The sequence below is a fragment of the Microbacterium sp. PI-1 genome, from assembly GCF_004337555.1.
Taxonomy (GTDB): Bacteria; Actinomycetota; Actinomycetes; order Actinomycetales; family Microbacteriaceae; genus Microbacterium; species Microbacterium aurugineum.
On sequence record NZ_SJYZ01000015.1, the window covers coordinates 1 to 96,116 of the forward strand.

Sequence of the window (96,116 nt, forward strand, 5' to 3'; positions counted from 1 at the left end):
CCCGTGTGTTCCGGTCGCGATATGTCACCCGAAAAGACCGAATCAGGTGACATATCGCGACCGGAGCAGAGGGGGATGTCCCGGAAGGAACCACCCATGACGACCACGCACCGCATCGCCGTGATCGCCGGAGACGGCATCGGCCCCGAGGTCATGCCCGAGGGGCTGCGGGTGCTGCGAACCGCGGCCGCCCGCTTCGACATCGCCCTCGAGTTCGAGGAGTTCGACTTCGCGAGTGCCGCGTACTGGCAACAGCACGGGCAGATGCTGCCGGACGACTGGTTCCAGACTCTGCGCGAATTCGACGCGATCTTCTTCGGCGCGGTCGGCTGGCCCGATGTGGTGCCCGACCATGTGTCCCTGTGGGGGAGCCTGATCCAGTTCCGCCGGGCGTTCGACCAGTACGTGAACCTGCGCCCGGTCCGGCTCATGCCCGGGGTGGTCTCCCCGCTCGCCGGACGCGCCCCCGGAGACATCGACTTCTACGTCGTGCGCGAGAACACCGAGGGCGAGTACTCCTCGATCGGCGGACGCATGTTCGAGGGCACCGACCGTGAGTTCGTGCTGCAGGAGACCGTGATGACCCGCACCGGCGTCGACCGGGTGCTGCGCTACGCGTACGACCTGGCGCAGCGCCGCGAGGCGAAGCACCTGACCTCGGCGACCAAGAGCAACGGCATCTCGATCTCGATGCCGTACTGGGACGAGCGGGTGGCCGCGGTGGGTGCCGACTACCCCGACGTGCGCCGCGACCAGTTCCACATCGACATCCTCACCGCGAACTTCGTGCTGCACCCCGACTGGTTCGACGTGGTCGTGGCCAGCAACCTGTTCGGCGACATCCTGTCCGACCTCGGACCCGCCTGCACCGGCACGATCGGCATCGCCCCGAGCGCCAACATCAACCCTGAAGGGGTCTTCCCCAGCCTCTTCGAACCGGTGCACGGCTCCGCGCCCGACATCGCGGGCCAGGGCATCGCCAACCCGATCGGCCAGATCTGGTGCGGCGCGATGATGCTCGAGCACCTCGGATATCCGGAGGCCGGAGCCGCCGTGCTCGCCGGGATCGAAGACGTGCTGGCTCGTGGCGCGGATGTGGCACCGTTCACGCCGGACCTCGGCGGCACGGCCACGACGACGGAGCTGGGCGCGGCGATCGCGGAGGCCGTCGCCACCGTCTGAGCGGATCGCTGCACGCCGACCGGCCGACACCAGCCGTTCACGAATCGTTCCTTTCGGAGTACGGCGGTCTCGTAATTGCCCGTCACCTTCGGGAGTTGGAATACCGATGTTCTCGGAATTCCGAGGCATCTCCCTCCCGAAAGGTCATCATGCGCCGCTTCACCCTGCCCGTCGTCGGCCTCCTGGGCGTGGCCGCCCTCACCCTCACCGCCTGCCAGGGCTCGACCGCCGAGGCCGCACCCGCCGATCCCGACGCCCCTCTCACGATCGCCACGATCCCGGTCGGAGACGACCCCACCGCCGAGAACCCGATCGAGGTGTTCGCCGAGCTGCTGGAAGAGGCCACCGGTCGCACGGTCGAGATCACCGACGTGCCCGACTACCTCAGCGTCGTCGAGGCCATCCGCGCCGACCACGTCGACATCGGCATCATGAGCGGATTCCCGTCCGCACTCGCCGTGAACACGGGTGAGGTGGATGCGCTGGTCGCGTTCGAGGGCGACGGCAAGCCGGTCTCGACCTGCGTGGTGCGGGAGGACTCGCCCATCCAGACCGTCGAGGACCTCGAGGGTGCGACCGTCGCCTTCGCCGACCAGGCCTCCAGCTCCGGCTACTTCATGCCCGTGTACATGCTGCACGAAGCGGGACTCGAGCAGGGCACCGACTACGAGGCGATCTTCGCGGGCGGACATGAGGGCAGCTTCGCCGCACTCGAGCAGGGGCAGGTGGACGCCGCGTGCACCGCCATCATGCTCACCGAACTCGGTGCGCCGATGTTCCCCTTCGCGGATGGCGAGTGGCGCGCGGTCGGCGAGAGCCCTGCGATGGACATCCAGGGAGCCGTTCTGGGTCGTCCGTCCCTGGACGCCGAGACGCGCAAGGTCATCCAGGACGGCATCGCCGAGGTGTTCTCGCCCGCCAACGCCGAGCGTCTGGGCGCGTACGGGGCTTTCGCCGCCGCCCCGCAGACCGTCGACCCGAAGGCATCCGCCTTCACCTCGTTCGCCGAGATCGCCGCGGTTGCGGGTGTCGAGCTCGAGGACCTGAAGTGACGGTGGCCGTCCCGGCCGCGCGGGTGCGCGGCGCACACGGAGAGGGTTCCGCCGCCGACGGGCGTGTTGCGGATCGACACGCCCAGGCGCGCGCAACTGATCTGCGTTTCGGCACCGACGTCCGCGCCGAAGGGCCCGTGGTCGCGGTGCGCGGCCTGCGAGTCGCGTATGACACGACGACGGTGCTCCGCGGAGTCGACCTCGACCTGTTCCCCGGCGAGATGGTCGCCCTGCTCGGTGCGTCGGGTTCGGGCAAGTCGACCCTCATGCGCAGCCTCACCGGGTTCGCCCCGATCTCGGCCGGCACAGTGCGGGTCGCGGGCCGTGACGTCACGAACCTCGGTCGCGGCGAACTGCGCACCCTCCGCTCGGGGGTCGGCCAGGTGTTCCAGCAGTTCAACTTGATCCCGCGGCTCAGCGTGATGACGAACGTGCTCACGGGGGCACTGCACGGCGCGGGACCGATCAATCTCGCCGGCGGTTTCACCGGGGCCCATCGCCGACGGGCGCTCGAACTCCTCGATCGGGTCGGCATCGCCCACAAGGCGTCCGCTCCCGCGCGCTCGCTCTCGGGCGGGCAACAGCAGCGCGTCGCGATCGCCCGAGCGCTCATGCAGCAGCCCACGGTGATCCTGGCCGATGAACCGGTCGCCTCGCTCGACCCCCGGCTCGCCGGCTCGGTGCTCGACCTGCTGCGGGAGATCGCGACGCAGGACGGCATCCCGGTGCTGGTGAGCCTGCACGTGCTGCCCCTCGCCCTCGTGCACAGCGACCGGATCGTGGGACTGCGCCACGGCGAGATGCTCGTATCCGGGGCGACCTCGGGGCTGGATGCCACGGCGTTGGAAGCCCTGTACGACGACGAGGAGCACGGCGATGACGACGACCACTGAGCCCCGCACACCCGGTACACCCCGCACCGACCGGACCGACCGGACCGACCGTCCGCACCTCGACCCGGCGGAGCGCGCCCGCCTCGAAGCGGCGTTCCGGGTGCCGCGCGCCCGCTTTCTGATCGGGCTGCCGGTCGCCGTCCTGCTGCTGATCTGGTCGTTCAACGGCGCCCAGTTCAACTTCGTGAAACTTGGTGAGGGCGCGGTCAACATGGGCGAGTTCCTGTCGCGCCTGTTCCCGCCCGACTTCTCGAAGATCGGCACCATCCTCGCCCTCCTGCTGGAGACGTTCCAGATGGCTGTGGTCGGCACGGTCCTCGGTGCGGTCCTGTCGCTGATCGTCGCGTTCGGAGCCACGTCGACCCTCGCGCCCAGGTGGCTGTACTACCCCACACGCTGGGTGATGAACATCATCCGCTCGGTCCCCGACCTGGTGTTCGCGCTCATGTTCGTCTCGGCCGTCGGGCTGGGTCCGTTCGCAGGCATCCTGGCCATGACGCTCGGTTCCATCGGGTCGATCGGCAAGATCTTCGCCGAGGCGATGGAGCAGGTCGACCGTGGACCGGTGGTCGCCATGGAAGCGGTCGGCGCCTCGAAGCGGCAGGTCATCCAGTATGGCGTCTTGCCGCAGGCCGCACCCCTGCTCACCTCCTACACGCTGCTGCTGTTCGAGGGGAACGTGCGCGGGGCGACCATCCTCGGACTCGTCGGCGCGGGAGGCATCGGACTCGAACTGACCACGGCCATGCGCATGTACGACTACGGCCACCTCAGCGCCATCATCATCTGCATCATCGTGCTCGTCACGGTGATCGACCAGGGCAGCGCCCTCATCCGAAGGAGAATCACATGACCCTCATCGACACCGACCTCGTCCTCAGCGCCCCGGTCAACCTGCGCGATCTCGGAGGCATCGCGATCGACGGCGGTGTGCTCCGTGAGGGGGTCGCCATCCGCGCCGACGACCTCGCCTACGTGACTCCGCAGGCCGCGGACCAGCTCATCGATCGTGGGCTCACCGCGATCATCGATCTGCGCTCGCCGCGGGAGGCTTCCCTCACCGGCCGTGGCCCGCTCGGCGCGCATCCGGTCGCGTACCACCACCTGCCGCTCATCGCGGATGTGGGGGAGACGATGGATCGCGAACAGCCGGCGCTCACGCACGAGGCGATGGGACTCATGTATCAGCGCATGGCCGAGAGCGCGGCGCCCCAGCTGGTGATCGCGCTCACCGTGATCGCGCACACGCCCGGTGCGGTCGCCTTCCACTGCGCCGCCGGCCGAGACCGCACCGGTGTGCTCGCGGCCATGCTGCTGCTCGTGCTCGGCGCGACCGACGACGACATCGTCGCGGACTACGCGCGCACCGGCGACAACATGGTCGCGATCATGGCGCGCACGGCCCCGGTGATGGGGGCGATGTGGAAGGCACTCGGCTTCGACGCCGATGCCCTCGAGAACACGTCGTCGTTGTTGGAGGGCTCGATGGACGTGTCGATGCGCAGTCTGCTGGACACCCTCCGCGCGCAGCACGGTGACCCGCTGACGCCGCTGCGCGCCGCGGGACTCTCCGATGCCACGATCGCCCGACTCCGTGCCAAGGCCCTGGCCGCGTGACCATCCTGGAGAGGGAAGCCGGGGCTGCGGTCCGCCGCCGCCCCGGTCGACCGCGTGACGAGGAGATCGATGGGCAGATCGTCACGGCGACGCTCGAGATCATCGATGCGGGCGAGGAGGTCACGGTGTCGCGTGTGGTCGCCCGCAGCGGAGTGAGTCGGGCGGCGCTGTACCGACGCTGGCCCTCTCTGACGCTCCTGATCGCCGCCGCGCTCGACGTCGGGCGCGAGGTGCCGCCGGAGTACCCGGTCGATGCCGATCTGCACGAGATCCTGCTCGCGGGGCTCGGGCTCGGGGCCGACGGTGTGGCGCCCTCGGCCCCCGGATACTCCGAGGCGCGATTCCGGCAGCGCATCCGTCTGGTGATGGCCGATCGTGCGCTGCAGAAGACGTACTGGCAGTCGCATGTCTCGCGGCGCCGGGTACCGCTGCAGAACGCGCTACGGACGGGCATCGCGCGCGGCGAGCTGCTGGCCGACCTCGACGTGGAGGCCTGCTTCGACGCCATCGCAGGTGTCGCGTACTACCAGCTCGTCGTGCGCGGCGACCGGGTCAGCGATCCTGCGGTGGTCGAGCGGATGCGCGCCGCGATCGAGGTGATCTGGCGCGGGATGGTCGCTGCCTGACGTGAGTGCCTCGTTGCGGGATCGAAAACGCGCCTCCGCCGGGGGTTTCCGGTGCGGTTCTGATCCCGCAACGGCCGCGCTCAGCTCTTCGTGAGGTCTTGCGCGAACATCACGAGGATGCCGCTCGGGCCGCGCAGGTACGTGAGCTTGTAGAGGTCCTGATATGTCGCGACGCCGCGGAGCGGGTGGAATCCGTGGCGGGCGGCGATGGCGAGGGACTCGTCGATGTCGTCGACGGAGAACGCGATACGGTGCATCCCGATCTCGTTCGGAAGCGTCGGGTCCGTCTCGATCGCATCGGGGTGGATGTACTCGAAAAGCTCGATCTGGCCGCGTCCGTCCGGTGTCTGCAGCACCGCGATCTTGGCGTGGTTGCCGTCGAGCCCGACGGCGGTCGCCGCCCACTCTCCGCTGACTTCGTCACGGCCGAGCACGGTGAGACCGAGGTCGGTGAAGAAGGAGATGGTGGCTTCCAGGTCGCGGACCGCGATGCCGACGTTCTCGAGGGTGATGGGCATGACGGGATGCTACTCGGGATCGCCGCGCACGTCAGGGCTAGCCTCCGAGTTTCTCGGCGCAGGCGACGCAGTACTCGGCGAAGGGCCGTGCCTCGAGGCGGCCGGCGGGGATGGGGCGTCCGCAGTTCGCGCAGAGGCCGTAGGTTCCGGCATCCACCCGGGCCAGCGCATCGTCGACCTGCCGGAGTTCGGATGCCGCGGCCTCGGCGAGTCCGGTCAGGCGCGACCACTCCGACGACAGGGTGACGCCCTCGGGGTCGTGCTCGTCGTCGTCGTTCGAGCTCTCGCGGTCGTGCGTGAGCTCGTCGAGCGTCGCAGCGGTGGCCTGCACGCGCGCCTCGGCCCGAGCGCGCAGTGCGAGCAGGCGATCACGGGCGTCAGCGGTCATGCGACCACTCTAGGCACCGGGGACTGCCCTCGGCTCGAATCGCGCAACGGGCTCGATACTGCGCCGGGATCGAACCATTCACGCGATTCGAACGGCGGGAGAAGCTACACCGTCGGGGTTCGCGTCGGTACCGAGTCGGTCGTGGTCGGCACGGCCACCGCCTTCATGCCGGGGTGGTCGCGTTCGAGCGCGGCACCTTCCATGTCGACGTTCGGCAGCAGGCGGTCGAGCCAGCGCGGCAGCCACCACGCCGAGCGTCCGAGCAGGTGCATGAGGGCGGGCATGAGCAGCATCCGCACCACGAAGGCGTCGAGCAGGACCCCGAACGCCAACCCGAATCCGATCGAGCGGATGATCGTCGACTCCGAGAAGATGAACCCGCCGAACACCGACACCATGATGAGCGCGGCGGCGATCACGACCGAGCGGCCGGCGCGGAAGCCCTGGGCGACGGCGTCCCGCGCCGAGGCCCCGTGCACATATGCCTCGCGCATGCCGGAAGCGAGGAACAGCTGATAGTCCATGGCGAGCCCGAACAGGATGCCGACGAGGATCACGGGCAGGAAGCTCAGGATCGGTCCGGTGCTGTGCAGCCCGATGATCTCGGCGCCCCAGCCGAACTGGAACACGGCCACGATCAGCCCGTAGGTCGCGAACAGGGAGAGGACGAACCCGCCCGTGGCGATGATCGGCACGAGCAGCGACCGGAACACCACGATCATGATGAGCAGGGAGAGCCCGACCACGACCACGAGGTACAGAGGCAGGACTCCCGCCAGGGCTTCCGAGATGTCGATGTTGATCGCGGCCTGACCTGCCACACCGAGGGTGATTCCGTCGTCGATCGCCGGCATCGAGCGCAGGTCCTGCACGAGTGTCTCGGTCGACGCGCTGTTCGGTCCCTCCTCCGGCACGACCTGGAACGCGAGCAGGGTGTTGTCGTCGGAGGTCGCGATCGGTGCGACGGCGACCACATCGTCCTGGTCGGCGATGGCCTGCGCGATCGTGACCTGCGTGGCGAGCAGGTCGTCGTCGCTGACCGCGTCGTCCAGGGTCGCGGTGACGAGCAGAGGGCCGTTCGCGCCCGCGCCGAACTGTTCGTCGACGGTCTGGAAGGCGCGGTAGCTGGTGGAGTCGCTCGGCTCGCTCGAACCGTCCGGCAGTCCGAGTCGCATCGACATCGCGGGGATCGCGATGATCAGCAGAGCGACGACACTCACCACGGCCGTGACCACGGCGCGGAGCGTCGACATGCGCTTCACCGGCTTGCCCGCGGCGTGCTCCTCGCCGATCGTGCCGCGCGCGCGACGGCTGAGCAGGCGCGGACCGACGAGGCCGAGGATGGCGGGGGCGAGGGTGATCGCGACGAGCACGGCCACCGCGACGCACACCGCGCCGACCGTTCCCATGAGGCCGAGGAAGGGGACGCCGGTGACGTTGAGGGCGAGGAGGGCGACGATCACCGTCGTGCCGGCGAAGACGACGGCCGTGCCGGAGGTTCCCGTCGCGAGACCGATGGACTCTCGCACCGGGACGCCGGCGAGCATCTGCTTGCGGTGTCGGTTCACGATGAACAGGGAGTAGTCGATGCCCACCGCGAGGCCGAGCATGACACCGAGGACCGGCGTCACCGAGGCCATGTTCACCACGCCCGAGAACGCGAGGGATGCCGTCACGCCGACGCCCACACCGACGATGGCCGTGACGATCGGGAGAGCGGCGGCGAGGAGCGAGCCCAGCATCACGATGAGGACGATCGCGGCGAACGCGAGACCGACAGCCTCTCCGACGCCGAAGATCTCCGGGACGCCCTGTGCGATGTCGGTGCCGAAGTCGACCTCGACGCCGTCGATCGGTGCGGACTCGAAGTGGTCGATCGCGCCCTGCTTCACCTCTTCGGAGAGCTCGAGACGCGGGTCGACGAAGGAGATGTTGACGATGGCGGTCGATCCGTCTTCGGAGACCACGCCGATGCCGTCCGAGAGGGCGAGGAGGGTCGTGCCCAGCTCGACCTGATCGGAGTTCTCGTCCAGTTCGATTCTCTTCGACGCGAGAGTCGCCTGCTGGGCCTCGAGTTCGGCCGCCTGTGCGTTCAGCGCGGCCAGCTGCGCATCGAGGGCGGCCAGCTGCTCGGGGCCGGCTCCGGACTGCTCCGCCTGGGCGCGGGCGGCGGTGAGCTGCGCGATCCCGGCATCGAGCTGAGCCCTGCCGTCGTCGAGCTGGGTCTGGGCCGCATCCAGCTGCGTGCGGCCGTCGGTGATCTGCGCCTGACCGTCGGCGAGCTTCTGCGCCTGTTCGTCCTGCTGCTGCTGCGCGTCGAAGGGGTCGATCACCCGGGCGACGCCGTCGAGGTCCTCCGCGCTCACGGCGAGGTCGGAGATCTCCTGCTTCTGCTCGTCGGTGAACGGCGATCCGTCTTCGGTCCGGTAGACGACGGTGCCCGTGCCGCCGGCGGTGTCGGGGAGCTTGTCGGCGAGCTCGTCGGTCACGGCGCCGGAGGCGGTGCCGGGGATGTCGAAGCTGTTGCTCAGCGTGCCGCCGAGTGTGAGGAAGGCACCGACGCCGAGGCCGAGGATCACGACCCACGAGACGATCACCGTCCAGGCCTTGCGCGCAGCGAACGAACCCAGACGGTACAGCAGTGATGCCACAGTGGTCTCCTTCAGACTCAAAGATCATACGGCACGTCTCGTCTAGGGATCTGTGGCTATCCTGAGTCCATGGTCAACGAGCATCGCAGCGGGCCCGTGCGCAGCACCGCGGCGCGCGAAGCGATCCTCGACGCGACCTCCCGCCTGTTCCACGCCCAGGGGTACGACCGGCTCACGATCGAGGGCATCGCCAAGGAAGCCGGGGTGGGCAAGCAGACCATCTACCGCTGGTGGCCGTCGCGGGGTGCGCTGATCGCGGACTGCCTGGTCGACGGGCGCCTCATCCCCGTCGATTTCGTCGTGCCCGACACGGGTGACCTGTTCGCCGACGTCGAGGCCTGGCTGCAGTCGGTCTTCCGAATCCTCGAGACGACGCAGGGTCAGGCGTTGCTGCAGTCGCTGGTCGCCGCCGCCGCGGAGGATGCCGCGGTCGGCGCTCACCTCGGAGGGAGCCTCGGCGTCGAGCAGCATCTCTCCGAGCGTCTGCGCGGCGGGATCCGCGACGGCGAGCTGCCGGAAGACGCGCCCGTCACGCAGATCGGTCGGGCGATCCTCGGGGCGATCATCGTGGAGTCGCTCGGTCGCGAGAGCCACGGACCCGGCGGGATCATCGAGCTGATCCGGTACCTCTTCACGCGCTGAGTCGCGCGCGTGCCGTGCGGTCGGCGTTGAGTCTCAGCCGAGGAGCAGCGTCAGCACCGTCGCGCCGCCACCGGCGAGGATCAGCGCGATGATGACCGTCCACGCGACGATGCGGATGCGCCGGTTGCGCTTCTCGCCGAGGTCGCCGTAGTCCTCGCTCAGGTTGTCGCTCATGCGCTGACCTCCGTGACGGTCGGACCGAAGTAGGACGGGAGCGTGGCCTGCGAGCGCTCGCGGAGCTCGGCGACCGAGACGGTGAAGACGCCCTGGACCTCGAGCTTCGCGCCCTCGTCGTCCGTCACGCCGATGCGCATCACCGGGTAGTCGCGTCCCTCGCAGAGGCCGCGGAACTTCACGTCGTCCTCACGGGGCACGGTCACCAGCACGCGGCCGGTCGACTCGGAGAACAGCGCAGACGCGGCATCCACCCCATCGCGCTCGATGATCTCGTTCAGCCAGACGCGGGCGCCGACGCCGAAACGCATGACGCCCTCGGCGAGGGCCTGCGCGAGGCCACCCTCGGAGAGGTCGTGCGCCGAGGAGATCAGCCACTCGTCGCGAGCTGCGGAGAGCAGACCGGCGAGGCGCTTCTCCGCCGCGAGGTCGACCGCAGGCGGCAGACCGCCGAGGTGCTGGTGCACCACGTCCGCCCACGCGGAACCCGAGAGCTCGGTCGAGGTGGTGCCGAGCAGGTAGATGTTCTGGCCCTCGTCCTGCCAGCCGGAGGGGATGCGGCGCGAGACGTCGTCGATGATGCCGAGCACGCCGACCAGCGGGGTCGGGTGGATCGGCACGTCGCCGGTCTGGTTGTAGAACGAGACGTTGCCGCCGGTGACCGGGGTTCCCAGCTCGTAGCATCCGTCGGCCAGGCCGTCGACCGTCTGGCCGAACTGCCACATGACCTCGGGGTTCTCGGGCGAGCCGAAGTTGAGGCAGTCGGTGATCGCGGTCGGCACAGCACCGGTGACGGCGACGTTGCGGTACGCCTCGGCGAGGGCCAACTGCGCTCCTGCGTACGGGTCGAGCTGGCAGTAGCGGCCGTTGGCGTCGGTCGAGACCGCGAAGCCGAGGCCGGACTCCTCGTCGACGCGGATCATGCCGGCGTCGTCGGGGAAGCTCAGCGCGGTGTTGCCGAGCACGTAGTAGTCGTACTGGTTGGTGATCCAGCTCGTGTCGGCGAGGTTCGGCGAGGCGACGATGTCGAGGAACTGCTCGCGCAGCGTCTCCGGGTCGTTCGAGCGGGGGAGGTTCTCGGCGGCGTCTGCCTGGAGGGCGTCGATCCACGTCGGGTAGGCGACCGGGCGGTCGTAGACGGGGCCGTCGACCGCGACCGTCGAGGGGTCGACGTCGACGATGCGCTCGCCCTGCCAGTCGATGATGAGGCGTCCGTCACCGGTGACCTCGCCGAGCACGGAGGTTTCGACCTCCCACTTGTTCACGACCTCGAGGAACGCGTCGAGCTTCTCGGGCGCGACGATCGCCATCATGCGCTCCTGCGATTCCGACATGAGGATCTCCTCAGCCGTGAGCGTGGGGTCGCGCAGCAGGACGTTGTCGAGCGAGACCTTCATGCCGCTGTTGCCGTTGGCCGCCAGCTCGCTGGTCGCGCAGGAGATGCCGGCGGCGCCCAGGTCCTGGATCGCCTCGACGAGCTCGCCGCGGTACAGCTCGAGGCAGCACTCGATCAGCACCTTCTCGGCGAAGGGGTCGCCCACCTGCACCGCGGGGCGCTTGGTCGGCCCGGTGGAGTCGAAGGAGTCGGAGGCGAGGATGCTCGCGCCGCCGATGCCGTCGCCACCCGTGCGGGCACCGAACAGGACGACCTTGTTGCCGACGCCGGTCGCGTTGGCGAGCTTGAGGTCTTCGTGACGCAGCACCCCCACCGCGAGCGCGTTCACGAGCGGGTTGGCCTGGTAGACGGCGTCGAAGACCGTCTCGCCGCCGATGTTCGGGAGGCCCAGGCAGTTGCCGTAGAAGCTGATGCCGCTGGTCACACCATGCACGACGCGGGCGGTGTCAGGATGGTCGACCGCACCGAAGCGCAGGGCGTCCATGACCGCGACCGGGCGGGCGCCCATCGAGATGATGTCGCGGACGATGCCGCCGACGCCGGTCGCCGCACCCTGGAAGGGCTCGATGAACGACGGGTGGTTGTGCGACTCGGCCTTGAAGGTGACGGCCCAGCCCTCGCCGACGTCGACGACGCCCGCGTTCTGGCCCATGCCCACCATGAGGCGTTCCTTCATCTCGTCGGAGACCTTCTGGCCGAAGCGGCGCAGGTAGTTCTTCGACGACTTGTAGGAGCAGTGCTCCGACCACATCACGGAGTACATCGCCAGCTCGCCCGAGGTGGGCCGGCGGCCGAGGATCTCCTTGATGCGCTCGTACTCATCGGGCTTGAGTCCGAGGGCCCCGTAGGGCTGCTCCTTCTCGGGCGTCGCGATCGCGTTCTCGACGGAGTCGGGGACGTGCTGGGGGGAAGGTGCAGGGGCGGTGGTCACGCGCACTCCAAGGGAAGGGGCCGGCGGGGCATGTCCAGTCTACCGGCGCGGGTTCGGCGTGCATTGCGGGTGCAATAACGCTCCGGGGAAGGCCGTGTCCGGAGCGTTTTCGATCCCGCCACGGGTCGACGGATCCCCCGGAATGGGGGGTGTCGAGAGAAAACCGTTCACATGAACGGTTTTCTGCGCTATGGTCGGTGCACGGCGCAGCGAGGCGTCGCCTGAGCGGGGCAGAGCTGTCCTGTGGAACGGAGCAGAGCACATGAACGACCGTCGAGCCTTCGACCGGCGCACCTTTCTCGTGGCCGGGGCGGCCTCGCTGGCGACCGTCGCGATGACGCCCGCGCTCCCGGCCGCTGCCGCACCCGTCGAGTCGCCGGTCGCGGCACCCGCTCTTCTTCGCGGCGGCCTGAACGCGCAGACGCGCCGATTCGACACGCGCCAGGTGCGGGGGTGGGCGGCCGACACCTGGCGGAGCCTCGTCGCGATGACCGACTCGCGCACCGGCCTCCCCGCCGACAACATCACCGAGGGACTCAGCGCCGGGGAGCGCTCCGGCTACACGTCTCCGACGAACATCGGTGGATATCTGTGGTCGACGCTCGTCGCCCGAGAGCTCGGCCTCATCTCACGGGGCGAAGCGACCGGGCGTCTCATCCGCACCCTGAAGACCCTCGACCGCATGGAGCATCACGCCCCGAGCGGCATGTACTACAACTGGTACGACGAAGCCACGGGCAAGGCCCTGCGCATGTGGCCCGATTCGGGCGACGTCATCCATCCTTTCTGCTCCAGCGTCGACAACGGATGGCTGGGTGCCGCGCTGCTCACGGTGAAGAACGCGGATCGGGGCGCGGCGCGCTGGGCGTCCAAGGTCTTCGACCGGATGCGGTGGGACGCGTTCTACAACGACAACAGCGACCCCGAGCACCCGGTGCGCGAGGGCGGACTCCTTCACGGCGGCTTCTTCCCCTTCGACCACGACCGGCCGGGCGGCGTCTACCGGGGCACGCACGTCGGCGGCGAACCGGTGTGGCTGACCACGCACCACTACGACACCGTGGTGTCCGAGACGCGCATCACCACCTATCTCGGGATCATCACGGGACAGATCCCCGGGAAGCAGTACTACGCGTCCTGGCGCACCTTCCCGGCCTCCTGTGACTGGTCGTGGCACGAGATGCAGCCCGTGGGTGAGAGTCGCACCTACTTCGGTCTCGACGTCTACGAAGGCGCGTACACCTACCGCGGGATGCGCATCGTGCCGGGCTGGGGCGGCAGCATGTTCGAGGAGCTCATGCCCGACGTGTTCGTGCCGGAGGCCCGGTGGGCGCCCGGGAGCTGGGGGCGCAATCACCCGCTGCACGTGCGGGCGCAGCGCGAGCACGGTCTCGACGAGGCCGGCTACGGCTATTGGGGGTTCAGCCCGTCGAGCAACCCGGCAGGCGGGTACCGCGAGTACGGCGTCGACGCGCTCGGACTCAACCCCGACGGCTATCTGTCGGACCAGGAGGGAACGAATTTCGACCCCGGCTTCGGCGACTGTCGGCCGGCGACGAACCCGACACCGACGTACGGAGACGGCGTGGTCACCCCGCACGCCGCGTTCCTCGCGATGATGCACGAGCCGGCGGAGGCGTTCACGAACCTCGTGAACATCCAGCGGGACTTCGACGCGTACGGGCGCGGCGGCTTCTTCGACGCCGTCGCCGTGCGATCGGGCACGGTCGCCCGTCGTCACCTCTCGCTCGATCAGGCGATGGTGATGGGCGCGATCGGCAACGTGCTCTGTGACGGCGTCGTCCGTCGAGGCTTCGCGACGCGGGCCGTCGAAAGCCGGCTCCGCCCGGTCATCGGTATCGAGAGGTTCGGTGCCGGACGCGCCTGAGCAGCGTCCGCCAGGCGTCGACGAGAAGCAAGACCCCATCAGATCGGAAGGCGATCACATGAGAATCAACAAGAGACTGGCGGCGTTCGCGCTCGTCGGCGTGACACTGGCGACATTGACGGCCTGCGGGAGGGCGGATGCCGGGCCCGCGGAGGGCGCAGGAGCGGAGGACATCTCCGACGGACCAGCCACCGGTAGCCTCACCGTCTGGGCCATGGGAGCCGAGGGGGAGAACCTCGACGAGCTGACGAAGACCTTCGAGGAACAGAACCCCGACGTCGACGTCGAGGTCACCGCGGTGCCCTGGGGTTCTGCGCACGACAAGTTCATCGCCGCGATCGCGTCAGGCACCACACCGGACGTGGCTCAGGTGGGCACGACCTGGATGGGCGAGTTCGCCGGCCTGAACGCGCTCGACCCGGTGCCCGCGCAGATCGACGACAGCGTCTTCTTCGAGGGCGCGAACGCCACGAACCTGGTGGACGGCGTCTCCTACGGCGTGCCGTGGTACGTCGAGACCCGCGTCGTGTTCTACCGCACCGACATCGCCGAGGCCGCCGGCATCACCGAGCCGCCGACGGACTGGGACGGACTGCACGACATGGCGGCCGCCATGAAGACGCAGCCGGGAGTGGACTGGGGCATCAGCCTGCAGCCCGGCGGAACCGGTTCCTGGCAGACATTGCTCCCGTTCATGTGGCAGGCGGGCGGCGACATCACGAACGACGCCCTGACCGAGTTCACGTTCGACTCTCCGGAGAACGCGGACGCGTTGTCCTACTACCAGTCGTTCTTCACCGACGGTCTCGCCGACAGCGCCCCCACCGAGGGCACGACGGAGGCGGACTTCGTCGATGGCCGTGTGCCGATGTTCATCTCCGGTCCCTGGATGATCGGCAGCGTCGAAGCGCTGGGCGGCGAGGGGTTCGCTGACAAATACGGCGTCGCGGTGATGCCCTCTGCCCAGAAGGAGGCTTCGTTCGTCGGCGGCTCGAACCTCGGCGTGTTCTCGAACACGAAGAACCGGGATGCCGCGTGGAAGCTCGTGCAGTTCCTCACCGAGGAGGAGACCCAGGCCTCGTGGTTCGACATCGTCGGCGACCTGCCTTCCGTCAAGGGGGCATGGACGACCGATGCATTGAAGTCGGATGAGAAGCTCGCCGTCTTCGGGACGCAGCTCGAGACCGCGAAGGCACCGCCGTCGATCACGACGTGGGAGCAGATCGCGACGAGCCTCGACGCGCAGGTGGAGGCGGTCACCAAGACCGGGTCGGATCCGGCGGAGGCGCTCCGAGCCGTGCAGCAGGAGGCGACATCGATCGGGTTCGGCGGCGAATGACCGTCGCCGCTCGGCAGCCTCGCTCGGGTCGAAGCAGGAGCTTCCGCTCGAGCGAGGCACGGGCGGGCCTGATCCTCGCCCTCCCCTTCTGCCTCCTGTTCGGGGTCTTCACCGTCTGGCCCGTGTTCCAGTCGATGTTCATGAGCTTCACCGATACTCGGGTGACCGACATCAAGACTCCGTTCAACGTCGGCTTCGTCGGCCTGGACAACTACGCCAAGGCTCTCGGAGACCCGCTGTTCCTGCGCGCCGCCACCAACACCGCCGTGTTCGTGGCGGTCGGGGTCCCGCTGACGATAGCGGTGGCGCTGCTCGCGGCCGTCGTGCTCGACAAGGGCATCAAGCGCTTCCGCAACTTCTTCCGGGTGGGCTTCTACACACCCGTGATCACCAGCATCGTGGCGGTCGCGGTGGTGTGGAAGTTCCTCTATCAGCCGGACAACGGTCTCATCAACACCGTGCTCGGATGGGTGGGGATCGACGGGCCGCACTGGCTCGGAGACCAGCGCACCGCGCTGGCATCGCTGATCGTCATGGCTGTGTGGCGGAACTTCGGCACCGGGATGATCATCTTCCTCGCGGGCCTGCAGGCTGTGCCGCCGTCGCTCCTGGAGGCAGGCTCCCTCGACGGCGCCGGAGCATGGAAGCGCTTCTGGCACATCACGTTGCCGACGCTGCGGCCGACGATGCTGTTCGTCGTCGTCACCACCACGATCGGCTATCTGCAGTTCTTCGAGGAACCGTTCGTCATGACCGATGGCGGTCCGCTCAACAGCACCCTCTCCGTGTCGCTGTACACCTACCGGCAGTTCGGATTCGGCAACTTCGGGCTCGCGGGCGCGATGGCGTACATCACGTTCATCGTCGTCATCGTCGTCACTTTCATCCAGTTCCGTGTGAGTAGAGAGAAGAGCTGATGCGCGCATCCCGGAACCGGGTGTGGATCTACATCGCGGTGATCCTCGCTTTCGTGATCGTCGTGATGCCGTTCCTCTGGATGGTGCTCGGCGCGTTCAAGACTCAGGGCGAGCTCCTCGCGTCGCCGCCGACCTGGTGGCCGGCGAACCCGACGTTCGACAACTTCGTGCGACTGTTCGAGCGGCTCGACTTCGGGCGGTTCTTCTTCAACTCGGCGACCGTGGCCGTCGTCGTCACCACGGGCAACATCCTCTTCTGTTCGATGCTCGGGTACGCACTGGCGATGCTGGACTTCCCGGGCAAGAAGGCGATCTTCATCGCGGTGCTCGGCACGTTGATGATCCCGGGGCTGGTCGTGTTCATCCCGCAGTTCGTCCTCGTGGTCAATCTCGGACTCGCCGACACGCTGACGGCGTTGTTCATCCCGTTCCTCGCCGGCGCGTTCGGGGTGTTCCTGATGCGACAGTTCTTCCTGGGCACTCCGCGCGACCTCCTGGAGGCGGCGCGACTCGATGGCGCGGGGGAGTTCCGGATCTTCTTCCGTGTGTACCTGCCCCTGGCGGGCCCCGCCATCGCCACGCTCGCGACCCTCACCTTCCTCGGCTCCTGGAACAACTTCCTCTGGCCGCTCGTCGTCGCCAGCAGTGAGAAGACCTACACGCTGCCGGTCGCGCTGTCGCTGGTGTCGACGGGGCAGAACGCGACGGACTTCGGCCTGCTGCTCGCGGGTGCGACGGTCGTCGTGCTGCCGGTCCTGGTCGTCTTCCTCTTCTTCCAGCGATTCATCATCGAGGGCATCGCCACCAGCGGCATCAAGTGATCGTCGCCGCGCCGCCCACACCCCAGAGAGATTGAAGGAAAGTGCACTACTCCCTCCCCGTCATCCGAGCGCAGTTCACGTCGGCAGGAGCCCTGGGCTCTCTGCAGGCCGGGCCCCTCAGTCTGCTGCAGTATCCGGCCAGCGAGCTCGAACCGGGGCCGCACCAGGTCTGGCTCCGGTTCCGCAGCGCGGAGGGGGTGCACGCGCATCCGCTCACCGGTCCCGCGTGCGAGGGCCGGGTCGCTCGCGGTGACGGCTCCGCGCTGGTCTCGGGGACGACCCGCGGAGTGGAGTGGCAGGTGTGGTGGGAGCACCCCGCAGACGGTGTCGCCGGCTGGAGCGTCCACCTCCGCAACGCCGGGTCCGAGCCGGTCGCGCTGGACGTCGTGCACCTGATCGATCCGGCATTGACCGCGGCCGAGAGCCTGCGTGAGAACGAGTTCTACGTGTCGGACTACCTCGATGTCCAGCCGCTCGGCGAGCCGGAGGTCGCGTGGCTCGCCGTCCGGCAGAGCATGCCGGGACCGAGGAATCCGTGGATGGCCGTGGGGAGCACCGAGCGGGTGGTGGGGTGGTGCACGGATGCCCGACAGCTGGCGTTCCCTGACGGAGGACTCGATCTCTCGCGGGACCTTCCGTCCCGCCGCCTGCAGGGCGAGCACACGTTGCTGGGCCTGCAGACGGAGACTCGGACGCTGGCGTGCGGCGAGACCCGTGCGTTGAGGTTTCCCGTCGTGGTCGTGGACGACCATCCCGGCCGGACGGACGCGAGTGACCTGGCGTTCGTGGACGCGATCAATGGAGGAACGCCGTGGCGAACGGAGCCGCCGCAGCTCGGACCCCTCGCCGCCGTCGTGCCGACGCTCTTCAGCCCGGCGCGCACGGCGATCGTCGAGGACCTGTCCGAGGAGGACTTCCTCGCGGTGAGCGGCGCGCACGCCGAGGGGGTGGAAGACGGGCCGGACGGCGCCTGGGCGTACTGGGCGGGCGGCCGCCACGTCGTGTCCGGCCCGAAGGAGCGTGCCGTGATACGTCCGCACGGTCACATCTCGCGGGTGTCGGCGGGCCCGCATCCCGCTGATCTCACGGTCGCCTCCACCGCGTGGATGGACGGTGTCTTCGCCTCTCAGCTCACGATCGGGCATGCCAGCGCTGCGCCGCTCCTCTCGGTGCGGCGCAGCGCCGTCGGGCTCAAGCGCGCGGATGGGCTGCGGCTCTTCGTCCGCGGAACCACCGGCCCGTGGCTGATGCTCGGCACCCCGAGCGCGTGGATCGTCGACGGCCCCCGGGTCCGCTGGGTCTATCGGTGGGATGGACGGCACATCGAGGTGGTCAGCACGCTGAGCCTGGGGGAGCTGATCGTCGAGGTGGAGGTCGTCGAAGGCCCGCCCATCGAGCTGCTCGTCTCGGCCCATGCCGATGCGGTCACGGCCCCCGGAGAGGACGGCTCGCTGTTCGCCGACGGTCGCAGCCGCGACGACCGGTGGCGGGCGAGCGTCCATCCCTCGGGGACGGTCTTCCGGCACCGCATCGTGCTCGTCGATCAGGCGGACGCGGGTGAGCGTGGGGCGCTGTGGCGTGCTCCCGAGCTTCACGGCGATGACGAGAGCATCCGCCGCCTGAACCGCATCCTGCCGTCGTTCGTCGCGGACGCGGCCGTTCACTACCAGGCGCCGCGAGGGCTCGAGCAGTTCACGGGCGGCGCATGGGGTACCCGTGACGTCAGTCAGGGACCGGTGGGACTGCTCCTGGCCACCGACAGTCCGGCAGTGCTGCGCGACGTGCTGCTCACGGTGTTCTCCGCGCAGCAGACCGACGGTGACTGGCCCCAGTGGTTCCAGTACCTCCGTGCCCACCGTGCACCCGGGCATCGGGACAGCCACGGCGACGTGGTCTATTGGCCGCTCCTGGCGCTGGGGGAGTATCTGGAGGCGACGGGGGACGACGGCATCCTGCACGAGCGGGTGTCGTCCGTCGGGACGGACGAGCTGTCGCCGCCCTCATCGATCCTCGAACACGTGGAGGCGGCGTTCGGACGACTGGCCTCACGCCGCAGCGCCGACCCGCGCCTGCCTGCCTATGGGCACGGAGACTGGAACGACGCCCTTCAGCCCGCCAGCCCCGCCCTCGCGGCCTCGCTGTGCTCGACCTGGACGACCGAGCTGGAGATCAAGGCACTCGAGACGCTCGGACCCCGTCTCGCCGATGCCGCCCCCGAACTGGCCGACCAGATGGCGTCGCTCGCGGCCGGCACGCGCAGCGCGTTTCGCGAGCGCCTCCTCGTGGACGGGGAGCTGTGCGGGTACTCGATCATCACCTCGGACGGACTCGAGCCGCTCGTGCACCCCGCGGACGACCGGACGCACATCGGGCACGGATCCCTGCAGGTGATCCACGCGATCGGCGACGAGCTGCTCACCCCCGAAGAGGCCGCGCACCACCTCGGCCTCGTGGACCGGCACCTCGACGGCCCCACCGGCATCTACCTGTTCGACCGGCCCCTTCCCTATCACGGTGGGGTCACGCGGACGTTCCTGCGGGCTGAGGCGGCATCGTTCTGGGGGCGCGAGATCGGGCTCATGTACTCGCATGCCCACATCCGGTGGGTGCAGGCGCTGCTGCGACTCGGCTTGGCGGAGCGGGCGTGGACGGCGTTGCAGCTGCTGATACCGCAGGGGGTGCGATCGGCTGTGCCCGGAGCCGCGGCGCGGCAGTCGGATTGCTACTACTCGTCCTCCGATGCGGGGTTCGCCGACCGCTATGAGGCGCAGGAGCACCCGGACCGTCTCTTCGATCCGGAGTTCTCGTTCGAGGGAGGGTGGCGCGTGTATTCGTCCGGGCCGGGACTCATCCTGCGGATCCTGGTCGAAGAGGTGCTCGGATGCCGGTGGACCGTGCACGGGCTCCAGGTCGACCCCGTGCTCCCCGGGGTGTTCGACGGTTCCACGGCGCAGATACGGTGCGGAGGCAGAGACGTCATCGCGACCTACCGGGTCACGGGGGAAGGTCACGGTGTGCGGCGCGTGCTGCTCGATGGACGCCCGGTCGACACGACCCCTGTGCCGCGACGATACCGGCGGGGCGGGGTGTTGATTCCGCGCGCGACCTGGGAGGCGCAGGAGGCCGGCGAGGTGCGCCTCACGATCGAGGTGGGCTGATCCCTGTCACCCCTCCGCGGCGGGCGATTCCTCCGGGGCATCCGACGGGAGGAAGTATCCGCGCACGAACTCCTCGAAGAGCGGCACCATGTCGACGGACTCGTCGAGCAGCCACTGCAGCTGGATCCCGTCCATCACCGCACTGATCAGCCGCCCCGCGAGGTCCGGGTCGAGGTCGGTGCGCACTTCGCCCGCCTCCTGCGCCCGGCGGAGGAGGTCTCCCGCCCGGTCGGCTGCGGAGCGGTAGCGGTCGACGAACTCGTCGTGCAGGGGGTGATCCGGGTCGGAGGCCTCCGCCGACACGATCGCATACAACGATGCGAGGCCGCGGGATGACTGGTTGTGCGCGACGACCTTGCCGGCCTGATCGATGAGCGTGTGCTCGGCGGGCTCTCCTGCAGCTCCGCGGACGGTCTCGTCGCGTTGGTGCAGCACCTCGGCGAAGAGTTCCTCCTTGTCGGCGAAGTGGTGCATCAGTCCGGACTGCGTGAGCCCGACCCGCCGGGCGATCTCACGCATCGAGCTGTTTCGATACCCGGTGCGCGAGAACAACTCCAGTGCTTCGTCGACGATCGCCTGTCGCCGCGCCTGGCCCTTCGCGTAGCCTTTGCGCTGCTCCGCCGCGGTTCCCCGCTGCTCCGTGTCGCCTGTGTCCACCGCTGCGCTCCCGCCTCGATACCCGACTCAAAACCTAACACCCGAACGGCTTTGCAGCTGTCGCCCGATGCCGCGGTTCACAACTCAGGAGAAGTCGCGCCGATTCAGCCCGCGGGGGTCGATCCGGGCAGGAGGACTGCGCTCTTCCTGAGTTGTGAACGCCTGTCGCCGTGAACAACTCCTCAAATGCGGGGTCGCTTCAGTCTGCAGTCGGCCATCCGGCTTCGAACACGCACGTTCTTGAGGAGTTATGCACGCGGCCGCGCGGAGACCGTCACGCGGGCGGCCACTGCGGATGCCGGGCCACGGCCACGCGTGCGGCGAGGTCCGTGCGGACGGGGGAGGACACGGCGTCGAACCCGAGGGCATCGGCCCACTCGAGCGCCAGGAGCGCGTGTCCGGCCGCGTTCGGGTGGAACGCGTCGTCGAGCAGCCCCCACGCCATGTCGTCGTTGCCGGGGCCGGTCCCCTCGGAGAAGGCGGTGAACGCGGCGTGCTGGTCGACCAGGATCACCCCTTCGCGCGCGGCCACGTCACGGATCACCTGCGCGAACTCGCCGATGCGGGCGCGGTCGGGTGCGTGATGGAGGTCCACGGTCGGCGGGGTCTGCAGCACGGGGATCCCGCCGTCGTCCCGGACGCGCCGGACGACCTCCGTGATCGAGGCCGCGAACGCCGTCGGCTCGATCACGGGGTCGAGCCATTGTGTGGTGCAGTCGTTCGTGCCGATCATGAGCGTGACGACGTCGGGCCGCCAGTGCGTCACGCGGCGCGCGAAGTCGCCGAGGATCAGGTCGGCCCGCCATCCCGTGATCGCCGTGTTGAGCACTGTGTCCTGCACCCGACCGGCATCACCGCGGATCAGCTCGTGCAGGTGGTCGACGTAGTTGCGGGCGCCGCGGGTGTGGATGAGGCCGTGCGTGATCGAGTCGCCCGTGAACACCCAGGTGAGCGGTGCTCCGGAGGCGAGCAGCCCCCGGAGCACCGGAAGGTCATCGGTCATCCGGTGACCTTCAGCTGCACGTCGATGAACCGCGGACGGTAGATCGAGGCGTCGTCGTACACGTCGCCCACGTTGTCGAAGGTGTTCACGTTGTACGACACGAGGATGCGGTTGCCGTGTCGCAGGTTCGGGTGCTCGTGCGCGTTGTAGGTGAACACGTCAGGGTCTGCGTAGCTGCCGAGCGCGCCGGTCTCCGGGGTGCGGTACAGCTCGACCGGATCGGTGAACGGCCCGGTCGGCGAGCACGAGGTGCGCGCGACGATGCGGGTGCTGAACAGCTCGGAGGTGTCCTGCGTGACGAGCAGGTAGCCATCGCGGAACCGAGCCACGCTGAACTCGTTCGCCACATACGGCACCACGGGCACGGCATCGCCCTCGGACGCCGACCAGCTCGAGCCGTTCCAGTAGGTCCACGTGCCCGTGAGGCCGTCTCCGCCCTGCACCTTGGCGACGTAGGCCGAGCGCACCCCGCCGGGGTCGGCGATGCCGTAGACGTAGGTCGTGCCGCGTTCCTCGAGCGTCCACGATCCCCAGTTGATGCCGGTCGCGGAAGGCAGATCCACGATGCTGTCGAGCTGCAGCGTCCGCCCGTCGAGCGTCGCGAGCCGGTTCGCGGTCCACGCGAAGTCCCATTGGCCGGTGCCGGTGCGCGCGAACTGCAGCAGCGGAACCTGCACGGTGCCGTGACGGCCGGGCGTCGGGTCGCCGATCCAGTACCACTTGCCGTCGGGCTCGGGCGGGATGATGCCGGCCGGGTCCTCCGGCGTGCCGCCCGTGATGGTCGTGAGGTCGCCGCGGCGGTCCTGCACCACGACGGAGTTGTTCACGAAGGGCGAGTCGGTGGGGCGTGATCCGTCGGGGTTCACCGTGCCGAGGAAGGTGTCCGAGAAGAACCAGCCGGTCTTCCCCTTGCCGAGGGGCAGCGAGTAGGTGCTGTCACCGCCGGTCCACTCCCCACCGGTGTTCCCGTAGGTCGTGAACGTCTCGGTCAGATCCTGGTTCACGCTCGCCGTCGCCGTGAGCGTCTTGTCGACCAGCGAACACTGCCCGTTCCCGTTCCCGTTGCCGTGTCCGTGCCCTCCGCCGGCGGGGACGGCCGCGCTCGCCGGGGCGGCGAACAGGGCCCCCGCGCACAGGGAGGCGACGGCCAGGCCGGCCGCGATCATGCGTCTTCTCATCTCGATCACTCCTTCGTGTTCGTGTGGGTACTGCGTGGTGGTCGGGGCTCAGCCCGCGGTCTCGGTGATGCCTCCGGAGGCGTGGATGTCGTAGCGGCGCTCGCCGACGCGCAACCCGCGCAGCACCGCCTGCGGGTCGAGCGCGGCGACGCATCCCGCGGCGCGCACCGTCCCGTCCGCGGCGACCGAGACGCCGAACAGGGCCTCGATCACGAGCTCGATCCAGGCGCCGGATGAGGAGCACGACCAGTCGATGATGTATGGCAGCTGCGGCGGGGCTTTGCGGGCGCCGCCGTTGATCCCGGGCACGGCCTCTTCGACGAAGTGCGCCTGCCCCATCGGGCCCTGGTTCGCGGTGCGCGACAAGCCCTCGACCCAGGAGGTGAGCACCTCGGGGGCACCGAGGGCGGCGAGCGCGCGACCGGCATCCGCAGGCCAGGCGGGGTAGGCGCCGTTCCACTGGTGGTCGGGGCGCGGACTGTAGCTGGCATCGGCATCCCACGGGGAGAGGGCGCGCATCCAGTTGTCGGTCTGCAGCTCGCGCTGGAAGAACGAGACCATGTCGTCGCGCACACCGGGGGTCAGGTCGTCGGCGATCGTGGTCCCGACCACGCTGAAGTCGTAGCAGTGCCGGACCGGGAGCTGCGTGCCGTCGGGCTGTCCGGCGGTGAAGATGCCCTCGCCGGGGACGTAGCGCGCGATCACCGCGGGCAGCAGGGCCTCGGCCTCGGCGCGCAGGTCGGCCGCGGAGGCGCTGTCGCCCTGGAGCTCGGCGAGCGAGGCCGCCGTGCGCATGCTCCACACGTTCGCGGCGTTGAGGCTCGCGACCTCGTGCGTGTACGAACTCACGCACTCGAGCAGGTTGTCGATCTCTCCGTAGTCGGCCAGGGGTGTCCCTCGGCGCAGGTCCTTCCAGGCGGTCGCCCATTCCCGGACGGAATCGGCGACGGTCTGGCCGCCGACGACCTCGTCGAGGAACGCCGTGTCCCCGGTGAAGCGCACATAGTCGTGCACGAGCCGCGTCATCGCGTAGTCGTTGACGGAGTACCACCGGCCGACCGGTCCGCCGGTGAGGGACGAGGTGCCGAAGTGCGAGTGGATGTCGAGGGAGATCCAGTGCCGCAGCTGGGAGCGCATCTCGCCCGGGTCGAGCAGTGCGTGGCTCACGGAGCTCAGGCTGTAGTCCCAGATGAACGTGGTGGTGCCCCAGTAGTTGGGCATCAGGGTGTCGTACGAGCGCCCGAGCACGTTGCCCGCGAAGTCCCGGCGGAACCAGATCACGCCCAGAGCGGCCCACCAGTACAGGCGCCGCAGCGGAGCGGAGGTCGTCTCGAGCACGGGCAGCGCGCCGGTGAACTCTGCGTCGTCGGGGTCGAACGCGGCGTGCAGCTGGCGGTTCCAGAACTCCTCGGCATCGGTCACCGCGCCAGGGACGTCGGTCGTGACGAGGTCGAAGGTGCGGGTGGCGTCGGCCGCGGAGGTCCCGATCGCCTGCACGTATCCGGTGCGGCTGCTTCCTCCGGCCGGCACGGCGAGCGACACCGTGAGCTCGCCGCCGCGGCCGTTGCCTCCGATGCCGGCGTCGAAGGCGTCCGGCAGCTCGGCGACACCGCTCAGGGCGGCGGATCCCCCCACGATCCCCTGCACGCTCCACGCCGTGCCCTCCGCCGAGGAGAACACGAGGCGCTCGCCGTCGACGGTCGCGGTGTCGCGCTCCGAGGGGGACTCGGCGTCGAGCCAGGCTGTGTCCGAGCGGGTCGCCCGAGCGGCGGCCGAGAGTCCGAGTCGCACCACCCTGTCCATCGCCCCGGTGTTGCGCACGACGATGTCGATCGCGACCGCCGTCCTCCCCGGCACGCACACGGTGGTGGTCTCGATCTCGAGGTCGCCGACGGTCGCCCGCCGCACCACCCGGTCCGGACGCCACTCGTGCGTGACGGGTGCTCCGTAGGAGGCGAACAGTCGGCCGTCCACGAACAGCACCGCCGTCTGGGTGAGTCCCTGCGACACGGGTGGGAACTGCACGGCGCTCACCGCGGTCAGGTCGTGGTCCACGCGCACCGTGCCGAGCATGTTGGTGAGGCCGGTCGGCGCGACCATGTCGTCGAAGTGGTGGGTCACCGCATCGGCGGCGAGGTCATCGACGGTGGGGATGAGGGGATGCATGATGCCTTTCGAGGGGCGGGAAGCGTGCCGGGTCAGTACTGTCCGAGCGCGAGGCCCTTGGCGAAGAACCGCTGCGTGCACAGGAACAGCACCACGGTGGGGAGGGAGACGAGCACGGCCGCGGCGAGCACGACCGACATCTGCGCCCCGCCGTAGGTGCTCTGCATGCCGGACAGGGTCGTGATGATGGGGCGGATGTCGTCGGACTGGCTGAGCGTGAGGCCGAGCAGCAGGTCGTTCCACACGAAGGTCGCCTGCAGGATGAAGATCGCCACGAGGGCGCTCGACGCCATCGGCAGGTACATGCGCGTGAAGATGCGCCAGGTGGTGGCACCGTCGAGCACCGCGGCCTCGAACACGTTGTGCGCGACGCCGGTGAAGAAGTTGCGCATCACGAACGCCGAGAACGGGATCGAGATCACGGTGTAGATCATGATCATCCCCAGGCGGGTGTCGAACAGGCCGGTGCGGGAGTACGCGTCGAACAGCGGCAGCAGCACCATCTGCAGCGGGAACACGGTTCCGCCGAAGATCACGACGAACCAGAGGAAGCCGCGCTTGAGCCGCAGGGCCACGATCGCGAACCCGGCGGCGGCACCGACGAGCACCGCGATGGTCGGCGAGACGATCGAGTAGATGAGGGTGCTCACGATGCTGTCGCCGATGCCCGAGAGCTCCAGCGCCTGGCCGAAGTTCTCGAACAGGTGGAAGTCGGTCGGGATCCACGACTCCTTCGACGTGAAGGTCAGCGGGTCCTTCATCGCGTTCACCACGAGGAGGTATGCCGGCAGCAGCCACACGATCCCGAGGAGGACGAGCACGGCCGTTCTGATGATCTTCGACATCACATCTCCTTCTTCGGGGAGAGCTGCTGACGCAGGTACAGCACCGAGGCGATCAGGGTGATGACCGTCAGGAACACGGCGATCGCGGAGCCGAGTCCGTAGTCGCTGTTCACGAAGGTCTCCTTGTACATGGTCAGCGCCAGGGTCTCCGAGACCGTGCCCGGTCCGCCCTTGGTCATGCCCCACACGATGTCGAAGGTCTTCAGGCTCGCGACGATCGAGAGCCCGACGACCACCGCCGTGAGCGGACGCAGCATCGGCCACAGGATGCTGGTGAACAGGCGCGGGCCGCCGGCGCCGTCGATGCGTGCGGCCTCCAACGGTTCCTTCGGGATCGCCTGCAGTCCGATCGTGAACAGCAGCGCGTTCACGCCGACGCCCTGCCACGAGGAGGCGATGATCATGACGATCGTGTTGAGCGGAGCATCCAGCAGCCATCGGGGCGGGTCCGTGATGCCGAACGCCGCGAGCGCCTGGTCGAGCGCGCCGCCCGAGGAGAGGATGAACGACCACACCACGCCGACGCCGATGCCGGAGAGGGCGTAGGGGATGAGGAAGGGGAGGCGCAGCCAGATGCCGCCGCCGAGGTTCCAGGTGAGCAGAGCGATCGCGAGACCGATGCCGACCGGGATGATCAGGGTGCCGATCACCCAGAGCACGGTGTTCAGGGCCGAGCCCACGAAGTCGCCGTCGGTGAACATCTCGACATAGTTGTCGAGGCCGATCCAGGTCGGGCTGCCGAGCCCGTTGTACTTCGTGAAGCTGAGGAACACCGTCCAGAGCAGCGGGAGGTAGAGCAGGACTGCGACCAGGATCACGCCCGGGGCGACGAAGCCCCGGGCGGACCACTGGTACGGCGTCTTCTGGTGCGCCATCCGCTCGCTTACTCCTGCTCTGCCCAGTACTTGTCCGCCGTGGCCTGGATCTTCTCCAGGAACGGCATCGGGTCACCGGGGTTGGCGTTGAAGGCGCCGAACTGCTCGATCGCGGTGGTCACGATCTCGGTGGGCATGGCTTCGAAGAACCGGTCGTAGAGCGAATAGCCGTCGCCGGCGATCTGCTCCCCGATCTCGGCCAGGGCGGGGTCGGACACCGTGGCCTTCGGGTTGAACGCGACGTCGCCGTGCGCATCGTTCCAGGCCGTCTGGGCATCGGGCGACATCCACCACTCGGCGTAGGCGAGACCGAGGTCGCGCTGCTTCGAGTTCTCGGCCGTGCAGATCGGACCGGACTCGACCGCCACCGGAGTGGTGTCGAGGCTGTCGTTGACGGCCGGGATCGCGAACATCCCGTAGTCATCGGTGGTCATGCCGGCGCCCTCGAGGTTGCCCGCGAAGAACGTGCCGAAGTTGATCATGGCGTAGTCGCCCTGCTTGAGGCCGACGGCGGGGTCGGTCGTGCTCCCCGCGTCGCTGAACCAGCCGGCCTTCTGCTCGTCGAGCCACACGTTCATGATGTCGACGATCTCGGGGTCGGTGTACTTGACGTCGCCCGTGGTGAGCCCGGCGTACAGGTCGGGGTCGGTGGAGGCGACCAGGTGCTGGAACCACTGGAAGGTGAACAGCACGCTGGTCTGGTAGTACGGGGTGACCCCGGCCTCCTTCAGCGTCTCGGCGGCGGTGTTCAGCTCGTCCCAGGTGGTGGGCACCTCGACGCCGTTGTCGGCGAAGGCGGCCTTGTTGTAGAACATGATCCAGTAGGCGATGTTCATCGGCACGCAGTACTGCTTGCCGTCGAAGGTGTAGCTGTCGCGCAGGTCTTCGCTCACCCAGCCCTCGTCGACGGCCTGGGACCAGATGTCGGTGGTCTCGGCGACCAGCCCCTCGTCGACCAGCTGCTTGAGCGAGTCACCGGTGTGCCAGGTGAACAGGCCGGGCGACTTGTCGGTGCGGAAGGACTGCTTGATGAAGGCGTCGTACTGGTTGGCGTCGGAGTACCCGGTGGTCTTCAGCGTGATGTCGACGGCGTCGCCGCTGACCTCGTTGAGCGACTCGAAGTCGGGCTTCCACGCTGCCTTGTCGGTGTAGAAGTTGAGCGTGCCGGTCACCTCTCCGGCCTCTCCGGAACCGGAGTCGCCGGCGCACCCGGCGAGTGCCAGGGTGCCGAGGAGGAGACCGGCCGCGGCTGCGGCGATCGTGCGTCGCGAAATCATTCAGAACTCCCTTGTTCGTTTGGTATCGTTACCAGAAATCTGGATTCACGCTACCAAGGTGATGGATGCGGTGCAAGGGATTCCTGTGGTGGGAGTCCCCGGCGATGGATGCTGCATGGTGCGCGGTGTTCAGTTGTCACTCGTGCGCGAGCCGCGCACGTAGGCCTTGACGGTCGCGAAGCGGGCGCTGCGCGAGTTCTCGGTCCGTTCGATCCGGTACGCCCCCACCGCTGCCGGGACGATGAACGTCTCGGCGTAGTGGATCACGAAGGGTGCGAAGGCGTCGGTCGGGCTCACCACGCGCACCTCGTCCCCCTCGACCAGGTTGAGCACGTTGACCGTGCCCTCGGTGTCGTGGTCGGCGCCCTGTTCGAACCAGTGCCGGCGCACCTCGATGAACTCCAGTTCGTGCAGGCCGGTGCTCTCCTCGATGACGTCACCGTCGGTGCGGATGGTCTCGACCTGGTCGAGGAGGTTGTCGCCGACCCACGTCGTGTCGCGGTCCCATTGGATGTTGCGGGCGCCGTGGTCGAGGTGCACGGGGCGAGGCACGCCGTCGAGGCCGACACGGCCCCAGTCCCAGAGCTTGAAGGTGAAGATGAACGGCGTCGCCGAGATCTCGAGAACCATCGAGTTCGCGCCCGAGCAGTGGATGGTGCCCGCCGGGATCGCGAAGTGGTCGTGCTTGCGGGCCGGGAAGGAGTTGACGTACTTCTCCGCCGGGAAGGGGTGCTCGCCGTCCTGCGCGGTGGCCAGGTCCTGCAGCATCTCGGCGCGGTCGATGCCCTCCTTCGTGCCCAGGTAGACCACGGCGTCGTCGCCGACGTCGAGCATGTAGTAGCTCTCGTCCTGCGTGTAGTGCATGCCGAACGTGTTCTGGATGTAGTCGGTCAGCGGATGCACCTGCAGGCTGAGGTTGCCGCCGTCCATCGTGTCGAGGAAGTCGAAGCGGATCGGGAACTCCGCGCCGAAGCGGGAGAAGGTCTTCGCGCCGAGCAGATCGACCGGGCGGCTGAACACCAGGTCGAGCGCGGGGATCTCGACCACTCCGCCCTCGCCTTCGAGCAGCAGCGAGTTCTCCTCGGGGACGCAGTCGAAGCACCACGCGTAGTTGTCCTTCGAGGGGTCGAGTCCGATGAGGTTCTTCATCCACTGCCCACCCCAGACGCCGGGGTCGAAGAACGGCACGACGCGGAACGGCCGGGACGCGGCATCCTTGAGCGCCTGCCGGAAGGCGGCGCCCGTGATCATGCCCGCCTCGGGAGAATCCGGATGCGGCTCGGCCGGGGCGATCGCGTTGCCGTCGAGGACGAAGTCGAGTGTCTCGAAGAGGCTGCGCTTGTGGCGGTCGGCGACGCGCCACTCCACGAAGAAGCCGCGCTTGTACTTGCGCAGGTTGTCTTCCGCCGCGTTGTCGGCGCGCCAGTTGGTGGCGCCCTTGCGCTGGCGCAGCTGGATCTCCCAGCGGGCCATGTCGACGAGCACCGTCGCGGCGGAGCCGTCCAGGCGCGGCGCCAGGAGAGCGGCGCCCCAGCCGATCACGACCGTCGGGGTCTGCGTGATGCCGGCGGCGAGGGCGTCGAGCTGCGCGGCGTCGTAGAAGTCGGCGAGGGTGAAGTGGCTCATGACGCCGAAGACCCGGTCGTCGGTGAGGTTCGGTGCGATCAGCTGTTCGACCTCGGCGACCGGGCGAGCGGCGGTCTCGACATCCTGCACGGTCCACTCCGGCAGGGCGGATCGCACCTGTGCCGTCAGGGTCGGGAGGTCGACGCCCGGGTACGTGTCCACGAGGAGTACCGGAGCGGTGCCGGTCACGCGTGCACAGGCTTCGGCGAGTTCGGCCGCTGCTTCCCAGCCCTCGGCGCCGCGGAGGATGCGCTCGCCCTCCGGCAGCGCCACGGTGGGCTGGGTGTCGTAGCGACCTCGGGTCGTGTGCCCTTCGTGCATGTCGCTGATCGGGGTGGTCACTTTTCCTCCTGCGGTGTTGCGGTGTGGGTGGTCGTCGAACGGGCCAGGACGCTGAGTCCGCGGGCTACCGAGAGCTCGGGCTCCGGCGGGACGACGAAGCGCGGGGGCGTCATCGAGGGCCAGAGGTGTGTGCGGACGTGGGCTTCGATCGGCGCACGGACCGCGTCTCCTGCACGGAGGATCCCGCCGGAGAGGATCACCACGGCCGGGTCGTAGGAATGCACGAGCGACGTGACGACCGCGCCCCACACGTGCAGGAACCTCGCCCGGAGTGCCGCATGCGCGTCGGTGGTGAAGACCTCGGTCATCGTGACGGCCTCCGGGAGGGCGCGTGTGCTCGCGAGGGCTTCTCCGCAGCCGACGTTGCCGCAGGGACAGAGGGGCCCGTCGAGGTCGACCGTGAGGTGTCCGCCGAGGATGCCGGCGTGCCCGGTGCGTCCACGCAGAGGTGTGCCGTCGATCATGGCCGCCGTGCCGATCCCGGTGCCGAGGGTGACGAGCACCGCGTCATGTTCTCCGGGTGCGCTACCCGACGACGTCTCGCCGATGAGGGCGGCCCTGGCGTCGTTCTCGACCGTGGCGGGGAGCCCGAACTCGGTCAGGGACCAGGCGCTCAGGTCGAAGTCGCGGAGGAAGTCGTACTTCGCGTTGGCGTGCAGCATCCGTCCGGAGTGCGGGTCGACGACGCCGGGGACCGCGATGCCGACGGCCTCCGCGGGGCGGTGCACGTCGTCGAGGAGACGGTGGGCTTCCGCGGCGGCTACGGAGAGGTCGGCGGTCGTTCCTTCGATGCGGACGCTGTGCGCCGCGACGACACGGCTGCCGTCGATCAGGGCGAGTTTGATCTCGGTGCCCCCGAAGTCGATGCACAGCTCCATCGGTCCTCCTCGTCAATGATTGGTAACGTTATCAACGCGGTGGAGGGGTGTCAACACTGCACGAATGTCGGGAGCATTGCCGCCTGCACGGTCCGTCTGCCCGGATTCTCCCGACGCCTGTCCCTGCTCCCGACAGGTGTGCGCAGAGCTCGCGCAGCGACAGTCTCGTGCAGGTGACGTCAGCGCACGCCGCGGAGTGAGACCGGCAGCTCGATCTCGCGGGTCGCGGCGTCGAGCTTCCCCCCGTCGAGACGGTCGAGCAGCAGACGCGTGGCGGCTCGGCCCAGTTCGCGCGGGTCGTGGTCGATCACGCTGATCGGCACCGGCGAGAGCTCGGCGAGCTCGAAGTCATCGAAGCTCACGATCTCCGGGAAGTCGGTGGCACGGCGCGATCCGGCGTTCAACTGGGCGCTGATCTCCTTCAAGGCACCGATCGCGTTGCGGTTGTTGGCGCAGAAGATCGCGGTGGGGGGATGCGCGGCGTCGAGGAGAGCGCGGGTGGCGTCGCGGGCCTGGTCGACGGTCTGCTGGTTCGTGGCGACGATGTCCGGGTCGACGGTCAGACCGTGTTCCGACAGGGCGCGGACGAAGCCGGCGTAGCGGCGCTCACCGGTGAAGATCGAGAGCGCGTTGCCGAGATAGCCGATGCGGGTGTGGCCGTGCTCGATGAGTGCGCTGGTTCCGCGGTGGGCGCCGTCGTCGTCCGCGAGCACGACGCTGTCGGCAGCGAGCCCCTCGATGCGGCGGGAGGCGAGGACCACGGGGACACCCTGACTCTGGGAATGGGCGAGGTGCGCGGACGAGGTGCCGGCGGGGACCACGATGAGCCCGTCGACCCGGCGGCCGAGGAAGTCGCCCACGAGGTCGGCCTCGCGTGCGGCGTCTTCGGACGTGTTCCCGAGGAGGATGCGACGGCCCGTCAGTGCGGCTTCCTCCTCGACGCCCAGCGCGAAGGTGCTGTAGTACGGGTTGGCGATGTTCGTGATCGCGACGCCGATGAGTCCGCTGCTGTGGCCGGGGCGGATGCTGCGGGCGTTCTCGTTGCGGTGGTAGCCGAGCTCGGCGACGGCCTCCATGACGCGCTGCTGCACGTCGGGCTTCACGTTGAGTCCGCCGGAGAGGGTGCGCGACACGGTCATGGGGCTCACGCCCGCTCGTGTCGCGACTTCCTTGACGGTCGGGCGGCGCGCTCGTTCGCTCATCACTGCCCTCCGAGGTGTGGTGTCGCCGATCAAGGGAACGTTACCAGCGGGGCAGCCGCGGCGCGTCGCGTTCACAACTCCTCAAGAATCCTGTCGTTGCAGTCTTCCCCGCCCTGCTCTGCGCCGAATGGGCTGAATTTTGCGGAGTTGTGAACGCTGCAGACCCGAGCCCCTCCCCCTGGGGCGTCGTCACGCACCGAAATCTGACCTGCACCGGCGCGCGGCCGTCCGTAGATTGGTCGGATCCTGCCCGGGAGGAGACCATGCCTGACGACTGTCCGTCGCATCCGTTCGATGCGCGCACCCGAGTGCACCTCGATCGTCCGCAGAGCCGCAAGTGGAGCCTGCATCCCGGTCGGATCGGCGCGTGGGTGGCAGAGATGGACTTCGGGATCGCGCCCGAGATCGCCGACGCGCTGCACCGCGCGATCGATGACGAGAACCTCGGCTACCTGTCGCCCCCGCAGGCTGCAGAACTCGGAGAGGCCACCGCCGCGTGGATGCGGGACGAGTACGGCTGGGCGGTCGACCCGGAGCGCGTGCACCCGGTGTCGGACGTGATGGCGGCTCTCGGCGTCGCGGTGCGGGAGTACGCGCCCGCGGGGTCGCCCGTGATCGTGCCCACTCCGGCGTACATGCCGTTCCTGACATATCTTCCGGCGATCGGCCACCCGGTCATCGAGGTTCCGGGTGTCGAGGTCGACGGGCGGTGGCAGCACGACCTGCAGCGCATCGACGAGGCCTTCGCTGCGGGAGCGCGCACGCTCGTGCTCTGCAATCCGCATAATCCCACCGGCACGCTCCTCGGTCGCAAAGAACTCGAGGCGATCGCGGCGGTGGTGGAGAGGCACGGCGGACGGGTCTTCGCGGACGAGATCCACGCCCCGCTCCGCTATGACGGCGCCCCGTTCGTGCCGTATGCCTCGATCTCGGATGCCGCCGCCGCGCACACCGTCACGGGGACGAGCGCCTCGAAGGCGTGGAACATCCCCGGACTGAAGTCGGCGCAGCTGATCACCTCGAGCGACGCCGACCAGGCGCGGTATCGACGGTTCGGCTTCGCGGTGCAGCACGGTGCGTCGACCCTGGGGGTTGTGGCCTCGACCGCCGCATACCGTCGCGGTGGGCCATGGCTGTCGGAGGTGACCTCGTACCTCGACGGGTCGCGGCATGCGCTCGCGGCGCTGGTGGACGAACACCTGCCCGGTGCGGTGTACCGCATTCCCGAGGCGACATACATCGGCTGGATCGATACCGCTGCCCTGCGGATCCCGGGGTCGCCCGCCGAGTTCTTCCGCGAGCGGGCCGGGGTCGTGCTCACCGAGGGGCGGCTGCTGGGTCGCGGTGCGGAGAGCCATGTGCGAGTCGTGTTCGCGACGCCCCGTCCCATCCTCGCGGAGGCTGTCACGGCGATGGGTGCGGCGGTTCGGGAAGCCGGTCTTCTGCGCTGACGGCCTCCGCCTCGAGCTCCTGTCAAGAGGGTGTCAAGGGGCTCTGCCGGTGTCGGTGGTCTGGCGTAGAAAGGAATGCGAGAGAAGGGATTCCGCATGGCCGCCGGCGATATCGAGACGTTCCACCGCAACGGCATCTGGTTCAACCGCATCGAGGGTGAATCGCAGACGTTGGGCAGCAGCTTCGAAGATGAGGCCGAGGCGGTGAAGGTCGGTCGCAGCGCGGCGGTCGCGCGCCAGGTCGCGCACACCGTGCGCACGGAGGAGGGGCCCTCGCCGGAGGCGCACATCTACGATCTCCACCCGCGTGAGCTGATCGGGTGACCGGGGCGCCCTCGGATCCGCCTTCGCGCCAGGAGTCCGAAGGAGGGATGCTGCTGCAGGCATGTGTCAACGGTGCCCGCGATCCGGTCGAGCATCCGTGGTTGAGTGCGGATGCGAGCGTTGTCGCCGAGGATGCGGCGCGGGCTGTGGATGCGGGCGCGCAGGAGGTGCATGTGCACCCGAAGAACGCGCGCGGGCAGGACAGCCTCGCAGCGCCGGACGTCTCGCGGTGGGTCGCAGCCGTCCGCGCGGCGCAGCCCGGTGTCCCTGTGGGAGTCACGACCGGGGCGTGGGCGGAACCCGATGTCGAACGTCGTCTGGCGGCGATCGCGTCCTGGACGGAGGGGCCCGATCATGCCTCCGTGAACTGGCATGAGGTCGGTGCTGACGAGGTGGCGGCTTCGCTGCTGCGCCGTGGCATCGCGGTGGAAGCGGGGCTGTGGGATGCGTCCGGATTCGAGGTGTGGAAGCGTTCGCCCGTCCGGGGCGAGTGCTTGCGGGTGCTGATCGAGTTGCCGGATGAGCCGGCGGAGACCGTGCGCGCGCATGCCGAGGCGATGATCGCGCACGTCCGGCTGGAGGAACCTGGCATGCCGATCCTGCTCCACGGCGAGGAGAGGTCGACCTGGTCCGTGTTCGATCTGGCGGTCGAACTCGGCCTGGCCGCACGGATCGGGCTGGAGGACACGCTCCTCCTTCCCGACGGCAGCACGGCGCCCGGCAATGCGGCGCTGGTGCGGATGGCTATCGAGCGGATGCGGGGAGTCTGACCGACCCGGCAGCGCCTCGGGGGCATCCTGGGGTCATGTTCGGTGAAAACGTGCTTCTCTTCATCCTGTTCTGGGCGGCCGTGTTCCTCAGCGGCATCCTCATCTCGTGGCTGGTGATCTACTCGGCCGTGCGTGCGGCTCTCTCCTCGCATCGGCAGGCGATGGCGCGTGACGGGCGTCCGGGTCAGGTCTGATCTCCGGGCTCCTCGGCTGAACTGCACGGTCGCCACCCGGGCGGACTCGGTCGTGTCTTCCCGGAAGCCCGGCCTGCGTGTGACACGTTCTTCTCTATGACTGAATCGCCCGTCGTCGCTGCCGATCCGATCGAGCGGTCGCGCGCGCTGCCACTCTTCCTCGGCATCGGTGGTGCTGTGCTGGGCCTCTTGCCGTGGGTGATCGCCGGCACGTTGCCGTTGCAGAACCTGTGGGCGTCGCCGACGATGCCGGAGGACATGCCGTTCGTGCTGCTGCCGCTGAGTCAATATCAGGCGACGCTGCTCTTCTCTCTGGTGCTGCTCGGCGGGGTGTTCGCCGGCATCGCGGTGCGCGTGGTCGCGCGGCGCCGCGACGTCGCTGTCTGGCCGGCGGCTCTCGGCGTCGCGGTCGTGCATCTGGTCGCGATCATGCAGAGCTTCGGCGTGCTGGCCGGAGGGCTCGGGCTCGGCCGTGGGGGTGACTCGCGCGCGATCCTCTACTTCGCCGGCATTCTGGGTGGCGTGATCGTGGCCGCCCTCCTGGCGCAGCTCGGCGTGTGGATGACGTCGCGCCGCTCGGTCGGTGTCGCTACGCTCGGTGTCGCGCTTGCGGCCGTGCCGTTCGGGAGCTGGGTCGGCCGGTGGTTCCTGGCTTTCACCGGCGAGGTGTTTCCGCCGGTGTTCCTGCCCGAACTGCTGCGGTGGATCCCGGCGATCGTGGTCGGCGCTGCACTCGTCTGGTGCGGGGTGCGGCCGGCGTCGCGGATCGTGGTGTGGGTGGTGGCGCTGCTCTCGCTGTGGCTGGTGCCCGCGCTGTTCACGGCGATCCAGTACGGGCTCGGGATGCGGGTGCTCGACGGTGATGTCGCGGAGATGGCACGGGTCTCGGTGCAGCTGTTCCCGATGGTGCTCGCGGAGGTGTGGCTGCCGGTGGTCGTGGCTCTCGTGATCGCAGTGGCCGGGACGGTGGTTCGGATGGTGGTGGAGCGCGATCGTCCGCGTGAGGTCACCGGCGGGCGCGTGCTCTGACCGCCCCGATAGGGTGCAGGCATGGAAGCGACACAGGGTGATGCAGCGACCGTCTCGGCCGAGGAAGCGCAGCGGACGATCATCCGCCGCTGGTCGTGGACGGTTGCCGTCGGCCTTCCGCTGATCGCGACGATCGTCGGCATCGCGCTCACGAGCACCGGGACGATCGAGCAGTGGAACTCGCTCGGCGATGACATGTACGACGTCGTCATGCTCCCTGTCTGGCCCGCCGGCCTCGTGCTGCTCAGCGTCGGGCTGCTCGGTCTGACCGCGACGGTTCTCACTGCCGCGGTGCTCACGACGAAGCGCTCCTCCTAACCCAGACGCGAAACGCCCCCGCCGTTCGGGTCGGCGGGGGCGTCGGTCTCGCGGGTGCGGCTTACTGCACCGACCATCCGCCGTCCGAGGCGAGGATCGCACCGTTGATGTTCACGGCGTCGTCCGACAGCAGGAAAGTGATGGATGCCGCGAGGTGCTCGGCCGTCGCCACAGTCGGGATGGCCTGCTGGAACGGGGCGAGCCGGCCGGAGCCGTACTCGGACATGTGCGGCGGCATCGGGATGCCGGTCGCGACTCCGCCCGGGGCCACGGAGTTCACGCGGATGCCCTTCGGTCCGTACATGAAGGCTGCCGACTTGGTGACGCCGATGATGCCGTGCTTGCTGGCTGTGTAGGCGTTGCCCGAGGCGTTGCCGCGCAGGCCCGCCTCGCTCGAGACGTTGAGGATCGCGCCGCGACCGGCCGCCTCCATGACGGGGATGACCGCGCGCATGAGCTTGAACGGAGCGGTCAGGTTGATCGCGATCACGCGGTCCCAGACGGCGTCGGGGGTCTCGCCAGCGGGCGAGAAGTCGTCGTTGATGCCGGCGACGTTGGCGAGACCGTCGATGCGGTCGCCGGCTGCGGCGAGGACGGCGTCGATCGCGTCCTGCTTCGTGAGATCGCCCGCGACCGTGACGATGTCGGCGTCCGGAAGTTCGGTCTTGAGGGCGTCGAGCTTCTCGGCGGCGATGTCGCTGGCGATCACGCGTCCGCCTTCGCGGGCGATGCGCGCGGCGGTGGCCTTGCCGATCCCCGAGGCAGCGCCGGTGACGATCACGGTCTTGCCGGCGAAGCGACCTGATGTGGGCTTCTCGGTCCAGCCCTCGGAGGCGTCGTCTTCGGGGATCTCGCCGCCGTTGGCCGCGCGGACGAGGTCGTCGACGACCGACTGGGGGAGCTGGCCCTGGCTCATTGCGACGAGCTGCTGAAGGGGGAGTCCGAGCACCGGGGTGAGGAGCTCGGGATCGGCGCCCGTCTTCTCGAAGAGTCCGCGGATGAGGGGCCCGCCGGTCGGGTCGTTCATCCAGTCGCCGATGGTGGAGTGTGCGGTGAGGGCCATGCTCGTTCTCCTTGTTCGGGTTACGCAACGGTGCGTCTACTTATTTTCCAGTGTACGCCTGAGTACGCTCGGAAGGTGCCTCGTCCTCGTAGTGAAAGAGCCCGCCAATCCGTGCTGGAGGCGATGCGGCGCGCGCTCGCCGCGGGTGGCTACGACGCCGTGACCATCGAGGGGCTCGCGGAGGCTGCGGAGGTCTCGAAGCAGACGATCTACCGGTGGTGGCCATCGAAGGCCGCGATCCTCGGTGAGGCGCTGCTCGAAGGCGGATTGCCCGGTGCCGAGGTGTCGGTCCCGATGACGGCCGATCTCGGGGCTGACCTGCGGGCGTGGTTCTCGGCGATGAGTGCCGCGCTGGCGGATCCGGAGGGCGTCGCGGTGGCTCGCGCGTTGATCGTGGTGACCGCGTCGGATCCCGAACTCGGCTTGGCGTTGAACGAGAAGCTCGCGGCACCGATCCGCGAGTGGGTCGCGGGACGGGTCGCACGGGCGGTCGAAGCCGGAGACGTGCGGGCCGATGTGGATGCGGCGGCCATCGCGGATCAGTTCATCGCGATGGCCAGCTATGCCGCTCTGCTGGGGCGACCGTTGAGCGATGGACGGGTGGACGCGACGGTGGCGGTGTTGCTGCGGGGGATCGGCGCGTAAGCGGGACTAGAGCTCGTGCCGGTGGAGCAGCAGGAGAGCGGCGGCGGCGACGCGGATGGAGGCGTCGTCGACGTATCTTCCGCTGATGATGGCGAGCAGTAACCCTTCGATGGAGCGGAGGATGGCATCCACCTGGCGTGCGTGTGAGGGGTCGCGGCGGATCCCCTCCCACCGGGATCGGAACGAGCGGAGCAGTTCCAGGATGAGTCCGATGAACGCGGCGGTCCGGCTGTCGATACCCAGCTCGGCGGTGGCCGGCCACCATTGCTCGCCCATCGATTCGTCGAGGTTCGCCAGGGCGCGCTCGAGGGTGTCCTGACCGAAGAGGTTTTCGCACGTGCGCATGAGGCTCTCGCGGTCGAAGCTGTCCCAGTGCGGGGCCGGCGGCAGGGCGACGGTGCCGGCGGGGAAGGGCACGGCTTCCGAATACGGAGGTGCCGAGTCACGCTCGGCCTCACGGGCATTCAGCGACGTCAGGTCGGACTGGATGAGGGAGAGGCGTTCGCTGATGTCCCCGCCCTGGGTGGTGACGGTGGCCTGCAGATCTTCCAGGCGTGACCGGGTGGCGGTGGTCGTGTCGTCGATGTGGGTGGTCTTGTCACGGGTCTCGGTGACCTTCTCCTCGACCTTCTCGACCAGCTTCTTGAGCGTGACGCCGAACGCGCTGAACTCCGAGAGATCGGGCCAGAGCAGCAGGAGAACGAAGATCACCGCAGCGAGTACGCCCGCGCTTGTCAGATTCGGGCCGGAGCAGGTGCGGGTGATGCCGTCTTTCTCGGAGTCGACGACCTCGCACACCTGGAACCATCCGGTGAGCGACAGGTAGACGGCCAGCCCGACGATGACGAGGACGAGGAGGTAGCGGAGGACCCGTCCGCCGGGGCTCGTCAGCCAGTCGTGGAGCTTTTCGAGCCGGCCGGGCGCAGGCTTGGACTCAGAGGTGGGAGGGGTGTCCGCCGTCATGGGGCTCATGGTGGCAGAACTCCGGGTGCTCCGGAAGGGGGGCTGCGGAAGGAGGGCTGCGTCAGGACTCGGTGGCGGTTGAGGCCACGATCCGTCCGTCCGCGAATCGCGCCTGGGCTCGGTCATGCCGCTTGCCGACGGGAACGAGCTCCGTGGCCTTCGGCAGGCCCATCGGCTTCGTTGACACGTAGACGCTCTCGGCGGTGTCGACGCGGAAGGTCTCGTGCCAGACCCCCACGGCTCCCGGCGCCTTGCGGGCTGCGCGGTTGAAGGCGGTCCAGGCAGGGCGGTGCTCCTGGTTCGAGCTGGAGGCGTAGGCGTAGAGCTTGTCGACCGAGGACCAGTACTGCACGACGTAGGGTCCGCCCGAGCCGAGGAGCAGGTGGTAGCCGAGCAGGCCCGAGTCGGGTTCGGTGCTGAGTTCGCGCAGCATCCGAGGCATGGCGGCGAAGGCCGGCATCCACAGATCGGGGCGCCACCAGCGGTTGATCTGCATCCCGATGTGGAACACGACGAGCTCGCCCTCGTGGCGGTGGGTCATGCGACCCGTGATGACTTTCGACATGGAGTCTCCTTGATTAGATAGCGTCACTATCCATAATGGATAGCGCTACTATCGATGTCAAGAGGTGGCCATGAGAATTTCCGAGCTGTCAGCCGAGGCCGGCGTGACCGTGCCGACGATCAAGTACTACCTGCGCGAAGGGCTGCTGCCCGAGGGCGAGCGGACGTCGCCGACGCAGGCCGCCTATGGCGAGAGGCACGTGGAGCGGCTGCGGGTGATCCGGGCGCTGCTCGACGCCGGGGTGAGCATCGCCGAGACGCGGCGGGTGCTCGGGGCGCTGGACGATCCGCCGGCGAGTGCCCATGACCTGCTCGGAACGGCGCACGCGGCGATCACTCCGCCCGTCGAGGACGCATTGGATCTGGCGGAAGCGGAGGCGCTGGTCGCCGGGCTCGGGTGGAAGCCGGGGATGTGCGATCAGGCGGTGCTGCACGCGGTCGCGCGCGCGATGCAGGGGCTGGAGCGCGTCGGGTTCACCGTGCCGGACGCGGTGATGGCGGAGTACCTCGCGAGCATGCGGCGGATCGCGGACGCGGAGATCGCCGGGGTGCCCGAGGAGTCTGCGGAGGCCGCGGTGCGATACGTGGTGCTGGGGTCGGTGCTGGTGGAGCCGTTGTTGTTGGCCCTGCGGCGCGTGGCGCAGCAGGTGAGCTCGGGGGAGCGGTTTGGGGGAGGTGTGATTTAGCGCGTAAGCGCAGCGGCAAGATGTGCTCGGAGCGCCGGATCACACACGTAGACGTACGTCCCCCGCATTCCACGGGTCAGCAGAACCCCATAGATGTTCCGGATGAACGTCAGTAGATCGTCGTCCCCGAATGCATCCTTGAGGTGCCCGGTGTTCTCCTTGCCCTTCTTGTCTCGATAGTTATCGCGGTCGGCGACGATTCGCCCGGTTGCCGGGTCGAGGCGGAGGTCTGGTCCGATGATCACGCCCGCGTAGTTGAGGTCGTATCCCTGAACGGTGTGGATGGAGCCGACTTCTTCAAGGGACCCTGCGGAGTTGATCCAGTCCTTGTCCGTGCCGTTCCATCGCATCCGTTCATTGCCGAGCTCGATGTCAAACGCGTCTGGATTCTTCTTCGACACCCAGTCCCACGCGTAGCCGGCCACGAGGCGGGATAGGCCGACTTCGGCATCCCGTTGTCGGATGGCGTCGCGCATCTCACCAAGGTCGTCGAAGAGTCGGAGTTCGTAGTCGCCCAGCTCGGGGAGTTCCGGCTCTTCGTCCCGCAGCAGGGCGCGCACGAACTCGACGTAGTCGGCACCAGCCTGTACACGCATCTGCGTGGTCAATCGGTAGAAGCGGTGCTCATCCTTCGCCTCGTTCACTGCGGCACCGAGGGCTTTGGGTGAAAGGTCATGCGGCCGCACACTCTGCTCTCCATCGACGAGCAGGAGCTGATGCTTGCTTCGGGCCCTAATCCAGTCAAGCTGTGTGTAGCGGGGATCATCCTCCCCGAACAGAGCCGCGTTGATGTCACGGAACTTCTTGTTCTGCACCCCAGACGCCTGGTTGGCCCGCTGACCCAACCGATGAGTCTCATCGACGAGAACCACGTCGAATTCCGCATTCGACTCACCGAGTTGGAAAGGTGACATCACCATTTCGGCGTCGAGCTTGGGCGTCTTCTTGAAGACCTTCTTGACCGACTCGCGCAGCGACTGTTGCGGGATCACGAGCGCCATTCGAAGTGTCTTGAGCAGCTCGCGATTCTCGGGAACAAAGAATTCCGAGAACATCGAGTCAGGTTCGACACCGTCATGGTCTTGGTAGTCGCGGATATCAGCGAGCAGCTTCATCAGGAAAATCGCGATGATCGTTTTGCCCGTCCCGGGGTTTCCCTGGACAACGAGCGTGGACTGCGCGCCGGGGTCCTGCAGGTCTTCGAGTAGCCCCTCCACGATGTCCATGATCGCGATCCCCTGGTCGTCGGTCAGGGCCTTGAAGGGCGAGAGCTTGAACAGGTCGGAGTTCTCGATCTGCGGGATGCTGCGCGAGAAGAGACCCTCCGCCCGCAGCGCCTCAAACACGTCGCGGAAGGACTCGCGGTAAACGTCGCGGTCGTAGTACTGCGCGTCCGTCAGTCCGTCGTTGCCGTTGAGGATGCGATATTGACCATCCCCGGAGAACCAACGAATGAGGTGCGACTCGAGATCGAGGCACACCGACTTGTTGTAGGTGTGATCCACGACGACGCGGATCGATTCGAGCGCCTCGTTCCTCTTCGAGCCAGCGAGGTGCTGTCTCATCCGGGTAGCTGCGCTTACCGTCTCGCCGACGTAGAGCCCGGGGGGACGGCGCTGACTGTCCCCTTCAATCACATAGACAACGGGCCAGTTGGTGTGGCGAGTATCGTCGCGTGCCCACGAGTCGACGGCGTCACGGCGGAAGGCAAGATGCTCGATGCTGAACTCTGTCACTCCGGCCCCTCGGAGAGCTTGTTGTACTTCGTCATTCGCCCCTTGGACAGCTCGACGGGGTACTTCGCCTTCGTGGACTCCAGCTTCTTCACGACGATCTCGTCGAGGTCGACGCCGATCTTGTTCGCGAGGTGGATGCAGTAGGTGACGACATCCGCGAGCTCTGCTTCCACTTGCTCCTGGTCGAAATCCGGCGACCACTGGAAGCACTCAAGAAGCTCGCCGGCTTCGATTGAGATGCTCTTGGCGAGGTTCTCCGGCGAGTGAAACTGGTCCCAATCACGCTCTGCAACGAAGGCGCGGAGGGCGGCGAGAGTCTGCGGCGACGGCATGAAGCGACGCTAGCAGCTGGCTTGCTCGATGGGAGTCCTGCGGTGGCCTACCTGATTCGCTGGGAAGCCGACGGCAGGCCTAGAGGAGTCCGAGAGGCGGCGAAACTGCGATTCCGCTATCGTCTCGATCAAAGCGTGTTCAACGAAGAACGGAGTGATGGTGGAGTTTTCAGAGCGTCTCGATTCCCTCGCAACGAAGGTGAAGAACCAGGCGACGGCGATCGGAACCGAGGAAGCGACGAAGAACGCATTCGTCATGCCGTTCATCTCGACCATCCTTGGCTACGACGTCTTCGACCCGCTGGAGGTCGTCCCGGAGTTCACTGCAGACGTGGGAACCAAGAAGGGCGAGAAGGTTGACTACGCCATCATGCGCGACGGTGAGGTTCAGATTCTCATCGAGTGCAAGCCATCGATGGGTTCACTCAAAGTCGAGCATGCATCTCAACTGTTCCGGTACTTCTCCGTTACCAATGCTCGGATCGCGGTGCTGACCAATGGTGTCCTTTGGCACTTCTACACAGACCTGGATGCGCCGAACCGCATGGATGGCAAGCCGTTCCTCGTTCTTGATCTGCTTGACATCGATGAGACCCTCATCCCCGAGATCCAGAAGCTCAGCAAAGAGAGCTTCGACCTTGAATCAATCATCAGCGCAGCTGAGGAACTGAAGTACATCGGGGCGCTCAAGAGAGAGATCGCGAGCCAGTTCCGTGAGCCCACTGATGAATGGATCAAGTTCTTTGCGACGCGCGTCTATGACGGCTCCTACACACAGAAGGTACGACAGCAGTTCACGGGATTGGTTGGCAAGGCAGCGCATCAGTTCCTGAATGAGCGCGTGAATGACCGCTTGAAGGCAGCTCTCGGGGTGAGCGGCATCGCCCAGGCCGCTGACCCGGCGCCAGCAACAAGTGCCGAGGCGGTGGAGGCAGATCTTGACCGCGACACTGAGATTGAGACCACTCTCGAGGAGCTCGAGGGTTACCAGATCGTCAAGGCCATCGCTTGTGGCGAGGTGAAGCCGCAAAGGGTCACGCATCGCGACGCAAAGAGCTACTTTGCTGTGCTGCTTGACGACAACAACCGGAAGCCGATTGCGCGTCTTCACTTCAACGGAAAACAGAAGTACTTGGGTCTGTTGGATGAGGACAAGACCGAAACGCGACACCCGATTGACGAGTTGGATGAGATCTACTCCCACGCTGACGAGATTCGGGAGGCGGTTCGTCGGTACAAGGACTAGGGACGTAGTCTCGGGCGCGGAAACCGCGCGGTCGAATCTGCCACGCTCAACGGTCGAGCGGCTGCATCGCGACTACCTCGCCGCGTTGTCAAGATCGCCTGGGCAGATGTCGTGATCACCGAGGACGAGCGTGCCGGTCCGCCCCCCTTCCCCCACCCCCGGTTCCTCCGACATGATGAAGAGGACCGACCTCGAAGGAGTCCGCCGTGTCACTCACACCGTCCCCGGCGTCGCAGCCCGACACCACTGCTGCCGGGCTCCCCGGAGCTGTGGTGATCGTAGGCATCCGACGGCTCCTCATCTGGGCCCTCGTCGCGGGAGTCCTCTACTCCGTCTTCATGAGCGGCAGCAAGGGATTCTGCCCGGGAGGAATCGATGCTGAGGGCGGGTTCATCGACGCGGAGGGCCGGTCGGTCGAGCAGGCTCCGATGTGCGTCTCGTTGGCACTCCGTCCCAGCGTGTTCGTCTATGTCGGCATCGCGCTGATCGTCCTGATCGCGATTGGGCGCGTCACCAAGGCATCGGATGAGCGGGCCGCCCTGAGGACACTGGAACGTGCGATCCAAGGATCCGGCCTGCTCGTCGCCGTGGCACTCGTGGTCTCGCACGTGTGGTTCCAGCTCACCCCGCTCGAGCACTTCTCGTCTGAGTCGTGGTCTTACTTCAGTCCCTTCCCACTCGGGGTCATCGACGTCGTGACGGGGCCCTGACGCCCGGACGGCGCGCGGCCTACCGCCCCGCCCGCCCCCGCAGTCCGAACGCGATCCCCGCGAGCGCGATCACCACGATCCCGTACCCGACGCACACCGCTTCGAGCCCGAACACCCCGACCAGCGCACCGGCGACCACGGCCGGCACTCCGAAGGCCAGATACGCCAGCACATACAGGACGGCGAAGGTGTCGGCCCGCTGCGTCGCCGGGATCCGCGGAGCCAACGACGCGACGACTCCTGAGAACGCGGTTCCGAATCCCATGCCGGTGACCGCCGCCGCGACGAGGTAGAACGGCAGCGACCCCATCCCCAGCGCGATCAGCGACAGCAGCGTCCCGACCCCGAGCGCCGACGTACCGAACAGCACCATCGATCGCGCGGAGATCCGCCGCAGCACGAAGGCCGTCACCGCACCGACACCGGCGAGCAGCCCGACGCCGAGCCCCTGCCACACGTGCGCCTCCCCGCCGAGCTCACCCCGCACGATGTTCGCGCCGAGTGACAGGAAGAGTCCACCCGTCGCCCACCCCGCGATCACGGCCGGAGCCCCACGCCAGAAGTCGGCCCGAATCGCCGGAGGGATCGACAGCCGGAAGCTCAACGACGACCACACTCCGGGCGTGCGCGGCGCGGTCTCCGGCACCAGCGGAACAGCGCCGCCAGCACGAGGTAGACCGAGCTCAAGGGCGCGAACACGTCGAGCAGGGCCTCGCCGCTCACGTCGAGCATCACCCCGGACGCGAGCGCCCCGAGCGCGAGTCCGATCCCGGGGCTCAGCGCGTTCCACAGCGCCGCGACCCCGGCGCGCCCACCCGGTGCGAAGTCGAGCACCGTCGCCGACAAAGCCGAGATCAGCAGACCACTCGCCACGCCCTGCAGGATGCGCGCGAGGAACAGCACCGCGACGGCATCCGCGTGCCAGAAGAGGAACATGCTCCCGGCCAGCAGCAGGAACCCGGCGATCGCGACCGGGCGACGACCCACGTGATCCGAGAGCGAACCGGCGGTGAGGAGCGTGAGCAGCAGTGCCACCGCGTACACCGCGAACACGGCGCTGATCACCACAGCCGGGAACCCGATGTCCTGCGCGAGCACCGGATAGAACGGCGACGGCGCACTCGCCCCGACCATCATCAGGATCTGCGCCACGATCGCCAGCACGAATCCGAGCCGCGCCCGGGGGACTGCGCCGGGCGAGGTGTTGCCTGCCATCGACGGACGGATGATCGGCGCGGTGCTGGTCATGGCGACTCCTCATAAGGTTCGAGAATCATCGAACTATCGGAGCGTACTCGCCATCCTGTGATTGTTCAACTATTCTCGAACCATGCCTGGCGATCTCCCTCACCCGGAACGTTCCGAGATCCAGCTCACGGATGTGCTCTTCGCGCTCAGCGACCCCGAGCGCCTCGCCATCGCGCGCCAGCTCGCCGACGGACCCCTCGACATGGCCGCCTGCCATGCCACCGATCCGAACCTCCCGAAGTCGACCAAGTCGCACTTCATGAAAGTGCTGCGCGAAGCCGGAGTCATCCGCAACGAGCCCAACGGGCGCCGGCGGATGCTGACGCTCCGACGCGACGACCTCGACTCGCTCTTCCCGGGGCTGTTGGATTCGGTGCTGCGCACTCCGTGATCGCCCGCCGGTCGTCGAGCCGGGATTCCTTGCCCACCCGCAAGAGTGAGTGTATAGTCACTCATATGTCCAGCACTCGCAGTTCCATCCTCTCGACAGCCGACGCCCGGCGGCCCCTCGTGGCTGCGGCAGCGCTGGCGGCGTTCGCGCGCGGTGGCTATCACGGCACGACCGTCGCCGACGTGGCTCGCGAGGCCAAGATCTCGCCGGCCTACGTCTTCAAGCTGTACTCCGGCAAGGAGGCGCTGTTCGTCGTGGCGCTCGAGGCTTGCTTCGACGCGATCCTCGCCGCTCTCGAGGAGGGGGCGGATGCCGCCGCCGACACCTCGCCGGAAGGCGTGCTCGACGCGATGGGTGATGCCTACGCGCACCTCATCTCCGACCGGACGCTGCTGATGTTGCAGGTGCACGCGCAGTCGGTCGCCGAGATCCCCGCCGTGGGTGGGGCGCTGCGGCAAGGGCTCGAACGCGTCACGACGTTCGCGAAGACCCGTTCACGGGCGAGCGACGACGACGTGCAGCGCTTCATCGCGTACGGGCAGCTCTGTCACCTGATCGTCACGACGCAGCTCGACGGGCGCCCGGGGGACTGGGTCGCCCTGCTGACCAAGGGGATCACGCACCCCGACTGATGCTTCTGTCGGAGGCGGGTCCTTTTCCGCGTCTTCAAGAGTGAGTGAGCAATCACTCAACACCTCCTCCACCCACAAGAATCCAGAAACGGAGCACGACATGACCACCCTCACTTCCCTCCCGGCGGTCGCCGCACCGCGCAGCACGCGTCGCTGGGTCGCCCTCAGCGTCCTCGCCCTCGCCCAGTTCCTCGTGGTGCTCGACGCCTCGATCGTGAACATCGCCCTCCCCGTCATCGGGCGGCAGCTGGGCATGGATACCGCCACCCTCTCGTGGGTGATCACCGCCTACGTGCTCGCGTTCGGTGGCCTTCTCCTCCTCGGCGGACGCCTCGCCGACCGATACGGGCACCGCCGGGTGTTCCTCCTCGGCGCGGCCGGGTTCGTGGCAGCATCCGCGCTCGCCGGTTTCTCCTTCTCGAGCGAGATGCTCCTCTCCGCCCGCGCCCTGCAGGGGGTGTCGGCCGCGCTCCTCGCCCCGGCCGCCCTCGCGCTGCTGACCCAGCTGTTCCCGGACGACGCCGAACGCACCAAGGCGCTGGGCGTGTGGGGAGCGGTCGCCGGCGCCGGATCCGCCGCAGGGGTTCTGCTCGGTGGGGTGCTCACGGCGACCCTCGGCTGGCAGTCGGTGTTCTTCGTGAACGTGCCGATCGGTGGGCTCGTGCTCATCGCGATCCCGCTGCTGATCACGCGCGACGGCCTCCGTGTCTCCGGTCGACTGGACGCTGCCGGCGCCGTGACCGTCACTGCCGCACTGGTCTCGCTCGTCGGTGCCCTCAGCGCGGTCGAGCAGGTCGGGTTCGTGCATCCGTTGCCGCTGGGACTGCTCGCCCTCGCGCTGGTGCTCGGCGGGGTCTTCGTGGCGATCGAGCGCCGCGCCGCCGCTCCTCTCGTCCCGCTCCGCGTGTTCCGGAACCGCAACCTCGCGCTCGGCAACATCGTCATGCTGCTGGGCGGGGCCACCATGGTCGCCCTCTTCTTCGCCCTCTCGGTCTATATGCAGGCCGTGCTCGGCTATGACGCCCTGACCGCAGGCCTCACGCAGCTGCCCCTCGCCGGTGTGCTCGTGCTGGTCGCCGGCGCGGTCCCCGCCGTGATCGCCCGCGTCGGCACGCGGCCGGTGCTGATCGGGGCGCTGCTCCTCCTGGCGGCAGGGCTCGTGTGGCTCTCCGCATCTCCGGTGGATGCCGCGTTCCTCACGCACCTGCTCGGTCCGACCCTCCTGATCGGCGTCGGACTCGGCGGCGCGGTCGTCGCGACCACCCAGCTCGCCGTGGATGGCGTCGAGGGCGGAGAGGCCGGACTCGCGGGTGGACTCGTCAACACCAGTCAGCAGTTCGGTGGCGCGATCGGGCTCGCGGTGCTCGGCACGGTCGCCGGGCTCCGCACCGCGGCACTCTCGGCGGAAGGGGCCTCACACGCCGAGGCCCTCACGGGCGGGTTCTCCTGGCTCTTCCTCGGCGCGGCAGGACTGGCGGTCGTCGGCGCGGCGATCGTCGCGGTCTGGCGCCGCGACTGAGGGTGTCGGAGCGAGCCCGTGGACGACGGCGCAGGGCACGTTCTCCACGGGCTCGTTCGCGTGGATGGGATCGAAATGACCCTCTGAGTTCGCCGGGAGTCACGGTAATGACAAGTGATGGTTGTCTTTTGGTTGTCATTCTGGCCTCAGATTTGGAACGGATGCCGAGATGGGCGGATACTTCTGGCATCCCGGCCGTCGTGAATCGGCTCGGGGAATCGACATGCAGACCTCCACCGCACTCGCGCCAGGAACGACCATCGCCATCGTCGGCGCCGGTCGTGTCGGACGTGTGCTCGCCGGGGCTCTGCGCGCGGCCGGGTTCGACGTCCTCGGACCCCTCCGGCGCGACCAATCGATGCCGAAAGCGGATATCGCGCTGCTCTGCGTGCCGGACCGCGCCATCCCGGCGGTTGCGTTCGTCGCACGACCGCATGTGCGGTTCGTCGGACACGTCTCGGGTGCCACCTCGCTCGACGACGTCGACTTCCGTTTCCACCCCCTGCAGACCTTCACGGGGACCGAGCCGCCCGAGGTATTCCACGGCATCGGCGCCGCGGTCGCCGGCCGCACCGACGAAGCCCGCTCTGTCGCCGAGCAGCTGGCCCGCGTGCTCGGGGCCCGTCCGTTCACGGTCGACGACGAGCACCGCGTGAGCTATCACGCGGCCGCATCGTTCGCCTCGAACTTCGTGCTGACGGTGCTCGATGCGGCCGAGCAACTCGCCGTCGCCGCCGGTATCCCCGAGGGCGAGGCTCGCGAACTCCTCACCCCGCTCGTCGGTCGCACCATCGAGAACTGGGCACGCGTCGGAGCGCAGGAAGCTCTCACCGGACCGATCGCCCGAGGGGATGAAGCCACGGTCGCGCGTCAGAGGTCGGCTGCGGAGGAACACGAGCTGCAGGTACTGTTCGACGCCCTCGCCGTGGCCACGCGAACGATCGCCTCGCGGGAGGAAGAGTCGCCAGGGGTGCTGCCGCGGGAGGCGGTGTCGCGGGAGGGGTCGGGTGAGATGGCGTCGCGGGAGATGGTGTCGCGGGAGGAAGGGTCGCGAGGGATGCCGTCGCGAGGGATGCCGTCGCGAGGGGTGCCGTCGCGGGGGGCCGTGTCGCGTGAGGGGGCGCGGGAGAGCCCGTCGCGAGAAACGGCCGGCGAAGAGAAGGAGTCTTCTGTATGAGGATCCTCCGCACGATCACCGACGTTCGGGCGGCCGTCCGCGACGCTCGGCGCACGGACTCGTCGGTCGGGCTCGTCCCCACGATGGGGGCGTTCCATGACGGACACCTCTCTCTCATGCGTGCGGCCCGAGCGGCTTCTGATCTCGTCGTCGTCTCGCTCTTCGTCAACCCGACGCAGTTCGGCGCGAACGAAGACCTCAGCACCTACCCGCGTGACGAGGCGCGAGACGCCGCGCTCGCCGAAGCCGAGGGCGTGGATATTCTCTTCGCCCCCGCGGCATCCGAGATCTACCCCGACGGGTTCGCGACGAACATCCACGTCGCCGGCCTCACCGATGTTCTCGACGGTGCGAGTCGCGGCGCACATCACTTCGACGGCGTCGCCACGGTCGTCACGAAGCTGTTCGGGATCGTCCGCCCTGATGCCGCCTACTTCGGGCAGAAGGATGCGCAGCAGGTGCTGGTCGTCCGCCGCGTCGTACGCGACCTCGACCTGGACGTGCGGATCGTCGCCTGCCCGATCGTGCGCGAGGCCGACGGGCTCGCGATGAGCTCGCGCAACGTCTACCTCGATGCGGACGCCCGTGCTCAGGCGACCGCGCTCAACCGTGCCCTCGACGAAGCGACCGCGGTGTTCGACGGCGGTGCCCGTGACGCCGGCAGCATCCTGTCGACCGCTCGTCGCGTGCTGGACGAGGCCGACATCGATCCGGAGTACCTCGAGCTCCGCGATGCCGAGACTCTGCGCCCTCTCGCGCGCGTCGACCGTGACGCCCTCCTCGCCGTGGCTGCGCACGTCGGGGCTGCTCGGCTCATCGACAACCACATCCTCTCCGGGGGCGACGTCGCCGCCGGCCCCACCGCGACGGAGGTCCGCGCATGAGTGCCCAAGCTGGTTCCCACCCCCGTGTCACCCTCGCTGCCCTCGCCGCGAAGAAGGACGCGGGCGAAGCGCTCGTCATGGTCACCGCGTATGACCACCCCAGCGCGCAGATCGTGGAAGCTGCCGGGGTCGACATCGTGCTCGTGGGCGACTCGGCCGCGATGACCGTGCTCGGCTACGACAGCACGGTGCCGGTCACGGTCGACGAGATGCTCATGCTCACCAAGGCTGTTCGCCGCGGATTGACCTCCCCGCTGCTCATCGGCGACCTGCCCTTCGGATCGTATGAAGCCTCTGACGAACTCGCCCTCGCGACGGCACAGCGCTTCATCAAGGAGGCTGGCTGCGACCTCGTGAAGATCGAGCGCGGCGGCACGACCGTCGACCGCGCTCGGGCCCTGGTGCAAGCCGGCATTCCCGTGGTCGGGCACGTCGGACTCACCCCGCAGACCGCGACGGCTCTCGGCGGCTACCGCGCGCAGGGTCGAACCGCCGAAGCCGCGCTCGCCGTGATCGATGATGCCCTCGCCCTGCAGGATGCCGGGCGCGCGATGCTCGTGATCGAAGCAGTGCCCTCCGAAGTGACCGCAGTCCTCATGCCGCGCCTCGACATCCCGGTGATCGGTATCGGCGCCGGAGCGGGTGCCGACGGGCAGGTGCTCGTCTTCCACGACCTCCTCGGGCTCTATGACGGCGGGGCGGCAAAGTTCGTCAAGCGCTACGCCGATCTGCGCAGTGCAGCCATCGACGGCGTCGAGGCATACGCGCGGGAGGTGCGCAGCGGTGCGTATCCTGCGGCGGAGCACGGCTACACGATGGCGCGCGGTGAGGCGGCGCGCCTGGAGGAGATGCTCGCGACGCGCTGATCCAGCCGGCGCGTGGCCGATCGCCGGCCCCATCGAGAGCATCGCGGGCGTGCGACTCGCATCCGGGGTCATTGTGTGGGGTCATGCTTGCATAGTACATAGTTTCGAAGACTGGCGGCGTGTAGTCCCGCGCTTGTGGATAGCTTGCATGCATGCTTGGCGATATTCCGGCATGCAATCGAATAAAGCTTCGAAAGTAGAGCCGTTCCGGGTTAGAGTGAAGCATGTCCACTTTGACCGGGTTGCACGAGGCGATGGCTCGCCTCGATGACGCGTGGTCGCGCGCCGAGGAGACCGGCGATCTGTCTCGAGCGCAGCTGATCGCCGTCAACGATGCGATCGGTCTGTTGCAGCGGCGTCTGGATGCTGTGCACGTGGAGGTGGCGGCTGGTATCTCACGCGAGTCGCGCCCCGAGTTGGGAGCAGAGAGCCTCGCGAAGCAACAGGGCTTTCGGAGTCCGGCGAAGCTGATCGCAGCGACGTCGGGAGTATCGACGGGTGATGCGCAGCGTCTCGTCAAGGTCGGCGAGGCGACGGCGCCGCGTATGGATCTGATCGGAGCGCGCTTGCCGGCGAGGTATCCGCTCGTACGCGAGGCGCTGGCCACCGGGGCTCTCAGTGCGCAGGCGGCGGCGATGATCGTCGGGCTGCTGGATCGGTGTCGAGTGGCTGCCGGCCCGGAACGCGTCGCCGAGGGGGAGCGGGTGCTTGCCGAGAAGGCTCAGGGTCTCGCGCTCGACGACGTCCGCAAGCTCGTGGTCCGCGCGGAGGCGTGGCTCGACCCGCACGGGGTCGAGCCGAAGGAGGAAGAGCGCCGCGGAAAGCGTGCGCTGACGTTGTTCGAGCGTGACGGCATGGTGCATCTGAGCGCGGTGCTGGATGCGGAATCGGCGGCTCCGGTCGTGACGGCGATCCGGGGGTATGTCTCAGCGGCGTTCGCGGCGCGGAAGGATGCGCCGGATCCCGATGCAGTCGATGCGGATCGTCGTTCGGTGCCGATGCTGCAGGCGGATGCGCTGGCCGTGTTCGCCGCGCATGTTCTCGGGTGTGCGCAGCGGGTGCCGTTGGCGGGTGCGACGGTCGTGGTGCGGATGCGGCTGGAGGATCTGGAGTCCGGATCCGGAGCCGCAGAGGTCGACGGGATCGAACAGCCGGTCAGTGTCGGTGCGGCGCGGCGGATGGCCGCGGGCGGGGGCGTGATCCCGTGCGTGCTCGGCGGTGCGGGCGAGGTTTTGGACTGGGGGCGGGAGAGACGCCTGTTCACCCGGGCGCAACGGCTGGCTCTGGTGGAGCGGGACGGTGGGTGCGCGATGTGCGGGTTGCCGCCGGAGATGACGAAAGCGCATCACATCCGCTGGTGGAGGCGAGATCGCGGGCCGACGGATCTGTCCAATGGTGTGCTGCTGTGTGAGACCTGTCACCATCGCATTCACGACAACGAGTGGGAGATCCGTATCGATGGGGCTGGCGCGGTAGGACGGGTGTGGTTCATTCCACCCGGATACGTCGACCCCGCCCGCATGCCGCGCCTGGGGGGACGAGCGCGCTTCGACATTGCGGCCTGAGCGCGACACCGTGCGAGGTTCCCGGCTGTCAGTGAGTGGTTGCCGGAGGGCGGTTGTCGGGGAGTGTCAGAGGGCGGTTGTCGGGGAGTGGTTATCAGGGAGTGGTTATCAGAGGGTGGTTGTCGGGGAATGGTTATCAGCGAGTGGCTGTCGGCGAGCGGTTGTCAGAGGGTGCCCTCAGAGAGCGGACATCAGAGGGCGGTGGTCAGAGATCGGCCCTCGGAGGGCGGTGATCAGCGCGGTCTTCGTGCCCTGAACCGGGAGGGGCGGCACCCGAGACCTTGTCGCCGACCGAGAACTCCCACCCAACCCACAGCCTGAACGATATATCGTTGAGTATCGTTCACCACAGCAGGAGGTCATCATGAACAACGCATTCCCCTCCAACCCGTTCGGCGGCAACGGCGGCTCCGGGAACAACGGCGGCTCCGGCGGACCGGGCGGAATCTTCGGCGGATCCGGGTTCGGATCCGGCTCCGGGTTCGGCGCAGGCCCCGGCGGGCCCGCCGCCGCGATCTTCGAAGCCATGGACCAGCTCCGCAAGTCGTTCGAGTCCCGCCCATCCGGCGGCTCGCGCATGGCCCGCGGCGACGTCCGCGCCGCCGTGCTCTCACTCCTCGCCGAGAAGCCCATGCACGGCTACCAGATCATCAACGAGATCGCCGAGCGCAGCGGCGGCACCTGGAAGCCGAGCGCCGGCTCCGTGTACCCCACTCTGCAGCTGCTCGCCGACGAAGGACTCATCGAGGCCGAGGAGCAGAGCGGCCGAAAGACCTACTCGCTCACCGAGGCCGGCCGCGCCGTCGCCGACGAGAGCTCCGAGACCCCGGCCCCGTGGGAGTCGTCGTCCGGCAAGGACGGACACCGCGACAGCGCCCGGTTCAACGCACTCCCGAAGGCGGGCGTCGACCTCGCCGCCGCTGCCGCCCAGGTCGGACGAAGCGGCTCGCCCGAGCAGGTGCAGCAGACGATCGAGGTCCTCGACGAAGCCCGCCGTAGGCTGTACTCGATCCTCGCGCAGGACTGACCGCGCAGTGCGGCGGCATCGAGTGAGGACCTGCGAAAGGGCCACACGATGACGGATGCTGCGGCACGGGGTGCCCACCGCGCCCGGTACCGCCGCATCCTGTCGTTCGCCGGCCGGGAGTTCCTCAAGATCTGGTGGTTCGAGCTCGTCCTCCCGCGCCTCGGCATGAGCAGGGTCGCCGAGCGCACGCGCGGGCCACGGATGCAGACGTTCGCGCGCCGCTTCCACACGCTCGCCGTGGAACTCGGCGGACTCATGATCAAGGTCGGACAGTTCATGTCGTCGCGCCTCGACGTGCTCCCTCCGGAGATCACCAAGGAGCTCGAAGGGCTGCAGGACGAAGTCCCCGCCGTCCCGACCGCGGCGATCCGCGCGCTCGCCGAGGCCGAACTGGGCATCCCGCTCGAACGCGCCTACGCCTGGTTCGACGACACCCCGGTGGCGGCGGCCTCACTCGGCCAGGTGCACCGTGCCCGACTCTCCGCACTCGACGCGGCCGACACCGGCCTCGAAGACGTCGTGGTCAAGGTGCAGCGCCCCGGGATCGACGAGATCGTCGCCGTCGACCTCGCGGCGCTCCGTCGGGTCGCACGTTGGCTGACCCGCGTGCGCCTCGTCGCCGACCGCGTCGACGCGCCCGCGCTCGTCGAGGAGTTCGCCGAGACCAGTCGCGAGGAGATCGACTACCTGCACGAAGCCGCGAGCGCCGAACGGTTCCGCGAGAACTTCGCCGACGACCCCCGGGTCGGCATGCCGGAGATCGTGTGGGAGCGATCGACCCGCCGCGTGCTCACGCTGTCCGACGTCACCGCCATCAAGATCAACGACACGGATGCGCTGCGGGCCGCCGGCATCGACCCCGCCCAGGTCGCCGAGGTGTTCGCCGAGGTCATGTTCGACCAGGTCTTCACGCACAGCTTCGTGCACGCCGATCCGCACCCCGGCAACATCTTCGTCACGCCGACCTCTCCGACCCCGTCGACCCCGCCGACCACGCCGCCGGCGGATACGACAGATGCGACGCCCGGCGGCTTCCGGCTCACGTTCATCGACTTCGGCATGATGGCCGAGATCCCGGCGAGCCTCCGCGACGGCCTGCGCACCCTCCTGATCGCGGTCACCGGCCGCGACAGCCGGGGCCTCGTCGCTGCGGCGCAGGAGATCGGAGTCCTGCTGCCCTCCGCCGACACCCGCGAACTCGAACGCGCCCTCACCGCCCTGTTCGCCCGGTTCGGGGGCATGGGTTTCGCCGAGCTCAGCAAGGTCGACCCCCGCGAGTTCCGTGACTTCGCGGAGGAGTTCGGCGACATGGTGCGCTCGCTCCCGCTGCAGCTGCCCGAGAACATGCTGCTGCTGATCCGCGCCGTCTCGTTGACCTCGGGCATGTGCAGCGGCCTCGACCCCGCGTTCAACGTCTGGGACGCCGCCGAACCCTACGCCGGCCGTCTGCTGCGCGACGAGAGCGGCAACATCGTGCAGGCGTTCGCGAGCCAGGCGATGGACACGATGAACACGACCTGGCGCCTGCCGAAGCGCATCGACGACATCATCACCCGCGTCGACGACGGCACCGTCTCGTTCGACACTTCGCGCCTGGAACGCCGCCTCGATCGGCTCGAGGGCATCGCCCGGCGGATCGCCTCGGGCGTGCTCTTCGCGGCGATGCTCATCGGCGGTGCACTGCTCGTGCCCGCGGTGCCCCCGCTGGGGATCACGCTGATCTGCGTCTCGGCGCTCCCCCTGCTGCACTCCCTGTTCGCCGGCGTCGGCCGACGGGGCTCGCGGTAGGCGCGGCACGCCCGAGAAACCCGCAGCGTCGAGCATGCACTCGCGCCCCCGCAGGCCCGGGGCGCCGGGGATCGAGCGGATGTTCCGGCATATCGCACAACGAGGGGGCGGCGCCGCGCGTGACAGGATGGGATGCCATGGAGACCCCTGACGAGAAGCCCGATGAACGCTCCGCAGGAAAGACCCCTCCGAGCACCCGGACAGGCGCCGTCGGCACGGGCGTGAACCGCCTGCCGGCCAAAGCCACCGAGACCGCCAAGAAGATCGTCCGCGACATCGCGGCGGTCCCCCCGCGCAGCGTCCACCCGGCGCTCGTCCCGGGCGTCTCGGTCGAGGAGACCGGTCGCACCTACCGCACCGACCCGCTCGTGTTCGGCGTGGCGGCGACCCTGACCCTCGCCTTCATCGCGTGGGGCGTGTTCGCGGGGGACAACCTCGCCGGCACCACCCGCACGGTCCTCGACTGGGTCGTCCAGTACTTCGGATTCTTCTTCACCACCATCGCCACCGTCATCCTGGTGTTCATGCTGTTCATCGGCTTCAGCCGCTACGGACGCATCCCGCTCGGGCGCGACGACGAAGAGCCCGAGTACTCGATGTTCTCCTGGATCTCGATGCTCTTCGCCGCCGGAATGGGCATCGGCCTCGTGTTCTGGGGTGCCGCCGAGCCGCTCACCTTCTTCGAGAGCCCGCCGCCGGGCACGGTCGAGGCGAGCACCCTCGACGCCATGCACACCGCGCAGACGCAGGTGCTGTATCACTGGGGTCCGCAGGCCTGGGCGTTCTATGCGCTCGTCGGTGGGGCCATCGCCTATGGCGCCTATCGCCGCGGCCGCACGCCCCTCATCTCCTCGATCTTCGCGCCGCTGCTCGGCGAGGGGCGCACGACCGGTCCGCTCGGCCGCACCATCGACGTCTTCTCGATCATCGTCACACTGTTCGGCACCGCGGCATCGCTGGGTCTGGGCGCCTTGCAGATCGGCCACGGCGTCGAGATCGTCAGCGGCATCGGCGAGCTCGGCAACGGCATCCTGATCGCCGTGATCGCCGTGCTCACGGCCTGCTTCATCGCGTCGGCCGTCTCGGGGGTCTCGAAGGGCATCCGCGCGCTGTCGAACATCAATGCGGTCGTCGCGCTCCTGCTCGCCTTCTTCGTGTTCTTCGTGGGGCCGACGCTGCTGATCCTCAACGTGATCCCGTCGGTCGCCGTGCAGTTCATCGGCGACCTCCCGCAGATGATCGGCCGCTCGGCATCGCAGGGTGAAGCGGCCGAGACGTTCCTGTCGGGCTGGACGATCTTCTACTGGGCGTGGTGGATCTCCTGGTCGCCGTTCGTCGGCATGTTCATCGCCAAGATCTCGCGCGGGCGCAGCCTTCGCCAGTTCGTCTCCGTCGTGATCGTGGTGCCGTCGGCCATCTCTCTCGTCTGGTTCGCGATCTTCGGCACCACGGCGATCCAGCAGCAGATGGACGGCGCGAACCTCACGGTCGACCCGCCGGAGGAGGTCCTGTTCGGCGTGCTCGAGAACCTGCCGTTCTCGCTGATCACGAGCGCCATCCTCATCGTGCTGATCGCCATCTTCTTCGTCACGGGAGCGGATTCGGCCTCCCTCGTGATGGGCACGCTGTCTCAGCAGGGCAGGCCGGAGCCGTCGCGCTGGGTCGCCGTCGTGTGGGGTGTGCTGGTCGGAGCGATCGCCGCCGTGCTGCTCGTCATCGGCGAGGAGGGCAGCGGTCTGCGATCGCTGCAGAACGTCACGATCATCGCCGCGCTGCCCTTCGCGATCATCATGGGATTCATGATGATCGCCTTCATGAAGGATCTTCGACGCGATCCGCTGATCCTCCGTGAGCGTTATGCCCGCGCGGCCGTCCGGCACAGCGTCATGGCCGGTCTCGAGGAGTACGGCGACGACTTCGCGCTCGTGCCGGTCGAATACGACCACTCCGAGGACGACCTCGACTGGATCGACGAGTCGACCGTCGACGAGACGCTCGCCGAGGTGTACGAGGCCGCGACCGAGGCGATCGACATCATCCCGCCCGCCGAGGTGGATGCGGTCGTCGATGCGTCGATCACGGACCCGATGGCTGCCCCGGACCCGACGGCTGCTCCGGACCCGACGGCCGCCCCGGACCCGACGGCTGCCCCGGACCAGCCCCGCACGGACTGATCCGCACGGACTGATCCGCTAGGACGCCTCCTCTGCGGCAGCGGTGATGCGGGCCGCCATCCCGGCGAAGATCAGTCCGTGGAAGGGCAGCACGGCGAGCCAGTACAGGCGTCCGCTCAGTCCGCGGGGGAAGAAGATCGCGCGCTGCTCGTAGCGCGCGCCTTCGCCGTCCGGCACCGCACGCAGCTCGAGCCAGGCCTCGCCGGGCACCTTCATCTCGGCGCGGAGGCGCAGCAGGGATTCGGCCTCGGTCCTCTCGACCGCTTCGACGCGCCAGAAGTCGATCGCGTCGCCGACCCTCGCCGCGGTGCGGCTCCGGCGGCCGCGACGCAGGCCCACGCCACCCACGATCCGGTCCATGAACCCCCGCACGGCCCACAGCAGCGGGGAGGAGTACCAGCCGTTCTCGCCGCCGATGCCCAGGATCACGCGCCACAGTTCCGCCGCGGAGGCGCGGGTGGCGATGGACCGCGAATCCGTGAACACGGTGCGTCCGGCCCAGTCCGGGTCGCTCGGCAACGGGTCACTGGGCGCGCCCGACACTTCCGAGTCCTGCCAGCTGGTCTCGATGCTGTCGCCGCGCACCCGTCCGAGCGCGAGGTCGACCGCACGCCGATACGGGGTCAGGCCGTCTTCGGGGCGCGGGATCAGCTCGTCGACCGCGTGATCCTTCATGATGCACTCGTTCTGCAGCGATGCCACGAGCGGCCGGGCGATCGAGCGCGGCACCGGCGTCACCAGGTTCACCCAGTGCGAAGCGAGCCCCGGCGTGAGCACGGGGAGGGCGGCGATGGCGCGCTGCCGGAGCCCGGCTTCGACGGCGTAGCCGTTCATCATCTGCCCGTAGCGCAGCACGTCCGGCCCGCCGATGTCGACGGCACGGTTCACATCGGCGTCGACGCGCGCCGCCCCGAGCAGGTAGTGCAGCACATCGCGGACGGCGATCGGCTGGATGCGGTTTCGCACCCACTTCGGTGCCGGCATGTACGGCAGCACGTCGGTGAGGTGGCGGATCATCTCGAACGACGCCGACCCCGAGCCGATCACGACGCCCGCTTGCAGTACGAGCGTCGGCACGCCGGACCGCAGGAAGATCTCCCCCACACGAACACGCGAGCGCAGGTGCGGTGACAGCTTCGCGTCGTCGGGATGCAGCCCGCCGAGGTACACGATCCGTCGCACGCCTGCCCGCGCTGCGGCCTCGGCCACCGTCGTCGCCGCCCGCTCGTCGCTCTCCTCGAAGCCTTTGCCGGCGGACATCGAGTGGATCAGGTAGTACACGACGTCGACGTCGTCCATCGCCGTGACCACGGCATCCGCATCATCCGCCGAGCCTTCGACGATCTCGCAGTCGCCGCCCCAGGGGAAGGAGGCCGCGCGCGCGGAGTCACGCGCCAGGACCCGCACCCGGTAGCCGGCGTTCAGCAGCCGCGGGGTCAGGCGTCCGCCGATGTATCCGGTCGCCCCGAGCACGAGGGCGCGCGGGGCGGAGCCGTCGTCGCGGGGTGCGGCGCGCAGCGCCTCTTCACGGCCGGTGGGGTGGGTGAGTTCGGGCATAGGTCGAGCGTAGGTCGCCCCCGCGTCCGGTGGAACGGGGTTGCGGGGCGTCGTGGCGACCGGTACGGGCACAAGCCCCTATTGCAACGCAAGGGTTGCGTTTCCGTCCATGACATGCAACTCTGAAGTTGCAGTCGGCCGACCGGCCGACGGAACATGCAGGAAACGCCGAAAGGAACCATCATGGTGAACATGACCCACAACGAGGCATCCGTCGTCGACGAGGAGACCTTCTCCGTTCGGCGGACCATCCTGATCGCGGCACCCGCCGACAAGGTCTGGCGGGCCGTGGCCGAGCCGGAGCACATCTCCCGGTGGTTCGGGCGCACCGTGCTCGACGGCACCGGGGTCGGCGCGACCGGCACGATGACCTTCCCCGACTACGACGTGATCCCCCTGCGGGTCGAGGAGTACGACGAGCCGCGGCGCATCACCTACCGCTGGAACAACGACGACGCCCTCGGTGCATTGCCCGACAGCATCGACGAGACCACCTCGACGGTCTTCACCTTCACGCTCGAAGAGGCCGAGGGTGGCACGCGCCTCACGGTCGTCGAGAGCGGCTTCGAGCGCACGTCCGACCCGCGCGCCAACCTGCAGTCGCACCGCACGGGCTGGGACCTGGAGCTGGACAAGATGGTCACCCTGGTGGAAGGCGAAGCATGACCGCAGCAACCCTCCTGCCCATGTTCTCGGCGCTCGCGGACGAGACGCGCTGGCGCATTCTGACGGAGCTCGGGGAGGCGGAGGCGTCGGCATCCGCTCTCGCCGGGCGCCTTCCGGTGTCCCGTCAGGCGATCGCGAAGCATCTCGCCGTCTTGCAGGAGGTCGGTCTCGTCGAGCCCGTGCGGGTCGGCCGCGAGGTGCGCTTCCGCGTGGTCGGTGCCGAGCTCTCCGCCACCGCTGCGAAGCTCGACGTGATCGGGCGCGAGTGGGACCGCCGCCTCGCCGCGATCAAGGAGATCGCGGAGGGGCTGTAGGCTGTCGGGCTGTCGGCGACGGCGGGTCAGCGCGCGGGGCCCGTGTCCTTCTCGTCGCGGATGGCGTCGCGCAGCTCCTGGTCGAGGTCGGAGGCCTCTTCGATCGCCGCCGTCATGCCGGCGAGGAACCGCGTGACCACCGCACGTTCGTCGTCGGACAGCTCGTCGACCAGCGCGAGCATGCGTCGATGCATGGCCCCGAGGGTCGCGCGGACCTCTTCGTCGCTGCTCACGGTCGGCACCACGACTCCCGCGCGGCGGTCGGTGGGGTGGGGCTCGCGACGGACGTGTCCGCCCTTCTCGAGCCGGTCGATGAGAGTGGTCGTCGAAGCCGTGGAGATGTCGAGCATCTTCGCGATGTCGATCGGGCGGACGATGCGGCCCGCCCGCTGCTCCCGGAGCAGGAAGCGCAGTGCCATCAGGTCGGTCTCGTTCATTCCCATCGATGCGCGGGTGCGTGCGCGCATCGCGGTCTCGGCCGCCCGGTAGCGCCGCAGCATGTTCAGCACGTCGACGGTGCTGACGTTCCCGCCGTCGGGGTACCAGTATCCGGAGCGCGTGTACTCCTGGGGCTCGCTCATGACGCCACCACCTCTCCGTCAGCCTCGGGGAGGGACTCCCGTTCGAGCATCTCCACCGCTCCCGCGGCGACGCCGACGGGCACCACGAGCAGGAACCCGCCGGTGATCGCGTCGTTCTCCGCCACGATGATCTGCTCGATCCTGTCGCGAGGGATCCCGGGGAACCGGCTCTGTAGGTGCTCGAGCAGGCTCGCATAGCCGATGAACTTCTCGTCCTCGAGGGTGACCGGGTCGACCATGGGTTCCTTTCGCGCGGTGAGTCAATCCTCTCATCGTGGGAGGGTGCCGGCGACGACCGAATTCCCTAGTTCGTCAGGTAATAAGGCTGCCGAGGTAACATGGGCACCTGGGCCGCGGGGGAGGTGCGTAATGGGGAATGGTCTGGACGTCGTGGCATCGGAGCTCGCCCGCGATGTCGAAGAGTTCCGGCGGGCCGAGGCGCAGCTGCGTCGACGGCTGGCGGCAGCGCGTCAACCCAATGAGACGGATCGCTCGGCCATGCGCATCATCGCGTCGGCTCCGGTCGATGCCCCGGTCACGCCCGGCGAGCTGGCCGCTCAGCTCGGGGTGAGCACGGCGGCCGTCACCTCCGTCGTGCGCCGGCTCGCCGAGCGCGGTCAGGTGGTCGTGGCCGTCCATCCAGACGACGCGCGGTCGAAGATCATCCGTCCGTCTCTTCGCGACCTGCACTCTCCTGCCGACGAGATCTCTCGCCGCATCGAGCGGGTGGAGAGGGAGTTCGCACCCGAGCAGCTCGCCGCGATCTCGCTGTTCCTGCGGCGCCTCGCCCGCGAACTCGAAGGCATCGAATAGGCCGACTTCCATTTAGCTAGTTAAACTAGTAATCTAATTCCTGTACGAAATACGGGAAGGGGACGTCATGGGTCTGCTCAGCTACGCCGGAGAATCGAAGGTCATCGAGATCGACGACCCGCTGCTCGCGCATCTCCGACTCGTCGCCGTCACGAAGCTCCGTCGGGGCGAGTCCTTCCCGCTCACACTGCGTACGACGGAGTCGACCATCGAGACCCTGTGGATGCACGCGTCGATTCCGGTGCGCTTCGTGGTGGACGACGAGCGTGAGCTCCAGCGGCCATTGCTGGTGAAGATGATGGCTGCCGCGAGTTCGGCGAACGGGCTGGACCTCACGGATCCCGACTTCGCCGCGTCGTTGCCGTCTGCGGCGCCGATGCACGCGGTCGCCTGAAAGCTCGCCTCCGTCAACTCCGCGCTCCTGGGCAAAGCAGCGCGAAGACCGGACGGAGGTGCGTGGCGGTGTCACCGGGGGGTGACGACATCGCCGCTCTTGGCATCCGGCCGCCCGGAATCGGGTCCTGGCGGCCGGATGCCCTTCGCTCAGAGGGCGGTGTATCCGCCGTCGACGAGGTGGTAGCTGCCGGTGATGAAGCTCGCGGCGTCACTGGCGAGGAATGCGATGAGGTTCGCGACCTCGTCGGCCTGGCCCAGTCGGCCGATCGGGTGCTTGCTCACGAGGAACTCCTTCGCCTCGTCGCCCATGTTCGCGAGCAGCGGGGTGTCGATGAAGCCGGGGCCCACCGAGTTCACGCGCACCCCCTTCGCCGAGTACTCGAGCGCTGCCGACTTGGTCATGCCGACCACGCCGTGCTTGGCGGTGACGTAGGCGGGCGAGCCGGCGAACCCGACGCTTCCCAGGATCGAGGCGATGTTCACGACCGATCCGCCGCCGTTCGCGAGGATCGACGGGATCTGCGCCTTCATGTTCCGGAACACGGCGTTGAGGTTGATCGCGATGACCTTGTCCCAGGCATCGTCCTCGTACTCCGCGGTCGGGGCGGTAGCGCCGCCGATGCCGGCGTTGTTGACCCCGATGCGCAGCGGAGCCAGGGAGTTGGCGGTCTCGATGGAGGAGGCGATCCAGGCGGCGTCCGTCGCATCGCCCACGGAGGCCTCCGCCGTGCCACCGGCCGCGCGGATCTCCTCGACGACCGCGTTCGCGTGCTCGGCATTCAGGTCGTTGACCACGACCGCTGCCCCGTTCTTCGCCAGCAGGAGAGCGGTCGAGCGTCCGATTCCGCTGCCTGCTCCCGTCACGATCGCCGAGCGGTTCGAGACGTCGTACTGAGCCACGAGAGACTCCACTTCCGGGCGGGCACGGTGCCGGGAGATCTTCTCGGACGGTCCGTCCTTCCTTCCACCCTACGCCTTCACGACCGGGGTGGATTCACGTGAATGGAAGTGTCCCCGTGTGGAAGGTGCCGGTCAGGCGTCGGCCACGTCGATCCTGCTGAGCGTGGGCGGTGCCAGGATCGCACCCGTCTCCACGGTCTCGACATCGCGCCGGCCCGTGAGGCGCGCGACCGCATCGTCGAACTGCTCGTCGAGCGCGGCCAGTGCGCCCGGTGCGTCGTGGTGCGACAGCGCATCGATCAACGCCTGATAGGTGGGTGAGACGGAGGCGGGCACCGCATAACCTTCGTCGGCACTGAAGCTCGCGATCCGCGTCTGGAGCGCGAGCGTCATCATGGCGCGGGAGAGTCGAGGGCTCTGCGCGGCGTTCACGAGGGCCTGGTGGAACGCGATGTCCGCGTCGCCGATGCCGAGTGCGTCTGCGCGGGTGCTCGCCTGTCTCAGCTCGGCCAACGCGCTCTCGAGCTGCTCCGTCGCCGGAAGCCGGTTCTTCACGATGAGGCGCACGGCTTCGCACTCCACGGCCCGGCGCTCGGTGTAGAGGTCGGCGATGCCGTCGACCGGGATCACGCTCACGCGCAGGCCCCGACCCGGAAGTGCCGTCAGTGCGCCCTCCTGCACGAGTCGCTGCGCCGCCTCGCGCAGGGGACCGCGGCTCACGCCGAGCTTCGCGGCGATGTCCACCTCGCCCAGGGGGCTGCCGACGGGCAGTGCGCCGGAGAAGATCGCCGACCGGAGTTCGGCCGTGATCAGGTCGACCGTCGAAGGCCGTGCCATGCGGAAGACCGCGCCGGGCATCCCGTTCGGGGCGGGCGTGAGTGGCATGAGCGCTCCTGAGTCGATCGTCGGTGACTCCATTCTGCATCCGACGCGTGTCGGCGCCCGACACGTGTCCGCACGGGCCGGGCACCCCACCATAACGAGTTTGTATAAATGTAGACAATCCGACAGTCTGAATGTGCACAAACGGTCGATCCGGCATAACGTGGCCGTCGGCCCGAGACCGGAGAACGGTCTCGCCCGCCCAACCGCACGCCCGATATCGAAAGAGGAACCGTATGCCCTCCACCCGAACTCATCTGCGCGCCGGCGCCGTCGCGGCCTCCGCCGCGCTCGTCGTGACTCTGGCCGCCTGCTCGTCGTCCGGCACGGACGAGGAGAGCGGCTCGACGCTCGAGCAGCTGCAGAACGACGGGAAGATCACCGTCGCGATCGCCGACGAGCGTCCGTACTCGTGGGTCGAGGGCGGCGAGCCCACCGGCGCGACCATCGCCATGCACCGCGAGATCTTCTCGAACATGGGGATCGACGACGTCGAGGTGGTCGAGGTCGACTGGAACTCGCTGATCCCCGGACTCAAGGCCGGCCGCTTCGACGCGATCAGCGCCGGGATGTCGATCCTGCCCGAGCGCTGCGAGGAGGCGGCGTTCAGCGATCCCGAGATCATGTACACCACCACGCTGATGGTGCCCGAGGGCAACCCGCGCGGTCTCACGGACCTCGACTCGGTCGTCGACGACCCCGACGTCACGCTCGCCGTGCTCGGTGGAGGGATCGAGAGCGGATACGCCGAGAAGCTCGGCATCTCGAACACGGTGTCGGTGGACAACGCGCAGTCCGGCATGGACCTCGTCGCCAACGGGCGCGCCGACGCCTTCGCGATGACGGCGATCTCGCTGAACTGGATGGCGGACAACAACCCGGACGCCGGCGTCGAGACGACCGAGGCGTTCGTCCAGGAGATCGACGGCGTGCCGCAGATCGGTGCCGGGTCGACCGTGTTCCGCACCGGCGACACGGAGCTCCTCGACGCATACAACGAGCAGCTCGCCGCCATCACGGGTGATGAGCAGGCCTACCTCGACCTCGTCGGGGAGTACGGCTTCACCGCGGAGAACCTCCCGCCGTCCGACCTGACGACCGCCCAGCTCTGCGCGGGCGAGCTCGGCTGAGGCCACCGGCGAATGGACAATCTGTCCGCGTTGTGGGCGGCTCTGCCCGCGATCGGCGGCGGCGTGCTCGTCACGCTCACGCTGACCGTGGGCGGGGCCCTCCTCGCGCTCATCGTCGCGGTGGTGCTCGGCCTCTCGGTCCGTGCCGAGAACATCGTCATCCGGGGCACCTCGCGGGTGATCATCGAGTTCTTCCGCGGCACGTCCCTGGTCGTGCAGCTGTTCTTCCTCTTCTTCGTGCTGCCCCAGCTCGGCGTCTCGATCTTCCCGATCGCGTGCGGCATCCTCGGCCTCGGTCTCAATTACGGTGCCTACGGTGCGGAGGTCATCCGCGGCTCGATCAACTCCGTCCCCACCGGGCAGTGGGAGGCGACCACCGCCTTGAGCATGACCCCTGCACACCGGATGCGCCGGGTCATCTTCCCGCAGGCCTGGGCGCTCATGATCCCCTCTCTGACGAATCTGCTCATCCAGTTGCTCAAGGGCACCGCGATCGTCGGGTTCATCACGCTCATCGACCTGACCGTGGCGCTGGACCGCCTCCGCATCCAGACCGACACCTTCTTCTACGGCGTCGTCGGCATGGTGCTCTACTTCGTGATCGCCTACGCGCTGACCCTCGTGATGAACGCCCTGGAGGTGCGCGCGAAGCACAAGCTCGGGCGCGGGGAGTCGCTGGCCGAGACCCTGCGCTTCCGCTCGCCCGTCACCCGAGGGGAGACCGCCGCATGAACGGACCCGTCTGGAGCTGGGACACCGCCTGGGCGGCGCTCCCGCACCTGCTCGAGGGCTTCTTCACGGTCACCCTCGTCGTCACCCTGGCCGGGAGCGCGATTGCCGCCGTGCTCGGCCTCGTGATCGCCGTCGTGCGCCGCAGTGCCCCTCGGCCCGTCGCTGCGAGCGTCGGCTTCCTGGTGAACTTCATCCGGATGACCCCGATCGTCATCCAGCTGCTCTTCGCCTACTTCGCGCTGGTGACCGTGGATCCGCTGACCATCGGCATCGCGGTGTTCGGCATCCACTACGCGACCTACATGGCCGAGGTCTACCGTGCCGGCATCGAGTCCGTCCCGCGCGGGCAGTGGGAGGCTGCCACCGCCCTGAGTATGTCCCGCCCACGCACCTGGACCGCCGTGGTGCTCCCGCAGGCGATCAGGGCGACCGTCCCCTCCCTGGGCAACTACGTGATCTCGATGCTGAAGGACACCCCGTTCCTCATCGCCATCACCGTGGCGGACATGGTCAGCAACGCCCTGGAGTTCGGCGGGAACAGCTTCCGCTACCTCGAGCCCATCACGCTCGCCGGTGTGATCTTCTTCCTCGCCAGCTACCCCGCATCCGTCCTCGTCCGCAGATTGGAGAAGCGCCTTGAATACGCCTCCTGAGAACTCCCGTCCCGCCATCCGCTTCGACGCGGTGCACAAGCGCTACGGCGACCACGTCGTGCTCGACGGCCTCACCTTCGACGTGCAGCAGGGCGACCGGGTCACGCTCATCGGACCGAGCGGTTCGGGCAAGACCACGATCCTCCGTCTGGTCATGACGCTGGAAGAGGCCGACGGCGGATACATCTTCATCGACGGGGAGCCGCTCACGCACGTCGAACGCGGCGGCAAGCGGGTGCCGTTGCGGGAGAAGCACCGCAACGAGGTGCGCAAGCGCATCGGCATGGTCTTCCAGCAGTTCAACCTGTTCCCGAACATGACCGTGATGGAGAACCTCATCGAGGCCCCCGTGCACGTGCTCGGCATGTCGAAGGCGGCGGCCACCGCGAAGGCCACCGACCTGCTGCAGAAGGTCGGCCTCGCGGACAAGGCCGACGCCCATCCGCTGCAGCTCTCGGGTGGCCAGCAGCAGCGGGTCGCCATCGCCCGGGCGCTCGCGATGGACCCGGAGATCCTGCTGCTGGACGAGGTCACCAGCGCTCTGGATCCCGAGATCGTGGGGGAGGTGCTCGGCGTGCTGCGCGACGTCGCCGAGACGACCGACATCACCATGCTCATCGTCACCCACGAGATGCAGTTCGCCCGGGACGTCTCGAACCGCGTGCTCATGTTCGATCAGGGCAGCATCGTCGAGGAGGCCGACCCCGAGACGATGTTCTCCGCGCCGCGCGAGCAGCGCACGAGGGACTTCCTCTCCGCCGTGCTGAGCGACTGAGCCTCGAGCGCGCTTCCCCCTCCCGCTCCTCGCGTCGTCGACGCGAGGAGCGCCCTCCCGGTGGAGGACGAGGAGGCGACGATCCGACGATCCTGTGAGCGCCCCGTGAGGGTCGTCGGGATCGTCGTATGGGTTCCGTAAGGGCGGTCAAAGCAGGGGCACCGAGGGGTGTTGTATCAGGTGTTGCGTCCTCGAGACGCGCGGTCGCCGCCCGGCGATCGCCGCAGCCTGAATGGAGCTCTCTGTGCTTGACCTCGTCTACGTGCTGGGCGTGATCGTCCTGTTCGTGACCGTCGGCCTCGTCGGGAAGGCGGTGGAGAAGCTGTGATCGTGTTCGAGCTTCTCGCGACCGTGCTCGGCGTCGCTGCTGTCGTCTACCTGGTGTTCGCCCTCGTGAAGCCGGAGCGTTTCTGATGGAGTGGGGCTTCCTCATCGCGAGCGTCGCCACCCTCGCCCTCGCCCTCGCCCTCGTCTACAGGCCCGTCGGCGACTACATGGCCTGGACCTTCACGACGACGAAGGACTGGGGTGTCGAGCGCGGCATCTACAAAGTCATCGGCGTCGACCCGAAGCGCGAGCAGTCCTGGCAGGCATATCTGCGTTCGGTTCTCTCCTTCTCGATCGTGGGCGTCCTGCTGCTCTTCGCGCTCCAGCGCACGCAGCAGTGGCTGCCGTACGCCCTCGGCAACGAGAACGTCGAGTCGGGGGTGGCGTTCAACACCGCGATCTCCTTCGTGACCAACACGAACTGGCAGGCCTATTCGGGTGAGGCGCTGTCGTACACCGTGCAGTTCGCCGGTCTCGCGGTGCAGAACTTCGTGTCGGCAGCGACCGGTATCGCCGTCGCGATCGCGCTCGTGCGCGGCTTCGCATACCGTCGATCCGGCGTCATCGGCAACTTCTGGGTCGACCTCGTCCGCGGTACCTTCCGCATCCTGCTCCCGCTGTCGATCGTCGCGGCCATCGTCCTGATCGCCGGCGGCGTCGTGCAGAACTTCAACGGCTACGTCGATGTGAGCACGGTCTCCGGTGGCACGCAGACGATCCCCGGTGGTCCCGTCGCCTCTCAGGAGGCGATCAAGGAGATCGGCACGAACGGCGGCGGCTTCTACAACGCGAACGCATCCCACCCCTTCGAGAACCCCGCGGCGTGGACGAGCCTGCTGCAGTGCTTCCTGATCCTGCTGATCCCCTTCTCCCTGCCGCGGACATTCGGCAGGATCGTCGGTGACAATCGTCAGGGATACGCGATCCTCTCCGTCATGGGAACGCTGTTCCTCGCGTCGACCTTCGCTCTCGCGGCGTTCGAGTTCGCGGGCCGCGGTTCGGCTCCGGAACTCGCCGGCGCCGCGATGGAAGGCAAGGAGGCGCGGTTCGGGCTCGTGCAGTCGGTGCTCTACGCGTCGACCACCACGCTCACCTCGACGGGCTCGGTGAACTCGATGCACGACTCCTATACGGCTCTCGGCGGGATGATGCCGATGGTCAACATGCTGCTCGGCGAGATCGCGCCCGGTGGTGTGGGCGCCGGCCTGTACGGGATGCTCATCATCGCCGTGATCGCCGTCTTCGTCGCCGGCTTGCTCGTCGGCCGCACGCCGGAGTACCTCGGGAAGAAGATCGGGCCGCGCGAGATGAAGCTCGCGAGCATGTACATCCTCGTGATGCCGATCCTCGTGCTCGGGGGCGTCGCCCTCAGCTTCGCGATTCCCGCGCTCCGCGGCAGCATCGTCGACGAGTCGCTCGCGAACAGCGGTTCGCACGGCCTCTCCGAGGTGATCTACGCGTTCGCCTCCGCAGCGAACAACAACGGATCCGCCTTCGCAGGCCTGACCGCGAGCACGCCGTGGCTGACGGCAGCACTCGGTGTCGCAATGCTCCTCGGACGGTTCCTGCCGATCGCCCTCGTCCTGGCCCTGGCCGGTTCGCTGGCCGCGCAGGACAAGGTCCCCGCCACGGCGGGCACGCTGCCGACGCATCGACCGCTCTTCATCGGTCTCACCGTCGGCACCGCGGTCCTGGTGACCGCACTCGTCTTCTTCCCCGTTCTCACGCTGGGTCCCCTGGCGGAAGGGCTGCTGTAACCATGTCCACCATCACGCACACCCCGTCGCCCGAGACATCGGAGGCGACCCCACCCGCACCGTGCAAGACGCTCACCTGGGCGCAAGTGCGAGCTGCCCTCCCGGGCGCGCTGCGCAAGGTCGACCCGCGCGCCCAGTGGCGCAATCCCGTCATGTTCATCGTGTGGGTCGGCGCCGCCCTCACCACGCTGCTCGCCGTCGCCGAGCCCTTCCTGGGCGGCCCCGCCACGTCGGGTGGCAGCAGCGTCCCGTGGTCCTTCACCTGGATCATCGCGGTGTGGCTGTGGCTCACGGTCGTCTTCGCCAATCTGGCCGAGTCGATCGCCGAAGGACGCGGCAAGGCGCAGGCCGACACGCTGCGCAAGACCCGGACCAGCACCACCGCCCACCGCGTCGACGACTATGACCCGGCGAACGACGGTTCTGCGGAGGCCGCGCGCATCTCCGACGTCTCCTCCGCGGATCTCCGCCTGGGGGACATGGTCGTCGTGTCCGCCGGTGAGCTGATCCCCGGCGACGGTGACATCGTCTGGGGTATCGCGAGCGTCGACGAGTCCGCGATCACCGGCGAGTCCGCACCCGTCGTGCGCGAATCCGGGGGAGATCGGTCAGCGGTCACCGGCGGCACGCGCGTGCTCTCGGATCGCATCGTCGTGCGCATCACCTCGAAACCGGGGGAGACGTTCGTCGACCGGATGATCGCTCTCGTCGAGGGGGCCGCGCGCCAGCGCACCCCCAACGAGATCGCGTTGAACATCCTTCTCGCGTCGTTGTCGATCGTGTTCGTGGTCGTCGCACTCACACTGAACCCGATCGCCTCCTACCCGGCGAGCCCCGCGAGCATCACCGTTCTCATCGCGCTGCTCGTCTGCCTCATCCCGACCACGATCGGTGCCCTCCTGTCCGCCATCGGCATCGCCGGCATGGATCGCCTGGTGCAGCGCAACGTCCTCGCGATGTCCGGTCGCGCGGTCGAGGCCGCGGGCGACGTCACGACACTGCTGCTCGACAAGACGGGCACGATCACGTACGGAAACCGCCGTGCGAGCGCGTTCGTCCGCATCGACGGCGTCCAGGAGCGAGAGCTCATCGAGGCGGCCGCGAAGTCGTCGCTCGCCGACCCGACGCCCGAGGGCAAGTCGATCGTCGACCTGGCACGTGCCGAAGGCGTCGACGTCGAGGCGGATGCCGGCGGTGAGATCGTTCCGTTCACGGCTCAGACCCGCATGTCGGGCCTGGACCTCGACGACGGGACGCAGATCCGCAAGGGCGCGGGCAGCGCCATCACCGCGTGGCTGGAGGAGGACGGCGCGCGTCTGCCGAGCAGCGAACTCGCCGAGCTGGACGAGCACGTCCAGCACATCTCGCAGTCCGGCGGGACGCCTCTGGTCGTCGCCGTGAAGGCGGCCGACGGCCGTCGCCGGGTGCTCGGCGTCATCCACCTGAAGGACATCGTCAAGGAGGGGCTGACCGAGCGGTTCGCCGAACTCCGTGCGATGGGCATCCGCACCGTCATGGTCACCGGTGACAATCCGCTGACGGCCGCGGCGATCGCCACGGAGGCGGGAGTCGACGACTTCCTCGCCGAGGCGACGCCTGAGCAGAAGCTGGCGTACATCCGCAAGGAGCAGGACGGCGGCAACCTGGTGGCGATGACCGGCGACGGCACCAACGATGCGCCCGCGCTCGCGCAGGCCGACGTGGGCGTGGCGATGAACACCGGAACGTCGGCCGCGAAGGAAGCCGGCAACATGGTCGACCTCGATTCCGACCCGACGAAGCTCATCGACATCGTCGCGATCGGGAAGCAGCTGCTCATCACGCGCGGCGCACTGACCACGTTCTCGATCGCGAACGACATCGCGAAGTACTTCGCCATCATCCCGGCCATCTTCATGGGCGTCTTCCCGCAGCTCGCGGTGCTGAACGTCATGGGGTTGCACTCTCCGGCATCGGCGGTGCTGTCCGCGGTGATCTTCAATGCCATCGTGATCGTCTTCCTCGTGCCGCTCGCCCTGCGAGGAGTGAAGTACCGCCCCCTCAACGCCTCGAAGATCCTCGGACGCAACCTCGCCGTATACGGACTCGGCGGCATCATCACACCCTTCATCGGCATCTGGCTCATCGACCTGCTCGTGCGCCTGATCCCCGGCTTCTGATCTGACAAGGAGATCGCACACTCATGAACGCTGGAACACGCAGCGGCGGCCGCACCCTGTGGGTCGCGGTTCGCGCGATGCTCATGTTCACCGTGGTCCTCGGCATCGGCTACACCCTGCTCATCACCGGCATCGGGCAGCTCGCATTCCCCGCACAGGCGAACGGCTCAGCCCTCGTCTCGAAGGGCGGGGACGTCGTCGGATCCTCGCTGCTCGGTCAGTCGTTCACCGACGAGGAGGGCAACCCGCTTCCGGAGTACTTCCAGAGCAGGCCGTCGGCGGCCGGCGACGGCTATGACGGCACGGCGTCGTCCGGCACCAACCAGGGGCCGGAGAACGAGGACCTCGTCGCGGCGATCGCCGAACGCAAGGTGCAGATCGCCGAGTTCAACGGGGTCGACGAGTCCGCGGTGCCCGCAGACGCGGTGACCTCGTCGAGTTCCGGCCTCGACCCGCACATCAGCCCGGCCTACGCGCAGATCCAGATCGCCCGTGTCGCCGACGCGCGCGGGATGTCGGAGGACGCGGTCGCCGCGGCGGTGGAGGCCGCCACGAGCGCTCCCAACCTCGGGTACCTCGGGGAGTCGGTCGTCAACGTCGCCGAGCTCAACCTCGCACTCGACGAGTCGGCAGGCTGAGCATGACTCGGGGGCGGCTTCGCGTGCTGCTCGGCGCCGCCCCCGGCGTCGGCAAGACCTACACCATGCTCGAAGAGGGGCGCCGGCTCCTCGCTGAGGGCAAGGACGTCGTCATCGGCATCGTCGAGACGCACGGCCGTGCGGCCACCGCGACCATGACCGACGGGCTCCCGGCGATCCCTCGGATGAACGTGGGTCACCGTGGCGTCGAACTCGAGGAGATGGATCTCGCTGCGCTCTTGACCCGAGCGCCCTCCGTCGCGCTCGTCGATGAGCTCGCCCACACCAACGCACCCGGTTCCCGCAACGAGAAGCGCTGGGAGGACGTCGAGGAACTCCTCGCCGCGGGGATCGACGTGATCTCCACGCTCAACATCCAGCACATCGAATCCCTCAACGACGTGGTCGAACAGATCACCGGCGTGCCGCAACGCGAAACCGTACCCGACAACGTGCTGCGCAGCGCCGATCAGATAGAGGTCATCGACCTCGCCCCGCAGGCGCTTCGCGACCGTCTCTCCGGCGGATTCGTCTACCCGGCCGAACGCATCGACGCCGCGCTGTCGAACTACTTCCGCCTGGGCAACCTCACCGCGCTTCGCGAGCTCGCCCTCATCTGGCTGGCCGATGAGGTCGACCAGGCGCTCAAGGGGTATCGCGCTGAGCACGGCATCGACAGCACCTGGGAGGCGCGGGAGCGCGTCGTCGTCGCCCTCACCGGAGGAGCGGAGGGGGAGACCCTTCTGCGGCGCGGGTCCCGGATCGCGGCGCGGTCGGCCGGCGGCGAGCTGATGGCCGTGCACATCACCAGCCAGGACGGCCTGCGCGCGGCGAACCCGGTCGTGCTGACGGAGCAGCGCGCCCTCGTCGAGAAGCTCAACGGCACCTACCATCAGGTCGTCGGCGAGGACATCCCGACCGCCCTGGTCGAGTTCGCACGATCCGTCAACGCCACCCAACTCGTGCTCGGTGCCAGTCGGCGCGGACGCTTCACGGCGGCGTTCACCGGCCCGGGCATCGGCGCGACCGTCGTGCGCGAGTCCGGTGACATCGACGTGCACATGGTCAATCACTCCGCCGCAGGTCGTCGCTTCGCGCTGCCGCCGCTCACCGGGGCGCTGACCCGCAAGCGCCGCGTACTCGGCTTCCTCGTCGCGCTCCTCGGCGGCCCGCTGCTGACGTTCTTCCTCAGCTTCTTCCGCAGCCCCGAATCGATCACGACCGATGTGCTGAGCTACCAGCTGCTCGTCGTGATCGTCGCGCTGGTCGGCGGTATCTGGCCGGCGCTGTTCGCCGCGGTCCTGTCCGGGCTCACCCTGGATTTCCTCTTCGTCGAGCCCCTCTACACGATCCACATCCACGAGCCGCACCACCTGCTGGCGCTCGTCCTGTACGTCATCATCGCGAGCATGGTCAGCTTCATCGTCGATCGCGCCGCCCGATACACGCGCGCCGCGCGGCGGTCTGCCGCAGAGTCCGAGCTGATCCAGACGATCGCCGGCAGCGTGCTCCGCGGCGAGAACGCGATACAGGCGCTCATCGACCGCACGCGGGAGGCGTTCCACCTTGCGGGAGTCCGTCTGATGCGCGGCGACGAGGTCATCGCGCGCGCCGGGGAACCTCTGGCGGACAACCGCCACACCGACATCCGCATCGGTGACCACGCTGTGCTCGAACTCCACGGTGGCGATGTGGCAGCGTCCGAGCGTCGACTGCTGGCGGTCATGACCGCTCAGCTCGCCGCGGCGCTCGAGCACCAGCGCCTCGAGAGAACCGCGAAGGAGATCGAGCCGATCGCGGCCTCGGACCGTGTGCGCGGAGCTCTGCTCTCGGCGCTGAGCCATGACCTGCGTCGCCCGCTCGCCGCTGCTGCCGCCGCCGTCGGCGGCTTGCGCGCTGCGGGACCCGATCTGGACCGGCGCGACAAGCAGGAGCTGCTCGACACCGCGGACGAGAGCCTCACCGCGCTCGCGACGCTGGTGACGGATCTGCTCGATGTCAGCCGCCTCCAGACCGGGGTGCTCGCGATCGCCGACATCCCGACCGATCCGGCCGAGGTGATCGCCCCCGCTCTCGACGAACTCCAGCTCGGTCCCACGGACGTCACGCTCGCGCTCCATCACGGGGACGCGGTGGCGCAGGCGGATCCGGTGCTGCTGCAGCGTGTGGTCGTCAACCTGCTCACCAACGCCCACCGGCACTCCCCTCCGGACGTGCCCGTGCACGTCAGCACCAGCACCTTCGGTGATCACCTCGAGATCCGCATCATCGATCGCGGGCCCGGTGTCCCAGCAGAGAAGCGCGACGACATCTTCGTCCCGTTCCAGCGCCTCGGTGACACCGACAACTCGTCCGGTCTCGGGCTCGGCCTCGCGCTCTCCCGAGGCTTCGTCGAAGCCATGCACGGGACGCTCACCCCGGAGGACACCCCCGGCGGCGGACTGACCATGGTCATCGCGCTGCCCGCCACCATTCCCGCACCCGGCACATCGGAGGAGACCGAGTGAAGATCCTCATCGCAGACGACGACCCGCAGATCCTGCGCGCGCTCCGCATCACCCTCACGGCCAAGGGATACGACGTGGTCACGGCATCGGATGGCGCCGCCGCCATCGCTGCGGCCATCGACCACCACGCAGACCTGTTCCTCCTCGATCTGGGTATGCCGAAGCTCGACGGGATCGAGGTGATCCATGGAATTCGCGGATGGTCCGCGGCGCCGATCCTCGTCGTCTCGGGGCGGGCGGGTGCCTCCGACAAGGTCGAGGCGCTCGACGCCGGCGCCGACGACTACATCACCAAGCCTTTCGCCGTCGAGGAGCTCCTCGCCCGGATCAGAGCCCTGACCCGCCGGGTGCCCCAGGAAGAAGCACTTCCCCTCGTCCGGCTCGGCGACATCACCATCGATCTCGCCGCACGCAGCGTCTCCCGCGAGTCGTCCGACGGCAACCGGCAGATCCGGCTCACCCCGACGGAGTGGCAGATGATCGACATCCTCATCCGCAACGCCGGCAAGCTCGTCACCCGGCAGACACTCCTCACGGCCATCTGGGGCAACGAGCACATCGAGGACACCGGGTACCTGCGTCTGTACGTGTCGCAGCTCCGCAAGAAGCTTGAGGACACGCCGTCGGAGCCGGTGCACATCATCACCGAGCCCGGGATGGGGTACCGCCTGCTGGGCCTGACGGTCGACTGACTCTTGACAGGGTCTTCGCGCAGGTCTAACGTACAACCAAATGGTTGTACAAACGGAGTTGAGCGAAGCGGAGGTCGACCGTGTGTTCCACGCACTGGCGACGTCGACCCGGCGCGACATCCTGCGCCGGACGATCGAGCGGGAGCAGTCCGTCTCGACCCTCGCCACCGAATACGAGATGTCGTTCGCTGCGGTGCAGAAGCACGTCGCCGTGCTCGAGACCGCGAACCTCATCGTCAAGCGCGCCGAGGGACGCGAGCGGCTCGTCCGCGCGAACCCCGAGATGATCGCCCGCGCCAGGGCGCTCCTCGCCCGATACGAAGAGCTGTGGCGATCGCGCATCGCCCGACTCGACGACCTGCTGGCCGAGACGCCTCGGTCAGGCCCCGCCGACACCACCGGCACCACGAACCCGCAACAAGGAGACTGAAATGCCCGTCACCGATGTCACCACCGACACCGAGAACCTGACGATGACTGTTGTCGCCGACTTCGCCGCCCCCATCGAGCGGGTGTGGAGCGCGTACTCCGACCCGCGTCAGCTCGAGCGCTTCTGGGGCCCTCCCGGGTGGCCGGCCACCTTCACCGCCTGGGACCACACCGTCGGCGGCCGCGCCGTCTACTCGATGAACGGCCCGCGCGGCGAGAAGTCTTCCGGATCGTGGGAGTTCGTGTCGATCGACGAGCCTCACGGCTTCGAGGTCATCGACTCCTTCGTCGATGAAGACGGCACACCGCTCGACGGCTTCCCGGCGCAGCGCATGTCGTTCGCCTTCGAGTCCACCGCCGACGGCACACGCATGGTCACGACGAGTCACTTCGACTCGGTCGATGCGCTCGAGCAGGTCGTCGAGATGGGCCAGGTCGAGGGCCTCAAGATGGCGATGGCGCAGCTCGACGCCGTTCTGCAGGACCTCCGCGCCTACGCGCAGGGCAAGGGCACCCGTGTGGAGCTGCTCGACGACACGCACGTGCGCATCACCCGCCTCGTCGAGGGGCCGCGCGAGTTGGTCTGGCGCGCGCACTTCGAGCCCGAGCTCATCCGCCAGTGGATGCTCGGCCCCGACGGCTGGGAGATGACGGAGTGCGTCGCCGCCACCGAGGTAGGCCAGTCGTACCGGAACTCCTGGGCACCGGTGGGCGACACCGAGGGGCAGCCGTTCGGCTTCGAGGGCGAGGCGCTGCTGATCGACGCCCCGCGCCGCGCGGTCACCACCGAGCGGATGCAGGGCATGCCGACCGAGACCCTCAACGACCTGAACCTGTACGAGGAGGACGGCGCGACCCTCGTCACGCTCCTCATCGAGTACCCGGACAAGGAGACGCGCGACATGATCCTCGCCACCGGCATGGCCGACGGCATGGAGCAGTCGTTCGCCCGCCTGGAGCGCGAGCTGCTCGCCGTCTGAGCGTTCACAACTCAGGAAGAACCGGCCGGATCCGACAAGATCCGGCCGGTTTCCGCGTCGACGGGCGCGCTTTTCCTGAATTGTGCGCACCCGGCCGGCGGGCGTCGACGGACAGAACCCACCCGCGCGGGATAAAGTGGCGACACGATGAGGATCACGCGCCGCACTCTGCTCCTCGGCGCCGGAGCCGGCGTCGCCTCGGTGCTTCTCGCATCCTGCACCCCGGAACCCGCGCCGACCCCCACGCCCACCCGGACGCGCGAGCCCGAGCCGCCGCCCGGTGTCCCCGCGCCGGCCGGCAGCATCCGCAGCACCTGGACGAGTGACCCGTTCTCCCTCGGCGCCGCCAGCTTCACGCCCGTCGGCGTCCTCGCCGGCACCCGTCTCGCGCTGGCGAAGCCCGTCGACGATCGGCTGTTCTTCGCAGGCGAGGCGACCGACGAAGACGCCCCCGGAACGGTACGCGGTGCCATCGCCTCGGGCGCGCGCGCCGCAGAGGAGCTCCTGATCCCGGCGACATCGGGGGAACGCGTCGCCGTGGTCGGTGCGGGCCTCGCCGGTGCGACCGCGGCCGCCCTGCTCGCGGGCGGCGGGATGCAGGTGACGGTCTTCGAGGCGAGGGACCGCGTCGGTGGACGGGTGTCCTCCCGCGTCGACGACTCCTGGCCGGTGCCCGTGCAGCTCGGTGCCTGGCTGTTCGGCGCGGACGACGCCGAGGTGCTCGACCGGCTGAGCGGCGGAGAGGTCGGCATCGTCGATCTGGCCGGTGATCTCTGGCGCACCCCCGACGGCGACATCGACCCCGTCGACCCGGCGCCGTTCGAGGCCGCCATGGTGGCGTCGCAAGCTGCTCCGGAGGACTCGTCGGTGGCCGATGCCCTGACCGCGGCGGGCATCGACCCCGCCGATCCTGGCACCGCCGCTCTCCTCGCGCTCCTCGCCTCGCGCAGTGGTGCCGGTGCCGATGAGCTCTCCAGCTGGTTCGCCCCGCCGCTGCCCACCGGGGATCTGACCGCGGCGCGCGACGACCTCACCCCGTTCGTCGAACAGGCGCTCGACGGCGTGCGGGTGGGGCTCAACTCCCCGGTCGCCCGCCTCGCCTACGACGACACGGGCGTGAGCGTGCGCCTCGGAACGGGGGAGGCGCTGTCCTTCGACCGGGTGCTCGTGACGGTGCCGCTCGGGGTGCTGCAGGACCGCAGCATCGAGTTCGATCCCCCGCTGCCGTTCTCCAACCGAGGCGCGGTCTCCGCCCTCGGCATGGGGGCGATCGAGACCGTGTGGCTGCGATGGGACGAGCCCTTCTGGGACAACGACGAGGCGATCTGGCACGCCGTGGGCGCTGACGTCGCGATCCCGACCTGGATCAATCTGCGTGCGGCGACCGGCGAGAACGTGCTCGTCGGGATCGTCGGAGGCCCGGCCGCCGTGGAGTTCGCGGAGCTCGACGAAGACGCCGCCCTCGACGCGGCTCTCGCCTCGCTCGCGCTCTACACCTGAGCGACCTTCTCGCCGGCGGGTTCCGGCTCGGACAGCGGTGCGGCGGAGGCATCCTCCTCGCCCGCGCGCAGCCGGTGGGGCAGAGGCATCCGGCTGATCAGCACGAGCACGGTGGCGACGGCCGCGAACGAACCCAGCGCGATCGCCGAGGAGATCACGAACTCGGCCGGTCCGCTCACCTGTCGCGGGTCGAGGAAGTAGTACGGGTACCACCCGATCAGCGGTCCGCGGATCAATGTCGCGACGCCCCACACCACCGGATACGCGAGTGACACCGGGATGACCCGCCACGGCACGGTCCGGTGTCCGGGAGCCAGCGCCCAGGCCGCCACGGTCACCGCCGGAAGCCAGAAGTGCAGCACCTGATCGGACCACGGCACATCGATGCGGATCCCGCGGACGCCCGCCTGCCACACGAGGATCGCGAACACCAGCCCCGCCGTGATCGTCCAGGTCAGTACGAGGGCGAGCGCGACCGTGAGCCACCGGGGGTCCTTCGCACGGCGCAACGCGAGGATGCCGGCGACGGTGAGCAGCACCACGAACGCGATGTTCGACTGGTTGGTCAGGTACGCGAAGAAGTTCTGGCTCGCGACGGTGTTCGACGCCAACCCCCAGCTCAGCCGGTGGATGAGCGCCACGAGGCAGATGGCGGCGGCACTGAGGCGGAGCAGCCCGAAGGCGGTACGCGCCTTCACCGCTGCGTCACCCGCCATTCCTTCATCCGCTGAGTCTACGGACCGGCTCACCGGATCATCGAGAGGAGGAGCCGTCCTGCCTCCTCGCGCGGGAGCGTGGCGAACATCGGCAGCTCCAGCACGTACCGTCCGAAGAGGAAGCCGACGATCGCCACGGCCATCCGCCGTGCGTGCTCGCGCCCGAAGTCGGCCACGAGGGGTTCGAACACCGCCACCTGGATGTAGCCGCTGATCGACGCGGCGGAGTCATCCGCGGCGGCGAGACGCCGTGCGAGACCGACGAGCTGCGCACCGTGCTCCGGATGCTCCCAGACTGCGAGGATGCCGTGCGCCAGGCGCGAGAGGTCGACGGGACCGTGACCGTCTCGTCCGCGGGCGAGCGCGATCACATCATGCGGTGCTGCGCGCAGGGCGATCGCCGCGGCGACGAGGTCGTCCCGCGATCCGAAATGATAATTGACCAGGGTGTGGCTGACGCCGACTTCCGCGGCCAGTCGACGGGACGAGATGGCCGCCAGATCGCCTCGAAGAACGTGCTTCTGCGCTGCCTCGAGCAGCCGAGCCCGTGCCGTCGACGATCCGCGCGGACGGCCCGGCGATTTATTGACCATTCTCGCATCGTCGCACGCGGAGCGGGACGCTGTCTGCATGGACACGAGAACCGACACCGATACCGACACCGTCATCGTCGGAGGCGGGCCCGCCGGGCTCATGCTCGGACTGCTGCTCGCGCGTCGCGGGCTCCGGGTCACCGTGATCGAGAAGCATGCCGACTTCCTCCGCGACTTCCGGGGCGACACGATCCACCCCTCCACCCAGCAGCTGTTGGGCGAGCTCGGACTGCTCGACGACTTCCTCGCGCGCCCCCACGCCGATATGTCGGAGGTCACGCTCAGCTGGCACGGCACCGAACTGACCCTGGCCGACTTCTCGCACCTGCCGACGGCGAGGAAGGTGATGACGTTCATGCCGCAGTGGGACTTCCTCGACCTGCTGGCCTCGTCTGCGGAAGAGTTCCCGGGCTTCCGCCTGCTGCGTTCGACCCGCATCCAGGACGTCGTGCGCGAGGAGGGGCGGATCGTCGGGGTCACCGGAACCGGGCCGGACGGACCAGTCGACATCCGTGCACACCTCGTCGTCGATGCGTCGGGACGTGACTCCGAGCTCCGTGCCGCCGCCGGGCTCTCACCGGTCGGGGTGGCCGCGTCGATGGATGTCCTGTGGTTCCGGCTGCCGAAGGACGGCGACGAGATGTACCCGTTCATCCAGGCCGGCGCGGGCATGGTCATCACGATCGACCGCGGGGACTTCTTCCAGATCGCGCACGTGATCCCCGCGGGTGCCTGGACAGGCTCCGAAGACGACCTGCATCGGATGAACGAGCGTCTGCGCCGCATCTCGCCTCGCCTCGGCGCCGCGGCAACTCACCTCCGTCCGGCCGACGTGCACCTTCTGCGAGTGCGCCTGGAGCGGCTGCGTCGGTGGCACGTCGACGGGCTCCTGTGCATCGGCGACTCTGCGCACGCCATGTCTCCCGCGGGAGGCGTGGGGATCAACCTGGCCATCCAGGACGCGGTGGCCGCCGATCGCATCCTCGGGCCGGTGCTGGGTACCCGTGCGCCGCAGCGTGCGGACCTCCGCCGGGTCGAGCGTCGTCGCGTCTGGCCGGTGATCGTGACCCAGGCGATCCAGCGACGACTGCAGGGTCCTCTCCTCGCGTCGGGCGCCGCGGACGCACCTCTGCCCTTTCCGTTGCGGATGCTGCGGGATCACCCTCGCCTGTCCCGCATCACCGGGCGCTTCGTCGGGATCGGAGCGCGCCCCGAATACCTCCGGTGACCCCGGCGGTGCGCGTCAGATCAGCCGACGGAGAGCCTCTTCGAGGGAGACGCCCTGCGCGTCCGCGCGGTCGCGCAACCGGGCGTGCTCGTCCGAGGTGAGCGGGATGCGCAGTTCGATCGGGTCGTCGTCGGGTGCGTTCGTCGAGCCCGGATCGTCGAGTCCGTCGAGCAGGTCCGAGGTCTCGGCCCACAACGGCTCCGCGAGCGTGGTCGATGGCGCGGCGGCCACCGGGGCGGAGCCCGTCGCAGGAGCGGAGGCCGCCACAGGAGCGGATGCGGCCACGGCGGCACCGGCACCGGTGGCCCGCGTGAAGCCCGGTCCTCGACGCGGCTCCTCCCCGGCCTGGTACGCCTTCGCGGCCGCGTTCGCACGCTCGTCGGCTGCCTCGTTCAGAGGGTGTCCGGCGTGGCCTTTGACCCAGGAGAACTCGACGTCACGCCCACGGATCGCCTCGTCGATGCCCTCCAGCAGGTCGCGGTTGAGCACGGGCCCGCCGTCGGACTTCCGCCAGCCCTTGCGCTTCCACCCCGGCATCCACTTGGTCACGGAGTCGATCACGTAGCGGCTGTCGCATTCGATCATCAGCTTCTCGTCGGTGCCCGCCGTCGCACGCAGCAGCTCCAGCACCGCCCGCAACTCGCCCTGGTTGTTGGTGCCGTGCGGAGAGCCGCCCGCCGCCCAGTTCGCGTCGTCGATGTACCAGGCCCAGCCGTTGGGGCCGGGGTTGCCCAGGGCGGAGCCGTCTGCGGCGGCGGTGATCGTCATCCCTCCACCGTAATGCGGTCACCGGGTGCGCGATCGCCGCGCACTCGCGTCCTCCGTGCGCGCCGCCTAGGGTGGACGGATGTCTTCCGGCACCGAATGGGAATCCTTGGTCGGCACGGCCGTGGTGATCGCGATCGCGGTCCTCGCCACCGTCGCCGTTCTCGTACTGCTGCGTCTGGTGGCCGCGCTCGTGAGCCGTCGTCTGCCGTGGGTGCGTGATTTCGCGCGCAGGGTGCGCAACGCCACGACGGCCACGGCGCTGGTCGTCGCGGTGTGGATCGCGATGGCGATCACGGCGCCCGCCGAGCAGGGATGGTGGCCGGCGGTCTCGCGACTGTTCCTGATCTCCACCATCCTGTTCGGGTCGTGGTTGTTCGCCGCGGCGATCTCCTTCGGTTTCGAACGGCTCATCGAGCGCGAGGAGACCGTCCTGGTCGGTCCGGAGGCGCGACGTCGGCGCACGCAGCTGCTCGTCATCCATCGGCTCGTGCTGGTGTCGATCGCCATCCTGGCTCTGGGGACCGTGCTGTTCACCTTCCCCGAGATGCGGGCCGTGGGCACGAGCCTCCTCGCGTCGGCGGGTATCGCGAGCATCATCGCCGGCCTCGCGGCGCAGTCGATCCTCGGCAACCTCATCGCCGGGGTGCAGGTGGCCTTCACGGACGCCATCCGCGTGGGCGATGTCGTGGTGGTCGAAGGCGAGTGGGGACGGGTCGGCGAGATCAACCTGTCGTACGTGGTCGTCTACATCTGGGATGAGCGACGCCTCGTCGTGCCGTGCAGCTACTTCACCTCGACGCCGATCGAGACGTGGACACGCAGGTCGGACAAGATCCTCGGCACCGTCTACCTGGATCTGGACTGGCGCGTGCCGATGGACGCACTGCGCGCGGAGTTCACCCGCATCGTCGAAGCCTCGCCCGCCTGGGACGGGCGCTCGTCGAGCGCACTGGTGACGGACGCACAGGGCGGGTACGTCACCGTCCGGTTGGTGATGTCGGCGAAGGACTCCGACGACCAGTGGACGATCCGCTGCGAGGTGCGGGAGAAGATGATGAGCTGGTTGCAGCAGGAGTACCCGGACGCCCTCCCGCGCACCCGGGTGGAGTTCGGACCTCAGTCGGACTCGGCGTCCGCGTCGTCGACGGGCTCCTCCGCCTCGTAGTCGCCCACGGTCTCCGCCGCCGGCTCCGCGATCGGGAAGACGATCGAGCTGACCTCGGTCGTCGCCCCGAAGCCGAGGCCGAGCGAGAGGGGGTCGACGGCGGTTTCTTCACCGAGCACCTCGGCCTCGGAGCGCTTCACGGGCTCGGAGGGCAGTGCCCAGGGGCTCTGTTCTTCTTCCGGCTTCTGCTGGAACATTCCCATGGGTCCATTGTGAACCCACGCCTCGACGCGGAGGCCGGATTCACACGGAATTGATCGGACGCCGGGGCCGGTGCGCCGGGACTGGTTCGCCGGGGGTCAGCCCTTCGCGGCCGCCGCCTGCCGGACCGCCTCGACGAGCGCGCGCCAGGGTCCGTCGAGCGCGGAGTCGGGCAGCTCACGCTCGCGGCGTTCGACCGGAGTCCGGGCGCGGATGCGCCACACGAAGCGGTCGGCGCCGGTGTCGGTCGGTGCCTCCTGATCCCAGGGGCACCGGTCGATCAGGTCGATCCATTCGCCGGCGTCGTCGGGTCCTGCTTCCACCTGCCACCGGCGACGGATGCCGGCGATGCCGCCCGTGCGGACGACGGCGATCACGATCGGTGCGTCAGTCGCGGGAGGAGGCTCGCTCATCTGCATAGACTCCCACGACGGTCCACGCGCGTCGAGCCGCCGTGGCCGTGGCCTCGTCGATCGCGGTGGCCGCGGCGACCGTCGCATCGGCGAACTCGAGGAAGGACGCCGTGCTCGACAGGCCGCCGGTGAGGGCCCGATACCAGACGGTCCCCGCGCGCTCCCAGGCCTTGCCGCCGAGGTCGAGCGCGAACAGGGCGAACGCGCGGTTCGGGATGCCCGAGTTGATGTGCACCCCGCCGTTGTCCTCGGTGGTGCGCACGAAGCCGCTCATGTGATCGGGCTGCGGATCCTTGCCGAGCTCGTCGTCGTCGTAGGCGGTGCCCGGGGCGATCATCGACCGCAGGGCCGCGCCCTCGACGGCATCCGTGAAGATCTCGGCACCGATGAGCCACGTGGCGGTGTCGGCCGTCTGCCCGAGTGCATACTGCTCGGTCAGAGCACCGAAGACGTCGGCGATCGACTCGTTCAGCGCGCCCGGCTGGCCCTGGTATTCGAGGTTCGCGGTGTGCTGCACGACGCCGTGCGCGAGCTCGTGCCCGATGACCGTGAGCGAGCCGGTGAAGTGCTGGAACACCTCGCCGTCGCCGTCACCGAACACCATGCGCTCACCGTCCCAGAACGCGTTGTCGTAGTCGACGCCGTAGTGCACGGTGGCGTCCAGCGGGGCTCCGGCGTCATCGAGGGAATTGCGCCCGAAGGCGGACAGCAGCATCTCGAAGGTCGCTCCGAGGCCGTCGAAGGCTTCGTTCACCGCGGTGTCGGCCACGGGGGCGTCGTCTTCGCCGCGCACCACCGCGCCAGGGAGGCGCTGGGTGTTGCCGGCGTCGCTGATGGTGCGGTTCGGAGCATCCGACAGTTGGGCGACCAGGTCGCCGTTCTCGTCGATCGACAGGTCGATGCGGGCGCGGAACGGCGGTCGTCCGGCCGTCAGCGTCTGCCGCGCCGCAGCCGCGGCCTTCGGGAAGCGCCCCGATTCGGCCAGGCGTGCGAGCAGGTACGACGGGACGACTCCAGGACACTGTGTCGATGGTGTGCTGCTCATGGATCGACCCTACGCCGGGCGTCCGACGTCTGCGGGAACCGGCCGGGCAACCGCGCGGATTGTGAAGGAGATCTCACGGTGTGAAGGAGAGGTTCGCGCGGACTCCCCTTCGGAACGCGAGATCTCCTTCGGAACGTGAGATCTCCTTCACAACATGCGTGCCCGCCGGATACGTCTCACTCGTGCTCGATGCTCAACACAGTCGTGCGGATGCCGTCCGACTCGTACTGCACCGGCATCCCGGGGTGCGCGGACGAGAACCAGAAGATCCCGTCGGCGGTGTCGTATCGACGGCAGGTGAGCTCGCCCAGGGGGGAGGACAGCGGCACGGTCGACATGCTCGTCGTCTCGGCGTCGAACGCCGCATGGCCCTGGAGTTCGGTCCAGGTCACCCGGCTCGAGACCACGGCGTTCGGGTCGGCCGCGGCCCACCGATCGAGGGTCGCGCCCTCCTCATCCGTGTGGTGGAAGCGGTTGACGTGTTCGCCCAGCGGCCCGTCCGGGCCTTCGAGGAGAAGGCGGATGCGCTTCCCCCTGCCAGTGGCGTCTCTGATCTCTTCGGCGGTGAACGGCGTCGGCAGGAGGCCGGGGCCGAGCAGGTGCGGGTCGGGATCGGTCATGCACCCAGTCTGCGTCACCGGTGACCGGTACGTCACGGGATGGTCTCGATGTCCGTCACCCGGGGGAGATCCTTGACAGAATTGCGTTCTGTATACAGAATACGAGTGCGCCGGAAAGGCGCTCCCGACACGATCTTCCAATGATGAAAGAGGTAGCGAGATGGCACGTGCGAACGTGACGCGGTATCTGGCATTGGGTGCCGCCGGCGCTCTGGCCCTGGGGCTCGCCGCGTGCAGCGGCGGCGGAGGAGGCGGTGGCGTCGACGCCGACGGCAACGCGACGGTCATCTGGTCCACCTGGGGCACGGCGGACGAGCTGACCCGCTACGAGGAGTTCAACAAGGACTTCATGAAGCGCCACCCCGACATCACCGTCAAGCTCCAGCCCGTCGCCGGCTACGGTGACTACCACTCCAAGCTGCTCGCACAGCTCACCAGCAACACGGCTCCCGATGTCTTCTACGTCGGTGACGACATGATCGGCCAGTTCGTCGATTCCGACAGGCTGATGCCGCTCAGCGACCTGATGGAATCGGACGCGAGCAAGACCACGAAGGACGACTTCTTCCCCGGCCTCTTCGGCGCGGCGGAGGAGGACGGCGAGGTCTACGCGGCCCCGAACGACTCCAACCCCGACGTCTTCTGGTACGACAAGCAGGCGCTGGAAGCCGCCGGGATCACCGAGGACCCCGCGACGCTGGCCGAGAACGGCGAGTGGACGACCGACAAGTTCCTCGAGATGAACGCCACGCTCCACGACGCGGGGCTCACGGGGACGATGTACTGGAACTACTGGGCAACCCACTGGAGCTGGCTGTCGTCCCAGGGCCTTCCCGCGCCGTACGACGAGGCGGGAGCGTTCGTCGCGAACCAGGACGACGCCACCGTCGCTTCCGTGCAGGAGCTGGGCGACCTCTTCCAGGACGGCACCTTCGTCGTCGCCGACACGCTTCCCGACGGCGCCGGAGCCGACAGCATCTTCGTCACGCACAAGGCCGGCTTCTTCGTGCAGGGCCGCTACACGATCGGCACGGTCAAGGCCACGGGCGAAGAGGACAGCTACGACATCGTCCGCTGGCCGACGCCCGACGGTGAGGCCGCTCCCACCGGCGTCGCGACCAGTTTCCTCGCGATCAACGGCAAGACCAAGGTGAAGGACGCCGCGTTCACGTTCTGGACGGAGTTCCTCTCCGCGGAGGGGCAGACCTTCCGCCTCGAAGGGGGCGGGAACGCGGTCCCGTCGATCAAGGGTGCCGACGACGTGGTGCTCGAGGGGGACTACCCCGTGCACGCGCAGACGTTCCTCGACATGCGCGACATCGGGTTCACGAACTACCCCGCTGAGGCCAGGGTCCCGGGGCTGCCGGTCGCCATCTCCGAGGAGTTCCAGAAGCTCTACGAAGGCAAGACCGACGCGCAGGAGACGCTCGACACGATCGCCGGCGTGGTCGAGGATCGGTCGGAGAAGTAGGAGTGACCACGCTCACCGAGAACGGACGGATGCCGCAGGCCACCCCTGCGGCATCCGTCCCGCCCCTGCGTCGGGAGGCCGCCTGGCGTCGGCGGGATCGGGCCTGGGGCTACGTCTTCGTCGCTCCGCAGCTGCTCGGCATGGCGCTGTTCGTCGTGCTGCCGTTCGCCGCCAGCCTGGTGCTGGCCTTCGCCGAGTGGGACGGCCTGGGCGAGCTCACCTGGGTGGGGCTGGCGAACTTCGCCGATCAGCTGCAGGATCCGCTGCTCGCCCGTGCGATCATCAACACCCTGCTGATCGCGATCATCACCGTGCCGATCGGCCTCACGCTCGCGGTCATCGTCGCCGTCGCACTCGAGAAGCTCAAGACCCGCACGCTCTACCTGATCCTGTTCTTCGCCCCGGTGGTCACCTCGACCGTCGCCGTCGCCATGATCTGGCAGCAGATGTTCCGTGCGGACGGCCTGCTCTCGACCACGATCTCGAAGGTGTTCGGGATCACGCCCCCGGATTGGCTGCAGGATCCCAAGCTCGCGCTCCTCGCCGTCTGCATCGTGACGATCTGGTCGTCGATGGGCCTGAACGTCGTGATCTTCCTGGCCGGTCTGCAGAACATCTCGCCGTCGGTGATCGAGGCCGCCCGCATCGACGGCGCCGGTGCCGTGCGCCTGTTCACGAGCATCCGGCTCCCGCTGCTCTCGCCGATCGTGTTCTTCTCCTCGGTGATCGCGTTCATCTCGTCGCTGCAGACCTTCGACACGGTCTACGTGCTGGTCTCCGGCGGCGGACCCGACAACGCGACCCGCACCATCGTCTACCACATCTTCGACCTCGGCTTCGGGCGATTCGAGTTCGGGCTGTCCAGTGCGGCGAGCATCATCCTGCTCGTGCTCACCCTCGTCATCACGGCGATCCAGTTCGGTGCGCAGAAGAAGTTCGTCCACTACGAGGATGACCCGGCATGACCCTCCAGACCACACCCCTCAGCGACCCCGCCGCCCCCGCGACCGATTCGACCGTCGCCCTCACCGCTCCCGGATACCGTCAGCGGGGCCGAGGGGGACCAGGGGCCGGACGCGCCCGCCGACGTCTCGGCTCCACCGTGCTGCACGTGCTCCTCGTGGTCGGCGGCATCTCGATGGTGTTCCCGTTCATCTGGATGCTGCTGACGTCGTTCAAGACCCTCCCGCAGCTGTTGAAGAACCCGCTGGAGTTCCTGCCGAACCCTTGGACCGTCGACAACTACGTGAACGCGTGGAACGCCGTTCCGTTCGGGCAGGCCTACCTGAACAGTGCGTACATCGCCGTGCTGGTGGTGGTCGGCACCCTGATCACCGCGTCGATGGCCGGGTACGCGTTCGCCCGTATCCGGTTCCGGGGCAGCAAGGTGATCTTCATCGTGTTCCTCGCGACGCAGATGATCCCGGCGCAGGTCACCCTCATCCCCTTCTACCTCCTGATGTCGCAGCTCGGCTGGGTGGATTCGCATCTCGCACTGATCGTGCCCGGGATGATCGCGAACCCCTTCGCCGTGTTCCTGATGCGGCAGTTCGTCCTCGCTCTGCCGCGCGAGCTGGAGGAGGCCGCGCTGGTGGACGGCGCCGGGCGCTGGCGCATCTTCTGGAGCATCGTGCTGCCGAACCTGAAGCCCGGCCTCGCTGCGCTCAGCATCATCACCGCCCTCAGCGTCTGGAACGCGTTCCTGTTCCCGTTGGTGCTGTTGAACACGCCGGACCTGTTCACGGTCCCGCTGCTGCTGACCTCGTTCCAGGGGCAGTTCGGCTCCATCAACTACGGGCTCGTGATGGCGGCGTCCGCGATCGCGACCGTGCCGATGCTCATCGTTTTCGTGATCGGCCAGCGCAAGATCCTCAACAGCATGGCCGCATCGGGACTCGGGGGCCGATGATGGCGGATCTCGCCGCCCTCGCCGGGCGTCACCTCGACCTGGTGTCCGCTCCCTTCACGCTCCCGCGCTCGCGCGTGCTCGTGTTCCGTTCCGACGACGGCGAGGGCGTGCGCGTGCACACCTCGGAGTACGAGCGGCGGCTGTCGGAGTGCCGGGTGCTCGATGCGCTGATCGTGATCGGTGCCGGGGGCGAGGTGCTCCCGGTGACCGACGTGCATCCCGCGCGGGTGAGTCTCGGCGGCGGCGCGGTGACCCTGACCTTCGCCGATCCCTCCACGCTCAGCCTCGGCGGCGCTTCGGGATCGCGGGTGCGGCTCCGGCGTCCGGACGGCGGCGTCGAGGAGCATCCGCTCGATCGAGGGCTCGGGCTGCACGTCGCCGCTGATCGCACCGTCGCGGTCGTGCACGGCGACCACTCGGCTGCCCTGGCCGCGACCGAGGCGATCTGGACCGAGTGGTTCGCGAAGTGCCCGCGCGTGCGCGACGATCTGCAGGAGATGGCCGCCTTCTGTTGGTGGGTGCTCGGGGCGAACATCGTCGAGCTGCCGTCGCTGGGCGATGCCAGGGCCATCGTGCCGTCGAAGATCGGCTACGTCGGTCTCTGGCAGTGGGATGCGTACTTCATCGCGGTCGGTCTGCGCCACGGCGACCCCGAGCTCGCTCGCGAGCAGCTCGACATCGCCTTCCGGTTCCCACAGCCCGACGGGCAGCTGCCCGACGTCGTGCACGAGCTCGGGGTGCTGGCGACCAGCGACGATCTGCCCGAGAGCGACCGCGCCAACCTGCGCCGTGCCGGGTCGCAGATCGCCGACCCGAGCGCACCCGTGCCGCTGACGAAGCCTCCGCTCGCCGCCTGGGCGCTGCGCAAGGTGCTCGACGTCGAGGATGCGCCCGACTACGCGCGCCGGCAACTGACCCGGATCGTCCGCTCGCAGGACTGGTGGTTCGCCGGCAGCGACCTCGATCACGACGGGATGCCGGAGTATGGGCACCCCTACTCCTCCGGCCTCGATGACAGCCCGATCTTCGATGGCCCCCTGCCGACCGCCGCACCCGACCTCGGGGCGTATCTGGTGCGACAGGATCGCGAGATCGCCGACCTCCTGCGCCGGTACGAGCCCGGGGCCGACGTGTCGCGCTTCGAGCAGCGGGCCGAGACCTCACAGGAGCTGCTGCTGCGCATGTGGGATCCCGAGCGGGGACGCTTCCTCGCATTCGGCGGTGGGGAGCCGCAGCTCAGCGACACGGTCGTGGGGTTGATGCCGCTGCTCACGGGCACGTTGCCGCCTCCCGTCGCCGAGGCGCTGCGGGCGGCCGTCGACGACCCCGAACGCTTCGCTCTGCCGTGGGGGCTGCCCACGGTCGCGGCCTCCGACCCCGACTACTCGGACGAGCGCATGTGGCGCGGACCGGTCTGGGTGAACACGAGCATGCTCGTCGCCGACGGGCTGGAGGCTTCGGGGTACCCCGAACGCGCGCGCGAACTGCGGGAGCAGACCGTGGCGCTGGTGATCCACGGCGGGGGCCCGCACGAGTACTTCAATCCGCACTCGGGTAAGAAGGCCCGCACGGCCACGACCGCCTTCGGCTGGTCGGCCGCGCTGTTCGTCGACCTCGCGGTGCGGCTCTCGCGGTGAGCACGCGCAGCATCCGTTCCGGTCGCACTTTCTCCCGCTATTCGGCCCTTTTGCCGGCAGAAAGTGCGACCGGAGCGGCGTCAGGCGGTGAAGTACGAGCTCGTGGCGTTGTCGAGGATGCGCTGCATGCCGTGCATCCAGTTGAGCTTGAGGGCGTCGACGGCGCCGGGGATGTCGCCGTCGGCGAGGTGGCGGGCGATCTCGGCGTGCTCGGCGGCGACGCGTTCGACCTTGACGTCTTCGGGGACCAGCAGGGACTCGTAGCGGTGGAACGAACTGCGCACGTTGTCGATCACGGCCAGGAGCCGGGTGTTCGGGCAGGCGGACAGCATCACGCTGTGCCACTCGTCGTCCTTGGTGATGACCAGCTGGTGCTCCACGAGCTCGTCGGCGAAGGCTTCGGCCATCTCCTTGAGTCTTATCCCGATCACGCGCAGTTCCTCGGGCGGGCTCAGCTCGAGCGCCAGGCTCTCGAGTGCAGCCATGACCGGCGCGAGGTCGCGGAACTCGGACGCGCTGAGCGGGACGAAGCGGAAGCCCTTGCCGTTCTCGCTCTCGATCTGGCCCTCGGACTCGAGGGCGATGAGCGCTTCACGCAGGGGGGTGCGGCTCACGCCGAGTTCGGTGGCGAGCTGGACCTCGTTGATGCCTTCGCCGGGCTGCACGAGTCCGGCGCGCATACGGGTCAGCAACTCCTGCCGAACCTGCGAGCGCAGGTTCTTGCGTTCGATCGCCATGCGTCCCCTCTTCTGCCGCCTGCCCGTCAGCCTATGGGTTGACGGGCCTCGGGCGACGTCCTAGTGTGTTGTATACAGAATACAGCTGATCGCGGATTCGCACCAGTGCACCGCCGGATCAGCCGGTCATGACTCAGAGAGGAGGCTTCGTGCCCGCACCCGGTGGCGACCAGCCCGCCCGACGCGTCCGCCTCGACGCCCTCGCGTACGGCGGCGACTACAACCCCGACCAGTGGTCGGAAGAGACGTGGCACGAAGACATCCGCCTCATGCGCGAGGCCGGCGTGAACATGGTGAGCCTGCCGATCTTCAGCTGGCCTCAGCTCGAACCCGAGCCCGGCGTCTACGACTGGGCGTGGCTCGACCGCATCCTCGACCTGCTGTGGGACGCCGGCATCGCGATCGACCTCGCCACCGCCACCGCGACCCCGCCGTCCTGGCTGCTGCGGGCACACCCCGAGATGGTGCCGTGGGATTCCGACGGGCACCGGCTCGAGTTCGGCTCCCGTCAGACCTACTGCCCCTCGTCGCCGCTCTGGCGTGAGAACGTCGCCCGCATGGCCCGCGCGATGGCGGAGCGCTACGGGGAGCACCCCGGCCTCGCGATGTGGCACATCTCGAACGAGTACGGCGATCACACCTCACGCTGCTGGTGCCCCGAGTCGGCCAGGCATTTCCGCCGCTGGCTGCAGGATCGCTATGGAGACCTCGACGGGCTGAACGAGGCCTGGGGCGTGAACGTCTGGGGTCAGCGCTACACCTCCTGGGAGCACATCGAGACGCCGAAGAAGGCGCCGGGCCCGATCAACCCGACCCAGCTGTTGGACTTCGAGCGGTTCTCGTCCGACGCCCTGCGGGAGCTGTTCCAGGTGGAGATCGACGTGCTGCGGGAGGTCACGCCCGACATCGCGGTCACCACGAACTTCATGAGCATGTTCCGCGACCTGGACTACTGGGACTTCGCCGCGATCGAAGATGTCGTGACCGACGACGCCTACCCGGAACCCGCCGACCCGACCTCGCATGTCGGAGCCGCCCTCAACTACGGCCTCATGCGCTCGCTCAAGGGCGGACAGCCCTGGCTGCTGCTGGAATCCTCGGCGAGCGCGACCAGCTGGCGCGACGTGAACGTGCCCAAGGCGCCGGGCAAGATCCGCATCGAGAGTCTGCAGGCGGTCGCCCACGGCTCGGACGCCGTGATGTTCTTCCAGTGGCGCCAGGCCAAGTACGGCCAGGAGAAGTTCCACTCCTCGATGCTCGGTCACCGGGGGGAGCGCTCGCGCAGCTTCCGGGAGACCAAGGAGCTGGGCAACGAGCTGAAGAGGCTCGAGCAGGTGCGCGGCACCCGGGTGCGCTCGCGCGTGGCGCTGGTCGTGGACTGGGACTCGTGGTGGGGGACCAGCGCCGTGGAGTCGCTGCCCTCGCAGAGACTGCAGTGGGCGCAGCAGGCCCGGGCCTGGCACCGCGCGCTGTACACCCTCGGCCAGCCGGTGGATGCGGTTCGCGCCACGGGGCCGTTCGACGCGTACGACGTGGTCGTGGTGCCGAACCTCTACATCGTCGAACAGCCGCAGGCCGACGCGTTGCGCTCCTTCGTGGAGCGCGGAGGACACCTCGTCGTCGGACCGTTCTCGGGAGTGGTGGATGCGACCGAGAAGGTGCACGATGGCGGAGCACCCGGGCCGCTGCGCGATCTTCTGGGCATCGAGGTCGACGAGCAGTGGCCGATCGCCGACGGGCTGACCGAGAGCATCGACTACGCCGGCGAGATCCTGATGGTGCAGTCGTGGAGCGAGTGGCTCGAAACGGATGACGACGTCGAGGTGCGCGGGATCTATGCGAGCGGTGAACTCGACGGTCTGCCCGCCGTGACCCGTCGCGCCGCCGGGGAGGGGATGGCCTGGTACGTCAGCGCGATGTTCGACGCCGCAGATCTGCTCCCGGTGTTCCGCGACGTGCTGCGCACGGCCGGCGTCCCCGCCAGGGAGCACACCGATGTCGAGGTCGAAGCGGTCACCCGTGCCGACGACACCACCGACTACACCTTCTACCTCAACCACGGACGCTCACCCGTGACGTTCGAGATCCCGACCCCGGGAGTCGACCTGCTCACCGGTCTGCGCCATACGGACCGACTGGAGCTCGATCGGTACGGCGTCGCCGTGCTCGCCGCGCCCCGCGCCGAATCCATCCCCTTTGCCACCCTGATCCCTGTGAAGGAGGACGCATGACCGCCCCGTTCGTGCATCCGTACATCCCCAACACCGCGCCCGAGTCCCGTGCGGCGATGCTCGCCGCCGTGGGCGCCGCGTCGGTCGACGAGTTCTACGCCGACATCCCGGCCGGTCTCCGGCTCGGGCGGCCGCTCGATCTGCCCGCCCCGTTCGTCGCGGAACAGGACCTGGCCCGCCACGTGCGCGCACTGCTCGCGAGGAACCGCTCGACGCAGGAGCGGCTGAGCTTCCTCGGTGCCGGCACCTACCACCACTACGTACCGGCGGTCGTCGATGAGGTGATCGGACGCAGCGAGTTCCTGACCGCCTACGCCGGCGAGCCCTATGAGGACCACGGCCGCTTCCAGGCGCTGTTCCAGTACCAGTCGCTGATGGCCGAGCTGCTCGAGATGGACGTCGTGAACGTGCCGACCTACGACGGCTACCAGGCGACCGCGACCGGCCTCACCATGTCGGGGCGCCTCACCAGCCGCGGACGGGTGCTGGTCGTGAGCGATGTGCTCCCTGCGAAGCTCGCGAAGGTGCACGACTACGTCCGCGCCCACCTCACGCTCGAGCACCTGCCGACCGTCGGCGGCACCGCCGACGTCGATGCGATCCGCGCCGCGCTGGGCGATGACGTGGCCGCGGTCTGGGTCGAGACCCCCAGCGCCACCGGCGCCGTGGAAGCCGCGCTGCAGGACATCGCGGATGCCGCGCACGCGGTGGGCGCCGTGCTCGTGGTCGGCACCGACCCCATCGGCTACGGCGTCCTCACCCCGCCCGCCGTCTCGGGAGCGGACATCGTCACCGGCGACATCCAGTCCCTCGGCCTGCACCAGTGGTTCGGCGGCGCCCACGGCGGGTTCATCGCCGTCCACGACGACCCGCGGTTCGTGATGGAGATGCCGTCGCGACTGTTCGGGCTCGCGACCACCGACGTTCCCGGCGAGTACGGCTTCGGCGACGTCGCGTACGACCGCACCTCGTTCGCGCATCGCGAGGAGGGGAAGGAATGGGTCGGCACGGCCGCCGCCCTCTGGGGCATCGCCGCCGGGGTCTACCTGGCGCTGATGGGTCCCGCCGGCATGGCGGAGCTCGGCGAGGTGCTGCTCGCCCGCACCCGATACGCCCAGCAGGCGCTCGCCGCGGTTCCTGGCGTCTCGCTCGACGACGACGCCGTGCACCTCCGCGAATTCACCGTGACGTTCAGCGAGGTCACGGCGGACGCGGTCGTCGCGACGCTCCGCGCCCGCGGCATCGAACCCGGCGTGGTCGTGGGCGAGCACCGCCTGCTCGTCTGCGTCACCGAACTCACCTCCCAGGCCGACATCGACACCCTGGCGGGTGCGCTCGCCGACGTCACGGCCTCCGATCTCGCTGCGAAGGAGCAGAACCGATGAGCCTCCCCGTCGCCCCCAAGCCCGCGCTGCGCCGCTTCCAACAGGCTCGCTGGGACGAGCCGATCATCTTCGAACTGACCACTCCCGGCGAACGGGGTGTGCTGGTCTCACAGGTGGAGCCCGGCGTGCGCGCGGCGGTGGGGGATGTGGTCGCCGCGCTGCCGTCCTCCCTGCGTCGGGCCGCGAAGCCGAAGCTCCCCGAGATGGGCCAGATGCGTGTGCTCAAGCACTACCTGCGCCTGTCGCAGGAGAACCTCGGCGCCGACTTCAACGTCGACATCGGCCAGGGGACGTGCACCATGAAGTACGCGCCGAAGATCAACGATCAACTTGCGAACACGCCGCAGCTCACCGCGATGCACCCTCATCAGGACCCGGCAGACGCGCAGGGCGTGCTCGAGATCGTCTGGCAGCTGGAGCGGATGCTCGCCGAGATCTCCGGCATGGACGAGGTCTCCCTCCACACGCAGGGCGGATCGGCGGCGATCTGGGCGAACATCGCGATGATCCGCGCCTTCCACGAGGCGAACGGAGAGGGCGAGCAGCGCCGCGAAGTCATCACCACGATCTTCAGCCACCCCTCGAACGCGGCGGCCGCGAAGGCCGCCGGGTACGAGGTCATCACCGTGTACCCCGACGCCGAGGGATACCCCTCGCTCGATGCGCTGAAGGCAGCGCTCTCGCCGCGCACCGCGGCCATCATGGTCACCAACCCCGAAGACACCGGCATCTACAACCCGGCGATCCGCGAGTGGGTGGACGCCGCGCACGCCGTGGGCGCCCTCGCCTCTTACGACCAGGCCAACGCCAACGGGATCCTCGGCATCACGCGTGCCCGCGACGCCGGGTTCGACGTGTGCCATTTCAATCTGCACAAGACGTTCGGCACTCCGCACGGCAGCGGGGGCCCCGGCTCGGGCGCGAACGCCGTGAGCGCGGCGCTCGCCCCGTTCCTGCCGGGACCGCGGGTGGTGCGTGCGGATGACGGGACGTTCGCGGTGGCCGAGGCGGGCGAGCTGTCGATCGGCGCGGTCGGGCCCTTCTTCGGGGTGATCCCCGCGCTCGTGAAGGCCTACTCGTGGATCATGGCGCTCGGAGCCGAGGGCCTGCTGGCCGCCGCCGAGACCGCCGTGCTGAACAACAACTACCTGATGGCGAAGGTGCTCGCGATCCCCGGAGCCTCCGCGCCCTACGCGACCGGGCGTCGGCGGATCGAGCAGGTGCGCTACTCGTGGGAGGAGCTCTCCCGGGAGACCGGGATCTCATCCGAGGAGATCGGTGTGCGCATGACCGACTTCGGCATGCACTACTGGACCAGCCACCACCCCTACGTGGTGCCCCAGCCGTTCACGCTCGAACCTACCGAGTCGTACTCCCTCGCCGAGCTCGACGAGTATGCGGCGACCCTCGCCGAAGTCGCACGCGAGGCACGGGAGACCCCCGAGGTGGTGCGCACCGCCCCGCACAACCAGACCGTGCACCACACGCACCACGACGATCTGGACGACCCCGACCGCTGGGCGGTCACGTGGCGCGCGTATCAGCGGAAGTACTTCCCCGCGGAGTCCGACGCGTCGTGATCGGACTCGTCGTCAATCCTGTCGCCGGAGTCGGTGGGCCCGCGGGCCTCGCCGGCTCCGACGGTGCGGACGTGCAGCACCTCGCCCTCGCGCGCGGTGCCCGCTCCCGCGTGCAGGAGCGGGCGGCCCTGGCTCTGACGGAACTCGCCGCACGGCATCCAGGACTCGTGGTCGCGACCGCAGACGGAGCGATGGGAGCCGATGCCGTCCGTGCGGCGGGGCTCGTGCCCCGGGTGGTGTGGACTCCCGGTCGCGCGACAGCCGGTGCCGACACGACCGCCGCTGCCGACACGACCGCCGCGGTGGGCGCGCTCGCCGCCGCCGGTGCTGACCTGATCCTCGTGGTCGGTGGGGACGGGACCCTGCGGGACGCGTGCGCCGGGCTCGATGCGGCCGCCTCCTTCGACCCGATGCAGGACGACACGCCAGATGCAGGACGATCCGCCGGTGAAGGCTCCGACATCTGGCGTGTCGTCCTGCAAGTG

Annotated in this window: 94 protein-coding genes; 59 read left to right on the top strand and 35 right to left on the bottom strand. The window is 68.6% G+C overall.

The genetic code is table 11. The annotated features are described in order from the left end of the window. Positions 1-96: 96 nt before the first annotated feature. The 6 genes from E0W80_RS12965 (at position 97) to E0W80_RS12990 (ending at position 5,370) form a co-directional block, all read left to right on the top strand. Positions 97-1,182: a tartrate dehydrogenase gene (locus E0W80_RS12965; protein WP_131493032.1), complete on the top strand. Its 1,086-nt coding sequence runs from the start codon at positions 97-99 to the stop codon at positions 1,180-1,182. A 149-nt stretch (positions 1,183-1,331) separates the two neighbouring features. Beyond that, entirely contained in the window at positions 1,332-2,234 is a 903-nt protein-coding gene (gene phnD / locus E0W80_RS12970) for a phosphate/phosphite/phosphonate ABC transporter substrate-binding protein (RefSeq protein WP_131493034.1), read from the top strand. Beyond that, on the top strand, positions 2,231-3,127 hold the full coding sequence (locus E0W80_RS12975; protein ID WP_240740527.1) for a phosphonate ABC transporter ATP-binding protein: 897 nt from the start codon (positions 2,231-2,233) through the stop codon (positions 3,125-3,127). The genes phnD and E0W80_RS12975 overlap by 4 nt, the downstream gene beginning before the upstream one ends. Further along, positions 3,111-3,980: a phosphonate ABC transporter, permease protein PhnE gene (phnE, locus tag E0W80_RS12980; protein WP_131493036.1), complete on the top strand. Its 870-nt coding sequence runs from the start codon at positions 3,111-3,113 to the stop codon at positions 3,978-3,980. Before E0W80_RS12975 ends, phnE begins: the two co-directional genes overlap by 17 nt. Continuing rightward, positions 3,977-4,744: a tyrosine-protein phosphatase gene (locus tag E0W80_RS12985; RefSeq protein ID WP_131493038.1), complete on the top strand. Its 768-nt coding sequence runs from the start codon at positions 3,977-3,979 to the stop codon at positions 4,742-4,744. Before phnE ends, E0W80_RS12985 begins: the two co-directional genes overlap by 4 nt. Further along, positions 4,741-5,370: a TetR/AcrR family transcriptional regulator gene (locus E0W80_RS12990; protein ID WP_131493040.1), complete on the top strand. Its 630-nt coding sequence runs from the start codon at positions 4,741-4,743 to the stop codon at positions 5,368-5,370. The genes E0W80_RS12985 and E0W80_RS12990 overlap by 4 nt, the downstream gene beginning before the upstream one ends. A gap of 80 nt (positions 5,371-5,450) precedes the next feature. On the opposite strand, the gene E0W80_RS12995 is transcribed toward E0W80_RS12990, so the two are convergent. The 3 genes from E0W80_RS12995 to E0W80_RS13005 form a co-directional block, all read right to left on the bottom strand. Further along, the gene (locus E0W80_RS12995) at positions 5,451-5,888 is read right to left on the bottom strand and encodes a VOC family protein (protein WP_131493042.1); all 438 of its coding nucleotides are present in this window, start codon (positions 5,886-5,888) and stop codon (positions 5,451-5,453) included. A gap of 37 nt (positions 5,889-5,925) precedes the next feature. Then, on the bottom strand, positions 5,926-6,276 hold the full coding sequence (locus E0W80_RS13000) for a TraR/DksA C4-type zinc finger protein (RefSeq protein WP_131493044.1): 351 nt from the start codon (positions 6,274-6,276) through the stop codon (positions 5,926-5,928). Positions 6,277-6,380: 104 nt separating this feature from the next. Continuing rightward, complete coding sequence (locus tag E0W80_RS13005) at positions 6,381-8,927, bottom strand: MMPL family transporter (RefSeq protein WP_131493045.1); 2,547 nt, start codon at positions 8,925-8,927, stop codon at positions 6,381-6,383. Between the two features lie 69 nt (positions 8,928-8,996). Between E0W80_RS13005 and E0W80_RS13010 the strand changes: the two genes are divergently transcribed. Next, positions 8,997-9,569, top strand: a complete 573-nt coding sequence (locus tag E0W80_RS13010; RefSeq protein ID WP_131493047.1) for a TetR/AcrR family transcriptional regulator — start codon at positions 8,997-8,999, stop codon at positions 9,567-9,569. 33 nt (positions 9,570-9,602) lie between these two features. On the opposite strand, the gene E0W80_RS19190 is transcribed toward E0W80_RS13010, so the two are convergent. Next, entirely contained in the window at positions 9,603-9,743 is a 141-nt protein-coding gene (locus E0W80_RS19190; RefSeq protein ID WP_165875457.1) for a hypothetical protein, read from the bottom strand. Further along, entirely contained in the window at positions 9,740-12,070 is a 2,331-nt protein-coding gene (gene purL / locus E0W80_RS13015) for a phosphoribosylformylglycinamidine synthase subunit PurL (RefSeq protein ID WP_131493049.1), read from the bottom strand. The genes E0W80_RS19190 and purL overlap by 4 nt, the downstream gene beginning before the upstream one ends. 262 nt (positions 12,071-12,332) lie before the next feature. On the opposite strand from purL, the gene E0W80_RS13020 reads away from it, so the two are divergent. From E0W80_RS13020 to E0W80_RS13040, 5 genes are read left to right on the top strand one after another with little or no spacing between them, the layout of a single operon-like run. Further along, positions 12,333-13,958 carry a glucoamylase family protein gene (locus E0W80_RS13020; RefSeq protein WP_131493051.1) on the top strand — a complete coding sequence of 542 codons (1,626 nt, stop codon included), beginning with the start codon at positions 12,333-12,335 and terminating at the stop codon, positions 13,956-13,958. Positions 13,959-14,016: 58 nt separating this feature from the next. After that, positions 14,017-15,297, top strand: a complete 1,281-nt coding sequence (locus E0W80_RS13025; RefSeq protein ID WP_131493053.1) for a sugar ABC transporter substrate-binding protein — start codon at positions 14,017-14,019, stop codon at positions 15,295-15,297. Next, positions 15,294-16,214 (top strand): sugar ABC transporter permease, encoded by a 921-nt coding sequence (locus tag E0W80_RS13030; RefSeq protein WP_081997053.1) that lies wholly within the window; start codon positions 15,294-15,296, stop codon positions 16,212-16,214. Before E0W80_RS13025 ends, E0W80_RS13030 begins: the two co-directional genes overlap by 4 nt. Continuing rightward, complete coding sequence (locus E0W80_RS13035) at positions 16,214-17,035, top strand: carbohydrate ABC transporter permease (RefSeq protein ID WP_047523687.1); 822 nt, start codon at positions 16,214-16,216, stop codon at positions 17,033-17,035. The genes E0W80_RS13030 and E0W80_RS13035 overlap by 1 nt, the downstream gene beginning before the upstream one ends. Before the next feature lie 41 nt (positions 17,036-17,076). Next, positions 17,077-20,193, top strand: coding sequence for a cellobiose phosphorylase (locus E0W80_RS13040; RefSeq protein ID WP_131493055.1), 3,117 nt, complete (start codon positions 17,077-17,079; stop codon positions 20,191-20,193). Positions 20,194-20,199: 6 nt separating this feature from the next. Here E0W80_RS13040 and E0W80_RS13045 read toward each other — a convergent pair whose 3' ends face one another. From E0W80_RS13045 to E0W80_RS13090, 10 genes are all read right to left on the bottom strand, one after another. Further along, positions 20,200-20,850 (bottom strand): TetR/AcrR family transcriptional regulator, encoded by a 651-nt coding sequence (locus tag E0W80_RS13045; RefSeq protein WP_047523686.1) that lies wholly within the window; start codon positions 20,848-20,850, stop codon positions 20,200-20,202. A gap of 274 nt (positions 20,851-21,124) precedes the next feature. Next, positions 21,125-21,853, bottom strand: a complete 729-nt coding sequence (locus tag E0W80_RS13050) for an SGNH/GDSL hydrolase family protein (protein WP_131493057.1) — start codon at positions 21,851-21,853, stop codon at positions 21,125-21,127. Next, positions 21,850-23,031, bottom strand: a complete 1,182-nt coding sequence (locus E0W80_RS13055; protein ID WP_165875458.1) for a DUF4185 domain-containing protein — start codon at positions 23,029-23,031, stop codon at positions 21,850-21,852. Before E0W80_RS13055 ends, E0W80_RS13050 begins: the two co-directional genes overlap by 4 nt. A gap of 48 nt (positions 23,032-23,079) precedes the next feature. Beyond that, positions 23,080-25,197 carry a hypothetical protein gene (locus tag E0W80_RS13060; RefSeq protein ID WP_205802344.1) on the bottom strand — a complete coding sequence of 706 codons (2,118 nt, stop codon included), beginning with the start codon at positions 25,195-25,197 and terminating at the stop codon, positions 23,080-23,082. A gap of 32 nt (positions 25,198-25,229) precedes the next feature. Then, positions 25,230-26,042 (bottom strand): carbohydrate ABC transporter permease, encoded by an 813-nt coding sequence (locus E0W80_RS13065; RefSeq protein WP_047523681.1) that lies wholly within the window; start codon positions 26,040-26,042, stop codon positions 25,230-25,232. After that, complete coding sequence (locus E0W80_RS13070) at positions 26,042-26,917, bottom strand: sugar ABC transporter permease (RefSeq protein WP_047523679.1); 876 nt, start codon at positions 26,915-26,917, stop codon at positions 26,042-26,044. Before E0W80_RS13070 ends, E0W80_RS13065 begins: the two co-directional genes overlap by 1 nt. An 8-nt stretch (positions 26,918-26,925) precedes the next feature. Further along, positions 26,926-28,194, bottom strand: a complete 1,269-nt coding sequence (locus E0W80_RS13075; RefSeq protein ID WP_131493061.1) for an extracellular solute-binding protein — start codon at positions 28,192-28,194, stop codon at positions 26,926-26,928. Positions 28,195-28,323: 129 nt separating this feature from the next. After that, positions 28,324-30,162 carry a class I mannose-6-phosphate isomerase gene (locus E0W80_RS13080; protein ID WP_131493063.1) on the bottom strand — a complete coding sequence of 613 codons (1,839 nt, stop codon included), beginning with the start codon at positions 30,160-30,162 and terminating at the stop codon, positions 28,324-28,326. After that, complete coding sequence (locus tag E0W80_RS13085) at positions 30,159-31,040, bottom strand: ROK family protein (protein ID WP_131493065.1); 882 nt, start codon at positions 31,038-31,040, stop codon at positions 30,159-30,161. Before E0W80_RS13085 ends, E0W80_RS13080 begins: the two co-directional genes overlap by 4 nt. 179 nt (positions 31,041-31,219) lie before the next feature. Then, on the bottom strand, positions 31,220-32,242 hold the full coding sequence (locus E0W80_RS13090) for a LacI family DNA-binding transcriptional regulator (protein ID WP_131493067.1): 1,023 nt from the start codon (positions 32,240-32,242) through the stop codon (positions 31,220-31,222). Positions 32,243-32,505: 263 nt separating this feature from the next. On the opposite strand from E0W80_RS13090, the gene E0W80_RS13095 reads away from it, so the two are divergent. From E0W80_RS13095 to E0W80_RS13115, 6 genes are all read left to right on the top strand, one after another. Further along, on the top strand, positions 32,506-33,693 hold the full coding sequence (locus E0W80_RS13095) for an aminotransferase class I/II-fold pyridoxal phosphate-dependent enzyme (RefSeq protein WP_131493069.1): 1,188 nt from the start codon (positions 32,506-32,508) through the stop codon (positions 33,691-33,693). A gap of 96 nt (positions 33,694-33,789) precedes the next feature. Further along, positions 33,790-34,017: a hypothetical protein gene (locus E0W80_RS13100; protein WP_047523674.1), complete on the top strand. Its 228-nt coding sequence runs from the start codon at positions 33,790-33,792 to the stop codon at positions 34,015-34,017. Between the two features lie 47 nt (positions 34,018-34,064). Beyond that, the gene (locus E0W80_RS13105) at positions 34,065-34,787 is read left to right on the top strand and encodes a 3-keto-5-aminohexanoate cleavage protein (RefSeq protein ID WP_131493071.1); all 723 of its coding nucleotides are present in this window, start codon (positions 34,065-34,067) and stop codon (positions 34,785-34,787) included. A 35-nt stretch (positions 34,788-34,822) separates the two neighbouring features. Further along, positions 34,823-34,981, top strand: a complete 159-nt coding sequence (locus tag E0W80_RS19195; RefSeq protein ID WP_153243347.1) for a hypothetical protein — start codon at positions 34,823-34,825, stop codon at positions 34,979-34,981. Positions 34,982-35,077: 96 nt separating this feature from the next. After that, on the top strand, positions 35,078-36,010 hold the full coding sequence (locus E0W80_RS13110; protein ID WP_240740528.1) for a hypothetical protein: 933 nt from the start codon (positions 35,078-35,080) through the stop codon (positions 36,008-36,010). A 21-nt stretch (positions 36,011-36,031) separates the two neighbouring features. Beyond that, positions 36,032-36,328 (top strand): hypothetical protein, encoded by a 297-nt coding sequence (locus E0W80_RS13115; RefSeq protein ID WP_131493073.1) that lies wholly within the window; start codon positions 36,032-36,034, stop codon positions 36,326-36,328. 61 nt (positions 36,329-36,389) lie between these two features. Here E0W80_RS13115 and E0W80_RS13120 read toward each other — a convergent pair whose 3' ends face one another. Continuing rightward, positions 36,390-37,391 (bottom strand): SDR family NAD(P)-dependent oxidoreductase, encoded by a 1,002-nt coding sequence (locus E0W80_RS13120; protein ID WP_047523662.1) that lies wholly within the window; start codon positions 37,389-37,391, stop codon positions 36,390-36,392. 75 nt (positions 37,392-37,466) lie between these two features. On the opposite strand from E0W80_RS13120, the gene E0W80_RS13125 reads away from it, so the two are divergent. Then, the gene (locus E0W80_RS13125; protein ID WP_240740529.1) at positions 37,467-38,036 is read left to right on the top strand and encodes a TetR/AcrR family transcriptional regulator; all 570 of its coding nucleotides are present in this window, start codon (positions 37,467-37,469) and stop codon (positions 38,034-38,036) included. A 6-nt stretch (positions 38,037-38,042) separates the two neighbouring features. Here E0W80_RS13125 and E0W80_RS13130 read toward each other — a convergent pair whose 3' ends face one another. Continuing rightward, on the bottom strand, positions 38,043-38,999 hold the full coding sequence (locus E0W80_RS13130; RefSeq protein WP_131493075.1) for a hypothetical protein: 957 nt from the start codon (positions 38,997-38,999) through the stop codon (positions 38,043-38,045). Positions 39,000-39,060: 61 nt separating this feature from the next. Then, the gene (locus tag E0W80_RS13135) at positions 39,061-39,564 is read right to left on the bottom strand and encodes a DUF4188 domain-containing protein (RefSeq protein WP_131493077.1); all 504 of its coding nucleotides are present in this window, start codon (positions 39,562-39,564) and stop codon (positions 39,061-39,063) included. A gap of 70 nt (positions 39,565-39,634) precedes the next feature. On the opposite strand from E0W80_RS13135, the gene E0W80_RS13140 reads away from it, so the two are divergent. Then, positions 39,635-40,249, top strand: a complete 615-nt coding sequence (locus E0W80_RS13140) for a MerR family transcriptional regulator (RefSeq protein ID WP_131493079.1) — start codon at positions 39,635-39,637, stop codon at positions 40,247-40,249. On the opposite strand, the gene E0W80_RS13145 is transcribed toward E0W80_RS13140, so the two are convergent. Both E0W80_RS13145 and E0W80_RS13150 read right to left on the bottom strand, forming a co-directional pair. Continuing rightward, complete coding sequence (locus E0W80_RS13145; protein WP_131493081.1) at positions 40,246-41,985, bottom strand: DUF2075 domain-containing protein; 1,740 nt, start codon at positions 41,983-41,985, stop codon at positions 40,246-40,248. The genes E0W80_RS13140 and E0W80_RS13145 overlap by 4 nt on opposite strands. Continuing rightward, positions 41,982-42,317, bottom strand: coding sequence for a nucleotide pyrophosphohydrolase (locus E0W80_RS13150; RefSeq protein ID WP_131493083.1), 336 nt, complete (start codon positions 42,315-42,317; stop codon positions 41,982-41,984). Before E0W80_RS13150 ends, E0W80_RS13145 begins: the two co-directional genes overlap by 4 nt. A 160-nt stretch (positions 42,318-42,477) precedes the next feature. Between E0W80_RS13150 and E0W80_RS13155 the strand changes: the two genes are divergently transcribed. Together E0W80_RS13155 and E0W80_RS13160 are read left to right on the top strand one after the other, a co-directional pair. Next, a complete protein-coding gene (locus E0W80_RS13155) occupies positions 42,478-43,563 on the top strand; it encodes a type I restriction endonuclease (protein ID WP_131493156.1) in 1,086 nt (361 codons plus the stop codon). 206 nt (positions 43,564-43,769) lie between these two features. Next, positions 43,770-44,273, top strand: coding sequence for a hypothetical protein (locus tag E0W80_RS13160; RefSeq protein ID WP_240740530.1), 504 nt, complete (start codon positions 43,770-43,772; stop codon positions 44,271-44,273). 19 nt (positions 44,274-44,292) lie between these two features. On the opposite strand, the gene E0W80_RS19395 is transcribed toward E0W80_RS13160, so the two are convergent. After that, positions 44,293-44,877: a hypothetical protein gene (locus E0W80_RS19395; protein ID WP_240740531.1), complete on the bottom strand. Its 585-nt coding sequence runs from the start codon at positions 44,875-44,877 to the stop codon at positions 44,293-44,295. Beyond that, a complete protein-coding gene (locus tag E0W80_RS19400; protein WP_240740532.1) occupies positions 44,874-45,521 on the bottom strand; it encodes an MFS transporter in 648 nt (215 codons plus the stop codon). Before E0W80_RS19400 ends, E0W80_RS19395 begins: the two co-directional genes overlap by 4 nt. 82 nt (positions 45,522-45,603) lie before the next feature. Between E0W80_RS19400 and E0W80_RS13170 the strand changes: the two genes are divergently transcribed. From E0W80_RS13170 to E0W80_RS13215, 10 genes are all read left to right on the top strand, one after another. Further along, entirely contained in the window at positions 45,604-45,912 is a 309-nt protein-coding gene (locus E0W80_RS13170; RefSeq protein WP_131493085.1) for a helix-turn-helix transcriptional regulator, read from the top strand. Positions 45,913-45,977: 65 nt separating this feature from the next. Next, positions 45,978-46,544, top strand: coding sequence for a TetR/AcrR family transcriptional regulator (locus E0W80_RS13175; protein ID WP_131493087.1), 567 nt, complete (start codon positions 45,978-45,980; stop codon positions 46,542-46,544). 100 nt (positions 46,545-46,644) lie between these two features. Continuing rightward, positions 46,645-48,063 (top strand): MFS transporter, encoded by a 1,419-nt coding sequence (locus E0W80_RS13180; protein WP_131493089.1) that lies wholly within the window; start codon positions 46,645-46,647, stop codon positions 48,061-48,063. Between the two features lie 223 nt (positions 48,064-48,286). Next, a complete protein-coding gene (locus E0W80_RS13185; RefSeq protein ID WP_205802345.1) occupies positions 48,287-49,240 on the top strand; it encodes a DUF2520 domain-containing protein in 954 nt (317 codons plus the stop codon). Continuing rightward, on the top strand, positions 49,237-50,124 hold the full coding sequence (panC, locus tag E0W80_RS13190; RefSeq protein ID WP_131493090.1) for a pantoate--beta-alanine ligase: 888 nt from the start codon (positions 49,237-49,239) through the stop codon (positions 50,122-50,124). Before E0W80_RS13185 ends, panC begins: the two co-directional genes overlap by 4 nt. Beyond that, complete coding sequence (gene panB / locus E0W80_RS13195; protein WP_131493092.1) at positions 50,121-50,990, top strand: 3-methyl-2-oxobutanoate hydroxymethyltransferase; 870 nt, start codon at positions 50,121-50,123, stop codon at positions 50,988-50,990. The genes panC and panB overlap by 4 nt, the downstream gene beginning before the upstream one ends. Before the next feature lie 224 nt (positions 50,991-51,214). Then, positions 51,215-52,555 (top strand): HNH endonuclease signature motif containing protein, encoded by a 1,341-nt coding sequence (locus E0W80_RS13200; RefSeq protein ID WP_240740533.1) that lies wholly within the window; start codon positions 51,215-51,217, stop codon positions 52,553-52,555. A gap of 364 nt (positions 52,556-52,919) precedes the next feature. After that, a complete protein-coding gene (locus tag E0W80_RS13205) occupies positions 52,920-53,582 on the top strand; it encodes a PadR family transcriptional regulator (RefSeq protein WP_205802346.1) in 663 nt (220 codons plus the stop codon). 48 nt (positions 53,583-53,630) lie between these two features. After that, the gene (locus tag E0W80_RS13210; RefSeq protein WP_131493094.1) at positions 53,631-55,370 is read left to right on the top strand and encodes an AarF/UbiB family protein; all 1,740 of its coding nucleotides are present in this window, start codon (positions 53,631-53,633) and stop codon (positions 55,368-55,370) included. A 137-nt stretch (positions 55,371-55,507) separates the two neighbouring features. After that, complete coding sequence (locus E0W80_RS13215; RefSeq protein ID WP_131493096.1) at positions 55,508-57,544, top strand: BCCT family transporter; 2,037 nt, start codon at positions 55,508-55,510, stop codon at positions 57,542-57,544. A gap of 18 nt (positions 57,545-57,562) precedes the next feature. Here E0W80_RS13215 and E0W80_RS13220 read toward each other — a convergent pair whose 3' ends face one another. After that, positions 57,563-59,101, bottom strand: a complete 1,539-nt coding sequence (locus E0W80_RS13220; RefSeq protein ID WP_131493098.1) for an SDR family oxidoreductase — start codon at positions 59,099-59,101, stop codon at positions 57,563-57,565. Positions 59,102-59,284: 183 nt separating this feature from the next. Here E0W80_RS13220 and E0W80_RS13225 point away from each other — a divergent pair, with 183 nt between their 5' ends. Together E0W80_RS13225 and E0W80_RS13230 are read left to right on the top strand one after the other, a co-directional pair. Next, the gene (locus tag E0W80_RS13225; RefSeq protein WP_131493100.1) at positions 59,285-59,767 is read left to right on the top strand and encodes an SRPBCC domain-containing protein; all 483 of its coding nucleotides are present in this window, start codon (positions 59,285-59,287) and stop codon (positions 59,765-59,767) included. Then, entirely contained in the window at positions 59,764-60,081 is a 318-nt protein-coding gene (locus tag E0W80_RS13230; protein ID WP_165875459.1) for a metalloregulator ArsR/SmtB family transcription factor, read from the top strand. The genes E0W80_RS13225 and E0W80_RS13230 overlap by 4 nt, the downstream gene beginning before the upstream one ends. A gap of 26 nt (positions 60,082-60,107) precedes the next feature. Here the strand turns inward: E0W80_RS13230 and E0W80_RS13235 are convergent, their stop codons facing one another. After that, entirely contained in the window at positions 60,108-60,662 is a 555-nt protein-coding gene (locus E0W80_RS13235; RefSeq protein WP_131493102.1) for a MarR family transcriptional regulator, read from the bottom strand. After that, positions 60,659-60,901: a hypothetical protein gene (locus E0W80_RS13240; RefSeq protein ID WP_131493104.1), complete on the bottom strand. Its 243-nt coding sequence runs from the start codon at positions 60,899-60,901 to the stop codon at positions 60,659-60,661. The genes E0W80_RS13235 and E0W80_RS13240 overlap by 4 nt, the downstream gene beginning before the upstream one ends. 130 nt (positions 60,902-61,031) lie before the next feature. On the opposite strand from E0W80_RS13240, the gene E0W80_RS13245 reads away from it, so the two are divergent. After that, positions 61,032-61,475 (top strand): MarR family transcriptional regulator, encoded by a 444-nt coding sequence (locus E0W80_RS13245; protein WP_131493106.1) that lies wholly within the window; start codon positions 61,032-61,034, stop codon positions 61,473-61,475. Between the two features lie 67 nt (positions 61,476-61,542). After that, on the top strand, positions 61,543-61,869 hold the full coding sequence (locus E0W80_RS13250) for a hypothetical protein (protein WP_131493108.1): 327 nt from the start codon (positions 61,543-61,545) through the stop codon (positions 61,867-61,869). A gap of 149 nt (positions 61,870-62,018) precedes the next feature. Here the strand turns inward: E0W80_RS13250 and E0W80_RS13255 are convergent, their stop codons facing one another. Then, positions 62,019-62,771 (bottom strand): SDR family NAD(P)-dependent oxidoreductase, encoded by a 753-nt coding sequence (locus tag E0W80_RS13255; protein ID WP_131493110.1) that lies wholly within the window; start codon positions 62,769-62,771, stop codon positions 62,019-62,021. Between the two features lie 132 nt (positions 62,772-62,903). Then, positions 62,904-63,656: a GntR family transcriptional regulator gene (locus E0W80_RS13260; protein ID WP_165875460.1), complete on the bottom strand. Its 753-nt coding sequence runs from the start codon at positions 63,654-63,656 to the stop codon at positions 62,904-62,906. 233 nt (positions 63,657-63,889) lie between these two features. On the opposite strand from E0W80_RS13260, the gene ehuB reads away from it, so the two are divergent. The 13 genes from ehuB to E0W80_RS13325 all read left to right on the top strand — a co-directional run bounded on the left by ehuB (position 63,890) and on the right by E0W80_RS13325 (position 77,932). Beyond that, on the top strand, positions 63,890-64,783 hold the full coding sequence (ehuB, locus tag E0W80_RS13265; protein WP_131493114.1) for an ectoine/hydroxyectoine ABC transporter substrate-binding protein EhuB: 894 nt from the start codon (positions 63,890-63,892) through the stop codon (positions 64,781-64,783). 12 nt (positions 64,784-64,795) lie between these two features. Continuing rightward, positions 64,796-65,515 (top strand): amino acid ABC transporter permease, encoded by a 720-nt coding sequence (locus E0W80_RS13270; RefSeq protein WP_131493116.1) that lies wholly within the window; start codon positions 64,796-64,798, stop codon positions 65,513-65,515. Then, positions 65,512-66,168 (top strand): ectoine/hydroxyectoine ABC transporter permease subunit EhuD, encoded by a 657-nt coding sequence (gene ehuD, locus E0W80_RS13275; RefSeq protein WP_047522808.1) that lies wholly within the window; start codon positions 65,512-65,514, stop codon positions 66,166-66,168. The genes E0W80_RS13270 and ehuD overlap by 4 nt, the downstream gene beginning before the upstream one ends. After that, positions 66,152-66,943: an ectoine/hydroxyectoine ABC transporter ATP-binding protein EhuA gene (gene ehuA / locus E0W80_RS13280; RefSeq protein WP_081996992.1), complete on the top strand. Its 792-nt coding sequence runs from the start codon at positions 66,152-66,154 to the stop codon at positions 66,941-66,943. The genes ehuD and ehuA overlap by 17 nt, the downstream gene beginning before the upstream one ends. A 324-nt stretch (positions 66,944-67,267) precedes the next feature. After that, complete coding sequence (locus tag E0W80_RS13285) at positions 67,268-67,357, top strand: potassium-transporting ATPase subunit F (RefSeq protein ID WP_081996993.1); 90 nt, start codon at positions 67,268-67,270, stop codon at positions 67,355-67,357. Beyond that, positions 67,357-69,027: a potassium-transporting ATPase subunit KdpA gene (kdpA, locus tag E0W80_RS13290; RefSeq protein ID WP_047522810.1), complete on the top strand. Its 1,671-nt coding sequence runs from the start codon at positions 67,357-67,359 to the stop codon at positions 69,025-69,027. The genes E0W80_RS13285 and kdpA overlap by 1 nt, the downstream gene beginning before the upstream one ends. 2 nt (positions 69,028-69,029) lie before the next feature. Further along, the gene (gene kdpB / locus E0W80_RS13295) at positions 69,030-71,186 is read left to right on the top strand and encodes a potassium-transporting ATPase subunit KdpB (RefSeq protein ID WP_131493117.1); all 2,157 of its coding nucleotides are present in this window, start codon (positions 69,030-69,032) and stop codon (positions 71,184-71,186) included. Between the two features lie 23 nt (positions 71,187-71,209). Continuing rightward, the gene (gene kdpC / locus E0W80_RS13300) at positions 71,210-71,824 is read left to right on the top strand and encodes a potassium-transporting ATPase subunit KdpC (RefSeq protein WP_131493119.1); all 615 of its coding nucleotides are present in this window, start codon (positions 71,210-71,212) and stop codon (positions 71,822-71,824) included. A 2-nt stretch (positions 71,825-71,826) separates the two neighbouring features. Beyond that, on the top strand, positions 71,827-74,331 hold the full coding sequence (locus E0W80_RS13305; RefSeq protein WP_131493121.1) for an ATP-binding protein: 2,505 nt from the start codon (positions 71,827-71,829) through the stop codon (positions 74,329-74,331). Then, positions 74,328-75,023 carry a response regulator transcription factor gene (locus E0W80_RS13310; protein WP_047522818.1) on the top strand — a complete coding sequence of 232 codons (696 nt, stop codon included), beginning with the start codon at positions 74,328-74,330 and terminating at the stop codon, positions 75,021-75,023. The genes E0W80_RS13305 and E0W80_RS13310 overlap by 4 nt, the downstream gene beginning before the upstream one ends. A gap of 40 nt (positions 75,024-75,063) precedes the next feature. After that, positions 75,064-75,453: a metalloregulator ArsR/SmtB family transcription factor gene (locus E0W80_RS13315; protein ID WP_131493123.1), complete on the top strand. Its 390-nt coding sequence runs from the start codon at positions 75,064-75,066 to the stop codon at positions 75,451-75,453. Between the two features lies 1 nt (position 75,454). Next, positions 75,455-76,432, top strand: coding sequence for an SRPBCC family protein (locus E0W80_RS13320; RefSeq protein ID WP_131493125.1), 978 nt, complete (start codon positions 75,455-75,457; stop codon positions 76,430-76,432). A gap of 147 nt (positions 76,433-76,579) precedes the next feature. Next, positions 76,580-77,932, top strand: a complete 1,353-nt coding sequence (locus E0W80_RS13325; RefSeq protein WP_131493127.1) for an FAD-dependent oxidoreductase — start codon at positions 76,580-76,582, stop codon at positions 77,930-77,932. On the opposite strand, the gene E0W80_RS13330 is transcribed toward E0W80_RS13325, so the two are convergent. Beyond that, entirely contained in the window at positions 77,923-78,648 is a 726-nt protein-coding gene (locus E0W80_RS13330) for a Pr6Pr family membrane protein (RefSeq protein ID WP_131493129.1), read from the bottom strand. The genes E0W80_RS13325 and E0W80_RS13330 overlap by 10 nt on opposite strands. A gap of 29 nt (positions 78,649-78,677) precedes the next feature. Then, positions 78,678-79,241, bottom strand: coding sequence for a TetR family transcriptional regulator (locus E0W80_RS13335; protein WP_165875461.1), 564 nt, complete (start codon positions 79,239-79,241; stop codon positions 78,678-78,680). 37 nt (positions 79,242-79,278) lie between these two features. On the opposite strand from E0W80_RS13335, the gene E0W80_RS13340 reads away from it, so the two are divergent. Beyond that, positions 79,279-80,469 carry an FAD-dependent monooxygenase gene (locus E0W80_RS13340; protein WP_131493132.1) on the top strand — a complete coding sequence of 397 codons (1,191 nt, stop codon included), beginning with the start codon at positions 79,279-79,281 and terminating at the stop codon, positions 80,467-80,469. Between the two features lie 15 nt (positions 80,470-80,484). Here E0W80_RS13340 and E0W80_RS13345 read toward each other — a convergent pair whose 3' ends face one another. Then, positions 80,485-81,237 carry a ribonuclease H gene (locus E0W80_RS13345; RefSeq protein ID WP_131493134.1) on the bottom strand — a complete coding sequence of 251 codons (753 nt, stop codon included), beginning with the start codon at positions 81,235-81,237 and terminating at the stop codon, positions 80,485-80,487. Positions 81,238-81,316: 79 nt separating this feature from the next. On the opposite strand from E0W80_RS13345, the gene E0W80_RS13350 reads away from it, so the two are divergent. Next, entirely contained in the window at positions 81,317-82,402 is a 1,086-nt protein-coding gene (locus tag E0W80_RS13350; protein WP_131493136.1) for a mechanosensitive ion channel domain-containing protein, read from the top strand. On the opposite strand, the gene E0W80_RS13355 is transcribed toward E0W80_RS13350, so the two are convergent. The 4 genes from E0W80_RS13355 to E0W80_RS13370 form a co-directional block, all read right to left on the bottom strand. Continuing rightward, positions 82,354-82,605, bottom strand: coding sequence for a hypothetical protein (locus tag E0W80_RS13355; protein WP_205802347.1), 252 nt, complete (start codon positions 82,603-82,605; stop codon positions 82,354-82,356). The two genes, E0W80_RS13350 and E0W80_RS13355, sit on opposite strands and share 49 nt — an antisense overlap. 96 nt (positions 82,606-82,701) lie before the next feature. After that, entirely contained in the window at positions 82,702-83,016 is a 315-nt protein-coding gene (locus tag E0W80_RS13360; RefSeq protein WP_131493137.1) for a protealysin inhibitor emfourin, read from the bottom strand. Beyond that, complete coding sequence (locus tag E0W80_RS13365) at positions 82,991-84,061, bottom strand: M4 family metallopeptidase (RefSeq protein WP_131493139.1); 1,071 nt, start codon at positions 84,059-84,061, stop codon at positions 82,991-82,993. The genes E0W80_RS13360 and E0W80_RS13365 overlap by 26 nt, the downstream gene beginning before the upstream one ends. Before the next feature lie 176 nt (positions 84,062-84,237). Next, positions 84,238-84,681, bottom strand: coding sequence for a hypothetical protein (locus E0W80_RS13370; protein ID WP_131493141.1), 444 nt, complete (start codon positions 84,679-84,681; stop codon positions 84,238-84,240). A gap of 160 nt (positions 84,682-84,841) precedes the next feature. On the opposite strand from E0W80_RS13370, the gene E0W80_RS13375 reads away from it, so the two are divergent. Genes E0W80_RS13375 through E0W80_RS19200 form a run of 4 tightly spaced genes read left to right on the top strand, consistent with a single transcriptional unit; the run spans position 84,842 to position 89,698 of the window. After that, on the top strand, positions 84,842-86,152 hold the full coding sequence (locus E0W80_RS13375) for a sugar ABC transporter substrate-binding protein (protein WP_131493143.1): 1,311 nt from the start codon (positions 84,842-84,844) through the stop codon (positions 86,150-86,152). A 2-nt stretch (positions 86,153-86,154) separates the two neighbouring features. Next, a complete protein-coding gene (locus tag E0W80_RS13380) occupies positions 86,155-87,117 on the top strand; it encodes a sugar ABC transporter permease (RefSeq protein WP_047522834.1) in 963 nt (320 codons plus the stop codon). Next, positions 87,114-88,061 (top strand): carbohydrate ABC transporter permease, encoded by a 948-nt coding sequence (locus E0W80_RS13385; RefSeq protein ID WP_081996995.1) that lies wholly within the window; start codon positions 87,114-87,116, stop codon positions 88,059-88,061. The genes E0W80_RS13380 and E0W80_RS13385 overlap by 4 nt, the downstream gene beginning before the upstream one ends. Then, complete coding sequence (locus E0W80_RS19200) at positions 88,058-89,698, top strand: glycogen debranching protein (RefSeq protein WP_165875462.1); 1,641 nt, start codon at positions 88,058-88,060, stop codon at positions 89,696-89,698. Before E0W80_RS13385 ends, E0W80_RS19200 begins: the two co-directional genes overlap by 4 nt. A gap of 80 nt (positions 89,699-89,778) precedes the next feature. Here E0W80_RS19200 and E0W80_RS13395 read toward each other — a convergent pair whose 3' ends face one another. Continuing rightward, a complete protein-coding gene (locus tag E0W80_RS13395) occupies positions 89,779-90,435 on the bottom strand; it encodes a GntR family transcriptional regulator (protein ID WP_052193514.1) in 657 nt (218 codons plus the stop codon). 149 nt (positions 90,436-90,584) lie between these two features. Here E0W80_RS13395 and E0W80_RS13400 point away from each other — a divergent pair, with 149 nt between their 5' ends. The 4 genes from E0W80_RS13400 to E0W80_RS13415 all read left to right on the top strand — a co-directional run. Then, positions 90,585-92,666, top strand: coding sequence for a beta-galactosidase (locus E0W80_RS13400; protein WP_131493166.1), 2,082 nt, complete (start codon positions 90,585-90,587; stop codon positions 92,664-92,666). Then, positions 92,663-94,051 (top strand): aminomethyl-transferring glycine dehydrogenase subunit GcvPA, encoded by a 1,389-nt coding sequence (gcvPA, locus tag E0W80_RS13405; protein WP_131493145.1) that lies wholly within the window; start codon positions 92,663-92,665, stop codon positions 94,049-94,051. Before E0W80_RS13400 ends, gcvPA begins: the two co-directional genes overlap by 4 nt. Further along, on the top strand, positions 94,048-95,631 hold the full coding sequence (gene gcvPB / locus E0W80_RS13410; RefSeq protein ID WP_131493146.1) for an aminomethyl-transferring glycine dehydrogenase subunit GcvPB: 1,584 nt from the start codon (positions 94,048-94,050) through the stop codon (positions 95,629-95,631). Before gcvPA ends, gcvPB begins: the two co-directional genes overlap by 4 nt. Beyond that, positions 95,628-96,116, top strand: a 489-nt coding sequence (locus E0W80_RS13415) for an NAD(+)/NADH kinase (protein ID WP_205802348.1), incomplete at its 3' end; no start/stop codon positions are given. The genes gcvPB and E0W80_RS13415, both read left to right, overlap by 4 nt.

What these genes read in the sequence shown, in the direction of transcription:
- E0W80_RS13010 (WP_131493047.1), top strand. Translation starts at nt 8,997, where the DNA reads ATGGTCAACGAGCATCGCAGCGGGCCCGTGCGCAGCACCGCGGCGCGC.
- E0W80_RS13090 (WP_131493067.1), bottom strand. Translation starts at nt 32,242, where the DNA reads ATGAGCGAACGAGCGCGCCGCCCGACCGTCAAGGAAGTCGCGACACGA.
- E0W80_RS13355 (WP_205802347.1), bottom strand. Translation starts at nt 82,605, where the DNA reads ATGGGAATGTTCCAGCAGAAGCCGGAAGAAGAACAGAGCCCCTGGGCA.
- ehuB (WP_131493114.1), top strand. Translation starts at nt 63,890, where the DNA reads ATGCCCTCCACCCGAACTCATCTGCGCGCCGGCGCCGTCGCGGCCTCC.
- E0W80_RS13340 (WP_131493132.1), top strand. Translation starts at nt 79,279, where the DNA reads ATGGACACGAGAACCGACACCGATACCGACACCGTCATCGTCGGAGGC.
- ehuD (WP_047522808.1), top strand. Translation starts at nt 65,512, where the DNA reads ATGAACGGACCCGTCTGGAGCTGGGACACCGCCTGGGCGGCGCTCCCG.
- E0W80_RS13325 (WP_131493127.1), top strand. Translation starts at nt 76,580, where the DNA reads ATGAGGATCACGCGCCGCACTCTGCTCCTCGGCGCCGGAGCCGGCGTC.
- E0W80_RS13365 (WP_131493139.1), bottom strand. Translation starts at nt 84,061, where the DNA reads ATGAGCAGCACACCATCGACACAGTGTCCTGGAGTCGTCCCGTCGTAC.
- E0W80_RS13105 (WP_131493071.1), top strand. Translation starts at nt 34,065, where the DNA reads ATGCTGCTGCAGGCATGTGTCAACGGTGCCCGCGATCCGGTCGAGCAT.
- E0W80_RS13110 (WP_240740528.1), top strand. Translation starts at nt 35,078, where the DNA reads ATGACTGAATCGCCCGTCGTCGCTGCCGATCCGATCGAGCGGTCGCGC.
- E0W80_RS13070 (WP_047523679.1), bottom strand. Translation starts at nt 26,917, where the DNA reads ATGGCGCACCAGAAGACGCCGTACCAGTGGTCCGCCCGGGGCTTCGTC.
- E0W80_RS13270 (WP_131493116.1), top strand. Translation starts at nt 64,796, where the DNA reads ATGGACAATCTGTCCGCGTTGTGGGCGGCTCTGCCCGCGATCGGCGGC.
- E0W80_RS13235 (WP_131493102.1), bottom strand. Translation starts at nt 60,662, where the DNA reads ATGAGCGAGCCCCAGGAGTACACGCGCTCCGGATACTGGTACCCCGAC.
- E0W80_RS13330 (WP_131493129.1), bottom strand. Translation starts at nt 78,648, where the DNA reads ATGGCGGGTGACGCAGCGGTGAAGGCGCGTACCGCCTTCGGGCTGCTC.
- E0W80_RS13205 (WP_205802346.1), top strand. Translation starts at nt 52,920, where the DNA reads ATGAACAACGCATTCCCCTCCAACCCGTTCGGCGGCAACGGCGGCTCC.
- gcvPA (WP_131493145.1), top strand. Translation starts at nt 92,663, where the DNA reads ATGACCGCCCCGTTCGTGCATCCGTACATCCCCAACACCGCGCCCGAG.
- E0W80_RS13130 (WP_131493075.1), bottom strand. Translation starts at nt 38,999, where the DNA reads ATGACGGCGGACACCCCTCCCACCTCTGAGTCCAAGCCTGCGCCCGGC.
- phnD (WP_131493034.1), top strand. Translation starts at nt 1,332, where the DNA reads ATGCGCCGCTTCACCCTGCCCGTCGTCGGCCTCCTGGGCGTGGCCGCC.
- E0W80_RS13115 (WP_131493073.1), top strand. Translation starts at nt 36,032, where the DNA reads ATGGAAGCGACACAGGGTGATGCAGCGACCGTCTCGGCCGAGGAAGCG.
- E0W80_RS13200 (WP_240740533.1), top strand. Translation starts at nt 51,215, where the DNA reads ATGTCCACTTTGACCGGGTTGCACGAGGCGATGGCTCGCCTCGATGAC.
- E0W80_RS12965 (WP_131493032.1), top strand. Translation starts at nt 97, where the DNA reads ATGACGACCACGCACCGCATCGCCGTGATCGCCGGAGACGGCATCGGC.
- E0W80_RS13095 (WP_131493069.1), top strand. Translation starts at nt 32,506, where the DNA reads ATGCCTGACGACTGTCCGTCGCATCCGTTCGATGCGCGCACCCGAGTG.
- E0W80_RS13335 (WP_165875461.1), bottom strand. Translation starts at nt 79,241, where the DNA reads ATGGTCAATAAATCGCCGGGCCGTCCGCGCGGATCGTCGACGGCACGG.
- E0W80_RS13000 (WP_131493044.1), bottom strand. Translation starts at nt 6,276, where the DNA reads ATGACCGCTGACGCCCGTGATCGCCTGCTCGCACTGCGCGCTCGGGCC.
- E0W80_RS13175 (WP_131493087.1), top strand. Translation starts at nt 45,978, where the DNA reads ATGTCCAGCACTCGCAGTTCCATCCTCTCGACAGCCGACGCCCGGCGG.
- E0W80_RS13020 (WP_131493051.1), top strand. Translation starts at nt 12,333, where the DNA reads ATGAACGACCGTCGAGCCTTCGACCGGCGCACCTTTCTCGTGGCCGGG.
- E0W80_RS13050 (WP_131493057.1), bottom strand. Translation starts at nt 21,853, where the DNA reads ATGACCGATGACCTTCCGGTGCTCCGGGGGCTGCTCGCCTCCGGAGCA.
- E0W80_RS13225 (WP_131493100.1), top strand. Translation starts at nt 59,285, where the DNA reads ATGGTGAACATGACCCACAACGAGGCATCCGTCGTCGACGAGGAGACC.
- E0W80_RS13220 (WP_131493098.1), bottom strand. Translation starts at nt 59,101, where the DNA reads ATGCCCGAACTCACCCACCCCACCGGCCGTGAAGAGGCGCTGCGCGCC.
- E0W80_RS12995 (WP_131493042.1), bottom strand. Translation starts at nt 5,888, where the DNA reads ATGCCCATCACCCTCGAGAACGTCGGCATCGCGGTCCGCGACCTGGAA.
- E0W80_RS13185 (WP_205802345.1), top strand. Translation starts at nt 48,287, where the DNA reads ATGCAGACCTCCACCGCACTCGCGCCAGGAACGACCATCGCCATCGTC.
- E0W80_RS13385 (WP_081996995.1), top strand. Translation starts at nt 87,114, where the DNA reads ATGACCCTCCAGACCACACCCCTCAGCGACCCCGCCGCCCCCGCGACC.
- E0W80_RS13240 (WP_131493104.1), bottom strand. Translation starts at nt 60,901, where the DNA reads ATGGTCGACCCGGTCACCCTCGAGGACGAGAAGTTCATCGGCTATGCG.
- E0W80_RS13345 (WP_131493134.1), bottom strand. Translation starts at nt 81,237, where the DNA reads ATGACGATCACCGCCGCCGCAGACGGCTCCGCCCTGGGCAACCCCGGC.
- E0W80_RS19190 (WP_165875457.1), bottom strand. Translation starts at nt 9,743, where the DNA reads ATGAGCGACAACCTGAGCGAGGACTACGGCGACCTCGGCGAGAAGCGC.
- E0W80_RS13395 (WP_052193514.1), bottom strand. Translation starts at nt 90,435, where the DNA reads ATGGCGATCGAACGCAAGAACCTGCGCTCGCAGGTTCGGCAGGAGTTG.
- E0W80_RS12985 (WP_131493038.1), top strand. Translation starts at nt 3,977, where the DNA reads ATGACCCTCATCGACACCGACCTCGTCCTCAGCGCCCCGGTCAACCTG.
- E0W80_RS13305 (WP_131493121.1), top strand. Translation starts at nt 71,827, where the DNA reads ATGACTCGGGGGCGGCTTCGCGTGCTGCTCGGCGCCGCCCCCGGCGTC.
- E0W80_RS13025 (WP_131493053.1), top strand. Translation starts at nt 14,017, where the DNA reads ATGAGAATCAACAAGAGACTGGCGGCGTTCGCGCTCGTCGGCGTGACA.
- kdpA (WP_047522810.1), top strand. Translation starts at nt 67,357, where the DNA reads ATGGAGTGGGGCTTCCTCATCGCGAGCGTCGCCACCCTCGCCCTCGCC.
- E0W80_RS13065 (WP_047523681.1), bottom strand. Translation starts at nt 26,042, where the DNA reads ATGTCGAAGATCATCAGAACGGCCGTGCTCGTCCTCCTCGGGATCGTG.
- kdpB (WP_131493117.1), top strand. Translation starts at nt 69,030, where the DNA reads ATGTCCACCATCACGCACACCCCGTCGCCCGAGACATCGGAGGCGACC.
- E0W80_RS13055 (WP_165875458.1), bottom strand. Translation starts at nt 23,031, where the DNA reads ATGAGAAGACGCATGATCGCGGCCGGCCTGGCCGTCGCCTCCCTGTGC.
- E0W80_RS19400 (WP_240740532.1), bottom strand. Translation starts at nt 45,521, where the DNA reads ATGACCAGCACCGCGCCGATCATCCGTCCGTCGATGGCAGGCAACACC.
- E0W80_RS13100 (WP_047523674.1), top strand. Translation starts at nt 33,790, where the DNA reads ATGGCCGCCGGCGATATCGAGACGTTCCACCGCAACGGCATCTGGTTC.
- E0W80_RS13120 (WP_047523662.1), bottom strand. Translation starts at nt 37,391, where the DNA reads ATGGCCCTCACCGCACACTCCACCATCGGCGACTGGATGAACGACCCG.
- E0W80_RS13140 (WP_131493079.1), top strand. Translation starts at nt 39,635, where the DNA reads ATGAGAATTTCCGAGCTGTCAGCCGAGGCCGGCGTGACCGTGCCGACG.
- E0W80_RS13370 (WP_131493141.1), bottom strand. Translation starts at nt 84,681, where the DNA reads ATGACCGATCCCGACCCGCACCTGCTCGGCCCCGGCCTCCTGCCGACG.
- E0W80_RS13060 (WP_205802344.1), bottom strand. Translation starts at nt 25,197, where the DNA reads ATGCATCCCCTCATCCCCACCGTCGATGACCTCGCCGCCGATGCGGTG.
- E0W80_RS13085 (WP_131493065.1), bottom strand. Translation starts at nt 31,040, where the DNA reads ATGGAGCTGTGCATCGACTTCGGGGGCACCGAGATCAAACTCGCCCTG.
- E0W80_RS19200 (WP_165875462.1), top strand. Translation starts at nt 88,058, where the DNA reads ATGATGGCGGATCTCGCCGCCCTCGCCGGGCGTCACCTCGACCTGGTG.
- E0W80_RS13260 (WP_165875460.1), bottom strand. Translation starts at nt 63,656, where the DNA reads ATGCCACTCACGCCCGCCCCGAACGGGATGCCCGGCGCGGTCTTCCGC.
- E0W80_RS13230 (WP_165875459.1), top strand. Translation starts at nt 59,764, where the DNA reads ATGACCGCAGCAACCCTCCTGCCCATGTTCTCGGCGCTCGCGGACGAG.
- E0W80_RS13035 (WP_047523687.1), top strand. Translation starts at nt 16,214, where the DNA reads ATGCGCGCATCCCGGAACCGGGTGTGGATCTACATCGCGGTGATCCTC.
- E0W80_RS13250 (WP_131493108.1), top strand. Translation starts at nt 61,543, where the DNA reads ATGGGTCTGCTCAGCTACGCCGGAGAATCGAAGGTCATCGAGATCGAC.
- E0W80_RS13350 (WP_131493136.1), top strand. Translation starts at nt 81,317, where the DNA reads ATGTCTTCCGGCACCGAATGGGAATCCTTGGTCGGCACGGCCGTGGTG.
- E0W80_RS13360 (WP_131493137.1), bottom strand. Translation starts at nt 83,016, where the DNA reads ATGAGCGAGCCTCCTCCCGCGACTGACGCACCGATCGTGATCGCCGTC.
- E0W80_RS13245 (WP_131493106.1), top strand. Translation starts at nt 61,032, where the DNA reads ATGGGGAATGGTCTGGACGTCGTGGCATCGGAGCTCGCCCGCGATGTC.
- E0W80_RS13150 (WP_131493083.1), bottom strand. Translation starts at nt 42,317, where the DNA reads ATGCCGTCGCCGCAGACTCTCGCCGCCCTCCGCGCCTTCGTTGCAGAG.
- E0W80_RS13135 (WP_131493077.1), bottom strand. Translation starts at nt 39,564, where the DNA reads ATGTCGAAAGTCATCACGGGTCGCATGACCCACCGCCACGAGGGCGAG.
- phnE (WP_131493036.1), top strand. Translation starts at nt 3,111, where the DNA reads ATGACGACGACCACTGAGCCCCGCACACCCGGTACACCCCGCACCGAC.
- E0W80_RS13170 (WP_131493085.1), top strand. Translation starts at nt 45,604, where the DNA reads ATGCCTGGCGATCTCCCTCACCCGGAACGTTCCGAGATCCAGCTCACG.
- panB (WP_131493092.1), top strand. Translation starts at nt 50,121, where the DNA reads ATGAGTGCCCAAGCTGGTTCCCACCCCCGTGTCACCCTCGCTGCCCTC.
- E0W80_RS13030 (WP_081997053.1), top strand. Translation starts at nt 15,294, where the DNA reads ATGACCGTCGCCGCTCGGCAGCCTCGCTCGGGTCGAAGCAGGAGCTTC.
- E0W80_RS13215 (WP_131493096.1), top strand. Translation starts at nt 55,508, where the DNA reads ATGGAGACCCCTGACGAGAAGCCCGATGAACGCTCCGCAGGAAAGACC.
- E0W80_RS13180 (WP_131493089.1), top strand. Translation starts at nt 46,645, where the DNA reads ATGACCACCCTCACTTCCCTCCCGGCGGTCGCCGCACCGCGCAGCACG.
- gcvPB (WP_131493146.1), top strand. Translation starts at nt 94,048, where the DNA reads ATGAGCCTCCCCGTCGCCCCCAAGCCCGCGCTGCGCCGCTTCCAACAG.
- E0W80_RS13315 (WP_131493123.1), top strand. Translation starts at nt 75,064, where the DNA reads ATGGTTGTACAAACGGAGTTGAGCGAAGCGGAGGTCGACCGTGTGTTC.
- E0W80_RS13075 (WP_131493061.1), bottom strand. Translation starts at nt 28,194, where the DNA reads ATGATTTCGCGACGCACGATCGCCGCAGCCGCGGCCGGTCTCCTCCTC.
- E0W80_RS13375 (WP_131493143.1), top strand. Translation starts at nt 84,842, where the DNA reads ATGGCACGTGCGAACGTGACGCGGTATCTGGCATTGGGTGCCGCCGGC.
- panC (WP_131493090.1), top strand. Translation starts at nt 49,237, where the DNA reads ATGAGGATCCTCCGCACGATCACCGACGTTCGGGCGGCCGTCCGCGAC.
- E0W80_RS19195 (WP_153243347.1), top strand. Translation starts at nt 34,823, where the DNA reads ATGTTCGGTGAAAACGTGCTTCTCTTCATCCTGTTCTGGGCGGCCGTG.
- kdpC (WP_131493119.1), top strand. Translation starts at nt 71,210, where the DNA reads ATGAACGCTGGAACACGCAGCGGCGGCCGCACCCTGTGGGTCGCGGTT.
- E0W80_RS13210 (WP_131493094.1), top strand. Translation starts at nt 53,631, where the DNA reads ATGACGGATGCTGCGGCACGGGGTGCCCACCGCGCCCGGTACCGCCGC.
- E0W80_RS13320 (WP_131493125.1), top strand. Translation starts at nt 75,455, where the DNA reads ATGCCCGTCACCGATGTCACCACCGACACCGAGAACCTGACGATGACT.